The sequence below is a fragment of the Halorubrum sp. CBA1229 genome (assembly GCF_003721435.2).
Taxonomy (GTDB): domain Archaea; phylum Halobacteriota; class Halobacteria; order Halobacteriales; family Haloferacaceae; genus Halorubrum.
Genome location: NZ_CP054585.1, coordinates 1,279,466 through 1,390,410 on the forward strand (window position 1 = coordinate 1,279,466; position 110,945 = coordinate 1,390,410).

Here is a 110,945-nt window from a genome sequence, read left to right on the forward strand (position 1 = left end):
CTCGGCCTCCCCTCCGCCAACTACCGGATCCGGCCGGACACGCGCCAACACCTGCTGCACTACCCGCAGCTGGCGATGGTGAAGACGCAGACGTCCGACCAGATCAGCTTCGACAAGCGGCCGGCGGCCCAGAACTTCGTCGTCGCCGTGATGTCCTACGAGGGGTTCAACATCGAGGACGCGCTGGTGATGAACCAGGGCTCCGTCGACCGCGCGCTCACCCGCTCGCACTTCTTCCGGACCTACGAGGGCGAGGAGCGCCGGTATCCCGGTGGCCAGGAGGACCGCTTCGAGATCCCCGACCAGGACGTGCGCGGCGCACGCGGCGAGGACGCGTACACCCACCTCGACGAGGACGGCCTCGTCAACCCGGAGACGAAGGTGGACGAGTCCTCGGTGCTGCTCGGCAAGACCAGCCCGCCGCGCTTCCTGGAAGAGCCCGACGACATGGGCGGGCTCTCCCCGCAGAAGCGCCGGGAGACGAGCGTGACGATGCGCTCGGGCGAGTCGGGCGTCGTCGACACGGTGACGCTGATGGAGGGCGAGGACGGCTCCAAGCTCTCGAAGGTGAAGGTGCGCGACCAGCGGGTCCCCGAGCTGGGCGACAAGTTCGCGTCCCGGCACGGCCAGAAGGGCGTCGTCGGCCACCTCGCCCCGCAGGAGGACATGCCGTTCACCGAGGAGGGGGTCGTCCCCGACCTCGTGATGAACCCGCACGCGCTTCCGTCGCGGATGACGGTCGGCCACGTGCTGGAGATGCTCGGCGGCAAGGTCGGCTCGCTGCGCGGCTCGCGGGTCGACGGCACGCCGTTCCAGGGCGAAGACGAGGAGGAGCTCCGGAGCGGGCTCGAGGAGCACGGGTTCAAGTCCTCCGGCAAGGAGGTCATGTACTCCGGCGTCACCGGCGAGAAGATCGACGCGGAGATCTTCGTCGGGACGATCTTCTACCACAAGCTGTACCACATGGTGTCGAACAAGCTCCACGCCCGCTCGCGCGGGCCGGTTCAGGTGCTCACGCGCCAGCCGACCGAGGGGCGGGCCCGCGAGGGCGGCCTGCGCGTCGGGGAGATGGAGCGCGACACGATCATCGGCCACGGCGCGTCGATGGTGCTCAACGAGCGGCTCTTGGAGTCCTCGGACGCCGAGACCGTCCACGTCTCCGCTGAGACGGGGCTCGTCGCCGTCGAGGACCGCGAACAGCGCCGCGTGTACGACCCGGTCACGGGCGACGAAGACGACATCCACGAGCTCGAGGTGAGCTACGCGTTCAAGCTCCTCCTCGACGAGATGATCGCGCTCGGCATCCGACCGAGACTCGAACTGGAGGACGCTATTTAAATGTCAATGCAAACACCGAAAGTGCTCGGCGGCATCGACTTCGGCCTCATGGACCCGGAGACGTACCGGGACATGTCGGCGACGAAGGTGATCACGGCCGACACGTACGACGACGACGGCTACCCGATCGACATGGGGCTGATGGACCCGCGGCTCGGCGTCATCGACCCCGGCCTGGAGTGTCGGACCTGCGGCGCCCACTCCGGCTCCTGTAACGGCCACTTCGGCCACATCGAGCTGGCCGCGCCCGTCATCCACGTGGGCTTCACGAAGCTCATCCGGCGGCTGCTCCGCTCGACGTGCCGCGAGTGCGGCCGGCTCGCCTTAGACGAGGCGCAGCGCGACGAGTTCCGCGACCGCTACGAGCGAGCGAAGGAGCTCGGCGACGACGAGCACGACGTGCTGAAGGCCGCCGTCCGGCAGGCCCGGAAGGCGTCGACCTGCCCGTTCTGCGGCGAGCCGCAGGCGGACATCAAACACGAGAAGCCGACCACGTACTACGAGGTCCAGGACGTGCTCTCGGGCGACTACTCCGAGCGCATCGCGGCCGCGATGCAGCCCGACGAGGAGGAGGACGACCCGGGCACCTCGCCGCAGGAGCTCGCCGAGAAGACCGACATCGCCCTCGACCGGATCAACGAGATCATGGCCGGCGAGTTCCGCCCGCGCAAGGAGGACCGGCGCGCTATCGAGAAGGCGCTCGACGTCGACCTCACGGAGGAGGACATGAACAAGCTGATGCCCTCGGACATCCGCGACTGGTTCGAGGACATCCCGGACGAGGACCTCGAGGTCCTCGGTATCGACGCGGAGGACTCCCGGCCGGAGTGGATGATCCTGACGGTCCTCCCCGTCCCGCCGGTGACCACGCGCCCCTCCATCACGCTCGACAACGGCCAGCGCTCCGAGGACGACCTCACGCACAAGCTGGTCGACATCATCCGGATCAACCAGCGGTTCATGGAGAACCGCGAGGCGGGCGCCCCGCAGCTGATCATCGAGGACCTCTGGGAGCTGCTCCAGTACCACGTCACCACGTTCGTCGACAACGAGATCAGCGGGACGCCGCCGGCGCGGCACCGCTCCGGTCGTCCCCTCAAGACCCTCAGCCAGCGGCTGAAGGGGAAGGAAGGCCGCTTCCGCGGCTCGCTGTCGGGGAAGCGCGTCAACTTCTCCGCCCGGACCGTCATCTCGCCGGACCCGACCCTCTCGCTGAACGAGGTCGGCGTGCCGGACCGCGTCGCCAAGGAGATGACCCAGACACTCAACGTCACCGAGCGCAACGTCGAGGAGGCGCGGCAGTACGTCCGGAACGGCCCGGAGGCCCACCCCGGCGCGAACTACGTGCGTCGTCCCGACGGACGTCGTCTGAAGGTGACCGAGAAGAACTGCGAGGAGCTCGCCGAGAAGGTCGAGGCCGACTGGGAGGTCAACCGCCACCTCGTCGACGGCGACATCGTGATCTTCAACCGGCAGCCCTCGCTGCACCGGATGTCCATCATGGCCCACGAGGTCGTGGTGATGCCGTACAAGACGTTCCGGCTCAACACCGTCGTCTGCCCGCCGTACAACGCCGACTTCGACGGCGACGAGATGAACATGCACGCGCTCCAGAACGAGGAGGCCCGCGCCGAGGCGCGCGTCCTCATGCGCGTGCAAGAGCAGATCCTCTCGCCGCGGTTCGGCGGGAACATCATCGGCGCGATCCAGGACCACATCTCCGGGACGTACCTGCTCACGCACTCGAACCCCGAGTTCACCGAGACGCAGGCGCTCGACCTGCTCCGGGCGACGCGGGTGGACGAGCTGCCCGAGGCCGACGGCGTCGACGACGACGGCCGCGACTACTGGACCGGCCGGACGCTGTTCTCCGAGCTGCTGCCCGACGACCTCACGCTGCACTTCTCGTCGTCGACCGGCGACGACGTCGTCATCGAGAACGGCCAGCTGATCGAGGGGACGATCGACGAGGACGCCGTCGGGGCGTTCGGCGGCGAGGTCGTCGACACCCTCACCAAGGAGTACGGCGAGACGCGCTCGCGCGTGTTCATCAACGAGATCGCGTCGCTGGCGATGCGCGCGATCATGCACTTCGGCTTCTCGATCGGGATCGACGACGAGTCGATCCCGCCGGAGGCCGAAGAGCAGGTCGACGACGCGATCGAGAGCGCCTACGACCGCGTTCAGGAGCTGATCTCGACGTACGAGGCCGGCGAGTTGGAGTCGCTGCCGGGCCGCGGCGTCGACGAGACGCTCGAGATGAAGATCATGCAGACGCTCGGGAAGGCCCGCGACTCGGCCGGGGAGATCGCCGACCAGCACTTCGGCGACGACAACCCGGCGGTCGTGATGGCCCGCTCCGGCGCGCGTGGCTCGATGCTGAACCTCACGCAGATGGCCGGCTCCGTCGGCCAGCAGGCGGTCCGCGGCGAGCGGATCAACCGCGGCTACGAGGACCGGACACTCTCTCACTACAAGGAGAACGACCTCTCCGCGGAGGCGCACGGCTTCGTGGAGAACTCCTACCGCGGCGGGCTCACGCCCGAGGAGTTCTTCTTCCACGCGATGGGCGGCCGCGAGGGGCTGGTCGACACGGCGGTCCGGACCTCCAAGTCCGGCTACCTGCAGCGCCGTCTCATCAACGCGCTCTCCGAGCTCGAGGCGCAGTACGACGGCACGGTCCGAGACACCTCGGGTCGGATCGTCCAGTTCGAGTTCGGCGAGGACGGCACCTCGCCGGTGAAGGTCTCCTCGGGCGAGGGCGACGGCATCGACGTCGACGACATCGTCGACCGCGTCGTCGACTCCGAGTTCGAGTCCGACGACGAGAAGGAGCGGTTCCTCGGCGAGCGTTCGCCGCCGACGAACCTGTCGGAACACGCCGGACCGGGCCTGAACAAGGCCTCGGGGGTGGAGTCGGATGACTGAGTACGAGCACGTCACCGACGACATGGAGGCGGTCGTGGAGGCGACCGAGCTGCCAAGCCGCCTCAAGAGCGAGGTGTACGAGGCGCTCGAACGGAAGGCGGAGGAGACCGGCGAGGTCACCGTCGAGCAGGCCACCGAAGTCGCGACCGGCGTCGAGAACCGGTACATCGAGACGCGCGTCGACCCGCTCGACCCCGTCGGCACCGTCTCCGCGCAGTCGATCGGCGAGCCCGGGACGCAGATGACGATGAACACGTTCCACTACGCCGGCGTCGCGGAGATCGACGTCACTCAGGGGCTCCCCCGGCTCATCGAGCTGGTGGACGCCCGGAAGACGCCGGACACGCCGATGATGACCGTCCACCTCGAGGGTGAGTACGCGACGGACCGCGAGAAGGCCCACGAGGTCGTCTGGTCCATCGAAGCGACGCGCATCCTCGCGCTCGGCGACGTGTCGACGAACGTCGCCGACATGCTGGTACGGATCGACCTGAACGACGACACGCTGTTGGAGCGGTGGCCCACCCACACCGACCCCTCGGAGGTCGCCGAGATCATCGCCGAGACCATCGAGGACTCGCTCGGCGTCGACGCCCGACAGTCGGGCACCGTCATCGAGTTCGGCCCGAGCGAGCCCAGCTACCGCGAGCTGCTCCAGCTGGTCGAGCGGCTCCGCGAGATCGTCTTCAAGGGGATCGAGGAGATCGAGCGCGTCGTCATCCGGAAAGAGGAGATCGACGGCGACGAGGAGTTCGTCCTCTACACCGAGGGATCGGCGTTCGGCGACGCCCTCGACATCGAGGGCGTCGACGCCTCGCGCACGACGTGTAACAACATCCACGAGATCTACCGCAACCTCGGCGTCGAGGCGGCCCGCGAGACGATCATCGACGAGACGAAGAACACGCTCGAAGAGCAGGGGCTCGACGACGTGAACGTCCGCCACCTAATGTTAGTGGCCGACATCATGACGAACAACGGCGAGATCGACTCGATCGGTCGCCACGGCATCTCGGGCTCGAAGGACTCCGTGCTCGCGCGCGCGGCGTTCGAGGTGACGGTCAACCACCTGCTCGACGCCGCGATCCACGGCGAGTACGACGAGCTCGACGGCGTCATCGAGAACGTTATCGCCGGCAAGCCGATCTCGCTCGGCACCGGCGACGTCGACCTCCGGATGGGGTCGCGCGTCGTGGGCGACGACTGATGCACGTCGAGCTCTCCGACGAGGCGCGGCGCTACATCGGTCGCTTCGACGAGCTGACCGGGGTCGCGCCGAAGGACTGCCTCGTGGAGGGCGACCGGCTCGTGTTCCTCGTGCCGGCCGGCGAGATGGCCGCCGCGATCGGACAGGCGGGCGAGACCGTCGAGGAGGCGGAGCGGCGGCTCGGCAAGTCCGTCGAGCTGGTGGAGGACGCGGACACGCCGGAGGCGTTCGTCGCGAGCGCGCTCGCGCCCGCGGCGGTCAACGCCGTGACGATCTCCGAGCAGAACGACCGCGTGGCGTACGTCGAGGTGCCGGAGCCGGACCGCGGCGTCGCCATCGGCGCCGACGGGACCAACATCGAGACGGCCCGGACGCTGGCGAAGCGCCACCACGACATCGATGACGTCCAGCTGACCTAGCGCGGAACCGCGCCCGGCGGCTCGCGAGCCCGCTCCTCGGTGGGCTGCGGACCCGCGCTCTCCGAACCCGCGACCTTTTGACCGCTGCCCCGCTTCGTGACCCATGAACCGCAGACGCCTCCTCGCGGGTCTCGGGACCGGAGTCGCGGTCGGGATCGCCGGCTGTTCCGGCGACGACGGCGGCGACGGCTCCGGCGGCCCGCTCGACGACGGCCCGGACCGCCCGTTCGCCGACGCGGAGTGGCGCGACGGCGACGGGCTCGCCCTGAAGGCGCTCGCCGAGTCGCACGCGCAGGCGCTCGTCGACGCGGGCGGTTTCACGCTGTTTTCGACGGCGGAGACGAGCCACGACGGCGACGCGGAGCCGACGCCGTGGCTCCCCTCGCAGACCTACGAGTCGAGCTACGACCTCGAAAACGGTCGGCAGTACGTGAGACAGGAAATAACGGAGACGACGGAGGCGGACGTGACGGAGCTGTACGTCGCCGGCGAGGAGCTGCTGTTCCGACGCCGGGCCGACGGCGAGACGCGGTACGACCGGCAGTCGGTGGACCGATCCGAAGGCGACCTCGAGGAGTCGATGCGGCAGGAGGCGCTGACCGGGATCCGCGTCGAGGGCGAGACGGAGAGCGGCGAGACGGAGTACGAGGGGTTGAACCGCTGGAACCCGACGAGCGACGGGGAAGGGGCGGTCCGCGGCGAGGCGACCGCTCGGTTCACCGCCGACGAGTTCGACGGCGAGCGGAACATCCCCGAGACCGTCGAGACCGCGTCGGCGACGGCGCACGTGTACGAGTCCGGCGTCGTCCCGCGGCTCGAACAGTCGTGGGCCGGCGAGCACGACGGGGGAGAGGCGACCGTCGACGTCGACATCGACTACCGCGACCCGGGAGCGGAGATCCCCGAGCCCGACTGGGCCGCCGACGCCCGCGAGGCGACGAGCGAGTGAGCGGCCGGGGAAGGAGCAACCGAGCGGGTAAGCCGCCGAGAGAGGAGCGACCGGTAAGCGGCCGGCCGCGGTCGCCGAACGACGGGCGCTCGCGCCGGCTTACCGGCTCAGCGGGGACGAGCGGCGGTTGTTTTTCGATCTGACACGCCTCGAGAAACACCCTCAGAACGGACGAGAGGTACCGCTCGGGCGATCTGAGGGCGTTTCGCCGCGCCGAAAGACGACGCTTAAGTAGCTCCGTTCGGAAGTAGACGTACGATGGCGAACGGCAAATACGCGGCCCGTAAGCTCAAGCAGGACCGGCAGAAGCGCCGCTGGTCCGACTCCGAGTACGCTCGGCGAGAGCGCGGGCTCAAGAAGAAGTCCGACCCCCTCGAGGGCGCCCCGCAGGCTCGCGGGATCGTCTTAGAGAAGGTCGGGATCGAAGCAAAGCAGCCGAACTCCGCGATCCGAAAGTGCGTCCGCGTCCAGCTCATCAAGAACGGGAAGCAGGTCACCGCGTTCTGTCCCGGTGACGGCGCCATCTCGTTCATCGACGAGCACGACGAGGTCACGATCGCCGGGATCGGCGGGGCCAAGGGTCGCGCGATGGGCGACCTCTCCGGCGTCAACTACAAGGTCGAGAAGGTCAACGGCGTCTCGATGATCGAACTGGTTCGCGGCAACGCGGAGAAGCCCGTCAGATGAGCGGGGAGGAAGCCGAGGCGGAGTCCGACGCGGACGTCGCCGCCGACGAGCCCGAGCCCGACGCGCCCGCCGCCAGCGAGGCGGCCAACGAGAACGCCGAGCTGTTCGGCGTCTGGGACGTCACCGAGATCGCCTACGAGGACCCCTCGACGAAGCGGTACATGACCGTGACGCCCATCGCCCACACCATGGGCCGTCACGCGTCCAAGCAGTTCAAGAAGTCCGAGATCTCGCTGGTCGAGCGGCTGATCAACCGGCTGATGCAGACCGACGAGAACACGGGGAAGAAACAGCAGGCGACGCGCATCGTGCGTGACGCCTTCGACATCGTCCACGATCGCACCGAGGAGAACCCGGTGCAGGTCCTCGTGACGGCCGTCGAGAACGCCGCGCCGCGGGAGGAGACCGTCCGCCTGAAGTACGGCGGCATCTCCGTCCCCAAGGCGGTCGACGTCGCGCCCCAGCGCCGCGTCGACCAGGCGCTGCTGTTCATCTCCGACGGCGTCGCCAGCGCGACGTACAAGTCGACCACGTCCGCCGCCGAGGCGCTCGCCAACGAGCTGATCGCCGCGGCCGACTACGACGCCGACCGCTCCTACTCCATCTCGCAGAAGGAGGAGCGCGAGCGCGTCGCCGCCGCGGCCCGCTGACGCCGGTTCGACGGGCGAACCGACGGGTCGCGTTTTTCCGACCGAACCGTCTCCGTGAGCGGCGGATCCGTCAGTTTCCGACCCTCGGCCACCGAGAGCGACGGCGCTCGCGCTCCGCGTCGGTGAGCGCGCGAAAGAAGAAAAAGAACCGAGAGAGTCGCGGGTCCGCGAGCCGCCTCAGTCGTCGGCCGGCGCCGCGCCGGAGCCGTCGTCGGCGTGCTGCTGTTTGACCCACGAGAGCTTGCCGCCGGCCGCGAGGATGTCGCGCTCGCGCTCGGAGGCGTCGAGGTCGGCGGTGAACTCCCACTCGCCGTCGTTGACGCTCACGGTGAACTCCTCCTGACCGGAGGAGACGCCCGCGGGCACGTCGTCGACGATCTCGAGGTCGTCGCCCTGCTCGATCTGCTCGTACGTCTCCGCGTCGATCGCCAGCGGGACGATACCGAAGTTGAACAGGTTCGCCTTGTGGATGCGGGCGAAGCTCTGCGCGAAGACGGCCTCGATGCCGAGGTACATCGGACAGAGGGCGGCGTGCTCGCGCGAGGAGCCCTGTCCGTAGTTCTCGCCGGCCACGAGGACGCCGCCGTCGGCGTCGAGCGCGCGCTGCGCGAACGTGTCGTCGACGCGCGAGAGCGTGAACTCGGAGAGCTTCTCGATGTTCGAGCGGAACTTCAGGATGTCCGCCGTCGCCGGAATGATGTGGTCGGTGGTGATGTTGTCCTCCATCTTGAGGAGCGCCTCACCGCCGTCCACGTCGATCCCGTCCTTGAGCGGCACGTCGCCGATGTTCGGGCCCTTGACGAGGCCGTCGTCGATCGCCTCGTCGGGGGAGATGATGTCGGAGTCGTCCTGACCCATGCCGGGGCCGTACTTCGTTCCCATCTCGAAGCCGGGCTCTTCGAGGTCGCCGAGCTCGTCCGCGAGGTCGCGCGGATCGACGATCTCGCCGGTGATGGCCGCCGCCGTGGCGACCTCGGGCGAGCAGAGGAAGACGGAGTCGTCCTCGATGCCCGAGCGGCCCTCGAAGTTGCGGTTGAAGGTGCGCAGCGAGACGGAGTCGGAGGCGGGCACGTGACCGATACCGATACACGCGCCGCAGGTCGCCTCGGAGAAGTTGACGCCGGCCGCCATCATCTCCGCGGTCCAGCCCTCGCGGGCCAGCATCTCGGAGGCCTGCTTGGAGCCGGGCGCGACGATCATCTCGGTCTGCTTGGCGACCTCGCGGCCCTCCAGCATCTTCGCGCTGGGGAGGATGTCCTCGTAGGCGCCGTTGGTACAGGAGCCGATGATGACCTGCTCGACGTCGGTGCCCTCGTACTCGCTGACGGGGGCGACGTTGTCGGGCATCGAGGGGGCGGCCACGAGCGGCTCGAGGTCGGAGAGGTCGACCTCGATCGTCTCGGCGTACTCCGCGTCGTCGTCGGGCTGGAGGTCGACGTACTCCTCCTCGCGGTCCTGGCGCGCGAGCCAGTCTTTCGTCTTCTCGTCGGTCGCGAAGATCGAGGAGGTGGCGCCGAGCTCGGTGCCGAGGTTCGTGATCGTGGTGCGCTCGGGGATCGAGAGGTTCTCGGCGCCGGGGCCGGTGTACTCGAAGATCTTGCCGACGCCGCCCTTGACGGTCAGCTCGCCGAGCAGGTGGAGCGCGATGTCCTTCGCGGTCGCCCACTCGGGGAGCTCGCCCTCGAGGTGGACGTTGACGACTTCCGGCATCTCGACGTAGTATGGGCCGCCGCCCATCGCGACGGCGATGTCGAGCCCGCCGGCGCCGATCGCGAGCTGGCCGAGCCCGCCGGGGGTCGGCGTGTGCGAGTCGGAGCCGAGCAGCGTCTTGCCGGGCGCGGCGAAGTTCTCCTTGTGGACCTGGTGGCAGATGCCGTTGCCGGGCCGGGAGAAGTACGCGCCGTACGTGCCGGCCGCGGAGCGGAGGAAGCGGTGGTCGTCGGTGTTCTTGAAGTCGAACTGGTACGTCTGGTGGTCGCAGTACTGCGCGGCGAGCTCCGTCTGGACCTCGTCGAGGTCCAGCGCCTCGAACTGGAGCCACACCATCGTCCCGGTCGTGTCCTGCGTCAGCACCTGGTCGATCTCGATGCCGATCTCCTCGCCGGGCGTCAGCTCGCCCTCGACGAGGTGGTTATCGAGGATCTTCTCCGTAATCGTTTGTCCCATATCATCCGCACGTCGCCCTCCCGTGGATATAAAACCCGCGAGTTTCCCAAAAGATCGACCGTGTAGGATCCGAAGATCCAGCAACATTTGTGGATGGATCGCCGGAGCGGCGCGCCTGTGTGAGTGATAGTCGTAACGAGAATATAAGGCCGATAAAGGCTCATATCGGCCGAATTCGCCGCATCCCTCGGCGAACCGAGGGGGACCGATCCGCGTCGGGGCCGCGTGCGACACCGTTTAGTCTCGCCCGCGGATTCGGTCGGGCATGTTCGACTCGGGAGCGACGGTCGCGGCGGCGCTGGAGGCCGGCGACGCCGACCTCGACGACGCGCAGCGACAGCCGAACGGCGTCGACCTCACGGCGGACGAGATTTTCGATCAGTCGACGCCCGGGCGGATCGGCCGCGACGGGAAACGCGTCGGCGAGCGCGACCCGGTGCCGCTCGACGACGGGGCGTACCGGCTGGACCCCGGGACGTACGTGGTTCGGTACGGCGAGCCGGTGCGAATTCCCGAGGGGCGGATCGGGTTCGTGCTCCCGCGGTCGACCCTGCTCCGGAACTCCTGTACTCTCGACACCGCCGTCTGGGACGCGGGCTACGAGGGCGTCGGCGAGGGGCGCCTCGACGTGGGACACGCGATCGAGATCGAGCCGGGCGCGCGGATCGCCCAGCTGGTGCTCGCCGAGGCCGACCACGACGGGGCGTACGAGGGGTCGTATCAGGGAGAGAACCTGTGAACTACCCTACCCTACTCGCTCACGGCTGACGCCGTTCGCTCCTTGAGGGTGGGGGCTTAGCGCCTATATCAAGCTAAGCGGAGTCTCGGATCCGGCGGCGCTCGCGCCGGGGTCGGGACGTGAAGACATGAAGACAGCCGTCGCTCGTGGGTGTGAAAGGAACGAACGGCACGCCCGTGCCGGAAAAAGTGGCACCGGCGTGTCGTTCAGTAGGTCCCCGCTGACGCTTCGGCCCTCCAAGCGAAGCGTCACGTGAAGAAAGCGGTGGAACGCACTTAAGCGTAGTGGGCGCGGCAGGGATGGCGGATTCAGAACCGATAAAAAAGTCGACTCGGATCGCCCGACCTGGGCGGGATATCCCGGCCGCACCGTCGGAGGCAGTCGCGCTCCCTACCGCCGGGCCGGGTGGTCGTCGCGGAGCCGGGACTGGCCGTCGCCGAGCAGCCGCTCGCGGAGGGTGCCGTCACCGCGAGGGGTGTCGTCGGCATCGTCCGGGCCCGGGACGAGCCCGCGCTCGCGCAGCTCCGGGACGACGAGGTCGACGAAGTCCGTCAGCGAGTCGGGGCGGACGACCTCCTTCACGTTGAACCCGTGGACGCCGACCTCCTCGTGCCAGTACGCCAGCTCGTCGGCGATCACCTCCGGCGTGCCGACGATCTTCGGGGAGGTGGTGCCGAGCCCGCAGAACTCCGCGACCTCGCGGACGGTCCACTCGCGGTCCGGCTGGGCCTTCGTGAACGCGTTCATCGTCCCCTGGATCGCGTCCGTCTCGATGTGCTCGACCTTCTGGTCGGGGTCGAGCTCCGAGAGGTCCATGTCGAGGAACCCGGAGAGGAGCGCGAGCGTCGCCTCGACGTCGACGTGGCGCTTGTACTCCTCGTACTTCGCCTCCGCGAGCGCCTGCGTCTCGCCGACGACGGGGACGACGCCGATGAAGAACTTCAGGCTCTCTGGGTCGCGGCCGTGGTCCGCGGCGCGCGACTTGACGTCGGCCATGTACTCGCGGACGCCCGCCTCGGTCGGCTGGCTGGCGAAGACGGCCTCCGCGTTCGCGGCCGCGAACTCCCGCCCGCGGTCGGAGGAGCCGGCCTGGTAGACGACCGGGGTCCGCTGCGGCGAGGGCTCGCAGCCATGGGGACCGGGCACGGAGAAGTGTTCGCCCTCGTGATCGATGGCCGAAACCTTCTCGGGGTCCGTGTACCGCCCGGTCTCGCGGTCGACCTCGACCGCGTCGTCGTCCCACGACTCTTCCCACAGCTCGTAGCAGACGTCGAGGAACTCGTCGGCGCGGTCGTAGCGCGTCTCCTTGTCCATCCGCTCCGAGAGCCCGAGGTTCTCGGCGGCCGACTGGAGGTAGGAGGTGACGACGTTGATCGCGATCCGCCCGTCGGTGAGGTGATCGAGCGTGGAGAACTCCCGCGCGAGCTGGTACGGGTGGGTGTACGTCGTCGACCGCGTCACGGCGAAGCCGAGCTCGTCGGTGACCTCCGCCATCGCGGGAACGACGAGCTGCGGGTCGCTCGCGGGCGTCTGGACCGCCTTCTCGACGGCGGTGTGGCGGTCGTCGCCGTACACGTCGTAGACCCCGCGCACGTCCGCGAAGAACAGCGCGTCGAAGCCGCCCCGCTCGGCGGTCCGGGCGACCTCGGTCCAGTACTCGCGGTCCGTGTACTCCGGCGACCGGTCGCCGGGATAGGTCCACGACCCCGGCGAGACGTGCTCGACGGAGGCCATGGTGAAGAGGTTGAGATGCAGGTGATCGGGCATGGCGTCGGGTAGGCGGGGCGCGGGTAATACCCCACAGAAAGGGGCGTCACTTGTCGGCGTCGCGGACGCGGCGAAAACGGCGAAAGACCGCGGCGGAAAACTGCGGCCGGCGTCTACGGCGACACCGTCTCCGGCGAGGAGACGTACGCGGCGAAATCGGAGGTCGTGATGATCCCGATGGGCGTGTCGCCGTCGACGACGGGCACGTGGTGGAAGCCGTGCTCGACCATGAGCGAGGCGACCGCCGAGACGGAGTCCTGCGCGCCGGCCGTGATCGGGTCGCGCGTCATGTACCGCTCGACGGTCGTCTCCGCCTTCGGTTGGCTCTTCGCGACGATGTCGACGAAGTCGGTCGTGGTGAGGATGCCGACCAGGGCCCCGTCGTCGTCGACGACCAGCGCCGAGCTGATGTCGTTGTCGAGCAGCACGGCGGCCGCGTCCTCGACCAGCGTGTCGGGCGTTACCGTGTGGAGTTCGCTCGTCATGAGCCGCGCGACGAACACGTCATCGATGTCGTCCATACGTGAGAGTCCGTCGCACGGGGTATAAGGATTCCCACAGGCGACGGTCAGAGGAACCGCGAGAGCCCCGCCTGCCGACGCGGTCCGTCGCCGTCGGGGTCGGCCACCCACGCGGTTCGCCCGTCGCGGAGCCCGTCGCGGTCGACCGCGGGCGGGTCGGCGGGGTCGTACGCGTCACAGCCCGCGCCGCAGTCGCGCCCCGGGTCCACCACCCGGTCGAACCGCTCGCAGTACGGGCGGCCGTCGGCGGTCCCCGTCGCGTGCGCGCACCCCGGGGGCGACGGCCGCCACCCCTTCCCGTACGCGCGCTCCGCGATCCGGCGCCGCTTGCGGGCCAACGCGTCCGGGTCGGCGAGCGCCACGTCGGTCCGGAGCGACCGCTCCTCGCGGATCTCGACGCCGGGCGCGTCGGGGTCGAGCGGGTCGGGCGCCCGGACCACCTCTCGCTCGCCCGTCTCGGGGTCGAACCGCCAGACACCGACCGGGTCGGGGATCCGGTTGAGGTGCGCGCGGGTGACGTAGGAGGCGGTGGCGAGAACGACCTCGTCGAACAGGCCGAGCGCGACGTCGTACCGCAGCTGGGCCGCCAAGTCGCCCGGCGTCCCGAGGTCGGGCTTGTTCTCGATAGCGGTGAGCGAGCCGACCCAGTCGTCGGGGTACCGGGCGGTCGCGCGCACGACCGGCCGGCCGTCGCGGCGCTCGCGTTCGAGGTAGCCGACCTCGACCGCGCGCTCGACGACCGCGGCCGCCCGGTCCGGCGGGAGGTCGAACGCGTCGGCGACGGAGACCGCCTCGCCCGGCCCGACGGCCGCCTCGATCGCGGGGTCCGGGATCCGCTCGGGGGCGATCGCCGCCCGCCGGTCGAACCCCGGACCGGGCGCCAGCACGCAGACGTCGACGATCCGGCCGCCGGGGTTCGTCACGCCGGCGCCGAGCTGGCGGGCGACGACTCGGTCCGTGGATTCGAGCGCGGCGCACAGGGCCAGCTCGAACCGGAACTCCATGGGAAGGGAGAGGGGCGCCGGCGAGTAAAGCGCGTCGGCGCGGTCGAAACCGGTATTCCCGGGCGGCGTCAACGTCGACCATGCGCCGGGTCACCCGGAACCTCCTCGTCGCCATCGCCTTGGTCATCGTCGCCCTGCTCGCGTTGGGCGCCCTGCCGAGCTACCTCGGCAGCGGCGATCCCTACTACCTGACCGCCGAGCCGATCGAGACCGACGGAGCGGCGATAGACGTGAACAACGTCACCGAGCGCCGGTACCCGTTCCTGACGAGCGCGCTCGCGAGCGACGACGGTCGCTCGGACCCGTACCTGGCCGACTCGTACGGGATCAAGGAGTGGTTCACCCATACCCCGTTCGACGAGGTGGACGCCCTCAGGCGACAGCTGCCCGAGGCCGCCACCGACGACGGAGTCCGCGTGCGGTACGAGGGGGGGATCTACCGCGTGGAGGTGGTGCAGCCGTGAGCGACGACGATGAGCGACCGAGCGACGAGGGCGACGCCCCCGCGGCCGACCTCCGCGCCCTCCCGGCCTTTTCAGACGGCCGCAACCACTCGCTGCCGGGCGAGCCGGAGTGGCCGGTCAGGGAGGTCGCCGTCGAGTACGACCCCGGCTGGTTCGTCGGGGGGTACGACCGCGTCGAGCAGCCGGACGGGTCGGAGAAGAAGTACTACTGGGCCGAGCTGTCGCCCGCGACGGTCGTGGTCGCGGTCGCCGACGGCGACGTGCTGTTCGTCGAGCAGTACCGCCCGACGGTCCGGAACACACAGCTGGAGCTGCCCGCCGGAATCGTCGAGCGCGGCGAGTCGTACACCGCCGCCGGCGCGCGCGAACTCGCCGAGGAGACCGGCTTCGCGCCCTCGTCGACGTCGCTGTTACAGGAGGTGTGGTGCTCGACGGGCGTGCTCCGGCACAAGCGCGGGTACGTGTTCGCCGAGGGGCTCGAACCGGTCGGCGTCGACCACGACAGCAACGAGTTCCTCTCGCCGCGGGCGGTGCCGATCGAGGAGGCGCTGGAGATCGCCCGCGAGCCCCCGACGAACGACGCGACGCTGGAGGGGCTGCTGCTCGCCGACCGCGAGGGGCTGCTCTGAGCGCGACGGCCAAGCGATCGAGGCGAGAGCGTCGGAAATCGGGCGAGACGGACGCGTCGAGTCGGACGAACGTCCAGTTCGGGCGGGTGAAGCGGAGATATTAGTCGCCTCGGCCCCTGTTATCCTCCATGAGCCAGCACTCGGAGCAGTCGGTGTTGCTGTCGGACGACCCGCCCCTCGACCTCCGGCTCTCGGAGTCGGAGCTGGAGGCGACCCGCGAGCGGGTCGTCTCGTTCATCGCGGACGTCGTCGACGACGCGGGCGCCGACGGGGCCGTCCTCGGCCTCTCGGGCGGGATCGACTCGACGCTGACCGCCCACCTCGCCGTCGAGGCGCTCGGCGAGGACGGCCTCCACGGGATCACGATGCCCTCGGCGGTGAACGACCCGGACGTGATGAGCGACGCCGAGCGCGTCGCCCACGAGCTCGGGATCGAGTACGACTTAGTGGAGATCCAGCCGATCGCGGAGTCCTTCTTCGACGCGTTCCCGGAGGCCGCGGACGACCGGACGGCGGCGGGGAACGTCTACGTCCGGACCCGCGCGGTCCTGAACTACCTCGTCGCCAACGCCGAGAACCGGGTGGTGCTGGGGACGGGGAACCGCGCGGAGGCGATGACCGGCTACTTCACCAAGTACGGCGACCAGGCGGTCGACTGCAACCCGATCGGGAACCTGTACAAACAGCAGGTCCGCCAGCTGGCCGCCCACGTCGGCGTCCCGCGGGATCTCGTGATGCAGGAGCCGACCGCGGGGATGTGGGAGGGGCAGACCGACGCCGAGGAGCTGGGCCTCGACTACGACGTCGTCGACGCGATCCTCGCGGTCCACGTCGACGGCGGGCTCTCACGGGCGGCGACGGCCCGCGAGCTCGACGTGCCCGCCGAGGCGGTCGACCGCGTCGTCGAGCTCCACGAGCGCAGCGCCCACAAGCGGTCGATGCCGCCGGCTCCGGAGCGGTAGACGGGGCGACGCGAAACGCGGTCGAGCGAGGAAAAATATCCGTTTTTCAGGCGTCGTGCGCCCGTTGTTTCGTGACCTCCGCGATACCGGCGTTGGCCGAGCAGTTCGGGCACGCGTGGATCCGGCCGCGAGCGTCGGAGAACACGCGGGCGAACCGGTCCGAGACGTGCGCGTCGCAGTGTTCACACGTGGGCATCGCGGGGACTCCCTCGGTGTGAGATAACGTCGTGTGTCATGGTGTGCTGTGCGTGTGAGAGTTGGTCACGAACGCCTAAGTGGGCTTTCCGAACTCCGGCCCAAATTCCGCCCAAAAGTGCGTCGACGGCCGGACGCGGTGGTCGGCGACCCGGGCCTCAGAACGCCCGCAGCTCCTCGAGCACGGCCATCGCGGAGCCGTCGTCGATGGCCTCGCGGGCGGCCTCTAACCCCTCCTCGATCGAGTCGGCGTCCTCGCGGGCGTAGATCCGGAGCGCGGCGTTGACCGCGACCGCGTCGGCGAAGGGGCCGTCGCGCTCCCCGGCCAGCACCTCCTCGGTGATCGCAGCGGAGTCGGCGGCGACGTCGTCGACCGCGAGGTCCTCCTCTTCGAGGTCCATCCCGTACTCGGCGGTCTCGATCTCGAAGTCGTCGAAGGAGGCGCCCTCGCTGCCGGTCTCGTCGGCGTCACCTTCGCTCTTCCCCGCGCCCTCGCTGCCGCCGGCCGCGTCCCACTCGGCGACCTTGGTGTAGCCGGGCCGCACGTCGTCGTACCCCTCCATCCCCTGGAACATCAGGACGCGGTCGAGGTCGTGGAACTCGCTCTCGACGAACGTGTCGACCACCTTCTTCGCGAACGCGAGGTGGTAGAAGGAGCCGAGGTGGACCGACGCGCCGGCGGGGTTCGCCAGCGTCTCGATGGTGTTGACGAACGTCCGGACCCCCATCTGGTCGCGCCGGTCGAACAGGTCGTCGATCGCGGGGTTGAACGCGGGCTGGTAGTAGAAGCCGAAGCCGGTCTCGTCCACCATGTCGGCGGAGTCGGCGGGCGTCAGCTCGGTGTGGACGCCGAGCTCGTCGAGGACGTGCTTGTACGCGTCCTGCTTCTGGGTGGGAACGCGGTCGCCCGAGTGGACGACGACGGGCGTGCCCGCGGCGGCTGCGACGGCGCCCGCGGCGACGCCGAGGATAGCGGACCGCCCCTTCCCGTCGTAGTTGGCGCCGCAGTCGACGGGGTCGGCGTCGGGTTCGGCGTACTCGACGCGCTCGCACATCACGTCGACGTACGCCCCGAGCTCCTCCGGCGTGTTCCGCTTCCAGCGGTTCGAGAGCCAGAACGCCCCCAGCGTCGTGGGGTCGGGCTCGTCCGCGAGGATGCGCTCGAACGCCTCGGTCGCCTGCGCGCGCGTCAGGTCGTCGGCCGACTTGTGGCCGGAGCCGCAGACCTCGGTCATCAGCCGTTTGAGGGGCCAGTCGCCGAACTCCTGAGTCGCCTGAGCCATACGCGTCGTTCGGGACCTCGAACGAAAAGTCCCTCGCTCGACTCCCGAGCCGCGGGAACGGGGCGACCCGGAGCGAACCCGCCAGAGCGAACCCGCCGAGAGCGGACGTCGGGTGCGCGCGAGCGACGAAGCCGTCGAACCGGCCGATTCGCTGCGGCTCCGTGGTATTGGTTCACATATCATAAGTGGACGTGTTTTGCTTTTTAAGCCTGAATAAAACAAATGTGGTGTGTTCTACCGCTCAAAGATTTTGTAACACACCGATAAGAGCGTTAGAGTTATATGCATGTCCATCTAGTAGAGAACTGTTCCCGATGACGTCCAAATCCGTCGCCACCGCACTCACGCTGTATCGCGCTCGCACCCTAACGCTCGAACAGGCCGCCACCGTCGGCGGCTGCTCTGCGGCGCAGCTGGAGGAGAGCGCCCGGGCCTTCGCGCCGGCGTCGGGGCGGACCCCCGCTGACGACTGACCCTCCCCGTCCGGAACTCCCGTCCGTCCCCGGGACGGCCGACTCCCTCCGAAACCCGTAGGTACGCGCGACCCCAACCGAACACAATGAGTCTGGACGCCGACTGGCGGGCCGACATCGACGCGGTCGACGCCGCGCTCATCGACGAGTACCAGAGCGGCTTCCCCGTCGAACCGCGCCCGTTCGAGCGGGTCGCTCGCGAGGTCTCGGCCGAGATGGGCATCGACGTCGACGCCGGCGAGATGCTCGACCGCGTCCGCGACCTCCGGGAGCGCGGCGTGTTCCGGCGGTTCGGGGCGGTGCTCAACCCCCCGGTCATCGGCTCGTCGACGCTGGCGGCCGTGCGCGCGCCCGAGGACCGGTTCGACGAGGTCGCCGAGGTCATCAACGGCTACCGGCAGGTGAACCACAACTACCGCCGAGACCACGAGTGGAACCAGTGGTTCGTCGTCACCGCGGGCTCGCGCGAGAAGCGCGACGCGATCCTCGCGGAGATCGAGGAGCGGACCGGCTGCGAGGTGCTGGCGCTCCCGATGCTCACGGACTACTACATCGACCTGGAGTTCCCGGTGGTGAACGCCGACCGGTTCGCGAGGGAGTCGGGCGAGGCGCGGAGCGCCTCGGACTCCGCGAGCGGGGAGCGAAGCGACCCGCGAGCGTCCGAGACGGCGGTCTCCGCCACCCGCATCTCGGAAGACGCCCGCGGCGACCTCGCTCCCGTCGAAGCCGACCTCCTTCTGGCGATCCAGGACGGGTTCCCGCTGACGGCGACCCCCTACGCCGACGTGGCGAGCGGGATCGGCGCCCCCCTCGACGACGTCCTCGCGGCGGTCGATCGCCTGCTCGCCGACGGCTGTATCAAGCGCATCGGCTGCGTCGTCAACCACGTCGTCACCGGCTTCACGAACAACTGCATGGTCGTCTGGGACGTGCCCGACGACGAGCTCGACGAGCGCGGCGAGGCCGTCGGGAGCCTCCCGTACGTCACGCTGTGTTACCACCGCCCGCGCCGGCCGGAACAGGAGTGGGAGTACAACCTGTTCACGATGATCCACGGGCGGGAGGCCGAGGCGGTCGACGCGAAGATCGACGAGCTGGCGGCCGATCACCTCCCCGTTTCCCACGAGCGGCTCTACTCGACCGAGACGCTGAAACAGACCGGCGCGCGGTACGAGGACCTCGTCGCCGACGGCGACGAGTAGAGAAGCGAGTCAGTCGTCGCCGAGCGACGCGGCGGGCTCGTCGCCGTCGAGCGCGCCGCCGGGCGCACCGAGGCCGCCCGAGCCGCTCTCCGCGCCGAGGCCGTCGAACGCGTCCGCGCCCGCGACCGCGACGACGACGAAGCCGACCTTCGAGACGATGTCGAGGTAGACGAACACCAGCATCTCCGTGGAGGCCGTCAGGAGCCCGAGCCCGGTGGGCGCGAGCACCCAGACGACCGGGTACAGCGTCCAGAGGACGACCGTGATGTTCCGGAGGGTCCCGAAGACGGCGCGAACGCGGTCCCCCTCGGCCGACGCCGACCGCGGAAGCGCCACGAGCAGGCCGTAAACGAGCACCGCGTACGCCGCCGACGCGACGGCGAACAGACCCCACGAGAGCGTTCCCGCCGTGACGACCGCGGCGATCCCGCCGGCGATGATCACCACGTCGACCGCGATCAACCCGGCGAGAACGCGCCGCGACGGACGCGCGAGCAGGCCGAGGTAGAGGAGCAGCAGCGGGGTCGTGATCAGCCAGTCGAGGTAGCGGGCGACCGGGAGGTCGCCGCCCGGCGTCGCCACCGTGCCGAACCCGAGCGCCATCGCGAGGTACGCGAGCGCCGCGACCCCGGTGACGCCGGCGAGCGTGGCGTAGTACCGCGCGTGCGACTCGCCCGACGACGACCCGGTAAACCAGTTCCACAGCGGCGGGATCGTCCCGGCCCCCATCGCGAGGACGCCGAGCCACGCCCATATCGTCGTGTCGACCAGCATCTCAGTTCACCCCCTCCCCGCCGGCGGACGCGTCGTCCGGCGCGTCGTTTCCGTGCGAGAAGTCGAAGGCGGTCTCGCCGTCGCCCCCGCGCGTGCCGGGCCGTTGACCGCCGTCGTCACCCGCGGTTCCGCCGTCGGAGATCGCCGTGGCGGTCGCGTCCGCGGCGGTCGGGTCGGGCTCCGAGAGCGCGTCGTCGGTCGCGAACTCGAAGTCTTCGACCGCGTTGCGCAACGCGAGCGCGCGGTCCGAGAGCGACTCGGCGGCGGTCTCGACCGCGCCGAGGGTCTGCTCCTGTTCGTCGACCGCCCCGGTGACGTCGCCGGCCGCGCTCGCGGTCTGCGCGCTGATCGCAGAGACGTCCTCGACGTGCCCGACCACCGCGTCCACGGAGTCGGCCTGCGTCTCGGTCGCCCGGGTGATCTCGGTCATGCTCGTGTCGGTCCGCTCGGAGGCCTCCGCGAGGCGTTCCAAGGCGTCGATCGACGTCTCGACGGTGTCGACTCCGGCGGAGATCCGCTGTTCGGTGCGTTCCATCGCGTCGGCGCCGGTCTCGGCGCGCTCCTGGACGGAGTGGATCCGGGCTTCGATCTCGCTCGCCGACTCCTGAGTCTCCTCGGCCAGCGCTTTCACCTCCTCGGCGACGACCGCGAAGCCGGCGCCCTCGGCGCCGGAGCGAGCCGCCTCGATGGAAGCGTTCAGCGCGAGCAGGTTCGTCTGCTCGGCGATCTCCGAGATGGTGTCGACCACCTCGCCGATCTCCTCGACCTCCTCCGCGAGCGCCTCGACCTCCGCGGTCGTCTCCGCGGTCGTCTCCTCGACCGCGTCCATCTCGGCGAGCGCCTCCTCGGCGGCCTCGCGCCCCTCCTCGCCGACCGCGGCGGCGTGCTCGGCGGTCTCAGCCACGTCGGTGACAGTGGAGGCGACCTCCTCGGCGGACGACGCGAGGCTCTCGGCCTCGTCGGTCGCCGCCTGCAAGTCGTCGCGCTGGGTGCGCGCGCCCTCGGCGATCTCGTCGACCGCCTCGCTCACGGTGCCGGTGGTCGCCCGCAGGCTCTCCGTGCGGTCGTCGACCGTCCCGGCGACGTCGGCGGTGTCCTCGGCGACGGTCGCGACGGACGCGACCGTCCCCTCCAGTTCGTCGGCCATCTCGTTGAACGCGGCACCGACGCGCGCCATCGCCTCGTTGTCGCTGTCGGGGTCGACCCGCCGGGTCAGGTCGCCGTCGGCGAGCGCGCGCATCGCCGACTCGTACTCGGTCGCCTTGCGCTCGACCGTCTCGGCGCGCGCCGTCGCCTCGCGCCGCGCCCGCTCCGCCTCCTCGCGGGCGTCCTCGGCGTCGGCGATCTCCGACCGCAGCGAGCCGCGCATGGCGTCGAACGCCCGGAACAGCCGCCCGATCTCGTCTCGCCGCCCCGTCTCCAGCGTCACGTCGAGGTCCCCCTCGGCCATCCGCTCGGCCTTGGCCGTGAGCTGTCGCAGGGAGATGACCGTGTTCGATCCGACGGTGACCCCGATGAGCGCGAGCCCGATCACCGTCAACAGCGTCATCCCAACGAGCCCGGAGCGGATCTCCGCGCCCGCGGCCCCGGTCCCCTCCGCGCGGAGGTAGACGATGACCCCGTATGAAACTGAGACCCCCATGACCCCGATCAGAGACAGCGCGAGCTTCGCGCCGTAACTCGACCGCACGCCGGAGGACGATCCCTCTTGCATAGTGTACTGATTTCCAGGGATCGTATCGGCATAATAACTGCTGCCCAAATATTACGCGTGATAACGCAGTTCGGCGGGAAATCCGTCGGTAGCGCGGGATCGAAGGGACCGGCGGACGCGAGAGCGACCGGTACGTTGACGGGAGTCGCGGCCGCCGGATCGGTATGACCGACGCGTTCGATCGGCTCGGGTACGGGACGTACAAGCTGGCGGACGGCGAGGAGTGCGTCGCCGGGGTCGCCCACGCCCTGGAGACGGGGTACCGTCACGTCGACACGGCGCAGGGGTACGACAACGAGGCGTCGGTGTCGGCGGGGATCGACCGCACCGACGTCGACCGCGACGAACTGTTCATCGCGACGAAGCTGTCGACGGACAACCTCTCGTACGACGACGCGACCGCGACCGCGCGGGTGAGCCGCGACCGGCTCGGCGTCGACTCGATCGACCTGCTGTACGTCCACTGGCCGATCAACACCTACGACCCCGCGGAGACGCTGCCCGCCCTCGACGACCTCGTCGACGAGGGCGTGGTCGACCGGATCGGGCTCTCGAACTTCCGGCCCGACCAGCTCGCGGAGGCGATCCACCGGCTCGACCACGACGTGTTCGCCCACCAGGTCGAGTGTCATCCCCTGCTCCAACAGGAGGAGCTGCGCGAGCTCGCGGCCGAACACGGCCACTGGCTCGTCGCGTACTCGCCGATCGCGCGCAACCGGGTGGCCGACGTGGACGTCCTGCGGGAGGTCGCCGCGAAACACGACGCGAGCCCGGCGCAGGTGAGCCTCGCGTGGCTGCTCTCGAAGGAGCGGGTCGCGCCGATCCCGAAGGCCGCCGACTTCGACCACGTCGAGGCGAACTGGGCAGCGCGCGACATCGACCTCGATCCCGAGGACATCGAGCGGATCGACGCGCTCGACCGCGGCGAGCGAATCGTCGACTTCGACGAGGCGCCGTGGAATCGGGTGTGACCGCGGCCCGTCCGGGCCGAGCGTAGAGGAGCTCCTCGTCCGGCCGTGAGACGGGGGCGCGGCGGAACTGAACGCCGTCCCGCAGCGAACCGAGACCCTGACGCCCCGTCGGCCGGGGTTTCACTTCCGCTTTCGGGCGCGTTTTTAAAAGGCGTCGGCACGACGTCTCCGGTATGAGCCAGTCCACGTTCGACGACGACGACCTGTTCGGCGAGGCGGCCGAAGAGACCCGCGCCGAGGTCGAAGAGCACCTCGCGGCCGCCCGGGGGGAGCTCCCCGACCCGGACGCGGTGTGGGAGACGGACGCGGACAACGTGCTCGGCGCGCTCAACGGGCTCAAGTCCGCCCTCGACGTCGGCGACGCGATCGACTCCGTCCGGTCGGCGAAGAAGGCGTACGTGCTCGGCGAGCGCGCCGACGCCTTCGAGGACGCCGACGATTTAAAAGCGGAGATCGAGGAGCTGGAGTCGCTCGTCGGCGACATCGAGAGCGCCGCCGAGGAGGTCAGCTCGCTCACCGGCACCGTCCCGGCGATCCGCGGGGCGTTGCAGGACGCGGCGGAGGCGGCCGAGGACGAGTAGCGTCTCGCGTTTTTAAGCGGACTCCCGCTCGACGACCGCCGCCGCGAGCTCCGCCAGTGCGTCGCTCGCGAGGTCGAGGAGCTCCTCGCCGCGCGCCGCGTCGCCGGCGCTCGGATCGCCGACGACCCCGTTCCCCGTGAACTCGTCCGAGTCGTGCGCGAGGTTCACCCCCGATACCCACTCGCCCCACCGGTCTGCGGCGCCCTCGCGGGCCTCCTCGGTCCGGTCCTCGCGGACGAGGTCGGGGTTCGTCGCGCGCAGCAGCGCCGTCTCCAGCGGACCGGCGTGGCCCATGTCGCCCGCGTGCTCGCCGACCGCCTCGAACCAGGTGAACGCGACGGCGTACCCGTCGTGGGCGGAGTCGCGCGAGAACCGACGGGCGACCTCCGCGAGCGCCCCCACGTTGCCGCCGTGCCCGTTGACGAACACGACTCGGTCGATCCCGTGGTGCGGCAGCGATTCCGCCGCCTCGCGGACGTAGGCCCGGAACGCGTCGGGCGAGACCCACATCGTCCCGTCGAAGGCGCGGTGCTCCTCGGCGACGCCGACGGGGATCGGCGGGGCGACCGCGACCTCGCCCGTGCGTCCCTCGGACGCGTCGCGGTCGGCGGCCTCGTCCTCGTACGCCGCCGCGCCCGCCTCCGCGACGGCGACGGCGTCGAGCGTGTCGGTCCCGAGCGGGGCGTGGGGACCGTGCTGTTCGGTGCTGCCGACGGGGACGAACGCGACGTCGACGTCGGCGTCGCGCACGTCGGTCCAGGTGGCGTCCGCGAGTCGCATACGGCCCCCTCGGCGGGACGCGCCGTATAGCCGACGGTCTTCGGGCGGCGCCGAGTCGGGGCGGCGCTGGGAGGCGACGCGGAGGCGGGACAGCGCAGACGCGGGGCGATCGCCCCGGGGAATTATTCCGCTGCCGGACGAGACGCCACCCATGGGGAATGAGAGCGAGGAACACGGTCGAACGGCGGGGGTGACGTTCGGACCGCTGAAGCGGGCCCTCCGCGAGCACAGCTACCCGGTGTCGGTCGCGGAGCTGGTCGAGCAGTACGGCGGCTTCGAGCTGGAGACCGGAACCGGCGGCGAGCGGCTCGAGACGACGCTGGAGCGATGCGGGCGGGACCGGTTCCACGAGCCGCGAGAGGTGCGCGACGCGATCCTCGACGCGCTGGGCGAGGAGCCGGGGAGCGACGGGGCGACGGCGGGAGCGGACGGGCCGGAGGAAGGCGAGAACGGCGGCGCGGACGACTGGAGCCGACTGTCGACGTGAGCGGTCGGGGAGGGAGACCGCCGGGCGGGGCGGCCCCGCGCCCTCAGTCGTCGTCGGTCTCCGCGTCCTCGATCAGGCGCGCGGTGCGCTCCTGCGCGCGGTCGATGAACTCCTGGGGCAGCTCGTCGATCTCGCCGGCCTGCACGCCCCAGAGGTGGGCGTACAGCCCCCCGTTGTCGAGCAGCTCCGCGTGCGTCCCGCGCTCGACGATCTCCCCGCCCTCCAACACGAGGATGGTGTCGGCGTCCTTGATCGTGGAGAGACGGTGGGCGATCGCGAACGTCGTCCGCTCGGCCGTGAGCCGGTCGAGCGAGCGCTGGATCAGCATCTCCGTCTCGGTGTCGACGTCGGAGGTCGCCTCGTCTAAGACGAGGATGTCGGGGTCTTTGAGCACCGCCCGCGCGATCGTGACGCGCTGGCGCTGGCCGCCCGAGAGCTTCACGCCGCGCTCGCCGACCATCGTGTCGTAGCCGTCCGGGAGGTTCTGGATGAACTCGTGCGCCTCCGCGGCCCGCGCGGCCTCGCGGACCTCCTCGTCGGTCGCCTCGAAGGTGCCGTACGTGATGTTCTCACGGACGGTGCCGTAGAACAGGTACGACGACTGCCCGACGTAGCCAATCGACCGTCGGAGCGACTTGAGCGTCACGTCGCGCACGTTCTGCCCGTCGATCCGGATCGACCCGTCGTCGACGTCGTACATCCGGAGCAGGAGCTTGAGCACCGTGGACTTGCCGGCGCCGGTGGGACCGACCAGCGCGAGCGTCTCCCCGCCCTCAACCTCGAAGTCGATGTCGGAGACGATAGTCTCCTCGTCGTACCCGAAGCTCACGCCGTCGTAGACGACGTCGCCGTCGTCGACGACCAGCTCCTCGGCGTTCGGGTCCTCGGCGAGCCGCGAGGGCTCGTCCATCAGCCCGAAGATCCGCGCGGAGGAGGCACGGGCGCGCTGGTACATGTTGATGATCTGCCCGAACTGCGCCATCGGCCAGATGAACCGCTGGGTGTAGAGGATGAACACGACGAACATCCCCTCCGAGAGCTCGCCGGTGAACGGGCCGGGCGGTCCCTGGAACACCCAGAGCCCGCCGACGACGAACGTGAGGACGAAGCCGATGCCCGCGAGCACGCGGAGCGCCGGGAAGAACTTGATCCGGGTCCGGATCGCGTCCCAGTTGGCGTCGAAGTAGTCCATCGACACGTCGTCGACGCGGTCAGACTCGTACGGCTCCGTGTTCGACGACTTGATCACCTGGATCCCGCCGAGGTTGTTCTCCAGCCGGGAGTTCATCTTGCCGACCGTCGACCGCACCTCGGCGTACTTCGGCTGGATGGTCCTGATGAACAGGTAAGTGAATCCGGCGATGACCGGCACGGGCAACAGCGCGACCAGGGCGAGCTGCCAGTTGATCCAGAACAGCAGGACACTGATCCCGAGCACCATCACGGCCAGGCGGAACACGGAGTTCATCCCGTCGTTGAGGAACCGCTCCAGCCGGTTCACGTCGTTCGAGAGGATGGACATCATCTCCCCGGTCTGCTTGTCCGAGAAGAACTCCATGTTGAGCCGCTGCATCTTGTCGTAGGTGTCCGTCCGGACGTCGTGTTGGATGTTCTGGGCGAACGCATTGAACCCCCAGTTGCGGACCCAGTGGAACGCCGCGCCGAAGGCGAACGCGCCGACGAGGACGGCGATCGTGAACCAGAACTGCTCGGTCTGCGCGGTCGGGAGCCACGCGTCCGGCAGCAACACGAGCGGGATCTGCTCGTCGAACGGGGCCTCGCCGCGGAAGATCGCGTCGAGAGCGATACCGAGCATCAGGGGAGGGAGCAGATCGAGGAGTCGCGCGAAGACGCTGGCGAGGATACCGACGGAGACCTGCGGGAGGTAGTCGCGACCGTACGCGAGGAACAGCCGTTTCATCGGGTTCTCGATCTTCTCCCGCTGTTCCTCGAAGGGGTCGTCTTCCTCCCACTCGACGCTACTCATTACCGTTTCATATCGTATCGCGCCGCAAATAGGTTTCCTTCGAATCGAAATACATCGGCGGAAATCTCCGGTATCGGAGGCCAACGGCCGCGTTTCGGGGATCGGCTTCGCCTCGTAGCGCTCGGCGATCCGGTCACACCTCGCGGCGCTCGACCGACGGGTCGACGTCGGCGGCGGCGAGGTCCTCTCGGATGCGCCGTCGGAGGGGATCCGGGATGTCGTCGCGAGGGACCGGGGCGGCCGTGGCGGGCGCCGTCGAGTCGTCCGCCGCCGTCGAGGCGTCGGCCGCGTCCTCGGCGTCGGTCCCGGCAGCGGCGGGCACCGTCCAGTAGAGGACGCACTCGGCGTCCGCGTAGAACTCCACCGCGAACCGGGCGCCGCCGCCGTCGTAGTGGACCCGGGCGGCTGCGCCCTCCGCATGCCACCCCTCCTGTCGGACGAGCGCGGCGATCGAGTCGTGCATGGTCGCGTTCGGGGCGGCGGGCACATGTCGGCTTCGGCTCGGATCGCGTCGGCCTCGGATCGTTTCGGGGTCGGCGGGGACGACTCACCGCCGGGCCGACCGGGACGACTCACCGCCGGACCGACCGGGACCCCGCCGCCCGCCTCGAAAGGAGTTTATCGCCGCCGGCCGCAGGAGGGGTATGTCCCTTCGCGTCACGTTCCTCGGAACGGGCGGCGCCGTCCCGACCACCGAGCGCGCGCCGAGCGCACTGTTCGTCAACCGCGAGGGCGACCGCCTCCTCTTCGACTGCGGCGAGGGGACCCAGCGCGGCATGATGCGGCACGGCACCGGGTTCGGGGTCGACCACGTGTTCGTCTCGCACCTCCACGGCGACCACGTCCTCGGGATCCCGGGACTGGTCCAGACGCTCGGATTCAACGACCGGTCGGCGCCGCTGACGGTCCACTGCCCGCCCGGAACCGAGGAGGACCTCCGAGACCTGGTCCACGCAGTCGGTCACGACCCCGCGTTCCCGGTCCGGATCGAGGCGGTCGCGCCCGACGAGGTCGCGCTCGACGCCGACGGCTACGAGGTCCGTGCGTTCGAGACGGAACACCGGACCGTCTCGCAGGGGTACGTCCTCGACGAGGACGACCGCCCCGGTCGGTTCGACCGCCCGAAGGCGGAGGAGCTGGGCGTCCCCGTCGGCCCGAAGTTCGGCCGGCTCCACGACGGCGAGCCGGTCGAGGCCGAGGACGGGACGATCGTCGAGCCGGACCAGGTCGTCGGGCCGCCGCGGCCCGGCCGGACCCTCGTGTACACCGCCGACACGCGCCCGCGAGAGCGAACGGTCGAGGTCGCCGAGGGCGCCGACCTGCTCGTCCACGACGCGACCTTCGCCGACGACATGGCCGACCGCGCCCGCGACACGGCCCACTCGACCGGCCGCGAGGCCGGGGGGATCGCCGCCCGCGCGGACGCGAAGCGGCTGGCGCTGGTCCACATCTCCTCGCGGTACGCCGCCGACGCCTCGCCGATCCGCCGGGAGGCGCGGGCGGCGTTCGACGGCGGCGTCATCCTCCCGGACGACGGCGACCTGATCGAGGTACCGTTCCCCGACGCGAACGAGTAGGACGGAGCCGAGCCCGGCGGTGAGAACACCCCCGCACCCGGGAAACCTTGATGAGTCGAGGCGTCGACCCCTCGAGTATGTCCGACGACTGCATCTTCTGTTCGATCGTCGCCGGCGACATCCCGGCGCGGACCGTCCACGAGACCGACGACGTGCTGGCGTTCCTCGACGCCAACCCGCTCGCGCGCGGCCACACGCTCGTGATCCCGAAATCGCACGCGCGGCACGTCGGCGACCTCGACGACGACCTCGCGAGCGAGCTGTTCGCGACGGTGACCGAGCTCACCCCGCGGGTGCAGGCCGCGGTCGACGCCGACGGCGCCAACGTCGGGATCAACGACGGCGAGGCGGCCGGCCAGGAAGTCCCTCACGTTCACGTCCACATCATCCCGCGGTTCGAGGGCGACGGCGGCGCGCCCCTCCACGCGGTCGGCGGCGAGCGACCCGGCCTCTCCGACGACGAGCTGGACGCCGTCGCCGAGGACGTGACCGCCGCGATCGACGGCTGAGCGGCTGGCCCGAGGGACATCGATCGGTCCGCCGTCGCCTCGGGACACCGACCGGCGGTCGAACGCCCGCCGACCGTCACCCCCGTCCCCCGGCGAGCCGGTCGGCCTCCGGGAGGGTGCGGAGCCACAGCATCGCGCCGGTGCCCACGAGCGGACCGACGACGAGCGGGGCGAAGGCCCACTGCCAACCGGCGGCGTCCCGCACGAGGGGGACCAGCTGGATCGAGGCGATGGTGATGAGGAAGCCGACGGCGGTCTGTAGGGTCAGCGCGGAGCCGACGTAGCTCTCGTCGGCGAGCTCGGAGACGGCGGCGGAGAACTGCGCCGAGTCGGCCACGATGAAGAATCCCCAGACGAGGACGAAGGGAACGACCACGAGCGGCGACGAGCCGAAGACGACGCCCGCGAGCAGACAGGCGCTCCCCGAGACGGCCATGGACAGGCTGGTGACGGCGGACCGGCCCCACCGGTCGGCCGCGGATCCGGCCAGCCACGCGCCGACGCCGCCGACGGCGATGGTCGCGAACGCCAGCAGCGCGGCGCGGCTGTCGGCGTCGACCACCCCGCCGGCCTCGAAGCTCGCGGCGATGTAGACGGGGACCCACGTCCAGACCGCGTACAGCTCCCACATGTGACCGAAGTAGCCGGCGTTCGCGAGGACGACGCCGCGGTCGGTGACGATCCGCCGGATCGCGCCGGGGTCGAACGGCGCCGTCTCCGGCTGGTGCGGGCCGTCCTCGTACGCGAGGACGAGCGCTCCACCGAGCGTCGCCAGCGCGGCCGTACCGTAGAGGACCGCGTCGGGGCGACCGATCCCGCCGACCGCACGAAGGAGATGCGGCGAGGCCGACCCGACCGTCAGCGCGCCGACCAGAACGCCGATGGCGAGCCCTCGCCCCGCGTCGAACCACGACGCCATCATCTTCATCCCGGTGGGGTACACCCCCGCGAGCGCGACGCCGGTCAGGAATCGCAGGGCGATCGCGGGCGGGCCGCTGGCGACGACCGCCGCGATGGCCGCCGTCCCCGCCGCGCCGAGCAGGGCGGAGCCGGCGAACAGGTACCGCGGCGGGACGACGTCGGCGATCGTCAGCGACGCCGACGCGAGGGCCCCGACCACGAAACCGAGCTGGACCGCGTTGGTCAGCCAAGCCGTCTCGGCGGCGGAGAGCTCCCACGCCGCGGCCAGTTCCGGTCCGACGGCCGTCCCGCTGAACCAGAGCGTCATCGCGAACAGCTCCGCGACGCCGACGAGCACGAGCGCGCGCCACTTCCCGTCTGCGATAGCGGCCATGTGTCAGTACCCTTATTAATAAATATGATATAAACGTTGTGTCGGGGCAGCGGCGATCCGCGGCGCTTAACAATCGACCCAAGCGAGCGGAGCCATGCACACTCGAACGCTCGCGCTCGTCGGAGCGACCGGTGGCGCGGGGACGACGCGGACCGCCGTCGAACTGGCCGCGCTGGGGGCGCGCGACGGCCGCGACGCCGCCGTGGTCGACGCCGCGTTCACGACGCAAGGGCTCTCCGAGTACGTCTCGGGGCGGATAGACGCCGACATCACGGCGCTCGTCACCGACGAGACCGGCGCGTCGCTGTCGGCGGCGGCGTACCCGATCGACGCCGAGTCGAGCGACGGCGACCCGGACCTCCCGGGGCGCGTCGACCTGCTCCCGGCCCGCGCGCCGTTCGAGCGCGCGGCCCGCGCGAAGACGGCAGAGGCCGCGCGGAAACTGGAGCGACGGATCGACGAGGCGGCGACCGCCTACGACGCCGTGGTCGTCGACGCCGCCCCCGTCGGATCGAACGAGGCGGTCGCCGCGGTCACGGCCGCCGATCGCGTCGAAGCGGTGACTCCTGCGACGGCGCACGGCCGCGACGCGCTCCAGCGGCTCCGCGGCCGAGTGGCCGACGTCGGCGGGAGCGTCGACGGGACGATCGCGGTGGCTCGCGCGGGAGGGTCAGACGCCGAGAGCGATATCGGGGAGAACGCCGACACTCGGCTTCCGCCCGTCGACCCCGCGGTCGAGAGCGCTCCCGAGGCGGCGACGGGGACCGGCGAATACGTCGCGGCGCTGGCGGAGACGTACGAGCGCGCGTTCGACGCGGCGCTCGGGATCGAGTTCGAGGAGCCGGGGCTGGTCGAGCGGATCCGGTCCTGAGCCGGTCGAACCGGGCGGTAAGAGTGAATGCGGTCGAGCGGGTTTTCAGCGCAGGCCGTCGGGCGACCCCAGCGCGCCGCCGAGGGCGTCGCCGTCGCCGCGGAGGCCGTCGCCGAGCGGCGCGGAGCCCGCGACGTGCGCGGCGACGGCGTCGGCGACCGCGGGGACCGGGTCGTGGGTCTCGACGTACGTCGCCAGCGCGAAGTCCGCCTCGTCGCCCCCGGTGAGCGCCACCGCCTCGCTGCGCGCAATCTTCCCGTCGAGCCAGTCGCGGACGACGCTCCGCCGGCTCGGCGCGAGCGGACAGACGCCCTCGACGCCGCAGCGGTGCAGCGCCTTCGCGCCCGTCATCGGGGCCACGCCGGCCTCGCGGGCGGCGTCGCCGACGCTCCGCCCGGCCGTGTACGCGTCGACCAGCGTCGCGGTCGCGGCCGGGGTACAGGGGAGGTCGTCCGCGTGCGCCGCGAGGCGGTCGACGAGCGGCGTCTCCGTGTCGTCGGCGACGGCGACTCCGCGATCGCGCTGGCTCGCGGTCACCTCCAGCCCGTCCGCGATCTCCGACAGCGTCATGCGAACCGATGGCTCCCTCTGCGAGTTAAAACCACCGTACTGCGACGGAGTGAGCGGCGCAGTCACCGACCGGTAACCGGTCGGTTCGAGCGCGTCGATCCGGGCGATCACCCTCGAATTCTCCCGGGTTTAAGTAAGGTATCGGGCCCGAGTTCGACGTGTGATGAGCCGAGCACGCTCTACCCGTGTCCGTTCGCACCGCACCGAGACGACCGACCGCGTCGAGGAGGCGACCGCCGACGGAGCGTCGACCGCCGAGAGCGAGGCGACCGCGACTGCAGCGGGAGAGGAGACGACGACGGACACGGGCGAGACGACCGCCGTCGACGAGTGTCCCGAGTGCGGCGGTCGGACCCGCGTCGACGCCGCCGAGCGCGTCTGCGCCGACTGTGGGCTCGTCGTCGAGGCCGACCGGATCGACCACGGCCCGGAGTGGCGGTCGTTCGACGACGACGACGCGAACCCGAAGCGCACCGGCGCGCCGCTGACGCGCTCCCGGCACGACAGGGGCCTCTCGACGGAGATCGGCCGGTCGACCCGCGTGAAGGGGCGCAAGCGCCGGCGGCTCGCGCGGATGCGGACCCAGCACAACCGCGCGCAGATCTCGACGAAGCGCGACCGCAACAAGGTGTACGCCTACACCGAGATCCGGCGGCTGACCGGCGTGTTGGAGCTCCCCGACAGCGTCCGTGACACGGCCTGCGCGCTGTTCGACTCCGCGCAGGACGAGAGCCTGCTGCGCGGTCGGTCGCTGGAGGGGTTCGCTGCCGCCTGCGTCTACGTCGCCTGCCGCACCGCCGACGTCGCCCGGACCGTCGGGGAGGTCTGCGGCGAGGCGAAGGCGACGGAGGACGAGCACCGGGCCGCCTTCGACGCGATGAACCGCGAGCTCGGGCTTCCGATCGGCCCGACCGGTCCGGCGGAGTACCTCCCGCGGTTCGCGAGCGACCTCGGCTGTGCGGCCGACGTGGAGCGCCGGGCGGGCGAACTCGCGGAGCGCGCCGTGAGCGAGGGGATCGCGAACGGCCGCAACCCGGTCGGCGTCGCCGCCGCCTGCCTGTACACCGCGGCCCGCGAGCTGGGCGCCGACTGCACGCAGCAGGAAGCCGCCGACGTCGCCGGCGTGACGCCCGTAACTGTTCGGCGGACGTACGTGGACCTGACCGAGGAGTGAGTCGGGAGCGAAGGAGCCCGGAAAACGACGGTGAAACCGCCGTCCGTGACGTCCCGCCGGACGGCCGCAACGGCGTCAGCGGGGGATACCGCGGGTCGGAGCCCGCGGCGGGGGCGGACCGACAGCGGCGGGCCGGCGGCAGGGGACCGGCCCTCGGCGTAGGAGGGGGTGATCGGCGGGCGGAGGGCGTCGCGCCCGGCCGACGGGGCGTCACGCGTTCGGATCGAGGGGTTGGGGAACGTTCTACGTTAGCTGTGTATCGTCCGGATAAACCGAACAATCCGCGCACGACGAACGAACCGTTCGGCGTCGGCCGCACGCTCCGGAGTCCTCACTCCCCGCCGAGCTTGTGCTGGAATGCGAAGAAGACGCGGCGACCGGTCTCGGTGAGCCTGACAGTGTCCGAGCGCCCGACGTCCTCCAGTTCGACGTAGCCACGGTCCAAGAGCGGATCGAGGACGTGCGTCTCCAGCGCGCGGTACTTCGCGGTCCGGCTCTCGCCGGCCTTCCGGAGGAACGACAGGTCGCGCTCGCGTGCCCATTCGATCAGGTTCCACTTGTCCGTCGTCAGGTGGTCGTCGTCGCGTTCGTGGAGCCTGCCGAGGACCGCGACCTGATCGGTCGTCGGCGCGTCCATGGGATAGATCGGGAGGTCGACCGTCTCCGCGACGCCCGCCGTGAGCGGCTCCTCGCGCACGTCGTGGCGGTGCGTCTCCGGCTCGACGCTGTACGGGCGCGCGCCGACGATCATGCACGCGATGGCGACGCCGACCGCGGCGATCCGCGGTCCGGTCGAGACGTTGGCGAACAGCCTGTCGCCGGCGGGCTCGCCGGCGCCGTGTTTCGCGGCGATCGTCGTCGTGACGCCGAGCACGTCGTACACGTCGGCGAGCTCGACCGGAAGCGCTCGCACCGAGGCGAACTCGGCGGCCGCCGCCCACGCGTCGCGCTGGTAGTCGGTGAGCCCGTCGACCTCGACCCGGCTGCCGTCCGGGCCCGCGGCGGCCGCCTCGAAGTCGACGGTGCCTCGAGCGGCGTCGCGGGCGGGCGCGTCGGCCAGCAGGTAGACCACGTCGGCGCCGTATCTGCGGAGGGGCTCGACGATGCGGTCGCGCTCGTGGCCGAGCGGCGCGACGTGGACGCGCCGTTCGGAAACGCGGGGAACCGTCGTGTCCATACCACCGTTCTCCGCGGCCGTCGGTTAAAAAGTGCGTCGCGCGGAGGCGGTCCGAACGCCACGGTACGTGGGGACGGATCGCACGAAAACCGTTAAGCCCGGCTGTCGCCTACGAGCGGGTATGAGCGCTGACCGGTCCGCGTTGCGGCGGGCCATCGAGCGCGGCGAGCGCGACGGCGGCGCGATCGAGTTCAAGGAGCGACTGACGCGCGAGGTTCACTTGGCGGAGGGCCGGATGGAGTCGCTCGTGGCGCAGCTCCGCCACCGGGTGCTCTCCGGCGACGGCGAAGCGACCTACGTCATCGGCGTCACCGACGACGGCGGGCTGGCCGGGATCGCGCCCGAGGCCTTCTCCGAGACGATGGACGTGCTCTCGCTTCTCGCCGACGAGGCGGACGCCCACATCGCCGACGTGGAGACGTGGAGCGCCGGCGCGGACGGGAACGGAACGGACGCCGGGCTCGTCGGCCTCGCCACCCTCCGCGACGGCGGGATGTTCGAGACGGACGACGACCACCTCGTGATCGGGACGGCCGGCCACGTCGACCACGGGAAGTCGACGCTCGTCGGCACCCTCGTCACCGGCCGGGCCGACGACGGGCAGGGGGGCACCCGCGGCTTCCTCGACGTCCAGCCCCACGAGGTCGAGCGGGGGCTCTCCGCCGACCTGTCGTACGCCGTCTACGGGTTCGAGGACGGCGGCGAGGAGCCGGTCCGGATGGACAACCCGCACCGCAAGTCCGACCGTGCGCGGATCGTCGAGGAGGCCGACCGGCTGGTCTCGTTCGTCGACACGGTCGGCCACGAGCCGTGGCTCCGGACGACGATCCGCGGGCTGGTCGGCCAGAAGCTCGACTACGGGCTCTTAGTCGTCGCCGCCGACGACGGCCCGACGAAGACGACCCGAGAACACCTCGGCATCCTGCTGGCGACCGAGCTCCCGACCATCGTCGCGATCACGAAGGCCGACGCCGTGAGCGACGAGCGGCTCGCCGACGTGGAGCGCGAGGTCGAGTCGATGCTCCGGGACGTCGGCGAGACGCCCCTCCTCGTCGACCGCCACGGGATCGACGCGGCGGTCGCGGAGGTCGGCGACGGCGTCGTCCCGCTGCTCCGCACCAGCGCGGTGACGAAGGAGGGGCTCGGGACCCTCGACCGGCTGTTCGAGACGCTCCCGAAGCGGGCGACCCCGGAGCGCGCGGAGTTCCGGATGTACGTCGACCGGAGCTACAAGGTGACCGGCGTCGGTGCGGTCGCCTCCGGCACCGTCAACTCCGGCACCGTCGAGGCCGGCGACGAGCTCCTCCTCGGCCCGATGGCCGACGGCTCCTTCCGCGAGGTGGAGGTCAGGTCGATCGAGATGCACTACCACCGGGTCGACAAGGCGACTGCCGGCCGGATCGTCGGCATCGCGCTGAAGGGCGTCGACGAGGCGGAGATCGAGCGGGGGATGGCCCTGGTGCCCCGCGAGAGCGACCCCGATCCGGTCCGCGAGTTCGAGGCCGAGGTGATGGTGCTGAACCACCCGACGCGGATCCGAGAGGGGTACGAGCCGGTCGTCCACGTGGAGACCGTCTCCGAGGCGGCCGTCTTCGCGCCCGAGGGCGGGCGGCTCCTCCCCGGCGACACCGGCCGGACGCGGGTCCGGTTCAAGTTCCGCCCGTATCTCGTCGAGGCGGGCCAACGGTTCGTCTTCCGGGAGGGGTCGAGCAAGGGCGTGGGGACGATCCGCGACGTGGACTCGGCGGAGTGAACGCGGTTCAGTCCTCGACCGACACGAGCTCCATCAGCGGGTAGCCGTCGGTCATCGTCATCCGCGTGCGGACCGTCACGCCCTCGCGTTCGATCCGCATCTCGACGTCCATCAGCGAGCCGGTGAGCTCCGTGTACCCGTTCTCGTGGTCGATCGCGTCGGCGACGCGGTCGTCGTGGATGTCAACGGTCACCGACTCGCAGAACGGCTGGTTCTCTATCGACTCCGCCATCGCGGCTTCGAGACTTCGCGTGCTCGACGGGCTGACGGGCGTCCCCGCGAACTGGTGGTACAGGGATCCGAACTTGATCCCGGCCTCGAAACACGCCTGCTGGGGGTCGGTTGCCATGCCGGCACTCCGGCGGCGCTGGCCTAAGGGGCTTCGGAGGGTCCCGACTCCGCGGCGGGCGGGAAGCCGCCGTCGGAGTCGCCGAGGACCGCCTCGACGGGGAGCGGTTCGATCCCCGCCTCGGCGAGGTACCGCTCCAGCCGGGGCGCCCTGTCGCCGAAATCCTCGGGGTCGTGCGAGTCGGTGCCGACGACGAACCGGACGCCTCGCTCGCGGAACGCCTCCAGGAACGGCTCGGTCGGGTGGAAGAGGTCGAACTCGCCGCGATCGCCGGCCCGGCCGGCGTTGATCTCCGGGACCGTCCGGGAGTCGGCGCAGGCGGCCGCCACCCGCTCGCGGTGGGCGTCGGTCGTGAGCCCGCGGAGCGCGGGGTGATTCTCCACGAGGTCGACGTGCGCGAGCACGTCGAACAGCTCCGATTCGACGAGCGAGACAACCGCGTCGTAGTAGTCGTCGACGAACGCGCGGCGCTCGGCGTCGCTCGCGTCGGCGAACGACTCGAACGGGAACACCTGCTTCCCGGCGACGTAGTGGACGCTCCCCAGCGCGTAGTCGAAGTCGGCGTCGTCGAGGAACGCCTCGATCGCGGGCTCCAGCCCGGGCTCGTAGTCCATCTCGACCGCGTCGTAGAGCGTCAGGTCGGTGCGGTCGGCGGCGAGCGCGAGCGCCTCGCGGCGCCGCTCGTGCGTGCGGTCGAAGTTGCGGTTCCACAGCAGCCGCTCGTCGCGCCACGCCTCGCTCAGGCTGCAGTGGTCGGCGAAGCCGACGGCGTCGAGCCCCGCCGCCTCGGCGGCGTCGACCATGAGCGGGATCCCGGAGCCGTCGGAGTAGGACGTGTGCGCGTGGACGTCGGCGGTCACGCGTACACGGAGGGGCCGGAGCGGCCTAAGCCCGTCGCGGGCGCGGGAGACGACGAGCGGCGCGCTCCCCCGTCGCACTCGAACCGAAGCCGTTTGGTTCGGGGGCCGGGATGGGTCCGTATGAACACGCTTCGCGTGACGGGCGGCCGGGTGCTCCGTCCGGACGGCGCCGTGACCGAGTCGGACGTGACGGTCGACCGCGACGGGGGGACGGTCCTCGCGGTGGGCGACGAGACGGGGGGCGTCGCCGACGAGAACGTCCCATCGAGCGCCGACGAGACCCTCGACGCCGAGGGCTCGCTCGTGATCCCCGGGCTCGTCAACGCGCACACGCACGTCGCGATGACGCTGCTCCGCGGGTACGCCGACGACAAGCCGCTGGACGCGTGGCTGCGGGAAGACATCTGGCCGGCGGAGGCCGAGCTGACGCCCGACGATATCGAGGCCGGCGCCGCGCTCGGCGCGCTGGAGATGATCCGCTCCGGGACGACCGCGTTCGCGGACATGTACTTCGCGATGGACCGGGTGGCCGACGTCGTCGACCGCGCCGGCCTGCGCGCGCGGCTCGGCCACGGCGTCGTGACGGTCGGGAAAGAGGAGGCCGACGCCCGCGCCGACGTCGAGGAGAGCCTCGCGGTCGCCCGCGAGCTCGACGGCGCCGCCGACGGGCGGATCCGGACCGCGTTCATGCCGCACTCGCTGACCACGGTGGGCGAGGAGCTCCTGCGCGAAGGGGTCGCCGAGGCGCGGGCGGCGGGCGTCCCGGTCCACCTCCACGCGAACGAGACGACCGACGAGGTCGACCCGATCGTCGACGAGCGCGGGGAGCGCCCGATCGCGTACGCGGCCGACATCGACGCGCTCGGCCCGGACGACTTCTTCGCGCACGGCGTCCACCTCGACGACGACGAGATCGACCGGCTCGCCGACGCCGGGACCGCGGTCGTCCACTGCCCGGCCTCGAACATGAAGCTCGCGAGCGGGATGGCCCCCGTCCAGCGGCTCCGCGAGGCGGGCGTCACGGTCGCGCTCGGCACCGACGGGGCGGCCTCGAACAACGACCTGGACGTCTTCGACGAGATGCGCGACGCCGCCATGCTCGGGAAGCTCGCCGCGGACGACGCCGCGGCGGTCCCGGCCGAGGCGGTCGTGGAGATGGCGACCGCGGCGGGCGCGGACGCCCTCGGCCTCCCCGGCGGCCGGATCGAGCCGGGCGCGGCCGCCGACCTCGCCGTCGTCGACCTCGACGCCCCGCATCTCACGCCCGTCCACGACCCCGTCTCCCACCTCGCGTACGCGGCGCGCGGGAGCGACGTCCGGCACACGGTCTGTGACGGCGAGGTCCTCATGCGCGACCGCGAGGTCCTGACGCTCGACGCCGACGCGGTTCAGGAGCGCGCCGCCGAGGCCGCCGCCGCCCTCGTCGCCCGCGTCGACGGCGGCGACGGTTTATAAACGAGCGCCGGCGCCGACGCGGCTCGCTCCGCGGAGATCGGTCCGACTCGCCGCCGACGGGTCAAGCGCGACCGGAGCGCGTCCGAAGCGCGCGCGAGCCGCGAGCCGACCCGAACCGCCGCAAAGACGACCCCGATTCGCGGCGATCAACCGCGCAGTCGCCCCGATCGACGAAACAGGCGGTAGAGAGCCGTTAAGTCGGATAAAATCCGAATTAAACCGGCTTAACCGAACTCCCTTTTTATATGGTAACGGCGGCTGGACTCGAGTGGACATGAAAGGACGCACGACAGCAGTTCTGCTGGTCGCGGTCGTCGCGCTCGGCGCGATGGCCGGCGTCGCGGCCGCCGACGGTCACCTCAACGTGAGCGTCGAGACGGACGACGCGGAACCGACCGTTAATGTGACCGACGAGAACGGCACCGCCGTCGAGAACGCCACCGTGGTCGTGAGCGTCGTCGACGCGGAGAACGAATCGTACGCGGGAGCGGGCGAGTACGAGACGGACGCGAACGGCACCGTCGATCTCCCCGCCCCCGAGGAGGACGTGACGGTCGAGGTGACCGTCGCCTCCGGGAACGACACCGCCTCCACGACGGTCGATCTCGAGGCGCCCGACGGCCTCGAGCTCGGCGTTGAGAACACCGATGGCGAGCCCGTCGTCACGGTCACCGACAACGACACCGCGGTCGAGAACGCCTCCGTGAACGTCACGACCGCCGACGAGAACGCCTCGTACGCCGGAACGGGCGACTACGAGACCGACGCGAACGGCACCGTCGACCTCCCCGCCGCCGAGGAGGACGTGACGGTGAACGTCACCGCCGAGTACGAGAACGAGAGCGTCACCGAGACGGTCGATCTCGAGGCGCCGGACGGCCTCGAACTCGACGTTGAGAACACCGACGGCGAGCCCGTCGTCACGGTCACCGACAACGACACCGCGGTCGAGAACGCCTCGGTCGTCGTCGCGCTCGCCGACGACGCGGACGAGAACGCCTCGTACGCCGGCACGGGCGACTACGAGACCGACGAGAACGGCACCGTCGACCTCCCCGCCGCTGAGGAAGACGTCACCGTCGAGATCACCGCCGAGTACGAGAACGAGACCGTCTCGACGACGGTCGACCTGACGACCGGTGAGGAGGCCGACGAGGAGCAGCCGTTCGGCCTGCAGGTCCGGGAGTTCATCGAGAGCCTCGAGGACCGCGAGGGCGGCATCGGCGCCGCCGTCTCGGACTTCGTGACGGAGAACAACCCGGGTAACGCGCCGGACCATGCGGGCGGCCCCGGCGGCCCGGACGACGCGGACGACGCGGACGACGAGGACGCTGACGCAGAGAACGAGAGCGACGCCCCCGGCAACGCGCCCGACCACGCCGGTCCTAACGGCGACGACGGCGAGCGCGGCCCGCCGGACCACGCCGGTCCTGACGGCGACGACGACGCGGATGATGAGGACGCGGAAGAGGACGACGCAGAAGAGGACGACGCGGAAGAGGACGACGCAGAAGAGGATGACGCGGACGATGAGGACGCGGAAGAAGATGACGCCGAAGAAGATGACGAGGAGGACGAAGATGACGAGGAGGACGAAGATGACGAAGACGACGGCGAGCGCGGCCCGCCGGACCACGCGGGCGGCCCCGGCGGTAACTGACGACGCGGTCCGCCGGTCGGTTCGGTGACGCGAGCGGCGGTCGACGACTGAACCGCTTTTTCTGAGCGTAATCCGGTGTCGGCAGGGTTTAGTGCGCCGTGAGCGAACCGACTGGTATGAGCGAAACCGCGTATTCGCCGGTGTCACAGCACCTCTCGGACCTCGAGATGGCCCGGGAGGAGGGGCGCCGGAAGATGGACTGGGCGCTCCAGCACATGCCAATCTTGAACGCGCTCCGCGAGGAGTTCGTCGACGAGCAGCCGCTCGCCGGCGAGACGATCGCGATGGCGATGCACGTCGAGGCGAAGACGGCGAACCTCGTCGAACTGTTGGCCGAGGGGGGCGCCGAGGTGGCGATCACCGGGTGTAACCCGCTGTCGACCCACGACGACGTGTCGGCCGCGCTCGACACCCACGAGTCGATCACCTCCTACGCGGTCCGGGGCGTCGACGACGACGAGTACTACGACGCGATGCACGCCTGCATCGCCCACGACCCCACCATCACCGTCGACGACGGGATGGACATGGTGAAGCTCGTCCACGAGGAGTACCCCGAGCTGATCGACTCCATCGTCGGCGGCGCCGAGGAGACGACCACGGGCGTCCACCGCCTGCGCGCGATGGACGCCGACGGCGAACTCAACTATCCCGTCTTCGCCGTGAACGACACGCCGATGAAACAGCTGTTCGACAACGTCCACGGCACGGGCGAGTCGTCGCTCGCGACCATCGCGATGACGACGAACCTCTCGTGGGCCGGCAAGAACGTCGTCGTCGGCGGCTACGGCCAGTGCGGGAAGGGCGTCGCCAAGAAGGCCTCGGGCCAGAACGCGAACGTCATCGTCTGCGAGGTCGACCCGCGCAAGGCCCTCGAGGCCCACATGGAGGGGTACGAGGTGCTCCCGATGGCCGAGGCCGCGGAGAAGGGCGACGTGTTCATCACGACGACGGGCAACCGCGACGTGATCACTCGCGAACACTTCGAGCGGATGCAGGACGGCGTCCTCCTCGCCAACGCCGGCCACTTCGACGTCGAGGTGAACCTGGAGGAGTTAGACGACCTCGCCGTGGACCGCTACGAGGTCCGCGACGGCGTCGAGGGGTTCGAGATGGACGACGGCCGCGTCCTGAACGTGCTCGCCGAGGGCCGGCTCGTCAACCTCGCCGCGCCCATCTCGCTTGGACACCCGGTCGAGGTGATGGACCAGAGCTTCGGCGTCCAGGCCGTCGTCGTCCGCGAGCTCGCGGAGCGCGGCGACGACTACGGGCCGGGCGTTCACGACGTCCCCGACGAGCTCGACCGCGAGGTCGCCGAGATCAAGCTGGCCGCCGAGGGCGTCGACCACGACGACCTCACCGACGAGCAGCGCGAGTACATGGGGAGCTGGGAGCACGGGACGTAACGCGGCGGCGTTTATAATCAGATGGTGCGATGGCGCGCGCCTGCGAGCGGTCGCCCCCGCGACCGCGAGCAGCGCGTGCGAGGGAGTCGGGTGCCCGGAGCGAAGCGGAGGGCGGCCGACGAGGCTGGGGAGGCGTGAGGCTGCGGTGCCGTGCGGTCGGGGGAGGACTCAAAGGGGCAGTCGGCGAGGCGGGCGCAGGGGACGCAAGGACCGCAAGGAGGGAGCGATAGCGACCGACTGAGGACCGCAGCGAGCGTGCGCCCGCCTCGCCGACTGGGGCTTTGGCGGAGTTCACCGAATCGTTGGCAGCAACAATTTATAAACGATCGACAGAGAGGCCGATTTCGTACAGCCTACCACCGTCAACAATAGCGATGGATACCCGACCACATACATCGACCTCTTCCTCGCGCCCTTTTTGGGCAACAACCCCCTACACGTATCAGTGACAGTCACGAGCGTCCACGACCCGAGCCACCGCGAGGCCCTCTGGGAGTTAGAGGACGCCTTCGAGCGCGGCGACCTGATAAGCGTCTTCGGGCGCTGCACGGTCAGCTACGAGGGTCGCGCCGCCTCGGACCTCGGCCTCGGCGACCGGCTGCTCGTGTTGAAGCCTGACGGGGCCGCTCTCGTCCACACCGACGAGGGGCGCCAACCGGTCAACTGGCAGCCGCCGGGGTCGGAGCACCGCGCCGCGGTCCGGGAGGGGCGGCTCCGGGTGCGCTCGACCAGAAGCAACCCCGACGAGACGCTCACCGTCCGCTTCGACCGGGTCCACCAGCTCTCCGCGATGGCGGTCACCGGCGGGCGCGACCTCACGCTCCACGGCAGCGAGGAGGACCTCCGGACCCGGATTCTGGAACGCCCGGAGCTCGTCGAGCCGGGATTCGAGCCGCGGGAGACCGAGCGCCCGTCGAGCGCCGGCCCGATGGACGTGTTCGGCGTCGACGCCGACGGCACCCCGGTCGTCGTCGAGCTGAAGCGCCGGCGCGTCGGGCCGGACGCGGTCGGGCAGCTCGCGCGGTACGTGCGAGCGTTCCGCGAGGAGTTGGGGGCGGAGGCGGACGGTCGCGAGGGCGACGGCGACGCCGAGGGCGACGACACCGACGGCCCCCGCGTCCGGGGCGTCCTCGTCGCCCCCTCGGTCACGGATCGGGCCGCCGAGCGGCTGTCGGACCGGGGGTTCGACCACGTCGCGCTCGAACCGACGCCCGAGAGGTAACCCACTGGCGCCCGGGAAGCGGCTCAACGCCGCCGAAGAAGCGGCTCGGCGACGGCCGAGAAGTGAGCCACCAACGTCCGGGAGACGACCCGCCGACGCCGTGGTATCGAAGGGTTTATCGCCGCAGCGCGGGCTACATCGGGCAAGTAGCCATGTCTGACAAACCCGCCTCTATGTATCGGACGATCGACAAGCCGTCGTACACCCGCCGCGAGTACATCACCGGAATTCCCGGCTCGAAGATCGCCCAGCACAACATGGGCGACCTCTCCGCGGAGCCCGACGACTACCCCGTCCAGATCAGCCTCCGCGTCGAGGAGGAGCTCCAGATCCGCCACGGCTCGCTGGAGAGCGCGCGCCTCTCGGCGAACCGCCACCTGATCAAGGAGCTCGGCGAGGGCAACTACAAGATGACCCTCCGCAAGTTCCCCCACCAGGTCATCCGGGAGAACAAGCAGGCGACCGGCGCCGGGGCAGACCGCGTCTCCGACGGGATGCGGCAGGCGTTCGGCAAGCCGGTCGGGACGGCCGCGCGGCTCAACAAGGACGACATCGTCTTCACCGCGTACTGCGACGTCGAGCAGGCGTCCGCCGTGAAGGAGGCGTTCCGCCGCGCGTACAACAAGCTCTCGCCGCCGTGCCGGATCACGGTCGACCGCGGCGAGAAGCTCCTCGTCTCGTAGACGCTCCGACCCTTTTCGAGGCGCGGTTCTCACGGCCGCGAGCCGCGCGGCCGGACGCCGTCCCCGTGACACCGCGAACCCGCTGCACGGCGAGCCGAACTCCTGAAATACCTTCCTCGCGTACCGATCGGCAGTGTCACAGCAGTTGGCCGAGGTCGAGACGCTGTTCCTCCACGAGGCGCGGAGCGACTACACCGTCGTCGCGAACCGGGACGGGAACCGGGTGCTCCGCGGGCGGCTCGAGCTCAAGGAGACCTCCGCGGGCCCGCGCCCGGGGAAGTTCCGCGTGATCCGCGACGGCGAGGACCACCCCCGCCAGCCCGACGAGTTCGTCGACCTCGCCCGCGCGGCCGACCGGATCCGCATCTCCGAACAGACCACGCCGGAGAACCGGAAGCAGCTGGAGGCGATGCTCGACGGCTACCAGCTGGAGGCGATGGCCGTCCGGACCTGCCGGCGCTGCGCGAACGACGGCCGCTACGGGCCGATCACGAGCGAGAGCGCGGTCGAGCACAACGGCGAGCTGATCTGCCGCGACTGCGCTCGGCGAGAGCTTGAGCGGGAGCTCTCTTATAAAGGCGAGTTCACGGGCGCCGCCGAGGAGCGGTTAGAGGAGCTGCTGTACGAGTCCGGCGACTTGGACCGGATCGTCAACCTCCTGCAGGGCGGGCTCGACCCCGACCTCACCAAGTACGACGAGGTCTCCGCCAACGTCGACGACGTGAGCCCCGTGCGCACCGAGGATCTCGACCTTCACCCGGACCTGTCCGCGCATCTGCAGGGCCGCTTCGAGGAACTGCTCCCGGTTCAGAGCCTCTCGGTGCGGAACGGCCTCCTAGACGGCGACGACCAGCTCGTCGTGAGCGCGACCGCGACGGGGAAGACGCTCGTCGGCGAGCTGACCGGGATCGACCGCGCGCTGAAAGGGGAGGGAAAGCTCCTCTTTTTAGTGCCGCTCGTCGCGCTCGCCAACCAGAAGCACGAGGACTTCAAGGACCGCTACGGCGACCGGCTGAACGTCTCGATCCGCGTCGGTTCCTCGCGGGTGAACGACGACGGCAACCGCTTCGACCCGAACGCCGACGTGATCGTCGGCACGTACGAGGGGATCGACCACGCGCTCCGGACCGGGAAGGACCTCGGCGACGTCGGCACCGTCGTCATCGACGAGGTCCACACGCTGAAGGAGGGCGAGCGGGGCCACCGGCTCGACGGCCTCATTTCTCGGCTGAAGTACTACAGCGAGGAGCGGATGGAGACGCACCCGGGGTACGGCGGCACGCAGTTCGTCTACCTCTCCGCGACGGTCGGGAACCCGGAGTGGCTCGCCGAGAAGCTCCGGGCGACGCTCATCGAGTACGAGGAGCGACCCGTCCCCATCGAGCGCCACGTCACCTTCGCGGACAGCCGGGAGAAGGCCGACATCGCCGACAAGCTCGTGAAACGGGAGTTCGACACGAAGTCCTCGAAGGGGTACCGCGGACAGACGATCGTCTTCACGAACTCCCGGCGGCGCTGCCACGAAATCAGCCGGAAGCTCCGATACGACTCCGCGCCGTACCACGCCGGGCTCGACTACAAGCGCCGGAAGAAGGTCGAACGCCAGTTCGGCAACCAGGACCTCTCCGCGGTCGTCACCACCGCGGCGCTCGCGGCGGGCGTCGACTTCCCCGCCTCGCAGGTGATCTTCGACTCGCTGGCGATGGGGATCGAGTGGCTCTCCGTCCAGGAGTTCTCCCAGATGCTCGGCCGCGCCGGGCGTCCCGACTACCACGACCGCGGGCGCGTCTACCTCCTCGTCGAGCCCGACGGCGTCTATCACAACTCCATGGACCGCACCGAGGACGAGGTCGCGTTCACGCTTTTAAAAGGCGAGATGGAGGACGTGGCGACCCACTACGACGAGGCGGCCGCCGTCGAGGAGACGCTGGCGAACGTCGTCGTCGCCGGCAAGAAGGCCAAGCGACTCAACGACCGGATGATCGGCGAGGTGCCGACGAAACACGCAGTCGGGAAGCTGCTGGAGTGGGAGTTCATCGACGGCTTCGACCCCACGCCGCTCGGCCGCGGCGTCACGAGGCACTTCCTCGCGCCCGACGAGGCGTTCTTCATCCTCGACGCGGTCCGGAAGGGGACGGACCCGTACCAGATCGTCGCCGATCTGGAACTGCGCGACGACGAGGAGTGAGGCGGCCGGTCGCCGCGGAACAGCTTGCGACCGAACGCGGCCCGCCCGCGCAACGAAACGCTTTACCGGCCGATGCGGGTACGTATGGACGCGGGACCGTGGGTTAGTGGTATACTCCGGGCCTTGGGTGCCCGTGACCCCGGTTCGAATCCGGGCGGTCCCACTTTCGCGGCGCGAGCGACACCGAGAGCACCGCGGCTGTGAGCCGGATTCGAAGCAAAGAGCGGAACGGATTCGAAGCTCGATCGATCCGACCCGCCTGCCGCCTTTCGAAATCCTTTTGTCTCGAATCGGCGTTGGTCCGAGTGCGAGCCGCCTTAGCTCAGACTGGGAGAGCACTCGACTGAAGATCGAGCTGTCCCCCGTTCAAATCGGGGAGGCGGCATATTCTGAACCCGCGAGCGACAGCGAGCGGGTGAAGAAACGACGCCGGGTCAATTTGAGCAGACAAGTCGCGACCCCGAGCGTCTCGGCGAGTTCAAATCGGGGAGGCGGCATTCCTTTTCGGCGCGATCGGCATTCGTAACACTCCGTCACCGAAAAACCAAGAACCGTCACGTCGGGTGACGGTCACGAGACGACGCTATCGGCTAGCGCCTGCCGCGGGACGGGAAGGCCTCCATCGCCTCGACCGCCGCCTCTTCGGTGCAGTAGAACGCCACGAAGCTGATCGCGAACTTTCCGCCGTTCGCGGTTTCGACCGTGACGCTCCCGTCGGTCTCCTCGATGGACTGCACGTCCAGCTCCCGGCCGCTCTTGACCAGCGCGTAGAGGTCGCAGTACTCCGTGTCGAAGGTGGCGGTCATCGGCTCGAACGCCTCGCCCTCCTTGCTCTCGAAGGAACCGGGGGTGTACGCGACGTTGTCGTCGGCGTCCCCCTCCGGGACGAAGTCGTACGCGAGGCACTCGCCGGTGTCGGGATCGGTCTCGACGCAGGCGAACTCGTACTTCGCGAGCTGGCCGTCGACGGAGCAGTCGACGCACTCCTCGCAGACCTCGCTGATGAGCGCTTCCAGCTCCGCGCCCAGGTTCGACGCGTCCTGGACCGCGACGAAGTCGTCGGTGGCGCTGGCGATATCGTCCCGGAGATAGTCGTCGAAGCCGGCGACGTTCTCGCCGACGCCGACGGCGATGACGCGGCGACCGGCGTTCTTGATCGCGGTCGCTGTGGCGGTGGTCTCGGTCAGTTCACCGGGTTCGCCGGCGATACCGTTCTCACCGCCGGTCGTTCCCCCGGTGTACTCGAACGTGCCGTAGGGGAACGTCGTATCGTCGGCGGGCGGCGAGGCGCCGTCGCCGACCACGCCGTTCTCGTAGTTCGGCCCGCCGTCCGTGATCAGGACGACGATCTCTCTCCCGCCGCGGCCCTCCTGCTCGAGGATCGCGTTGGAGTAGTCCAGCGCGCCGGGCATGTGCGTCGCGTTCTCCCCGGGCGGGGTGCTCGCCGGCACGCCGGCCTGAACCGCCGAGACGTTGCTCGCGGTCGCGAAATCCAGGAGGTTTCCCGGACCGTACTCGAACGCGGCGGGCGCGTCACCGAACGTGACGAGCCCGAGCTGGACGTCGGCCGGGACGACGCCGAGGAAGCTGTCCACGCCGCTCTGGATGTCTCCCCAAGTGCCGGCGTTCCGTATCGAGCCCGAATAGTCGAGCGCGACGACGACGTCGACCTCGCCGCCGCAGGTCTCGATGAGGTGCTCGTCGGCGGCGGCGACGCCGGTGACGAACGGGAGGCTGGTTCCTCCGAGCGCCAGCGCGCCGGCTGCGCCCGTCGTGCGGAGGATGCTGCGCCGCGAGATGGGAACGGTCCGGCCCGATTCGTTGTTTCTATTTGTTGTCATTAGATGCCGATCTACTGTGTAACTCGGCTGCAAACTCGGCGCGGAGATCACTCGAAGACGCGTGTCACCGTCGAATTGGATCGCTCCGAGAGCGTCAAGGGACAGTAGTCATCTACTTATACGTCTCGTGATAACATAGGTATGATCCGACAGCCGGATTCGTTCGGCCGTGCTTCGGTGGATCGTGAAACCGCTATGCCCGGCTCCGGTAGGAAGTCCATAACGGTCTTCGGCGACGTGCGGCGAGGACAAATCGGAGAGGCGGCGTATTCTGCGTCCGCGAGCGGAGCGAACCGTCGAGAAAGCGACGCCGAGAGCCACGAGCGGGGCCGCAGGGGGCCCGGACCGGGTCGGGCCGAGGTCAGTCGGCGGTCGCACAGAAGTTCTGCGTGATCACGACGCGCTTGTCGGCGAACGCGACGCCGACGCCTTCCTCGTCGAACGCCTCGGAGAGGATGTTCTGTCGGTGCCCCGCCGAGTCCAGCCACAGCGAGAGCGCGCGTTCGGCGACCACGTCCGGGTCCGTGTCGGGGCCGCCGGCGACGTGGACGATGTTCTCCGCGACTCCCATACAGTGGCCCGGGAAGAACTCCTCCAACCGGTCCGAGGAGTCCTCGCCGCCCGGTGATTCGTGGCCGAAATACCCCTGTTCGACCATGTCGACGCTGTGCGCGCGAGCGACGGCGGCGATTTCCTCGTGGTACTCGTACGGCTCACGGTCGTTCTCGCTGCGGATCGCGTTCACGCGGTCGTGGATCGCCCGCTCGTAGGCCGCCGGGTCGTCGGTATCCCGGTCGCCGTCCGAGGTGGTCCCGTCGGTGGTCTGGCCGTCGGTCGAATCGTTCTCGTTAGTGTCTCGATCGCCGTTCGGCGCCGTCTCGTCGGTGTCCGGTCCGTCGAGGCATCCGGAAATCACCGCCGTCGAGACGATCGCGAGCGAACGCCGGAGAACCGTCCGCCGGTCCCAGACGCGGCTCGGCTGTTCGGAGGCCACGTTCCGTTCACCGGCTTAAATGTGGTACCACACCACATGAATGTTCCGCCCCGGGTCCCGTGGCCACGGCAAGCGGAGGCGAGTCTCACCTCCACGCCGCCGTTCGGATCCGGGAGAACGCTCATTACCCGGCCGACGCTACCGACGCAGATGAGCGACGACACGGCGATCGCCGCCGACGACGCCGATGACGCCGGCCCGCTCGCCAGGCGAAAGCGGCTCCTCCGCCGCGTGATGGGTGCGAACTACGTCCTCGCGGGCGTGGCGCACTTTCTCGCGCCGGATTCGTTCGCCGAGGCAGTCCCGCCCGAGTTCCCGCGGCCGCGGACGCTCGTCTATCTGTCCGGCGTCGCGGAGATCGCCCTCGGGGTCGGTGTGCAGTTCGATCGGACGCGACGCGCGTCGGCGTGGGGCATCGTGGCACTGCTGGTCGCCGTCTTCCCGGCGAACGTCTACATGGCGACAGACGACGCGGCGGCCGAGTTCGTCCCCGACCGACTCGCGGGGGTCGCCCGCGCGGCGGCGTGGGCGCGGCTCCCGTTGCAGGCCGTGCTGGTGCTGTGGGCGTGGTGGCACGCGCTCCCCGAGCCCGGGGGCGACGGCGACGTCGAGACGGGCGGTGCAGAGACGGAAGCGGCGAGCTAACTTCCGGGACCGAGCGGCGCCGCGCAGCGCCGACAGTAGTCGAAACCCGGCTCGTTGGCCGCCCCGCACCGGGGACACGTCGCGGTCGGGTCGTCCGAGTCGTCTGGCGGTCCCGGCCCGTACTCCTCGGTGTACTTCTCCACCTCTCCGGTCCGGCGGCGTCGACGGAGGTCGAGCCCCTCCCGGACGATCCCGCGAAGCACGTGGAGTCCGGCCCCTAACGCGACGAGCAGCAGCGCCCCCGTAACGGCGAGGTAGACCGTCCCGAGGTCGATCACGCGAGACCTACGGGCCGGAACCTTAGGAATTGTGGGGTGATCGCACGGGACAAGGTCGACGCCGACGACCGCGAGTCAGTACCGCAGCGTGGCGTCGAGGATGCCGGCGGTCTGACCGACGCCGACGACCGCGAGCCCGAGCACGGTCCACGTCGCCGACGGCGCGACCGCGACGGCGACCGCGCCGGCGACGCAGCACGCGACGCCGACGGCGTAGATCCGGGCGCCCGCCTCGACCCGGCGCGCGGTGTACGCGAACCCGGCGGCTGGGAGGAGCGCCCAGCCGAACAGCGAGAGCGCCAGGAGGGCGTCGGCCGGGAGGCCGGCGTCGCCGCCGCGAAGGAGGAAGCCGGCGACGCCCGCGAGCGTCACGGGCGTGCCCGTTACGATCACGAGCTTCCACGCCCGGAGCACGCCGTCCGCCATGTCGCGCCACGAGGCGACGACGAACGCGACGAGCAGGGCGCTCATGACGACGTGTGCGACGAACAGGGCGCGCGTCGAGACGACGCCGATCACCGTCGCGGCGGCGACGGTCCAGGCGGCGGGGACGAGCAGCGCCGGGCCGTTCTCCCTGAGCGACCGGAACACGTCGAGGCGATCGCGGCGGGCGCTTATAAATGTCGCTCCGCTGACGGAGACCGACCGAGGAACCGACGGATCGGTCGGTGGGACGCGTCGAATCCGCGTGTACGGTCAGCGATCGTCGCAGGAACCGCCTAGAAAGAAATACGAACGTTCGCCTACACCCGTGGTAACTGTACACTCGCAATCCTTATCACCTGACGGGGCGTCCGTTAGGATGCAATGGCGACCGGAAAGGTTGATTTCTTCAACGACACTGGCGGCTACGGATTTATTGAGACTGACGACGCTGACGACGACGTGTTCTTCCACATGGAAGACGTCGAAGGGCCGGACCTCGAAGAGGGCCAGGAGCTCGAGTTCGATATCGAGTCCTCGCCCAAGGGGCCGCGCGCGTCCAACGTCGTTCGGCAGTAAGCCGATCCGATAAGGTGGGTCGGTCCGGCTGACGCCGAACGCGACTCTGACACGCGACAACGAGACTTCTGCCCGCTCCGGACGTTCGTCCGGCGCGGGTTTGTATTACGACACCGAGCGTCGCCGCCGCCGGTCGGTCCGGCCGGTGACGACGAGCGGCGGCGGTCGATGATGAAGAGCGATTGCGAACGCAGTGACGACGTGGAGCGACGAACAGTGACGCTGGGCGTCCTCGATTTATGAGCCGAGAGCGGCCGGCGACGGCCGAGTCAGATGTGTTGGCCGAAGAGCCCCCGGCCCTTCGTCACCTCGACGTCGCCCTCGACCTTCGTCTGACACGCGAGGCGGACGTCGTGGCTCGGGTGGTGCGGCGGGAACCAGAGGCGGGCCTTCTCCTTTTTTCCCGGCTCGCTCACCTCGCCCTCGACCTGGACCGCACAGGAGCCGCACGACCCCGCGCCCCGGCAGTTGAGCTGTTTCATCTTGCCGTTGTACACGGAGAGGCCGGCCTCGGCCAACACGTCGCGCAACACGTCGCCCTTCTCGCACTCGATCTCCTCGCCCTGATAGGATACGGTAGGCATGTCGGTGAACGATACAGCGGCGATCCACAAAGAGTCTGTGTCCGCGGCGCCCGGGAGTCGGACCCGGGGTCGATCCCGCGTTGAGACGGACGCGCGCGGAGACGGACGTGCGCCGGGCGTCTGACGGCGGACGGGGCGTTTTTTACCTTCGGCACCGCAGGACGGACATAATGGGACTCAGGTGTCTGCTCGGGCACGACTTCGGCGAGCCCGAACTGCGACGCGAGCGCGAGGAGGACGGGGACGAGGTCGTCACGACCGTCACCGAGGTGAAGACCTGCGCTCGCTGTGGCGAGACGCAGGTCGTGAGCGAGAACACCGAGGTCACGACGATGGAGCAACTGGCCGACGAGGCCGCCGCGGGCGCCGAAGGCGCCGAGGCGTCGGGCCCCGACCCGACCGCGACTGGGCCGAACGTCGGCGGCGACCGCGCCGCGGCAGGCGAGGGCGAACCGGGCGTCGGCTCGCCGGTCGACGCGTCGGCGGACGCCGAGCCGGCCCGTACCGACTCGACAGTAGACGCGACCACCGACGGCGACGTCGACGACGCCGTGATCATCGACGACGACCCGACCGCGCCGGGCGACGGCCGGTCCGAAGACGGGGTCGAGGCCGCGAGCGCGGGCGACGGACCCGCGGTCGACGCCGAGGGCGACGGCGCCGCGGCGGACGCGACGGCCGACGAGACCGCCGACGGCGACGACGACGGCGCGGAGCTCCTCGAATCGGGACCGGACGACGAGGCGGGCTCGCTCGGGGGCGGCGAGGAGTACGCGGAGTACCCCGAGGCCGAGTCCGCGGAGTCGCCGGCGGACGACGAGCGGGACGCCGAGACGGACGACGGCGTGATCCTCGACGAGGAGGACGAGCCGGCGGCCGACCGCGAGCGCGGGGCGTGGCCGGAGGTCGACGAGGCGGACGACGCCGGGGCGGAGACGACGCCGTGGCCCGACCAGCGCGGGGACGACGAGGGGTTCAGCGCGGAGGTCGGCGAGGGCGGCGCGGGCGACGTCGAGTTCGGCGGCGGCCTCACTCCCGAATCGGCCGGTCCGGCCGCGGAAGACGGGGCCGCGGAAGACGGGGACGCCGAGTACGTCGAGGCGCCGGAGCGGGACGCCGACGAGGTCGACGGAACGGTCGAGCCGCGGGACACGGAGGCGGAACCGGCCGACACGGGGACGGGGATCACCCGCGCCGAGAGCCCCGACCTCCAGACGTCGACCTCGGAGGCGGCGACGGAGTACCACTGTCCCGAGTGCGGGATGACCCGCGAGGCCGACGGCAACTCCATGCGGGCGGGCGACATCTGTCCCGAGTGCAAGCGCGGCTACGTCACCGAACGCCCGATCTGATCGGTGCCGGAGGGGTCTCGGAACGGCCTGAAGACCCCGTGACGAAACTGGTTTACGCCCCCCTGTCGAACGGTCGCGGCATGAAGGAGTACAAGATGCGCCGCGGCGAGCATCTGGACGACCGCATGCCCGACCTGAAGGGCTCCATCGAGGAGTACTTCGGCGAGGTCTCCGGCACGGAGGAGTGGCAGGGCCACGAGCTGTACGTCGTCGAGGACCCCGACAACCCGGTCTTCGAGCGGATCGTGGCGGGCGCCGCGGAGTACGGCAGCAAGAAGGACAAGCTCGCGGTCCACTTCGAGGAGCGACCGGCCGAGGACGTCATCGCCGAGGGGAACGCCGACGCCGCCGCCGACGCGGTCGACGCGAAAAACGAATTCCTGCTGGAGGCGACGGGCCGCGACGCGAAGTCCCGGCGCGACTCGCTGAAGCGCGAGGTCGAGGACGAGGCGCCCGACTACTGAGGCGGATCCGCTCTCTCACGAACCGAGTCCCGTCTCCCCGCAACCCGGATCCCGTCCCCCGCCGCTATTTATACGACGGGTCGTTCTCGCGGACGAGCGCGCCCCGGTCGTCGACCGCGGTGACCGAGCAGTTGTCGGCCGACAGCTCCGTGAGCGACCGCACGACCGAGAGGTCTCGGCGCTCGCCGGCGACGAGCCGGATCGGGTTCACGTGCGTGACGGCGACGACCGTCTCGTCGCGGGCGCGGAAGTCGGCGGCTGCGTCGAGGACGCGCTCGCGGACGGCGAGCCAGCTCTCGCCGCTCTCGGGCGCGCGTTCGGCCGCGTCCCGCCCGTTCTCCAGCAGGTCGAACGCGGGGAAGCGCTCGAAGAAGTCGCCCGAGGCGAGCCCCTGAAAGACGCCGAAGTCGCGCTCGCGGAGCCGCGGGTCGGTCTCGAGCTCGACCCCGGCCGCCGCGGCGATCGGCTCGGCGGTCTCGACGGTCCGCGCGAGGTCGGAGGCGACGACCGCGTCGATAGCGTGGCGCTCCGCGAGCGCGTCGGCGACCCGGTCGGCCTCCGCGCGCCCGCTCTCGGAGAGGCCGACGGGCGCCCACCCCTGTATCCGGCCGAGCTCGTTCCACTCGGTCGTCCCGTGTCTGACGAACAGCGTGTTCACGGCCGAGAGTCGGGAGCGCGCGGCAAGGACCTTTCGTCATTAGGGGGTCCGTCAGCGTTCGAGCGACCGCGTCAGCGCGAAGACGAACAGCGCGATGAGGAACGCCCCGACGAACCCCTCGAGGGTGGCGGCGAGCCGGACCGCCAGGTCGGACTGCTCCGTGCCGCCGCCGAGGATCAGCGCGACGAACGACTCGAGGCTCAGGAGTCCGTACCCGACGAGGCCGCCGTACGGAGGGTCAGGGAGCAACACGGCGAACACCCCCGCGAAGACGAGCACGACGCCGCCGGAGAACGTGAGCACCCTCCCGGGGCGCTCGCCGTAGCCCGAGCTGAGGGCGAACAGCAGGTTTGAGACGTAGTCGAACCCGGCGCCGAGACGCTCCCGAGGCGGGCTCCCGGCGCGGGCCGCCGCCCGATAGACGCGGCGGCGCTGGAGCATCTCGTTCCGGAAGAACCGCGAGGCGGCGTTGGTGTCCCCGACGCGGTTCGCACCGTTACGCGCGAGCACGTACGTGGTAACCAGCGTCTCGGCGTCCGGGAGCTCCGCGTCGACGTCGGCGATGGCGCCGGCGATCGCGCTCTGTAGGTCCCCTCGGACGACCGCGCTTCCGGGGTCGTCAGCGGGGTACGCGTCGGGAGCGGCCCTCCGGAGGACGTCGCGGACCGCGGGGTCGCTGAGAGCGACGACGGCGTCGGGGGTGGAGTCCGTCGTCGACCCGGAGTCCGAGTTCGCCGCCGCGAGACCGCGAACGAGGCCCACCCGACCGCTCTCCCGCGAGTCGAACGGGTCCGGCAGAGCGGATTCACGGAGTGACTCGGACCCTCGGTCGACCGCGGCGAAGTCGGTGTGAGCCCCGATGAGGGACGTGACCGCGGCGGCGGGATCGTCGGCGTCGAGCTCGTCTTCGAAGCCCTCGAACGTCGCTACCGCCGCGAGGAGATCGTCCGCGAGCGCCATCGCGTCCGCGGCCGAGGAGGCCGTCGCGAGGGCGCGGTAGCCGGAACCGTTGATCGCCTCCGAGACCTCGTGGATCCGCCAGTCGGCCGCCTCGAAGGCGTCGCGGTTTCGGCCGAAGACGAACCCGTCGAACGTCGTCTCGACGAGGTGGAGGCGGTCGACGGAGCCGCCGTTCGTCCCGAGTCGGACGTCGCCGAGGGTGGCGTTCCGGAGGTCGTACACGACGGGATCGCTCGCGGTCGGCTGCGAGAGCGAGCCGGCGTCGACGGTCACGTCGCGCAGTCGCACGACCGGGAACTCCTCGTCGACGGGAGACGTCCTGTCGCGGAGCCGCGGCGTGCAGTTCAGTCCGCCCGCGACCGCGGTCCCAGAGAGGTCGAGACAGCCGCCGACGACCGGACCGGGAAGGGTACCGTCCCGCGGCTCCGCGAGGTCCGCGTCGCCGCCGATCCGCCCGTTTCGGACCGAGAGGTTCCCCTCCACGTTCACCGGACCGAGCGTCGTCGACTCGTCGTCGACGCCGCCGAGCCAGAGCGAGTCGTCGAGGTCGACGGCGTCGAGTCGGAGGTCGCCGCCGACGTAGAGGTCGTTCAACAGGAGCGCGCCGCGGCTCCGAAGGTGTTCGAGGACCACGTGCGAGCGCACTTCGGTGAGCCGGAGCGTGAGCTCCGAGGTGTTCGCGTGGTGGCGCTCGCCCCGGAGCGTGAGACCCGGACAGTAGAGTCGCCCCTCGACCGCGCCGTATTTAAATTCGAACCGTCCGTCGACGACGCACTCCGTCGCTTCGACGTCGCCCTTCACGACCGCGTCAGTGAGCACGAGCCGTCCGCCGACGCGCGCGTCGTCGAGCGTCAGCGCGCCGAGAACTGTGTCTCGGAGCAGGCAGTCACCGTCGACGACGCACTCCGTCGCGTCGACGGTCTCGATCCGCGACCCGCCGAGGTCGAGATCCGCCTCGATCCGCGCGTCGCGACAGCTGAACGCTCTGATCCGAGCGCCGCGGAGGTCGAGCGGGAGCGTGTCGCGGCGCTCGATCAGCTCGTCCGAGAGGTCGAGTGTCGGGAGTCGGGCCCCGACGAACCGCTTGCGCTCGCGGGCGAAGCGCCGCTCGTCGAGGTCGACCGCGAACGGGTCGTCTTCCGGCGTCGCGGAGAGGGAGTCGAGGACCTCGGCGGCGGCCTCACCCTCGGAGAGCGCCTCGGGGTCGTGAAACTCGCAGCGGTTGCCGCCGTCGACGGTCTTTCGCGGGCAACGCCAGTCGTCGTCGAGATCGCCGGGAATGGCGGCGGCGGCGGCGGTGTACACGCACCGTGACATGGGCGAAAGAGTCGGACGCGATACATAAACGATCGGCAGTCGGTGCGACCGCCCACCGACGATAGGCTATTGACGGACCGCCGGGTAGGGGAACCGAATGCGCCAGGACCCGATCCCGACCGCGGTCGCCGACCGGCTGTCGGCCGCGGCCCGTCGCCTCCGGGACGCCCGCCGGACCGCGCTCGACCGCGTCGCCGTCGCGGAGACGGAGTGGGAGTACGCGGACCGGACGTGGTCGTGGCCGGCCGGCGAGGCGATGACTTACTTCCGCGAGCTCGCGCCGGGCGAACGCGAGGTCCTCGACGGGCTGATCGCGGATCTGGACGGCCTCGGCGAGGCGGAGAGCGCGGACGGTCCCCGGGCGGACTCGGGAGCCGAGATCGTCGGGATCGGGACGGGCCGCGTCGCCGTCGCGATCCCGGGGTCAGCTCGCGAGGGCGAGTCCGAATCGGCCGATGCCGACCCTCTCGTCGCGAAGCTGGCGCGGTACGGTCCCTCGGCCGAGATGGGCGACGGTCGCCCGCAGAACCGCCGGGAGCGACGGATCTGGTCGGCGGTCGAGTCGCACCCGTTCCTCCCGGTTCTCGACGACGGGTCCGGCGGGGACTGGATCGCCATGCCCCGGGCGGACGTGCCCCCGGACGAGCCCGTGCGGGAGGAGGCGCTCGAGCGCGTGCGGGCCGCCCTGGCGCCGCACCGCGACCGGTTCCACTTCGACGAGCTCAAGCCGGAGAACGTCGGCGCCTACCGCGGTCGGTACTGGATCGTCGACTACGGCCGACCGGCCGGCGACCCGCTGTTCGTCGATCCGCCGGGGGAGCCGTCCGAGACCGACCCGAACGCGAACGACCCGACCGAGACCGACCCGAACGCGAGCGAGAACCCTCAGGATCGATCGCACAAAAGTTAATTCAGAACTGAGTTAAAACTTCGACACTCTTAAGCCGACAGGGCGCGAAGTAGAGGTATGAGCATAGAAACGGTGTTACTGGCGGTCGGAACCGAAGACGAGACGCAAACCGAACAGATCGCGCGGGAGGCGATCGCGGTCGCCGGGCCCACGGGCGCGGAGGTCGTGTTGACCCACGTGTTCACCGACGAGGAGTTCGACGGCATCCGCTCGAAGCTCGGCGTCGACGATTCGAGCGAGGGATCGACCCCGGACGCGGTCGCCGAGCGACACACGACGACGCGGGCGCTCGCGAAGGCCCTCGACGAGGCCGGCGTCGACTACTCGATCCGCGGCGCGGTTGGCGACCACGCCGACGAGGTCGTCGGGGTCGCCTCGGCCGTCGAAGCCGACCGCGTGGTGGTCGGAGGCCGGCGCCGGTCGCCGACCGGCAAGGCCGTCTTCGGCAGCGTCGCGCAGGAGGTCATCCTCTCGTCGCCGTGCCCGGTGACCTTCGTGCGGGACGCCGCCGCCTGAGCGATCGGCGCGCCCTCCCGTCGCCGGTCGCGGCGAATCGACTCGGGAAGCGTCCCGCTTAAGTGATACCGGTTCGCGGTTTTACCCGATGTACTACGTGGGCGTCGACCTCGGGGCGACGAACGTCCGGGCGGTCGTCGGCGACGGCGCGGCGACCATACTCGGCTCCGACACGCGGGGGACTCCCCGCGGTCCGAACGGAATCGCCGTGACCGAGGCCGTGCTCGGCGTCGTCCGCGGCGCGTGCGCCGACGCCGAGATCGACCCGACGGAGGTCGTCGCGGCCGGGATCGGCTCGATCGGTCCGCTCGACCTCGCCGCCGGAGTCGTCCAGGGGCCGGCGAACCTCCCGGACACCGTCGAGCGGATCCCGCTCGTCGGGCCCGTCTCCCAGCTGCTCGACACCGACGAGGTCCACCTCCACAACGACACCATCGCGGGCGTCATCGGCGAGCGGTTCCACTCCGAGCGCAACCCGGACGACATGGTGTACCTCACGATCTCCTCGGGGATCGGCGCGGGGGTCGCCGTCGACGGCAACGTGCTCTCGGGGTGGGACGGCAACGCCGGCGAGGTCGGCCACATGACCGTCGACCCGCACGGCTTCATGACCTGCGGGTGCGGCCACGACGGCCACTGGGAGGGGTACTGCTCCGGCAACAACATCCCGAAGTACGCCCGGGAGCTCCACGCGGAGGACCCGGTCGAGACGGCGCTTCCGATCGAGGACCCCGACTTCTCCGCGGTCGACGTGTTCGAGGCGGCCGGTGAGGACGTCTTCGCCGACCACGTGATCGACCAGGTCGCCCACTGGAACGCCATGGGCGTCGCCAACGTGATCCACGCGTACGCCCCGCTCGTGGTGAGCGTCGGCGGCGCGGTCGCGCTCAACAACCCCGAGCGGGTGATCGATCCCGTCCGCGAGAAGCTCTCAGACATGGTGTTCATCAACGTCCCGGAGGTCAGGCTCACCGACTTGGGCGACGAGGTCGTCGTGAAGGGGGCGCTCGCGAGCGCGCTCACCGGCGGCACGGGCGACCGGTCGCGGGCGGAGTCGCCGCCGGAGTGACCGATTTTTAAACTCGCACGGGGTCAATCCTCGAACTCCGTGAGCTCCGGCTCGACGTCGGAGTCGACCGCGTCACGCGTTTCCACGTACGCGTCCCGGTAACGCCAGATCTTCCGGAGGAGGACGTAGCCGAACGCGCCCTGGAACAGGAGGACGAAGAGGAACAGCGTCGGGAGCCGCGGCAGGGGCGTGAGCGCCGGGACCACCGAGGTGACCGGGCCGACGAGGGTGTTGTACAGCCCGTGGATCGCGGCGGCCATGACGAGCCCCTTCACGACGATCGGGCCGCGGTTCTCGGGGTTGAACTTCGCGAGGCCCAGGTAGTAGCCCGCGAACGCCGAGTAGACGACGTGGCCCGGGCCCGCGAGCGCGCGCAGCGCCGTGATCCCGTCGCCCGCGCCGAGGACGGCGATCCCGAGCGTCAGCTCCGACATCTCGACGTTCTGGGCGATGTACACGAGGTTCTCGATGACGGCGAAGCCGAGGCCGGCGATCGCCCCGTACACCGCGCCGTCGACGACGGCGTCGAACCGGTCGTCCGTGTACGCGTACAGCCGGACCGCGAGCAGCTTCACCGACTCCTCGATCGGGCCGACGAACACGAAGAAAAAGAGGACGAGCCCGGGGAACCCGAGCGGAGAAAAGAGGGGCTGCGCGTAGCTGTTGAGCAGCGCGGCGAACGTCGCCGTGAGGATCGACAGCAGGAACGTCGCCACGAGCAGGGAGAGCGGCTCCGCGGTCGTGACGTCGGAGACGTACACGTACGCGGCGAGCCCGAACGCCGGGATCGCCGAGAGACCGACGAGCATCGCGACTGCGGGATCGAAGACGAGGCCGAGGCCGAACGACCCGAGGATGGCGAGGAGCCCGAGGAAGGCGACGAGCACGACCAGCGCCTTCGCCGATCGGGTGATGAGCCAGTACAGCGCGACGGAGAGCCCGTCGAGGGAGGTGCGCTCCTCCCACGTGGCGACGTCGTAGAGGTCGCGGTCGTCGTCGGCGCGCGACTTGACCGGGTCCGACCGTGATGGCATACGGCTCGGTTCGGACCGGCGCGACTTAAGCCGTTGCCGGACGAGACGCGGTCGGCGGACGCCCGCGAACGGGACGCGCCCGCCGCGTCGAGCCGATGGAGTTGAAACCACGGCGCCCGAAGGAAGCGGTATGCACTTCGACCGACGGATCCAGCGAGCGCTCCGGGAGGCGGGGCTCGACGACGACGCGGTCGCGGCCGCCTCCGATCGCGTCGCCGAGCTGGTCGCCGAGGACGCTGACCGCCTGCGAGAGTTCTTCGCCGCCGACGGCCCGTACTACTCCGACATGGAACTGGCCCACAGCGCGGCCGAGATCGAGGAGCATCCGACCGCCGACGTCGACGTGTTCACTCACGGGAGCGACCTCCGCGGGTACCTCTCGCTCGACGGGTGGGGCGTCCCGGTCGAGGGCGGGCGGGTGTTGCGGTCGACCGAACGCGACGACGGGACCGAGCGGCCCGTCCTCGTCGAGCTCTCGCTCGGCGAGACGGTCCACGACCGGGTGCGCTTCGCGCGCGACCCGGAAGAACTGTGACCGCGGCCGTCCGCGTCCGGGGGATTTACACCACGGCGCTGACGCGGCTCCTGCTCGACGCGGGCCACGAGGTCGTCGACGCGTCGCCGCCGATCCGGCGGCGCTTCGACGCGGAGTTCGGGAACACACCCCCGGACGCGCGGGTCGAGACGACGGCCGACCGGCAGGGCATCGGGGTCCACGGCGACCCCGAGGCGGTGGCGTCGCTCCGCGATCGCCTCCGCGGCGTCGGCCTCGACGCGCTGGCGTGGAGCGACCCGACGCCGCCCGGGACCGTCCTCGACGGCGAGGTGACCGAGACGCTCGGCGGCGGGGCGGTGGTGCGGCTCCGCGTCGGCGACGCGGGGAGCGACGCCGAGGCGGCGAGCGGCGACACCGCCGAGGGGTACCTCCCGTACGGGAGCGTCGACGATCGCGTGGAGACGGGGGACGCCGTCCGGGTGCGGGTCGACGAGTCCGCGGCGCCGTGGACGGACCGCCGCCCGGAGCTGGACGGGTCGCTGCGCGCCGGTGGCGGGCTCGTCGCGCTCGAGCCGGGATCGGGGACGCGGGTCGACGTCCGGAACGACGAGGCGGCCCGGGAGCTCTCGGGAATGCTCGACCTGCTGGGGTTAGAGCCGCCGGACGGGTGGCGGGCGGTGTGGAAACCGCCCGCGGTCGACGCCGGGACCGAGGCGCTGGAGGCCGGACTGGAGCGCGCCGTGGCGGCGGCCGAGGGGCTCGACGACGCGGTCGACGCGGCCGGCGGAATCGGCGTCCTCGACGACCCGACGCTCGTCCGCGACGAGCCCGTCGCGTCGCCGAACGACGGCGTCTGGGTCTGGTTCGGCCGCGAGAGCCGGTTCGCGCTCGACGACCGGCGCCGCGAGGCGACGGCGACGATGCCGGGCCACCACCGGGTGAAAGCGGAGTCGGCGGACGCCTCCGCCGGCGTCGACCTCGCGGAGGCGCTCTGCGACCCCGACCCGGACGCCGCGTTCCCGTTCGGGGTCGTGACGGACGCGTTCGGGCCGAGCGAGGGCGACGCGCTCCGGCTCGAACACGGGAAGCCCGACGGCCGGCTGATCACGCTCGGCGAGGGGACGGTCACGGCGGTCGACGCCGACGGCTCGGTCACCGTCGAGCGCGAGATGACCGGCGGCGGCACCTACGACGGGCTCGGCACGCCGCGGGAGGCGGGCGACGTCGCCGAGACGAGCCTGAAGGAGGGCCGGTGGTGGTACCCGACCACCTACCGCGGCCGCGACGGGACGGTGCGCGGCACCTACGTCAACGTCTGCACCCCGGTCGAGGTGTTCCCGGACGCCGCCCGCTACGTGGACCTACACGTCGACGTCGTGAAGCGCCCGGACGGTCAGGTCGAGCGCCTCGACGACGACGAGTTGCGGGAGGCGGAGGCGACCGGCGCGGTGCCGGAGCCGCTGGCGGAGAAGGCGCGGAGCGTCGCCGCCGCGCTGGAGAACGCGTTATAAACGAGACGGCGCGTCGGAACGAGAGCAGAAACGGGGGAGTCGGACGGGAACGACGCCCTGATCGAACCGACGGCTTCAGAAGTGGTTCGCGGACTCGGTCTCGTGTTTCAGCTCGCCGCCGCGGCCGCCCTCGACGGTGGAGGCGCCCTGGTCGCCGGAGGAGGCGGTCCGGACGGTAACGTTGTCCACCTCCTCGAAGTCCATGATCAGGTCGCGGCGGATGTTGTCGGCCGTGATGTTCGAGATGCCGCAGCCGGAACAGGTGCCGCCGAGCTCGACGACGACCTCGCCGGTCTCGGGGTCCGCCTCGCGCACGACGCTCGTGCCGCCGTGCATCTGGATGATCGGCATCTGTCCGACCATCCACTCCTCGACTCGGTCCGCGAGGCTCTCGTCGCTCATTACCAACCGTTGGCACCCGAGCCTATGGAAGCTTGCGGTTTCCGAGCAGCCTGAAGAAACGAAACGAACTGTGTCACCGTCGATCCCGCGGGACCGAGGTGACGAAACGACGTTCGGTTGCCCGACGGTTACTCCTCGGAGTCGTCCGCCCGCTCCGACTCGCTCGGGAGGCGAGTCGGGTCGGCGGGGTCGTCGCCGTGCATGGAGTCGTCGCGTTCGAGGAGGTAGAGGAGCGGCCCGAGCGCGACCAACACGAGCACGCCCGGGAGCGGCGCGTCGGGAACGAGCAGGGCGGTGATCAGACCGGCGCCGGACGTGGCGACGACGAGGGCAGCCCACAGCGGCGGGGAGCCGAGGTCGACCCCGACGCGCGCGGCGTCCCGGTAGACGAACGCCGCCGCGAGGGCGGCGAGGAGCGCGACGGCGCCGCCGCCGAGGACCGTGGTGAAAGACATACCGTTCGTTCGGCCGAGACGCGAAAAAGGGTGTCGCGAGCGGGCGGGAGCGGCGGAGCGAAGCGAGGGGGAGGAGAGGAGCGAAGCGAGAGTGAGGGGGGTGTGAGAGGGAGAGGCGGAGCGGGCGAGGAGAGATAAGGAAAAGGTCGGAACGGCGATCGCGGGTCGGCCGGCCGGACTACGGCGCCTCGCCCGTCTCGATGCTGAACGAGTCGCGGGGGTACGCGACGCAGGTCAGGGTGTAGCCGTCGTCGATCTCGGCCTCCTCGAGCATCTGCTGGTTGTCGTGCTCGACGAAATCCTCCGAGGGGCCGTCCGCGATGCGGCCGGCACAGGAGACGCACTGGCCCTGGCGGCAGGCGTACGGGAGGTCCCACCCCTCGTCCTCGCCCTGTTCGAGGATGGGCTGGTCGTTCGAGAGCTCGACCGTCTCGCCCTGCTTGACGAACTCGACCTCGAAGTACTCGACCTCGTCCTCGGGGATGTCGCCCGGACCCGAGCTGGCCGCGCTGCCGTCCTCGAGCTCGCCTTCCCCTCCCTCGCCGCCGCCGGCGGGGATCGCGCCGCCGCCACCGCCGCCGCCGATGGCGCGATTCCCGGGTTCGGGGAAGTCGGTCTCGGGCACCGCCGACGCGCGGCGTTCGAGCACTTCGTCCGAGATATCGGTCGTGGGCTCCCACCCCGTCCCCTTCAGGCTACTGACGAAGACGACGAGCAGCGTCACGATCACCCCGAGAACGATCGCGGGCATGTTCGCGACGTTCGCAATGAGCGGGTTGAGCATACGAACCGATATGAAGAGGTGGCTTAAGGCCGTTTTGATCGGTCCAACCGCGTGAGAGCCCCCGTGTCGGGGGAGTGGAGGGCGCGCCACGCCGCGGAACGGACCATTTATCGGCCGAGCGGTCGAGTGACGCCCATGGAAGTGAAATCGCGACACCACCTCCGGAGCGACGACATCGCGGCGATCCGCGAGGCGGTCGCCGACCACCTCGGCGTCGACATCGACGGCGACACGTTCGAGTTCGTCGAGTTCGTGGACGCGAACTACGAGCTCGTCCTGGTCGACGGCGAGCCGGCCGTCTTCTACGTCGACGACGACGAGCCGTTCCTCACCGTCCGCGGCGCGAACGACTACGAGCCGGAGACCGGGATCGTCACGGTCGACGCGGGCGCGATCTCGTTCGTCTCCGACGGCGCCGACGTGATGCGGCCCGGCATCGTCGAGGCCGACCCGGAGATCCGCGAGGGCGACCTCGTCGTGGTCGCCGAGGAGACCCACGAGAAGGTCCTCGCGGTCGGCCGCGCGCTGGTCGACGGCGACGAGATGGTCGGGGACAGCGGGAAGGTCGTCAACTCCATCCACCACGTCGGCGACGAGCTGTACGAGTTCTCGGCGTAAGCGGGCGCGAGCGGGAGTTTGTTTATAAACAAACGGTGCAGTGGCGCGCGCCTCCGAGCGGCCGTTTTTAAACGGCCGTGAGGAGCGCGTGCGAGGGAGTCGGTGGTCCGAAGCAACGCGGAGGACCACCGACGAGGCTGGGGAGGTGAGAGGTGCGGTGCGGTTGTGGTCGGGATGGGACTCAAAGGGGCAGCCGGGAGGACCGCGCAGGCGTTCACGAGAGCAAAGCTCTCGTGAGCCAATCAGAACGCTTTGCGTTCTGATGACGACGTAAGCAGCGTGGCGCGTAGCGCCACGGGCAGCCGGCGGCGGAGCCGCCGGCGACACCGCAGGGAGTGAGCGAAGCGAGCGTGCGCGGTCCTCCCGGCTGGGGCTTTGGAAGTGTTCACCGCGGAGCCATAGGCAATTACTTATAAACGACCGACTGGAACGCCGCCACGATACCCGCTGATATCGTACTAGTCGAACTCGCGATCGCTCCGCGTCATTTAATCGGCTCGCCCGCGACGCACACCGTAATGACCGCGCTTCGGGTGCTGAGCTACAACGTCCGCTACGCCAACCGGGGCGACCACCACGACGCCTGGCACGACCGCCGGGACGCGGTGGGGAGGCTCGTCCGCTTCCACCGCCCGGACGTCGCCGCGTTCCAGGAGCCGCTCCCCGAGCAGCGCCGGGACCTCCGCGAGCGGCTCCCGGCGTACGAATTCGTCGGGCGGGGGCGAGGGAGGGACGGCAAAGGGGAGGGGTGCCCGATCGCGATCCGCGCCGACCGCTGGGAGGTCGTCGACGACGACACGTTCTGGCTCTCAGAGACGCCCGACCGACAGTCGGTCGGCTGGGACGCCGCCCACCCGCGGATCGCGACGTGGGCGCGAGTCCGGGCCGTCGACGGCGACGCGGACGCGCCCGCGGAACTGCTCGTCGTCAACACGCACTTCGACCACGTCAGCGCGGACGCCCGGCGGGGAGCCGCGCGGTTGCTCCGCGAGCGACTCCCCGAACTGGCGAGCGCGGGCGCGAGCGACTCCGCCGGGTCGGCCCCGGTCGCGCTCGTCGGCGATCTGAACTGCACGCCGGGCTCGGACCCGCATCGGATCCTCCTCGGCGACGATCCGGAGGGGGACTCCGGGAGCCCGAGGAACGCGGACGACGACCCGCTCCGGCTCCGCGACGCGGCCGCGGCCGCCGACCTCAGACACGGCCCGCGCACCAGCCTCACCGACTTCTCGCGGCTGATCGACGGCCGGCGGATCGACCACGCGCTCGTCTCGTCCGAGTTCGACGTCGAGGCGTTCGCCACGCTGACCGACCGCGACGACCGCGGCCGGTACCCGTCCGATCACCTGCCGATCCTGACGCGGCTGTCGCTGTAACGTCGAGATCTACTCGTCGTCGGCCTCAGCGTCGGCGCCCTCGTCCATCTCGTCGGCGTACTTCTCTAACACCGTCTCGTAGCCGCGCTTCGCCGTCTCGTACGTCTCGCGGAGGTCGGCCACCGGCGTCTCGCTCGCGTCGACGCGGAGGTCGTTGTAGTACGGGTCGTCGACCTCTTCCTCCGTGTTCCGGACGAGAAGCGCCGCGGACTGGACCTCCAGATCCTCGCGCTTGTCGCCGCCGGCGGCGTGGCCGGCCGCGAGCGCGTCGATCAGCCGCTCCGCGAGCGGGGCGTCACCGTGGGCGGCGGACTCGTAGGCGGCTGCGGTGTCGTCTATCACGTCCTCGCCCGTCAGGAGGTTGCCGGCGACGGTGTAGTTCTCGCCGACGACGTGGCCGTACCAGTCGTTGCACTCGTCGCCCGAGAACGCGAAGGTCTCGTCGGCGTCAACGCCGTGGAGCTGGCGCTGCGGCTTCCCCTCGTCGGCATTTAAAAGCGCCTCCAGCGCGTCGTCGACCGCGAGCCCGTCCCCGAGGTACTCGATCCCCTTCCGCCCGAGTTCGACGTTGACGAGCGACTGGGTCGCCACCGCGCCGTCCGCCGACGCGAACGGACACAGCGTGCCCACCCCCGGCAGCCGGGTGGTCACCGCCACGCCGTAGCGGACTTGGTCGTCGCCGTCGTCGTCGGTGTACCGCTCGCGAACGCAGATGCTGAACGTCACACCGGTCGTGGGAGGGCGACCGGCAAAAGCCCCCGTGCCGGGGGCGACGTTTCCGGTTCCCGCCGTCGACGGGTCGGTCGCAAAATGACCCGTGTGAACTGGCGACACACTTATGAATGAGAATCGGCTGTCATTCGTTTAGGTTCCGTGCGCGGCTAGGCAGCGTGAACGGAGCCTGAGGCAACTATTAGCCTCGAAATCAAGTTCGAGGTCGGTAGAGGAGTGATCCTCCTCGTACTGATTCTCGTCACGCACCTGTGAAAGCGGGTGCTAAGCGATCGAAGGTACGTGACCTGAGGGGTCACGCGACTAGGCAGCGCAGGAGACGATACAGGGTGGTTGGTCTAAAGATTTTTGTCGAATATCGGATGATTAGCCGTCGCCGTCGGTGCACCGCTCGCGAACGCAGATACCGAACGTCACGCTAGGAGCAAGGGGGCGCGCGGCAGAAGCTCTCACCCTAAGGTCGACGTTTCCGGTCCCCGCCGTCAACGGCTCCGATTCGACGGCCGATCGCTCACACCCTCGTTTTATTCCCGCTACACTCCGATACCGGCCGTTCGAACCGACGAAACCCGCAGAGAGCAGGGAGATCCGCGGTCACGTGTCACGTGTGAACTGCCGACACACTTATCAGTGAGAATCCCTCCCATACATATAGCCTCGGTTACGGGCGAAACGGCGACCCGCGGCGGGTCCCCCTCGACGACAGCGGCGTTCGCGGCTCGATGAGCCGTCGTACCGGCACGGAGAGCCGCGCCGCCGTCGAACGCGGTCCGGCCGTCGAGGACCCTCGCCCGTCCGAGAGACGTGATACGATGACAGAACGACACACGCTCGAACGGCTCAGCGAGGAGTACCGGACGAACGTCCCGGACGACCTCCGGGAGCCCCGCTCGTTCGACTGGTACCTCGACGCGGTGTACGAGGAGCCGCGCATCGCGCGGAACGCCCACCAGCGCGTCGCCGACATGTTCGACCACTACGGCACGCGGTACGACGAGGAGCGCGGGGTCGTCGAGTACGCGCTCGCCGCGGACGACCCCCTCCACGACGGCGAGAACGTCTTCTACGGCCGCGAGGTCCACGAGGCGATCCACGAGTTCGTCAACAAGGTGAAGTCCGGCGCCCGCGGGCTCGGCCCCGAGAAGCGTATCAAGCTCCTCTTGGGCCCCGTCGGCTCCGGCAAGTCGCACTTCGACTGGCTCACGCGCCGGTACTTCGAGGCGTACACCCGCGAGGAGGCCGGCCGGATGTACACCTTCCGGTGGATCAACCTCTGCTCGGTGATCGACGACCAGGACCCGGGCGACGACGCGGTGCGCTCGCCGATGAATCAGGACCCGCTCGTGCTCCTCCCGCGCCCGCAGCGCGAGGCGGTGATCGACGAGATCAACGAGCGACTTGACGCCCCCTACACCCTCCGAAACGACCAGCACCCGGACCCGGCCTCCGAGTTCTATTTAAACGAGCTGCTCGCGCACTACGACGACGACTTACAGCGCGTGCTCGACGAGCACGTCGAGGTCGTCCGGCTCGTGGCCGACGAGAACCGCCGGGAGTGCATCGAGACGTTCGAGCCGAAAGACAAGAAGAACCAAGACGAGACGGAGCTCACCGGCGACGTCAACTACGCGAAGCTCGCCGTCTACGGCGAGTCCGACCCGCGCGCGTTCGACTACGCCGGCGCGTTCTGTAACGCGAACCGCGGGCTCTTCTCCGGCGAGGAGCTGCTCAAACTGCAGCGCGAGTTCCTCTACGACTTCCTCCACGCCTCCCAGGAGTCGACGATCAAGCCGAAGAACAACCCCCGGATCGACATCGACCAGGTGATCGTCGGCCGGACGAACATGCCGGAGTACCGCGAGAAGACCGGCGACGAGAAGATGGAGGCGTTCAACGACCGCACCAAGCGGATCGACTACCCGTACGTGCTGGAGTACGACAGCGAGGCGAAGATCTACGAGAAGATGCTCGCCAACGCCGACGTGCCGAACGTCCACGTCGAGCCGCACGCGCTGGAGATGGCCGGCCTCTTCGGCGTGCTCACGCGGTTAGAGGAGCCCACCGACGAGACGGTGAGCCTCCTCGACAAGGCGAAGGTGTACAACGGCGAGTTAGAGGACGAGGAGATCGACCGCCGGAAGCTCCGGGAGGACGCCGCCGAGGAGGCCGACGTGAGCGAGGGGATGGACGGCGTCTCCGCCCGGTTCATCGGCGACGAGATCGCCGAGGCGATCATGGACGCCACCCACCGCGAGCGCGGATACCTGTCGCCGCTGTCCGTCTTCGACCACTTCGAGGCGAACCTCGGCGGCCACGGCTCCATCGCGGCCGACGACCTCGATCGGTACGAGCGCCTCCTCGAAACCGTCCGCGAGGAGTACCGCGAGCGCGCCATCGAGGACGTCCGACACGCGCTGGCGTACGACGTCGACGAGCTCCGTCGCCAGGGCGAGAAGTACATGGACCACGTGATGGCGTACATCGACGACGACACCGTCGACGACGAGCTCACCGGCCGCGAGACGGAGCCCGACGAGACGTTCATGCGCGCGGTCGAAGAGCAGCTCGACGTCCCCTCGGACCGGAAGGACGACTTCCGCCAGGAGGTGTCGAACTGGGTGTCGCGGCGCGCCCGCGAGGGCCGCGGCTTCGACCCGCAGGAGAACGACCGCCTCCGGCGCGCGTTAGAGCGCAAGCTGTGGGAGGACAAGAAGCACAACATCAACTTCTCCGCGCTGGTCTCCGCGACCGACCTCGACGACGAGGAGCGCAGCGCCTGGGTCGACGCCTTAGTCGACCGGGGCTACTCCGAGGACGGCGCGGCGGAGGTGTTAGAGTACGCGGGCGCCGCCGTCGCCCGCTCGGAGATCGAGGACGGCGGGGGCTGAGATGAGCGAGTCCGACCGGTCCGACGGCGAGGGGTTCGTCCGGGCGGCCGACGAGACCCTGCGGGGCGCGTACGACCCGCCGATGAGCCTCGACGAGTACGTCGACCGCGTGTTGGAGAACCCGGTCGCCGCCGCCTCCGGCGCGCGCTACGTGCTCGCGGCGATCGAGTCCGAGGGCACCCGCGAGGTCCGCGAGCGCGGGGAGCGTCGGGAGCGGTACCGCTTCTTCGACGACCCGTTCAACGACGGCGAACACGCCGTCCTCGGCAACACCGCCGCGCTCAACGCGTTCGTCGACGACCTCCGGGCCGCCGCGGCCGGCCGCGGGAACGACGAGAGCATCGTCTGGATCGACGGCCCCACCGCGACCGGGAAGTCGGAGTTCAAGCGCTGTCTGGTGAACGGGCTCCGCGAGTTCTCGAAGACCGAGGCCGGGCGCCGCTACACCGTCGAGTGGAACGTCACCGGCGCCGGGAGCGGGATCGGTGGGGGCGGGGCGGGCGCCGCGTCGCTCTCGTACGGCGACGGCGGCGACGCCTCCGCGTGGTACCGCAGCCCGGTGCAGGCGCATCCCCTCTCGGTGTTCCCCGAGGACGTTCGGGAGTCGATCGCCGACGCCGTCGACGACGACGCCTACCCGATCGCCGCCGACGTCGACCTCGACCCGTTCAGCCGCGAGGCGTACGACCACCTGGAGTCGGCGTACCGCGACGAGGGGCGCCGGGACCTGTTCTCGGCGATCACCGACCGCGACCACCTCCGCGTGACGAGCTACGTCGTCGACGTCGGCGAGGGGATCGGCGTGCTCCACGCCGAGGACGACGGCACGCCGAAAGAGCGGCTCGTCGGCTCGTGGATGGGCGGCATGCTCCGCGAGCTCGACTCGCGCGGGCGCAAGAACCCGCAGGCGTTCAGCTACGACGGCGTGCTCTCGCAGGGGAACGGCGTCGCCACCGTCGTCGAGGACGCCAGCCAGCACGCCGACCTGCTCCGCCGGCTGCTCAACGTCCCCGACGAGCGCCGCGTGAAGCTCGACAAGGGGATCGGGATGGATCTGGACACCCAGCTGATCGTCATCTCGAACCCGGACCTCGACGCCGAGCTCGACCGCCACGCCGAGCGCGAGGGGGCCGACCCCCTGAAGGCGCTGAAGCGGCGGCTCACCCGCCACGAGTTCCGCTACCTGACGAACCGCCGGCTGGAGGCGGAGCTGCTGCGCCGCGAGGTCGCCGGCGCCCGCGGCGTGCCGACCGTCGACGGGGTCGACGACGGGACGGACGACGAGAGCGAGCGGAACGGCCCCGGCGACCCCGAGCGCGATCCGGACGACGAGCCCGGCGCCGCGGCCCTGACGATCGACGTCCGCGACGACGACGGGACGGTCACCGAGCGCGAGCTCGCGCCCCACGCCGTGGGCGCGGCGGCGCTGTACGCGGTCGTCACGCGGCTCGACACGGAGGACCTCCCGGCCGATTTCGGACTCATCGAGAAGGCGGAGCTGTACGAGACCGGCGAGATCAGGCGCGAGACCGGCGCGGGAGACGACGATCGGATCGCGATCGACGACGTCGACTTCGGCGACGGCGACGGCCGCAACGGGATCCCGGTGACGTACACCCGCGACGTCGTCGCCGACCTGCTGGGGGCCGACGCCGACCGGAGTCACCCGGAGCTCCCGGTCGAGCGGGTGATCACACCGACAGACGTGCTCGACGCGATGGCCGAGCGGCTCTCCGAGGCGCCGCTGTTCTCCCGGTCGGAGGTCGCGGAGTTCGAGAGCCGGAAGGCCCCGGTCGCCGAGCGCGTCCGCGAGCGCCAGCGCGCCGACGTGATCGACGCCGCGCTCGCGGAGGCGACCGTCGCAGAGGAGACGGTGGCCGAGTACGTCGAGCACGTGTACGCGTGGGACGCCGACGAGCCGGTGGAGTCGGAGCGCGGTCCGGAGGAGCCCGACGCGCTCGCGATGAAGGTGTTCGAGACGGAGACGCTCGGTCGGTTCGACGAGGACGACTACTACGGGACCGACCCGACGCGGCAGGTGGCCGAGTTCCGCCGCGAGCGCGTGATCCGGGCGCTCACCCGGTACGCGTGGCGGAACCGCGGCGACGAGTTCAGCGTCGACGACGTCGACCTCGGGGAGATCCCGGAGCTGCGCGAGGTGCTCGACGCGAACGACCTCGCCGACGTGAAGCGTCGGTTCCCGGAGCTCGACCCGGCAGAGTGGGCCGACCCGCCGGCCGACACCGAGACGGCGCGCGTGAAGGCGGCGACGATCGACCGGCTCGTCGACCGCGGGTACAGCCCCGCGTCGGCCGAGCTGACCAGCCGCGCCGTGATGCGCGACGCCCGCGACGAGTGGGCGGACCTCGACGACGAGGGGGACCGCGCCGATCCGCCGCGCGGCGGGCGCGGCGACGGGAACGGGGGTGACGTCTCGTGGGACTGAGCGACGACCGCGAGCGCTTCCGCGAGATCGGCGAGCAGCGCCGCGAGGACCTCGCGGAGTTCATCAGCCACGGCAATCTCGGGCGGTCCGGACCCGACCGGGTCAAGATCCCGGTGAAGATCGTCGACCTCCCCGAGTTCGAGTACGACAAGCGGGAGGCCGGCGGCGTCGGGCAGGGCGGAGACGGCCAGCCGCAGCCCGGCCAGCCGGTCGACCCCGACCCGGACGACGGCGACGAGGAGGGCGACCCCGGCGAGGAGGGCGGCGAGCACGAGTACTACGAGATGGATCCCGAGGAGTTCGCGCGCGAGCTCGACGAGGAGCTCGGGCTCGACCTCGAGCCGAAGGGGAAACGCGTCGTCGAGGAGGTTGAGGGTGACTTCACCGACACCGCGCGCGCCGGGCCGCGCGGCACCCTCGACGTCGACGAGTTCTTCAAGCGCGGGCTGAAGCGCCACCTCGCGACCGACTTCGACGAGGAGTACGTCCGCGAAGGGCTGTTCGTCGCCGGCGCCGACGTCGACGACGCCTTCGCGTGGGCGCGCGACCGAGGGGTCCCCGTCTCGCGGGCGTGGATCGCCGACGCCGCCGCGACCCTCGCCGAGGAGCACGGGACGCCCGTGGCGGCGCTCGACCGGTGGGAGAGCTTCGACGCGCTCGACGAGGAGGTCGACCGCGAGCCGGTGAGCCACCGGATCCGACGAGAGGGGCTCGACAGCATCCCCTTCCGGCGGGAGGACGAGCGGTTCCGCCATCCGGAGGTGATCGAGAAGCGCGAGCGCAACGTCGTCGTCGTCAACGTGCGGGACGCCTCGGGCTCGATGCGCGAGACGAAACGCGAGCTGGTCGAGCGCGTGTTCACCCCGATGGACTGGTACCTGACGGGGAAGTACGACGCCGCGGAGTTCCGGTACGTGGTCCACGACGCGGAGGCGTGGGAGGTCGACCGCGAGGAGTTCTTCGGGATCCAGTCCGGCGGCGGCACCCGGATCTCCAGCGCCTACGAGCTGGTCGCGGAGATATTGGAGGAGTACCCGTACAGCGAGTGGAACCGCTACGTGTTCGCGGCCGGCGACTCGGAGAACTCCGGCAGCGACACGACCGACTCGGTGATCCCGCTGATGGAGTCGATCGACGCCAACCTCCACGCGTACGTGGAGACCCAGCCCGGCGGCGCCGCGCCGAACGCGCGCCACGCCGACGAGGTGGAGAACGCCCTCGGCGACGCCGACAACGTCGCGGTCGCGCGCGTGTCGGAACCGGCCGACGTCACCGACGCCATCTACGAAATCCTCAGCACCGAGTCGTCGGGTGAGACGGCAGAGCCCGGGGCGGCGGCCGGTCGAGGGGGTGATCGCTAATGAGAGACGAGCGCGTGGAGGCGAAACGCGAGGCGGACTCCCTCGACGAGCCCGCCGAGGAAGCCCGCGAACTCGCCAAGCGGCTCGGGCTGGATCCGTACCCGGTCCGGTACTGGGTGGTCGGCCACGACGAGATGAACGAACTGATCGCCTACGGCGGCTTCCAGCGGCGCTACCCGCACTGGCGCTGGGGGATGAACTACGAGCGACAGCGCAAGAAGGACCGCCACGGGCTCGGGAAGGCGTTCGAGATCGTCAACAACGACGACCCGAGCCACGCGTTCCTCCAGGAGTCGAACTCGATCGCCGACCAGAAGGCCGTCATCACGCACGTCGAGGCCCACGCCGACTTCTTCGCGAACAACGGCTGGTTCGGACTGTACGCCGACCGCGGCGAGGGCGGGCCGAACGCCGCGGCGCGGCTGGAGCGCAACGCGGACCGGATCGCCGCGATCGCCGACCGGCCCGACGTCGACCGCGACGAGGTCGAGCGCCTCGTCGACGCCGTGAGCGCGCTCGAGGACACGATCGACCAGCACAGCCCTGTCGATGCCGCCCGGTCGGTCGAGGATCCGGGCGTCGCCGAGGACGTGAACGACCCCGACGAGGACCCGCTCGCGGCGGTCGAAGAGCGGATCGCCGAGCTCGACCTCTCCGAGGAGGTGCGCCGGGACGTGTTCGACGACGAGTGGCTCGACGCGCACGGCGAGGGCGTCGAGCCGGAGGAGCCGCGCCCGGACGTGCTCGCGTTCTTGCGCGACCACGGGAAGCGGTACGACCCCGAGAGCGGGAAGGCGGTCGACCGCGAGCCGTGGGAGACGACCGTCATCGACGCGATCCGCGAGGAGGCGTACTACTTCGCGGGCCAGAAGACGACGAAAGTGATGAACGAGGGGTGGGCGACCTACTGGGAGTCCGTCATGATGGGCGGCGAGGGGTTCGCCGGCCCCGACGAGTTCCTCACCTACGCCGACCACATGGCGCGGGTGCTCGGCTCGCCCGGGATCAACCCCTACAAGCTCGGCTTCGAGTTGTGGACGCACGTAGAGCTGCGGGCCGCCCGCCGCGACGTGATCGACCGCCTGCTCCGCGTCGAGGGGGTGACGGCCGAGAACTTCCACGCCCGGATCGACCTCGACGAGGTCGCCGAGGCGCTCGAACCCCATCCCGCGATCGCCGGCGCGGGACCCGCGACGCTCGACGAGCTCGCCGAACTCGCCGCCGACGGCGACCCGCGGGTCGACGCCGAAGCGGTCGACCGGGCGCTCTCGGCCCGGACCGACGACGGGGGGTTCGACCCCGACGCCGGCCCGGACATCGAGCACTACCCGTGGAAGCTCCTCACCCGCGAGGGGCTGGCGGAGCGCCACTACGTCCTCTCGCGACCGGAACACCGCGGCGCGCTGCGCGACATCTCGCGGGAGACGCTGACGGAGCGTGCCCGGTACATGTTCGACGTCGACCGGTACGCGACGGTCGACGAGGCGCTCGCCGACGTCGACCGGACCGCCGGTTGGGACCGGATGTTGGAGGTGCGCGAGAGCCACAACGACGTGACGTTCATCGACGCGTTCCTCACTGACGAGTTCGTCCGCGAGGGGAACTACTTCACCTACGAGTACAGCCGGGCGGCCGAAGAGCACCGCGTCGCGAGCGTCGACGCCGACGACGTCCGCCGGAAGCTCCTCCTCCAGTTCACGAACTTCGGGAAGCCGACGGTCGTCGTGCTCGACGGCAACTTCCGGAACCGGGGCGAGCTCCTCTTGGGTCACCGGTTCAACGGGGTCGCGATCGACGAGGAATCCGCGAAGGAGACGCTAAAACGGGTCTTCGAGCTGTGGGGGCGCCCCGTGAACCTCGCGACGATCCGCGTCGAGTACTCCGACGAGGCGATCCGGCGGGCGAAGCGCCGGGGGACCGAGCCGGAGGGCGAGGAGGTCGGCGTGCGGTTCCAGTACGACGGCGGCGAGGTGACCGAACACGACCTCGACCCGGAGATCCGCGAGCGGATCGCGGCCGACGAGGTCGACTACGACACCAAGCCGGACGACTGGCTGGCGTGAGCCGGCGGCGAGACCGGGCCGCGACCCGGGCTTTCCCCGGCGACGCGGCCGGACAGCGCTCTCGATCTCACGACAGCGACGCGACAAGCGCGGCGACGGCCTCCGTCTCGTCCTCGTTGATCCCGTGGCCCATCCCCTCGTAGATCCGCTCGTCGACGTCGGCGCCGAGCGCCTCTAACACCGCGGTCGTCTCGTGGACGCGCTCCTCCGGGATGTGCGGGTCGACGTCACTGCAGCCGAGGAACGCCGGGGTTCCCCCGAGCGCCGCGGCGACGTCGCCCTCGATCTCGGCCGCCGCGTGCGAGCGGTAGTCGTCGACGTCGATCGACTCGCCGATCAGGCCGCCGCTCAGGACCGCGAGCCCGCCGTATCGAGCCGGGTTCCGCGCGACGAACTCGCTCGCGAGGCAGGCGCCCTGCGAGAATCCGGCGACGAGGACGCGCTCGGTCGGGATCCCGGCGTCCGTCGCCGTCTCGACCGCGCGGGCAACGGCGCGGAGCCCGGAGCTCCGGCCGGGCTCGTTGTCCGCGACGGGCGCGAGGAAGGAGTTCGGGTACCAGGTGTTCGCGGCCGCCTGCGGGGCGAGTAGTGAGAGACCGGAGGTCTCTCTGACAGCCGGCGGCGAAGCCGCCGACGAGAGCGCAACGTCGCCGGCGCCCGCGACCTCCTTGCCGAAGCCGACGATGCTCCGCGCGGTCGCGCCGCGGCCGTGCACGAGGACGACGGCGGCCTCGGCGTCCGCGACGGGGGTCCCGGCCGTCACCAGCTCCTCGTCGGCGTGGGGGTCGTCTCCCGCGTGAGGCGTCCGGCCGCTCATACGCCGACGCCCGCGTCCGCGTCGGGCAGGTCGTGCTTTATCACCGGGAGGCCGATCTCCTCTAAGGCCGCCTTCATGTGTCGGTCCTTCGCGAAGTCGGCGCCGTCCTCCTCGCGGAGGCGCTGGGCGGTCGCGAGCACTTCGCCCTTCCGGTCGTCCGGGATCTCGTACTTGTCGGCGGAGAGCTCGATGACGAGGCCGTTGTTGTCCTGCGTGTAGATCGAGTGGAAGATCCCGCGGTCGAACACGTTGTATCCCTTGCCGGCCTCCTCTAACGCCGCCATGATGTCCTCGTACTCGTCCGGATCGACGCTGAAGCAGAGGTGGTGGACGGCGCCGGTGCCGGCGCGCTGGCCGCGGGCCGAGGGCCGGTCGTCGCTCACGAAGAACGTCAGGATGCGCCCGTCGCCCGTGTCGAAGAACAGGTGCGTCTGCGACGGGTCGTCGAGGTTCGGCTGGCGGAGGACGAGCGGCATCCCGAGCAGGTCGCGGTAGAAGGCGATCGTGTCGGCCTCGTTGCTTCCCCAGACCGTGATGTGATCGGTGCCGCTGGTGTGGAACGGTGCGTCCGGAAGCTCCGTCGTGACCGGAGCCGCGCTTTCGTCGCTCATACCGGTGGTACGTGACGGGTGCGTATAAAAACGAAAGGGACCCCCGGGTGATCGCCTGACATCGGTGTTATCGCCGTCGAATCGCGAGTGACGATCGCGACTCCCGCCGACGAAGCGGTCGATTTACCCCGCCAACGGCGGATCGGTACCCATGGAGCTACTACTGCACTCCGGCCTCGAACATCCGAACACGCTCTGGATCGCCGTCAGCGCGGTCGTCGCCTTCGCCCTAGGCGTCGGCGTGAGCGTCTACCGGGCGGGAGTGATGGCCACGCTCCGCGACGCGGTCGACGAGTAACGCGGGAGCCCGAACGGAGGGGCGGTCACGGGCGCTGCCAGACCGGCGGGGCGACGCCGAGCGCGCGGACGACGTAGGGGTAGCCGATCGCGACGGCAACGACCAGTCCCGCCGAGAGGAGAAGCCCGGGCGCACCGGCGACCCGTTCGACGAGCGTCAGCACGGCGATCATGAGGAGGAACATCGCGGCCCAGTGCGGGAGGAGCTGTCGGACCTTCTCTGCGGTCGAACTCATGCCTCGGACGACGGGCGCAGGCCATACGAGCGTATCGGGTGGCGTCGCGGTCCGCGAGCGCCAAGCGGAGAATCGTGCCGGAGGAGCGAGAAGCAGGATCGGCGAGAAGAACCGGAATTGGAACGGCAGGCGAACTCAGATCAGTACCGCGAGGGGATGAACGCCGCTCCGAGCAGGAGCAGGGAGGAGAGGAACGCGAGAACCAGCACCCGCGTCAGCCCGCTGTTGTACTGCTGGAACTGGTCGATCTGTGCGACCTGCGACTCGTACTCCTCCATGTCGCTCGACAGCTGCATCGTCGAGGCGTCGGGGAAGTGCGCGACGAAGTCGGTCTCACCGATAGTGACAGTCGCGTGCTGGGTGACTTCGATGCTCTCGGTCTCCGTCGTCTCCCAGACGAGCACCGCCTGGTCCGCCGTGACCTCGTCGACGGTCACGGTGTTGCCGCCGTACTCGAGGGAGTCACCCGCGGCGTACGAGCGCTCCTCGGGTGCCGGGAAGTACTCCTCGGCCGGGACGAGCGTCGACTCGCCGTCCTCGGTGACGACGACGTACTCGCCGTCGTCGCGCTCGACCGTCTCGTTGTCCGCTTGGGGGTCATCCTCGAGGATCGCCTGTCGGTCGAGCACCTCGACGAGCGTGAAGCTATTCGAGTCGTTCCCCTCGGTCTCCACGCGCCACTCCCGGTCGCCGACCTGAACCGTCGACTCGTTCGCCCAGGCCTCCGACTGTTCCACCGTGACGTTGCGCTCGAGCGTCCCGACGATAGAGGTCCCGCCGCCACCGCCACCGTGACCACCGCCGCCTCCCTCCTCGACCTCGGTGATCTCGGCGACGACGTACTCCTCTCCGCCGACTTCGACCGGGTCACCCGTCGAGACTTCGAAGTCGGGGTTTTCGAAGCCGATCTCCGGGCTATCGGCCGTCGCGGTGAGAACACCCGCTCCGCCCGCGATCAGCACGAAGAGCGCGACGTACACGGCCACAGCGCGTCGTTGCATGGTTTCAGCATGGGTCACCCCGTGTATAACGGTTACTAAGCCGCTCCGTCGGGACGGCCGAACCTCGCCACCGCTCTGCCTCGGCCCTACCGGCGGACGACCAGTACGGACAGGTCCGAGAACGGCGTGTCCGACCGCGCGGTGCCGCCGGCGTGGCGCGCGAGCTCACCGACGGTCGTCCGCGTGATCGCCTCGTCGTCGCGGGTGAGCCGCTCGCAGACGAGCGCGACGTCCGACCGCTCGCAGCCGTGATCGAGCAGGTCGCGAGCGATATCGCCGGGCATCCAGTCGAACGGACGCGGGAGGACGAGCAGGTGCCGCTGGCCCGCGTCACGCCGAAGCCGAGCGAGGTCGTCGCCGAGGTCGCCGCTCTTGTGGAGCGTGACGAAGGTCGCGTCCTCCATGGGCGTCCGGCCCCGGCTCGCCGCGACCTGAAGCGAAGAGATCCCCGGGACGACGCGGAAGGCGACCGAACCGCCGGTCGCCTCGTCGAGCGCGCGTTCGACCTTGCCGACGAACTGATAGCCCGAGTGGTTCGGATCGCCCATCAACACCGCTGTCCCCCGCTCCCCGTCCGCGACCCGTTCGGCGAACGTCGCCAGCGCGGTCGCCTCGTCGCGGTAGCCGCAGGCCACGCAGTCGGCGTCCGTGCGATCACGGACGAGGTCGACGACCGTCTCGAAGCCGACGACGACGTCGGCCGCCCGGATCGCTCGCTCCGCCCGCGGAACGAGGTGCTCCGGATTCCCCGGACCGACACCGACGGCGTGCACCACGCGTCCATCGTCGTCCGCGCACGCGGGTTCGGGCGTCGCCGCCGCGTAGTCCGCCGGGTCCGGTCCCGCGTCGAGGTCGTACGAGGCGTCGTCGCTCACGTCACACCCCGACGACGGGCGCCGCGGCTCTCCGGTCGATACCGTGGCCGACGGGCCGTCCGCGGTGCCCCTCCGAGAAGTCGATGCGCCCGGCGAGAGTCGAGTCGTCCACGTGAGCCGGAAACGACACCGAGCGCTCTATACGTTCGGGTTGCGGTAGCCCAGCGAGTGTCACCGGCGACGATCGTCGCTCGACCGTCCACCGCGAACCAGCGGCGGTCACCGAAGCCGCGATGTTGAGGCCGGAGTGTTACGGGTGAACGCGACGGTGCCGATACCCGTCGCTGTCCGACTCGTCGTTCGTGATGAAAATGAAAGCCAAGGGCCGGATTTGAACCGGCGTTGGGCGGCTCTGCAGGCCGCTGCGTCTGACCAGACTCTGCCACCTTGGCGCTGATCGAAAGTACCGCAGTCGAGCGTTTAAGCCTAGCGGTCACGAGCGAGGCCGTGGCCGCCGCTCGGGAAGATATTGAAGACGGCCGCAAACCGGATGGGTTGCGGGCGTGATGTGTGGGGCAATCGCCCCTATGAGTGGGCAGGCGGCGAACCGCGGTTCCCAGAGGATCGCTCACTCCAGTACTTCCCGGTACGCTGGTGGGCTTAACTTCCGTGTTCGGAATGGGTACGGGTGTTCCCCCACCGCTCTGGCCGCCTTTACGCTGACGCTCGGACTCGAACCGAACCTCCCTACACGTCTGTGTAGCGAGACGCCTGTGTCAGTGGTCCCGATCTCCCGATCGGCCGACCGTGTATACGTGCGATCCAGTTACCGCCTGAACTCATGCGAGTGTGGTGTCAGTGCCGTATGATTGTGGCTTCGGTCTGTTAGTGCTCGTGGACTCAACACCTCGTTGCCTCGGTGCGTACATCCCGAGTCTATCGAACTCGTCTTCTACGAGTGACCTCAACGGTACTTCTTTTCCATGTGGGTTTCGAGCTTAGATGCGTTCAGCTCTTACCCCGTGTCGCGTGGCTACCCGGCAGTGCTCTCTCGAACAACCGGTACACCAGTGGCGACCAAACGTAGTTCCTCTCGTACTATACGTTCGTTCACGTCAAGTACCTTGACACCCCCAATAGATAGCAGCCGACCTGTCTCACGACGGTCTAAACCCAGCTCACGACCTCCTTTAATAGGCGAACAACCTCACCCTTGCCCGCTTCTGCACGGGCAGGATGGAGGGAACCGACATCGAGGTAGCAAGCCACCCGGTCGATATGTGCTCTTGCGGGTGACGACTCTGTTATCCCTAAGGTAGCTTTTCTGTCATCTACGGGCCCCATTCCGGAGCCTCGTAGGTTCGCTAGACCACGCTTTCGCGTCAGCGTCACTCGTTGGGAATGACACTGTCAGACCATCTTGTGCTCTTGCGCTCTTCGCCGGATTCCCGACCCGGCTGAGATGATCTTCGGGCGCGCTCGATATCTTTTCGAGCGCGTACCGCCCCAGTCAAACTGCCCGGCTACCGGTGTACTCCTCCCGGAGTGAGAGTCGCAGTCACCGACGGGTAGTATTTCAATGCTGACTCGGTGGCGTGCTGGCGCACGTACCTGTGTAATGTCTCCTACCTATGCTGCACATCGGCGACCACGTCTCAGCGACAGCCTGCAGTAAAGCTCTATAGGGTCTTCGCTTCCCCTTGGGGGTCTCCAGACTCCGCACTGGAACGTACAGTTCACCGGGTCCAACGTTGGGACAGTGGCGCTCTCGTTTATCCATTCATGCAAGCCGCTACTGAAGCGGCAAGGTACTACGCTACCTTAAGAGGGTCATAGTTACCCCCGCCGTTGACGGGTCCTTCGTCCTCTTGTACGAGGTGTTCAGATACCCGCACTGGGCAGGATTCAGTGACCGTACGAGTCCTTGCGGATTTGCGGTCACCTGTGTTGTTATTAGACAGTCGGAGCGCCCGAGTCACTGCGACCTGCTCCGTAGAGAGCAGGCATCCCTTCTTCCGAAGGTACGGGACTAACTTGCCGAATTCCCTAACGTCGGTTCTCCCGACAGGCCGTGGCTTTCGCTGCCAGAGCACCTGTGTCGGATCTCGGTACGGACATCGTGCTTGTCTTTTCACGGGCCCTATGTACGGCTGACTTGCGCTATCTCGCGCTTCGCTCGCTTCGTGCCGTGACGGCTTCCACGAGTTTCCACGATTCGACCGGGCGAAAGCCCGGCTCAGCGTTCCACACGGCGTCGACGTTTACTGCACGATGGCACTGGAATCTTAACCAGTTTCCCGTTGATGCAGTCGAGTTGCGGTGCATCTTAGGACCGGCTGACCCTCGGCTGAGTGGCAGTGCCGAGGAACCCTTGCTCATCAGGCCGTCGAGGTTCTCACCCGACTATCGCTGCTACTGTGACCAGGATTGTCGTTTCTGAACGGTCCACGCGAGCTCTCGCCCGAGCTTCCATCCGAACAGAACGCCAACCTACGCGGTCGCCCTGTCACGGGCGCGGCCAGGTCTCGGTGGTAGATTTGAGCCCCGATCATTTTGGGCGCCTCAAACCTCGGCCGGTAAGCTGTTACGCTTTTCTTAGAGGGTAGCTGCTTCTAAGCTCACCTCCCGGCTGTTTAGGGCTTGAGACCACCTTCGAATCGCACTTAATCTACACTTTGGGACCTTAACCCGGCTCTGGGTTGTTCCCCTCATGGTGCACAGGCTTACCCCGCACACCGGACTCCCTTCGTCTACAGCGCCTGCGGGTTTGGAGTTTGACAGGATGGCCGACTCCTCTCGGAGGCGGGTCATCCAATCGGTAGCTCTACCCCGCGGGCTACCTCGGAAGAGGTCATGCTTCGACATGTTTCGGTTGGAACCAGCTGTTGCCAGGCTCGATGGGCCTTTCACCCCTATGCGCAGATCACGAGAGGATATTGTAGAATACCACCTCTAACGGGCCTCCACGTGGCTTTCGCCACGCTTCACCCTGCCTGCGTATAGATCGCCTGGTTTCGGGTCGCACCCAATTGACTCCCCGCGCTTGAACACGGTGGCCCTCGCACGTATGTGCTGCGGCCGTATCGGTTTCCCTGCGCCTTCCTCGGTTCACGAGTTAGACTTGCCAATCAAGTGCACTCCCTGGGTCGTTTTTCAAAACGCACGACACGACGCCGGCTCGTCTCTCTTCCTACTAGAGAATCGCTTCTCGGTCGTTTTGAGAGACGCCTTGTACGCCCTGTCGCTCGATCGCCAGCTGATTTCAGGCCCTATTGCACCGCCCTTCTCGGGGTGCTTTTCAGCGTTCGCTCACGCTACTTGTTCGCTATCGGTCTCGAGGAGTGTTTAGCCTTCTCAGGGGATGCCTGAGTTGTTCACAGAGGATATCCGACCCCTGCTACTCTGGTATTGACGCCAACGGTACTGCACTCTCGTACGGGGTTGTCACCCTGTGTCACGCTCCGTTCCAGGAGACTTCTGAGAGTGGGTCGCGTTTTGGTTGTCAACCCGAACACCACATTGGTCCGAAGACCTTCGGTTTGGGCTGTGTCGCGGTCACTCGCGGTTACTAACGACATCGCTATTGCGTTCTTTTCCTTCCCTTACTGAGATGTTTCAATTCAGGGAGTTCCCTATTGCGCGTGGCAATTGTAAACGGATTCCGATTCGGAGATCTCATGTTCTTTCCCTCCATGCGGGTCCCATGAGCTTTTCGCAGCTTGGCACGTCCTTCGTCGGCTCTCGAGCCGAGCCATTCACCAGCTGGCACAGTAGCCAGTAGTGTGTTGGACGGTTCCGTAAGGAACCTCCAACGGTGTCAAGTGACGTAGTGTCACCCGACTGTATATGGTTCACTGACGTTCCACGAACTCGTATGAGTTCAGTGGACGTCTGGATCGCACGTATACACGGTCGTCATCGAATCGCCCTGGCGGGGCGTTCGTCGAACCCTTCCCATCCGCGGTTTCCCGGGATGGTGCATCGGTCGTCGTAACCCAACGGAATCGCGTCGCCCACTTAAGGGGACGGATTCGCGCTGGGGGACATGGACTCACTGGGATTCGAACCCAGGGCATCCTCCTTGCAAGGGAGGCACTCTACCGCTGAGCTATGAGCCCACCTTCCCGTGAGGGAAGGGGTGGTCTGCGCGTGTGTGTGTGTAGTGTGAGCCGTGGTAGTTCGTCGGTGTCCAGGGCGGTGGGTGGTCGGACACGCGACCATGCATGAGTAGTGACCGTCTCGAGAGACGGTCGAAAGGTGAGCTCCCGCGGGGCGGGAGTCTCGGGTCTGTGGAGGTGATCCAGCCGCAGATTCCCCTACGGCTACCTTGTTACGACTTAAGCCCCCTTGCGAAGCCCAGATTCGACTCGTGTAACGAGCCTCATCCGGACCTCACTCGGGTGCTTTGACGGGCGGTGTGTGCAAGGAGCAGGGACGTATTCACCGCGCGCTTATGACACGCGATTACTACCGAATCCAGCTTCATGTGGGCGAGTTGCAGCCCACAATCCGAACTACGATCGAGTTTCTGAGATTACCGTCTCCTTTCGGAGTAGGAACCCTTTGTCTCGACCATTGTAGCCCGCGTGTTGCCCAGCACATTCGGGGCATACTGACCTACCGTTGCCCGTTCCTTCCTCCGTGTTGGCCACGGCGGTCTCCCTACTGTCCCCAGCCACTTCGCAGTGCTGCTGGCAAGTAAGGATGCGGGTCTCGCTCGTTGCCTGACTTAACAGGACGCCTCACGGTACGAGCTGACGGCGGCCATGCACCTCCTCTCTGAAACTCGGATAAGGTCATCAACCTGATCGTCATTATTACAGTCGATGCTGGTGAGATGTCCGGCGTTGAGTCCAATTAAACCGCAGGCTCCTCCGGTTGTAGTGCTCCCCCGCCAATTCCTTTAAGTTTCATCCTTGCGGACGTACTTCCCAGGCGGCCTGCTTAGCGGCTTCCCTACGGCACAGCACCCACTCGTAGTGGGAGCCACACCTAGCAGGCATTGTTTACGGCTAGGACTACCCGGGTATCTAATCCGGTTCGAGACCCTAGCTTTCGTCCCTCACTGTCGGATCCGTCTTCGCGACGTGCTTTCGCCATCGGCGGTCCGTCCAGGATTACGGGATTTCACTCCTACCCCGGACGTACCCGTCGCGCCTTCCGGTCCCAAGCCACACAGTTTCTACCGGACGCCCACCCGTTGAGCGGGTGGATTTTCCGATAGACTTGTGCGGCCAGCTACGGACGCTTTAGGCCCAATAAGATCGGCCATCACTCGGGCTGCCGGTATTACCGCGGCGGCTGGCACCGGTCTTGCCCAGCCCTTATTCGTCCACCTCCCTACGGTGGACAAAAGCGTAGGCTCTATGCCTACGCACTTGGGATTCCCTTATCGCACTGTCGTGCAGTGTAAAGGTTTCGCGCCTGCTGCGCCCCGTAGGGCCCGGAATCTTGTCTCAGATTCCGTCTCCGGGTTCTCACTCTCATGACCCGTACCGATTATTGGCACGGTGGGCCGTTACCCCACCGTCTACCTAATCGGCCGCAGCCACATCCTTCGGCGCCGGAGCGTTTGGCACAGTCCTCATTCCAGGTGGACTGTGGTATCTACTATTAGCCTCAGTTTCCCGAGGGTATTGTAGTCCGAAGGGTAGTTTGGCCACGTGTTACTGAGCTATTCGCCACGAGTCTGAACTCGTGCGACTAGCATGGCTAAATCGAATCCCAATAGCAATGGCCTCCGGCAGGATCAACCGGAATGTATAACCTCTGAACCTGGTTCCCGGCTCAGAGGGGGTGTTGGCGGGTTTTGACTCGCGGTGAGTCAAAACACCATTGCATGGTCTATATGGTGTCCGAGTCACCCAGCGACCTGGATGACACCGAACTACCATGGCTCACATCAGATTTCCTCTTACGCCGGAGCGCAGGGGGCGAAATCCTCATCTTCGCGGACTTGATTGTACCCTTCGAGGGGTCATAAACCCATCGAAGCGTTCCAAGTCCAGCGAAACCGGGCCGAGTTGAACGGCCCGAGTTCGCGGATGCGTTCTTCGCATTAGTCACGATGCCCGGGTTGTATTTAACCCCGTCGAACTACCGGCGCCACGTCATGCGGTTTCATGCCGGGGGGAAACTGTGAACGAACCCACAGCTACGCGGTGGAGGGTGCGAAAAAAGATCGAACGATCCCCGAGGCTACTCCTCGTCGATGTACTCAATTCCCTGCTTCGAGACGTTGGCCTTCGTGATGTCGTCGAGGTCGTTGAGCCAGAAGTCCTCGTCCGCCTCGTCGACTTCGGGGGCGCTGTCCTTCCAGGCCCAGCCCTCGTACTCGTGGACCTTTTTCGTCCCTTTCTCGCGGAGCCGGAGCGTCGTTCGATCCGCCTCTTCCTCCGATGGAGCCGGGTCGAGGGTTCGGGCCGCCTTGAGCGCGGCCTGTCGGGGCATGTTTCCGGAGAACTCGCTCGGTTCCGATCCGTCTTCCTCTCGAAGGGCGAAGTTTCGCTTACCGTCTTCACGTACCATGGTTTATGCTCCATGCGAACCCAGCACACAGTGTGTAATAAATATATCGGGGAAATGAAAGCTGCTCGGCAAAACATTTATATATTGACTCCGTCCCGGCTAGCGGTTTTGTCTCCTCAGTACGGAGGGGCTGGGAGGAACGTGAAGCGTCGAGGTGCGGAGTGGCCGGGTGACGCGTCGTGCGTGCACGGGGTAAAGAGAGAGAGAAAGCGGGTTGACCGCGGCGGGTCGAGCCCCCGAACCGCCCGGTGGAACCGAGAGGCGCGGATGCGGGTAAACAACACTTATGTGTCTGCTATGGCGAAATGCGACCAGTACAACCGCGATGGTCCGTAAAAAGAAGCTCAGCCCCAGTGGCGCCAAGGACGACGAGGGGGAGTACCACAACGTCCACGTGAACCTCCACGAGGACGAACTCGCCGTCGCCGGCATGGAGATCGGCGACGAGGTGTTCGTGCGGGTCCGAGACGGGAAGATAATCATCCAGAAGGCGGATTCCAACCCCGAGCAGCTCGAGCACGACTTCTGAAGCGGATCTCCTTTTCCACCTTCCGCCGGCTCACCGGTCGGTCGGCGGATTGATGCCCGCTCGTGACGAGTCCGAAACGATGGGTGCGTACGATCTGTTGAAGCCGGCGCTGTTCGGGCTGCCGGCGGAGACGGCACACGGGATGACACACCGCGTGTTACGAGCCGTACAGGGGACCGCGGTCACGAGCGCGCTACGCGATCGGTACGTCGTCGACGACCCGCGACTGCGGGTCGAGGCGTTCGGGAACGCGTTCCCGACGCCGGTCGGCGTGGCCGCCGGCTTCGACAAGAACGCGGAGGTGCCACGTGCGCTCGCGTCGCTCGGGTTCGGGCACGTCGAGGTCGGCGGCGTGACGGCCGAGCGACAGCCGGGGAACCCGCGACCGCGGCTGTTCCGGCTCCGCGAGGACGAGGCCCTGATCAACCGGATGGGATTCAACAACGAGGGCGCGGACGCCGTGGGCGCCCGGCTCGACCGCGAACCGATGCCCGACGTGCCCGTCGGAATCAACATCGGGAAGTCGAAGTCGACGCCGCTCGCCGACGCGCCGGACGACTACCTGTACACCTACGAGCGCGTCGCGGACGCGGGCGACTACTTCGTCGTCAACGTCTCGAGTCCGAACACGCCCGGACTCCGCGAGCTACAGAACCGCGAGGCGTTAGAGAAGATACTCGGCGGCCTCGCCGACGCAGGTGCGAGCCCCCTCCTCGTGAAGCTCTCGCCGGACCTTCCCGAGCCGGCGGTCGAGGACGCGCTCGGCGTCGTCGACGACCTCGGCCTCGACGGGGTCATCGCGACCAACACGACGACCTCTCGCCCGGAGTCGCTGGAGAGCCCGAACCGCGCCGAGCGCGGCGGCCTCTCGGGGACGCCCATCGAGGATCTCGCCACGAGCCGTGTCAGATTCGTCGCGGAACGCACCGACGTTCCCGTGATCGGCGTCGGCGGGATCTCGGACGCGGCGGGCGCCTACGAGAAGATACGCTCGGGGGCCTCGCTCGTCCAGCTGTACACTGGGCTCGTGTACGAGGGCCCGAGCCTCGCGCGCGACATCAACGAAGGACTTCTCGAACTGCTCGAACGGGACGGGTTCGACTCCGTCACCGACGCGGTCGGCGCAGATCTGTAGTCGGAGAAGGTGGCGGACCGAGGACCGTCGGCCTACGTCTCGCTGACGATGACGACGACGTCGTCGGCCTCTAACAGCTCTCCGTCGCCCCGATACTGCCGCTCCTCCTCGATCGCGAACTCGTCGTCGACGAGCGTGACCCCGGCGACGTGGAGTTTCTCGCCGTCGATCTCGTACGCCTTCTGAGCGATGGCGGCCTCGATATCGCCGACCTGATCCCCGTACTTCGGGCCGATCGTCGCGTAGTCGAGGTCGATCCCGGTGATCACCGTCTCGACCGGCGCGTCGGCGTCGGGGTGGACGGTGAGGTCGTCGACGTGCATCACGCCCGTGATATCGTCCTCGAAGCCGCGGACGTCGGCGTACACCTCGACGGCGTCGAGTTCGGCGTTCAGCGGGAGCTGGTTCTCGCTCTTGTACTTCCGGAGGACGCCGACGACGGCGGTGGCGGCGGCGCCGGCCTCGTGGTCCGCCTCCAGCCCGAGCGGCTCGGGCCAGTCGGCGAGGTGGATCGAGTCGCGCGCGCCGTCGGCGACGGCGGCGTCGACCGCGTCGGGGTCGCTCGCCCCGTCCGCGTACATGTCGTGCCAGAGCTCCTCGGTCACGTGCGCGAGCAGCGGCGCGAACAGCTTGAGGAACCGGCGGTGCGCCGTCCGGAGCGTGTACGCCGCGGCGTCGTCATCGCGCTGCTTGGCGATCTCGAGGTAGTCGTCGCAGAACGTGTTCCAGAAGAAGCTCCGGAGCTCGTCGCGGGCCTTCGAGAACGCGCGGTCCTCGAACAGCTCGGTGAGCCGCTCGACTCGGTCGTCGAGCTCGGCGAGCAGCCAGCGGTCGAGCTCGCGGAGCTCCCCGTCGCCCGGCGCGTCCGGATACGGCTCCGGCGCCAGCGACTCGACGAGCTTGGAGGCGTTCCACAGCTTGCGGATCAGCTTCTCGCCCGCGCGGAGGTCCTTCTCCTTGAACGGGAAGTCGTCGCCGACGGCGGTGCCGGCGGCCCAATAGCGCGTGGCGTCGACCGGGAACTCCTCGAGCACCGCCTCGGGCTCGACGACGTTGCCGACGGACTTGGACATCTTCTCTCGGTTCTCGTCGAGGACGTGCCCGTTGATCATCGTCTCCTCGAACGGGACCTCGCCGGTGTGCTCGTAGCACTTCACGAGCGTGTGGAACAGCCAGAAGCTGATGATGTCGTGGCCCTGCGGCCGGAGGTCGAATCGGTACAGCTCCGGGTGCTCCATCGTGAACGCCTCGGCCTCCTCGTCCCAGTCCCAGCCGGCGTTGATGAGCGGCGTCAGGCTGGACGTCGCCCACGTGTCGAGCACGTCGTCCTCGGGCTCGAACGCGTCGTGCCCGCACGCCGGGCAGGCGTCGACGGGCGGGTCGTCCGAGAGGGGGTCGACGGGCAGGTCGGCCTTCTCGGCGACGACGACCTCGCCGCAGTCCTCACAGTACCAGACCGGGAACGGGATGCCGGAGGAGCGCTGGCGGGAGATGAGCCAGTCCCACTGGAGCCCCTCGACCCAGTGCTCGTACCGGGTGAACATCTTCTCGGGGGACCACTCCATCTCCCGGCCGACCGCGAGGTACTCGTCGGTCTTGTCGAGCATCTCGATGTACCACTGCTCGGTGACGAGGAACTCGACGCTCGTCCCGCAGCGCTCGTGGACGTTGACCGTGTGGGTGATGTCGCGGCGGTCGAGCAGCGCACCCGCCTCGTCGAGGTCCTCGACGATGGCCTCGCCGGCCTCGTCGGCGTGGAGCCCCTCGTACGCCTCGGCGACGCCGGTCATGTGGCCGGACTCGTCGATGGCGACGCGGAGGTCCAGGTCGTGGACCTGGTACCACTCGATGTCGTTCTGGTCGCCGAACGTACAGCACATCACGATTCCGGAGCCGGTCTCCATGTCGACGCGCTCGTCGGCGATGATCGGCACCTCGTGGCCGAACAGCGGGACCTCCGCCGATTCACCGACGAGGTCCTGGTTCTCGTCGTCGTCGGGGTGGACGAAGACGGCGACGCAGGCCGGGAGGAGTTCCGGACGCGTCGTGGAGATGACGAACTCCTCATCGTCGTCGCTGGAAGCGACGGGGAAAGCAATATCGTTGAAGTGGCTGTCCTGCTCGTCGTCCTCGGTCTCGACCTGCGAGATGGCGGTCTCGCACTCGGGACACCAGATCGCGGGGGCCTTCTCGCGGTACTCCCGGCCCTGCTCGTACAGGTCAAGGAACGACAGCTGCGAGATACGCTGGACGCGCGGCTCGATCGTCTGGTAGGTGTGGTCCCAGTCGACGGAGACGCCGAGCGACTGGACGTTCTCGGTGAACTGCTCCTCGTACTGCGCGCAGACCTCGCGGCACTTCGCCTGGAACTCACGGCGCTCGAACTCCTGGTGGCGGATGTCGAGCTCGTCCTCGGTGAGCCGCTCGGAGGCGATCCCGTTGTCGTCGTAGCCGAACGGGAAGAACGTCTCGCCGCCGTTCATCCGCTCGAAGCGGGCGACGAAGTCCTGGAGGGTGAACCCGTACAGGTGGCCCATGTGGAGGCTCCCAGATACCGTCGGCGGGGGCGTGTCGATGGAGAAGACGGTGTTCGGGTCGACCGGGTCGTCGTCGGGATAGGCGTACGTCTCCTCGTCGACCCATCGCCGCTGCCACCGCGGCTCGACGGTGTCGGGGTCGTACTCACCACTGGGCATTTCACGCTCACCTTCCGGCGGTTCCCCCTTAACGGCCTCGGTTGTGGGGGCGCGGGCTACGCCGCGTCGCCCGCCTCGGGACTCACACCACGTCGTCGAGGTCGTGCTCGGCGGCCATCTTCGACGCCTCCGCGGCGAACCGCTCCACCTCGTCGGCCGGCGTCTCGCCGAGCGCACTCTCGTCGACGTCGCGGCCGGCGGTGATCCCGTCGCCCGTGACGAGTCGCTGCTCGGCGAGTTCCTTCGTGTGCATCCGCTCGCCGTCCTCGGTGGCGTAGGTGAGCCGCACGAGCCCCTTCGAGTCGAACTGCCGGTCGACGAGCCAGACCGTGGTCATACGCGGCGATGGGTGCCTGCGACGCTTAAAAAGGACGGTCGGGCTGCGGGGCGAGCGGTTAACCACGGAGCTCATTCTCGGATGCCGATGCAGTCGGCGCGCGCCCGTGAGCGGCCGGTAGGCCGCGAACAGCGAGGGACCTTCGGTCCCTCTGGCAGCCGGCGGCTGTCGCCGCCGGCGACGAGGACCGCAGCGAGCCCATCGAGTCCTCGCTGCTGGGGCTTTGGAGGTGTGCCCTGTCGGTCCGTTGTCGACGAATTATAAGCGAGTGGCTGGGGCGTTGACCATGACTGTCTCCAGAACAATTCCGTATCGGCGTCTGTTTCGATCCTCGACCGGTTCGTCACCCGATGTAACCGATCCCGTGTATGGCGTCGCCAGCGCTTTGTACCGCCTCGCCGAACCGGGAGGCATGCGTGTGAAGTTCGACCGCGACACCTGCGTCGGGATGTACCAGTGCGTCGCCGAATGGGACGCCTTCGAGAAGAACCTGAACGACGGGAAGGCCGACCTGCGGGGGAGCGAAGAGGAAGAAGCGGACGTGTTCGTGGTCGAGGTGCCCGACGGGGAGGAGTTCGACGCGAAGTTCGCGGCGCGGGTCTGCCCGGTCGACGCCATCGAGGTGTACGACGACGACGGCGAGCAGGTCGTCTGAGGTACTATTTATAAGCGCTCGCCCAGGTCCTCGGCGAAGTACGTGACGATCAGGTCAGCGCCCGCGCGCTTGAGCGACAGCAGCGACTCGTGAGCCGTCTCTTCCAGGTCGAGCCACCCCTTCTCGGCGGCCGCGTGCAGCATCGCGTACTCGCCGGAGACGTTGTACGCGGCGACCGGGTGGTCGAACTCCCTTCGGACGTCGGCGACGACGTCGAGGTAGGGCAGCCCGGGCTTCACCATCAGCACGTCCGCGCCCTCCTCGGCGTCGATCCGGGCCTCTCGCAGCGCCTCGCGGCGGTTCGCGGGGTCCATCTGGTAGTGCCGGCGGTCGCCGAACGCCGGCGCGCCGTCGGCCGCGTCGCGGAAGGGACCGTAGAACGCCGACTCGTACTTGACGGCGTAGCTCATGATCGCCACGTCCTCGTGGCCGGCCGCGTCGAGCGCCTCGCGGATCGCCCGCACCTGCCCGTCCGTCATCGCGGAGGGGGCGACCATGTCCGCGCCCGCGTCGGCCTGCGAGACCGCCGTCTCCGCGAGCAGGTCGAGCGTCTCGTCGTTCTTCACCGTGAGCGTCGGGTCCGTCTCCGCCGACTCCTCGATCACGCCGCAGTGACCGTGGTCGGTGTACTCACAGAGGCAGACATCGCCGATCACGTACGCGTCGGTCTCGGCGGCGATCCGGCGCGTCGCGCGCTGGACGACGCCGTCCTCGGCGTACGCCCGGTTCCCCTCGGGGTCCTTCGACTCGGGGATCCCGAAGAGGATCACGGCCTCGACGCCGGTCTCCCGGACCTCCTCGACGCGGTCGACGGCCTCGCTCACCGGGACGCGCTCGTGGCCCGGCATCGTCTCGATCGGGACGCGCTCGTCGGTCGTCGCGTCGACGAAGACGGGCGCGACGAGGTCCGATGCCGACAGGGAGGTCTCGCTGACGAGCGGGCGGACGCCGTCAGTCCGGAGCCGCCGCGGCCGGTCAGTTGGGTGCATACCGGAGCGTTGGCTCCGGGTCGTCTTTTATGATCCGTCCGCGGCGAGTCGGCGACGGGGACGACGAGAGCGCGGCGAAGACAGCGAAGACGCAGAGAGCCGGCCGGGGATTATTCGGACGACTCGACGTCGATCCGGTCGCGGAGCGACGCGAGCTCGTCCGACTCCGCGAGCTCTTCGACCCGTTCTTTGAAGTGCTCCTCGCAGAGGCCGACGATCACCCCGCTCTGCTCGGCCTCGTACGTGGCCTCCCGCTCGCAGTAGTGACACCGCATGAGTGCAACTCTATCGGCGTCGGGCTTAATCTTGTTCGTCGATCAGGGAGGATCCGGTCTCCCGCGTGGTCGGGTCGGGAAGCCGGTCGCGGACAGGCGCGAACGCCTCGGAGGTCAGCCCCGCTTCGGCGAGGATCCGCTCGTGGGCGTCGCTCCCGCCCGTCAGGAGGAGGTCGTTCTCGGCGGCGACCCGCTCGACGCGGGCGTCGTCGACCGGGCGGCCGTAGGGATAGAACCGCTCGACGGCGTCCAGCTCGCGGGCGACGTCGAGCGCGGCGTCGACGTCGTCGTACCGAAACGGGTGCGCGAGCCCGACGAAGGCGCACGCGTCTCGGAGAAGCTCGACCCCGCGCTCCAGCCCGGTCACGTCGCGCGAGACGTAGCAGGGACAATCGTTCCCGATCAGCTCGTCGAAGGCGCCGGCGTAGTCGTACGGCGCCGCCGATTCCTCGATCGCGCGGGCGATGTGCGGGCGCCCGAGGCCCGGGCGGGGCTCGACGCCGAGGTCGACGCCGAGCCGCTCTTCCACCGCGTCGAGGATCGCGGTGCCGCGCCGCTGCCGGTCGGCCTGGAGCCGCTCGATCTCGCCGTCGAGCGGGGCGGTGTGCTCGACCGCGTAGCCGAGCAGGTCGAGGCGCTCGAACCCGGCGTCGACCCGGAGTTCGATCCCGCGGACGACCCGGACGCCCTCGCGCTCCACGACCGGGGCGTCGAGGTCCGGGTGGATCCGGTCGTGGTCGGTGACAGCGACCCAGTCGAGCCCCGCGTCGGCGGCGGTCGCGGCGAGCTCCGCGGCCGTCATGGTACCATCGGAGACGGTCGTGTGCGCGTGGAGGTCGGCGACGATCCGGTCCGTGTCCATGGGTCCGGTTCGGCGACCGCGTACTAATTGCCGACGATCGGTGCATGTGAACGCACGCCAATATAAGGAGTTATAATCAGATGGTCCGGACTAAGGTTGTGCATGGACAATCATTAAGAACCATCGGTGGTTTGCATCTGGTGATGCGCTTGAACGGCGTCGACGACCGACTCGAACGGCACCAATATCCGACGACCTCGGAAGAACTGATCGCGGCCCACGGGAACGCGACCGTAGAGCTCGCGGAGGGATCCGAGCGTCTCGGCGACGTGCTGGAGCGGTTCGGAGACCAGACGTTCGACGACGCGGAGGACGTGTTCACCACCCTCCGCGCCGGCGTCTGTCACCGCGGAGTCGGTCGGCGGTTCTACTCGGACCGCGACCCGACGACCAACGCCGAGGACGGGCCCTCGCCGGTCTCGTTCTGAGCTGAATCGCGATTCGACCGCGTTTTTTGAGCGTCCCCTCGCGTCGCCAGCCGCGCCAGCGTCGCGAGCGGCAGGGGCACCGACCGTGCCAGCGTCGCGAGCCGCGGGAGCGCCGTGAGCCGTGTCGGCCGCGTGGGAGAGAGGGTGGCGACGACGTCCGGACGCTACACCCAGTCGATCGCCGGCGAGAGGTCGATCGGCACCGACCCCTTTCGATACCCCTCCACGTGCCCGTCCGGGCGAGCGCGGAGGACGACCGCCGGTCGGTGCCGGACATCCGGTTTAGCGTCGCGGACCGCGGCCCAGTCGTCCGCGGGGAAAGAAGTGCAGTCGACAAGCAGCGTGACGCCGCCGCCGTGCGCCTCCAGCTGACCGCTCGTCTTGGTCTCGGCGGTGTCCCGGACCGCTGCGACGGGGCCGCTGGCGGATCGATTCGAGGCGGGCTGCGGGCGCGTCACCTCGACGAGTGACGCGTTCCCGGTGTCCGGGTCGGTCGCTCGGAAGTCGAGCGAGTGGCCCGTCGTCACCTCGATCTCGGGAGTCACGTCGTAGCCGGAGTCGGTGAGGATCCGGGCCGCGGTGAACTCCGCGATCGTCGCGCTCATCCGCACGAGGTCGAGCGACGACGACGTGCCGAGCTTGCCCGCCATCGTCGCCCGGTAGTCGTCGAGCGTCCCCGGTCGGAGCGTCTCCTCGACGAACGCCGTCCCCTCCTCGCGGGTCGCGTCCGGGAATCCGGCGGCGTGGTCGCGGAAGAACGCCCGGGTCGTCTCCGCGCCGTCCTTCGAGCAGAACACGGGCAGGAAGTACCAGGAGACGTGCGGATACGCCGCGAGCCACGGCTCGTCCTCGTGGAGGCCCGCGAGCAATTCCCGCTGAACCCAGCGGGAGACCGGGTACGCCACCTCGTCGAAGCCGTACTTGTCCGTGCGCCACAGCTCGCTCGGCGTCTCCGTGTTGCCGATCCAGTACCCGGCCGGGCCGCCGTCGGCGCCCGGCGGGGGATCGTCGTCGTCATCGGTCCAGCAGAACAGGGCGAACGAGCCGTCGTCCATGTCGAACCGCCGCGCGTCGTATCCCGGCGGAGCGCTGAACCACGGGTCGCTCGCGGTCGCCCCGAGGTTGTCGTCGAGCGGCCGTTCGAGCTGCGAGCGGACCCGGTCGGCGCTCCACCGGCCGGGAGCGCGCCTGAATCGGAGCGGTTGTGCCACGGCGGTGCTACCGGGCGCCGGGTCTAATCGGTTCCGGTGACACGGACGCGACGCGCCCCCACCGCGCGTCGAAGTCGTTTCGACAAACTGACATTTCACCGATACATATATGTCTGATTACTTCTAAGTCAAGCTGTGCCATGTCAATAGGTGCCTATGACGAGGCCGAACACGAGCGTCGCGAGCGGAAGACCAGCGAAGTCGACGCCGACTTCGACGCCGAGCGGCCGGAGTACTCCGGGTCGCTCACGTACGACTCCGGCGACTCCGCGGAGGCACTCCTCGACAAGTTCCAAGAGCTACAGGACGAGTGAGACGGCGAGTCACCGCTTTTCTGCGGATCGATTCCGTTCCGAACGGGCGGCCGGCGAGTCCGGTCAGGTCAACGCGATGGCGATCGAACAGACGACCGCGACCGCGAGGACGTGGCCGACGACGGCCCCCAGTAGGATCGGTTCCTCGAGGAGAAACGGGACGAGCACCAGCTGGAGCGCCGAGAAACCGATGTTCTCCGCGTCGAGCCGCCTCACCTGAGCCGTCTCGCTCGGACCGAGGTCGACGTTGACCGCCCGCCACAACGCGACGACCGCGCTCCACCACGACGTGCCGATCCGGTAGGTGAGGTCCCAGAGGATCAGCAGCGTGAGGTACACCACCGGGATCGGCGGGTCGGCGCCGAACAGGCGGTCGAGCAGGGTCCCGTCCCACGCGATCATGTACGTGAGCAGCGCGATGAACGCGAGCACGCCGAGCACGATCTCGATGCTCGACCCGAACAGCAGCCGCTTATGCTCGGGCGGCGTCGAGAGTCGACGGTTCGCGGCGCCGAGCCGATGCATCTCGACGCTGCCGATCGCCGCGACGAGGACGGCGACCGTCCCGGCGACGACCGCGTCCCACAGGCCGTAGTACCAGCCGAGCGCGACCACGCCGACCTGGAACAGCAGGAACTGGATCGCGACCGCGAGCGCGCGGGAGATACCGAGACCCGGGATTCCCCCCACGAGACTTTCGTACACCCACGTCTCGCCGTAGTTCCGGCTCACAGATCGGCCTCTAAATCGGTCGCCGGAACCCCGTCAGTCGAGTCGTCCCGACGAGGCCGGTCGATCGCCCGCGCGACGGCGACCTCGAAGGGCGTCTGTTCGATCGGAACCAGGTCGCGGATGCGGTCGTCCTCGACGATCACGGTGTTCCGGAGCCCCTCGACGAGCGAGCGGGCGAGGTACGGGTTCACGTCGGTCACCAGCCGGAGCCACTTGGCCGACAGCTCCGGGCTCAACACCGGCACCCGGATGATCCACAGCTTGTGCCCGAGCTGTCGGCGGGTCCGGCGGAGGATCTCCGCGTACGTCAACACGTCCGGGCCGCCGATCTCGAAGGTGTCGTCGCGCGTCTCGGGGACCCCGAGGACGCCGGTGAGGTACCCGACGACGTCGTCGATCGCGATCGGCTGACAGAGCGTGTCGACCCACTTCGGCGTCGTCATCACCGGGAGTCGGCTCGCGAGTCCGTGGATGACCTCGAAGCTCGCGCTCCCGGCGCCGATGATGATCGCCGCCCGGAGCGTGGTCAACGCCGGGCTACCCGTCGACAGGATCCGCTCGACTTCGCGGCGGGAGCGGAGGTGTTCGGAGAGCTCTTCGCGGTCCTCCCCGAGACCGCCGAGGTAGATCACGCGGTCGACGCCGGCGTCAGACGCGGCGTCGACGAAGTTGGTCGCGCAGTTGCGGTCGCGCTCCTCGTAGCCGGGACCGCCGTCCATGGAGTGAACGAGGTAGTAAGCGGCGTCGACCGGGTCGCCGTCGATCTCGAACGCCGGCGGGAGCGTGTCGGGCTCCAAGAGATCGCCCTCGACGACGTGGACCCCGGCGGGCGGGGCGTAGCCGTCGGCGTCGCGGACCAGGGCGACGACCTCGTGACCGCGGTCGAGGAGCGTCGAAACGAGCCGGCTCCCGACGAACCCCGTCGCGCCGGTGACGAGCACGCGCATACCGATCCCTCGTGTGGAACGACCATAAGCACACGCCACGACTCGCGGGCGCGGTCGGAGACTGCGGACCCTCCCGTCGCCGGGACCGATCCCTAAAAGAGGCCGCGCGGTGCTCGTTGGGACATGCACGCAGGCGAGTACGAGCCGGTCCGCGGGGTGTCGGACCTGTACGTCCACGACACCGGGATGTTCGACACCGACGAGTACGGGGCCGTGTACGTCTACGACGCCGAGCGCCCGGTCGTGATAGACACGGGGACCGGCGTGAACAGGGAGGCGCTGTTCGAGACGATCGACGAGATCGGGATCGGCCGGGAGGAGCTCGCGTGGATCCTGCCGACCCACGCCCACCTCGACCACGCGGGCGGGGCGGGCCACCTCGCACGGCGCTACCCGAACGCGGAGGTCGTCGTCCCTGAAAAGGGGGTGCGACACCTCGTCGACCCGGGGGCGCTCGTCGCCGGGACGAAGTCCGCGGTGGAAGACCAGTGGGAGTACTACGACGAGCCCGAGCCGATCCCCGAAGACCGGATCTCGGGACTCGCGGAGGGCGACCGGATCGACCTCGGCGATCGCGAGCTGATCGTCCACGAGGCGCCGGGGCACGCGCCCCACCACGCGATCTACCACGACCCCGACGCCGACGTCGTCTTCTCGGCCGACGCGGCGGGGATCTACGTCCCGGCGGTCGACGGGATCGAGCCGACGACGCCGCCGCCGCAGTTCGACCTCGACCAGTGTCTCGCCGACGTCAGGACGATCGAGGAGATCGACCCCGACTACCTCTGTTTCGGCCATTTCGGCCCTCGCGAGTACGAACCGGAGCTGGCCGGCGAAATCAAGCGCGCGTACGTGGAGTGGGTGGAGGCGATCCGGGAGAAGCGCGCGGAGCTCGGCGACGACGATGCGGTCGTCGAGCACTTCGAGGCGGCGAGCCGGGACGTGGAGTTCTGGAACCCCGAGCGCGCCCGCGCCAACGCGAGCCTGAACGTCCGGGGCGTCCTCGCGTACCTCGATTACGTCGCGGACGAGGACGGCGACTGACGCTCGTCGCCCGTCGCCGCCGACGGAAACCTCCTAAAGCCCGCGTCACCTACCGTCGAGTTATAAATGGGCATCTTCGACACGATCCGCGCCGTGCTCGGGACGAGCGCCGAGACGGACGCGACCCGCGAGGCCGACCCCGAGGACCTCTTCGGGATGTCGACCGCGTACATGACGATGGAGGCCGACCTCGGCTACGACCACTGCGGGGAGGCCGCGCTCTGCTTCTCCGGGGTCGACAGCACCCGCTTCGACGACGCCGTCGAGACGGTCGAGGCCATCCTCGAAGCCGGCGAGATCGAGACCGGAACGGGGTTCCACCGCCACGAGGACGACCACGGCTACCAGTGGTTCGTCCTCGAGGACGACGACCCCGAGGACCTCGTGACCAGCGTCCACTTCGCGGCCGACCAGTTCATCGAGGAGGGGTTCGGATCGCGGCTGCTCGCGGCGGTTTTCGGCTTCGAACGCGGAGAGACGGACGCCTACTGGATCTACTCCTTCCGGCGCGGCGCGTACTACCCCTTCTCCCCGAAGGGGACGAGCGACCGGAACCAGCAGGTCGAGTTCAAGCTCCAGTCCGTCCTCGACGGGGAGCTCGGCCTCGAAGACGACGAGTCGTACTGGTACCCGCTGTGGCCGGACGCGTCCGGGAAGCGGCCGTGGGAATGATCCGATGAGCGGGTCGACAGCGGGGGAACCGAACGACGGCGCCGGTACCGACTCCTCGAGCAGGGAGTACCGCGACCGCGACGCCCTGAGAAAGCGAGTGTTCCGGGGTGTCGCCGTACAGACCGCGGCGCTCAGCGCTGCCGTCCACCTGCTGTGGGCGTGGCCGCGGCTCGGCGACCCGGCCGATCCGCGACCGTACGTGTTCCTGCTGGGGGGCGCGTTCACCGTCGCCGTCGCGGTCGCGACGCTGCGCGCGCCGGAGTACCGGCGCCTGTACGCGCTCGGTGCCGGCACCCTCGCGGCGTTCCTCCTCGGCTACGTCGGGTGGTACGGCGCCGCGACTCCGGCGGCGCTCGCGAGCGATCCGCTGGCGATCGTCGCGAAGGGCGCGGAGCTCGTCGGCGTCGGCGCGTTCCTCGTCCTCTACCGACTCGCCCCGCCGACGGGCGTCGTGCTCGAACGGCGGCAAGAATCGACCACCGAGGGCGACAATCCCCCCGGGGATGACGAACCTGCGGCGAGTAACGAACCTACAGCGAGTGACGAACCCGCCAACGGACGGTCCGACTCATGACCGACGACGCCTATCTGACGGTCGCGGAGCCCGCGACCGCGACGTTCGAGGTCCGAGGATCGGAGTTCCTCGGGCACGTCGCCCCGGTCGACACGGTCGACGAGGCAGAGGCGTTCATCGAGCGCGTCGGCGACGAGTACGACGACGCGACCCACAACGTGCCGGCGTACCGGGTGCCGGCCGGGGCGGCGTCGGAGCGGACGCCCGGGAGCGGTCCCATGCTCCGCGAGTACTCCTCCGACGACGGCGAACCCTCCGGGTCGGCCGGGAAGCCGGCGCTCAACGTCCTCCAGCAGCGCGAGATCCGCAACGTCGTCGCGGTGGTGACTCGCTACTACGGCGGGACGAACCTCGGGGTGGGGGGGCTCGCCCGCGCCTACTCGCGGGCGGTGAAAGAGGGAGTCGACGAGGCCGGCGTCGTCGAGGAGCGGCCGCACCGGCGGCTGGTCGTCGAGACCGCCTACGACGACTCCGGGACCGTTCGGGGCGTGATCGAGTCGGCCGGCGTCGAGTTCGACGCCGACTACGACGAGCGCGTGCGGTTCGACCTGCGCGTCCCGACAGCCGAGGTCGACGACCTGGTCGAACGGCTCAACAGCGCGACGAGCGGACGGGTCGAGATCGATCGGTAGACCGGGAAATGGACGGCGAGTAGGACTCGGACGGCGAACAGGCGACGGAGTCGAAACGGAGGGGTCCCACGGCGGTGCGTCGCGCTCCCGCCCAGTGCGCCGCGGGCAGCGCTCACGTCACGGGCGGAGTTGGAGGCGGTATCCGATTTGAACGTCGGGCCGATCGGACCGGATAAGCAGGCCGCGACCGTTACGCGAACTTCCGGACGGTCATCTCCAGCGTGTCGAGGTCGAGGATGGGCGCGTACCCCGCGTCGGGGTCGATGTTGACGGATTTTTGGAAGTCGGTCTGGGCCTGCCAGCAGCCGGAGTTGACCGCGAGCACGTTGTGGTACTTCCCCCACCCGAGCTTGTGAACGTGGCCGGTGTGGAACACGTCCGGGACGTCCTGGATGACGAGGTAGTCGCGCTCCTCCGGAGCGACGCGGGTGTGCCCGCCGAACTGCGGGGCGACATGCCGCTTTTTTAAGAGCTGGTACATCGCTTTATGAGGCTCGTCGTAGCTCGCTTTCTCCTCGGGGAGCTCCGCGATAACCTCGTCGAGAGAGACGCCGTGGTACATCAGCACGTCGACGCCCTCGACGCTGACGGTGGCGGGGTTCGAGACCACCTGCGCGTCGTGGACGTCGAGGATGTCGCGGATCTCGTCGTTGAACCCGGGCTGCGGCTCCGCGAGCCGGACCGCGTCGTGGTTGCCGGGGATCATCACGATCTCGGTGTCCGCCGGGACCTCCTTGAGGTGTTCCGAGAACGCCTCGTACTGGTCGTAGATGTCGACGATCTCCAGCTCCTCGTCCTGATCTGGGTAGACGCCGACGCCCTCGACCATGTCGCCAGCGAGCAGGATGTACTCGACCGCCTCGGCCTCGGGCGTGTGGAGCCAGTCAGTGAAGCGGTGCCACGCCTCGGCCATGAACTCGTCGCTGCCGACGTGGACGTCGGAGATCAGCGCGGCCTGGACGTGGCGGTCGGCCGCGCCGGTCCGGTGGGTTCGCGGGACATCCGGGAAGTGCAGCGAGTCGGCGAACAGGATTCCGGAGTCGTCGGCGAGGGTTCCCTCGACGGCGACGCACTCGTCCATCAGGATCTCGTCGACGACGTCGGCGAGCCCCTTGTCTTTCATCACCAGCGCCGGGAAGGTGCCGGTGGTGTCCTCGAGCTCGACGAGCCAGTGGCCGGACTTGGTCGAGCGAACGTCGTTGACGAGCCCGATCATCGCGGCGTCGCTGCCGCCGGGCATGTCCGCGATCGCCTCCGCCGGACGGTGGTTGACGCGGCCCCGAAGGATCTTCGAGAGGCGCTCGTAGCGGTCGCGGAACGTCCGGACGAAGTCGGCGTACTCGCCGGTCCCGGTGCTCCGTCCGGTCATGTCGTTGCCGACCTCGAGCTCTCGGAGCTCCGGGTCGCGGTCGGGGCTCCGGGAGGGTCCGTCCTCGCGGCTCCGGTCGCGCTCGCCGCCGGGCTCCGCGGAGCCGCGATCGGAACGCTCGTCGGTCGATGCGACGCGGTCGGTTCCCCCGGACCCCTCCGTTTCGACTGGAGATCCTCCGGTTGGAGGGTCTGCGTCGGGGGTTGAGTCCGTCGAGGGTCCGGAGTCGACGCCGGAACGGGCCGGCGTCTCGGAGTCGGCGACGCCGTCCGAACCGACCGCCGCGCGGACCTGTTCGGCGGTGATGCGGAGGGCGTCGTCCGGCGCGCGGTCGACGGCGCGTTCGAGGGCCGTCGCGGAGTCAGGGGCGCTCGCCAGCAGGGTGACCGCCTCTCGCTCTGCGTTGTATCCCCGCCTGGCGAGCTCCTTGACGATTCGGGCGTTCGACTCCAGCGGCACGACAGTCGAGAGGAGTGTGCGGCTCAAAACGGTTCCGGAGGACAGGTCCGCCGTCCGCCGGGCGGACGGGAGCTGTGACCCGGAAGCTTATCACCGAAACCCGTCAACCCGAACGTAATGGACGAAGGGGATCGGCCGGAGACAGACGGTGATCCGGCCGAGCGAAGCGGGGCGTCGGGCGCGAGCGGAGACGACCGCGACGAGACGGACTCAGTCGCCGCGTCCGAATCGGCCGACGCGTCCAAATCGACCGACGATCCCGAACCAGTCGACGATCCCGAGAGGACTGATGGGACCGAACAGTCGAATAGATCCGGACAGATAGACGAGCCCGACCCGATTGATACCCCCGAGACGGTCGAACCGTCCGAGGGAGGAGGAGTTTCGGGAGACGACGACCGCGGGAGTGGATTCGCGGAGCGAACTCGCGAGGGGCCGGCTCCAACCGAAACGAAGGGGCTCGCCTATCGGTTCCGTCACGACAAGGAAGGCGCGTTGATGTGGATCCGGGAAATGCTCTCCAGCGTCGCAATCGTGCTGGTGATCGGGCTGATCCTGTTCGGAATTAGCGGGGTGTGGCCGCCGATGGTCGCGGTCGAGTCCGGGAGCATGGAGCCGAACATGGAGGTCGGCGACCTCGTCTTCGTGACGGAGCCCGGGCGGCTCGCGCCCGACGCGGCGAACAACGACGTCGGCGTGGTAACGTACGAGGACGGGCGGGCCGCCGATTACCGGACGTTCGGATCATACGGGTCAGTGGTGATATACCGGCCGCCGGGACGGACGGCCTCACCGATCATTCACCGGGCCATGTTCCACGTCGAGGAAGGTGAAAACTGGTACGACCGGGCCGACGACGAGTACCACGGCGCGGCGGGGTGCGCCGACCTAAGGCACTGTCCGGCCCCCCACGACGGGTTCATCACGCTCGGCGACAACAACGGCGCGTACGACCAAGCCAACGGGCTCGCGCCTCCGGTCAAGGCCGAGTGGGTGACCGGCGTCGCCCGGGTTCGCGTCCCGTATCTCGGATACGTGCGGCTGATCGCGAGTGGGCAGGCGGAGCTGAGCGACGTGCTCGCGACGACCGTCGCGGCGGAGGCGGTCGATAGGGTGGGTGAAACCGAGGACTCCGCGGCCGCGAGCGATGAGTTCTCGAAGCCCACAGTTTCGGGTGGAGGTTCGATCGCGAGCGCGTCCGCGTGAAATCAGCCGTTCGACGAGAACAGTCAGTTTGACGAGAGTCGTTTGACGAGAACAGCCGGCCAAAGGAGCCGATACTCAAAGAGACTGATCGAGCGACGTCGCCGGTGGGGAAAACGCGTCAGTTGTCAAATCGGGCCTGAACGAACGGCTGGGCGTTCTCGATGTCGCCGAGACGGGAATCGGACAGCAGCACCGCTTCGGTCTCCTCGACCGGGACCGAGAGGCCCATCTCCTTCGTGCGGCCGTACCGGCCCTTCGAGACGACGACCGCGTTGACGATTCCGAGCATGTCGAGCTCGCTGATGAGGTCGGTGACGCGGCGCTGCGTAAGTACGTCCGCGTCGATCTCCTCGCACAGCCGCTTGTAGATGTTGAACACCTCGCCGGTGTTGATGTTGTGGACGCCGTTCTTCTCGAGGAGGATGACAGCGAAGAGGACGATCTTGCTCTGGGTCGGGAGCGTTCTGACGACTTCCACGACGCGGTCGAGCTCGATCTTGTCCTGCGCTTGTCGGACGTGTTTCTCCGCGACGATCTCGGCCTGAGAGCGCTCGGCGAGCTCGCCGGCCGTCCGGAGGAGGTCGAGCGCGCGCCGAGCGTCCCCGTGCTCCTGGGCTGCGAACGCCGCGCAGAGCGGGATCACGTCGTCGGTGAGCGCCTCCTCTTTGAACGCGATGTCAGCGCGGTGCTGGAGGATGTCCCGGAGCTGGTTCGCGTCGTACGGCGGGAAGACGATCTCCTCCTCGCCGAGGCTGGATTTGACGCGGGGATCGAGGAAGTCGGTGAATTTCAGGTCGTTGGAGATCCCCATGATTGAGATCCGGGACCGGTCGAGCTCGGAGTTCATCCGCGAGAGGTTGTACAGGGTGTCGTCGCCGCTCTTCTCGACGAGCTTGTCGATCTCGTCGAGCATGATCACGACCACGCGCTCGTGGTAGTCGACCGCCTCGAAGAACGTCGAATAGACCCGGTCGGTCGGCCACCCGGTCATCGGGACCTCCTCCATCTCCTCCGCGTCGGTCTCGAGCTCGTCGATCCGCGCGTCGAGATCGTCGAGCGTCGCGAACTCGGTGGTCGCGAGCGCTCCGGGGTCGTCGGTCGCCTCGGACCTGAGCTCTCGGCAGCGGTCGAGGCGGTCGGCGATGACCTGCTGGTTCTTCTCGATGAAGGTGTTGGCGAGCTGCGCGAGGACGCGGTACTGCGTGTCGGTCACCTCGCAGTTGATGTACTCGACCTCACAGGGAACGTCGTACTTCTGTGAAGTCGATTCGAGCTCCTGTGAAACGAACTTCGCCGACGCCGTCTTCCCGGTGCCCGTCTTGCCGTAGATGAGGATGTTGGAGGGCGTCTCACCGCGGAGCGCCGAGACGAGGATCGTCGCCATTCGGTTGATCTGGTCGTTTCGGTGCGGGAGTTCGTGCGGAGTGTAAGACGGCCGGAGCACCTCCTTGTTCTCGAAGATCGGTTCGCCGGAGAGGAGGTCGTCGAACAGGCCCTGATTGTCGTCCTCGTCGTCGAGAACGACGCCGTCAAAGTCGACGTCCGGGGTAGAACGGTCGCGTCCGCCGCTGCCGACGTCGACGTCGGTGTCGGTAGTTACCTCAGTGTCGACATCTCCTTCAGTCCCGGCGTCGGTGTCGGGATCCGGTCCGGTACCGGCGTCAGTGCCGACGGTACTGTCCGACCCGGTGCTGTCGATGTTCTCGCGGTCTAGGCCTGTTTCGTGGGCCGTCGAACTCGAAGGCGGATCGTCGAGCTCCTCATCGGTCGTGAACGGGTCATCGGTTTCCCCGCCGCTATCCCCCGATTCGCCCGCCTGCGATGTGTGCTCTCCTTCGTCCATATGAACCCCCCTGTTTCAGGTGGAAATTCGCCACGAGAGGGCGAGGTGCGCCGCGTTCCGTCCTGAAACGTTGACATCCGGCACTATTCGTGTCCAGTGATGTCCAGTTGATGCAGTCGAACCAGATGAAGAGGCGGTACAAAAGTGTTGCTCTCCGGACTCGAAACGCACCGTCAGTTGACGGGATCGTCGACGGCCCTCCGGCCGCGTCGGCACGGTCGAACTGGCTCGTCGGCAGATGGCGCAGTCAGTTGATACTGCAGCCGGCAGACGTGCAGCTGGCAGACGTGCAGCCGACAGATGAGTCGAAGCAGCTGATCCGATTCGTCAAAACGAAATTCTCACGGTGAATCGAGCGCGGTACGGATATCAGACGGTGCAAAACGACGGACACGTCGAATCGGTTCGATGCACCGGAACCGAAGGTTGGATGCGGGAATGCTGAGGAACGACTCGGACTATAGAGCGTGATTTTGGCAGTTCAGTCGCTCGTTAGACGTCGATGAGCCTGTTGATTATCGGTATCTCAGACTGGGACGGTTCGGCGTTTGGTCCGGTCCACGGAAGTTGGATCCCCGAACCCCCCCACCCCCACGGAAGTTGGATCCCCGAACCCCCCCACCCCTTTGTTTCGTGTGGAACGCGAATTTGGTGGGTAGGGGTGGTCCAGGGGATGAATATGAAACAGAAGAATTTATATTGTAGACTGTACAACAGTACCCTCGACAATCCATCCCAGATTATTGTTGTTGTTTTGTGGTTATTTTAGTGTCTCCAGGCACTAATAAAATATAGATCGGCCTGATCCCCGAACCATCACCACCACCCCACCCACATCATCACCCGTCTCCAGTTGAAACGAAGGGGTGGGGGAGGAAGCAAACCGAGCGAGCTCAGGCGGGGGCCGTCTGCGATACCGGTCACCCACAGCTCCCCTTAGAGAGATGGACTGTTGTCGGACGAGGTTGTCTCGCCGAACCCGGCTCCCGTCGGTGGTGATACATCGAAATACGAGGCTTTACCCTTATACCGCCGTCACAGACGGCCTCCCAAGACCTGTGTCTGTAATGTGTCAACACCTCATATGTGGACCACCCTTCCGGCATACCTCGACCGCTTCGTCTCGCGTCGCCCCCTTCGGCTCCGACAATACGTTTCCGGGATTCGAAATGAATGCCATTTCGAGCGGCTCAAAACTGTACGCGCTCAATATCGGCCGATCTGAACGTCTGACGCAGTTCTTAAGTGAGAGGGGCGTGGATTCTATCGTAATTCCCCGAACGAACGCCGGGTGCGGCCGGATCGGGCGGTAGCACGCGACACGGCTCGTTCGGGAGAAACCAGGATTGGAGGTCAGGATGGGACTGCTCACGAATCTCAAAGACAGCATATCACGGGTCACAGACGGGCTGTTCGCGGCCGACGAGCCCAAGCGGATCGGGATCTACGGACCGCCGAACGCCGGAAAGACGACCCTCGCAAACCGGATCGCACGCGACTGGACGGGTGACGCCGTCGGGCCTGAGAGCCACATCCCGCACGAGACTCGACGCGCTCGGCGCAAGGAGAACGTCGAGATCGAGCGGAACGGACGGAAGGTCACGATCGACATCGTCGACACGCCGGGGGTGACGACGAAGGTCGACTACAAGGAGTTCCTCGACCACGACATGGAGAAGGACGACGCGGTGCGTCGCTCCCGCGAGGCGACCGAAGGGGTCGCGGAGGCGATGCACTGGCTCCGTGAGGACGTCGACGGCGTCATCTACGTGCTCGACTCGACCAACGACCCGTTCACGCAGGTGAACACGATGCTCATCGGGATCATCGAGTCGCAGGACCTCCCGGCGCTTATCCTCGCGAACAAGACGGACCTTCCCGGATCGGACGTCCAACAGATCGCCAACGCCTTTCCGCAACACGAGACGATCCCGCTCTCGGCGCTCGAAGGTGAGAACATGGACGAAGTGTACACGAAAATCGCGGAGTACTTCGGCTGATGCCCGGACCGACTCCCGACGTCGACGGCGACGCGTCTTCCGACGACCCCGGCGACGGCGTCCGGATCGACATGATCAGCGGCGCCCGGATGGAAGGGCTCACCGGTATGGAGAAGATCCGGCTCATCCTCGACGGCGTCCGCGACGGCAACATCGTCATCTTAGAGGAGGGGCTCTCTCCCGACGAGGAGTCGAAGCTGATCGAGGTGACGATGACCGAGATCAGCCCGGACGACTTCACGGGGATCGAGATCGAGACGTACCCGAAAGCGGAGACGGGCGACCAGAGCTTCCTCGATAAGCTGATGGGTCGAAAGTCCGCCCAGAAGCTCACCGTCATCGGGCCGGCCAACCGGATCGAGACGCTGCACAAAGACGAGAACCTCATCAGCACCCTCGTCTCCCGCAAATAAATGCCCCACCAGTGTACCACCTGCGGCCGGACGTTCCCCGACGGGTCGAAGGAGATGCTCTCGGGCTGTCCGGACTGCGGTGGGAACAAGTTCCAATTTAAACCCGCGGGCGCGACAACGGACGAACCGTCGACACCGTCCGAGCAGTCAGCCCCGTCCGAGCAGTCAACCCCGTCCGAGCAGTCAACCCCATCCGAGCAGTCAACCCCATCCGAGCAGTCAACCCCGTCCGAGCAGTCAACCCCATCCGACCACTCGAACTCGAATGCGACGGAGCGGTCGTCCCCAGCGTCGGCCGATTCAACCGAGGCCGCCAACGCGAGCGAGCCGACCGCCACCGATCCGACTTCGACCTCCGATACCGAGCCGTCTTCCGCCGCTGCAGACCCGACGCCTTCCGACGCGGAACCGTCCGAACCGACCGACTCGACGACTGGGACCGAACACGTCCGCGAACGCGACGAGGAGGACGTCGCGCAGGCGAGCGCTCGATCCGACGTCGTCTCGCCGGACGAACTCGACCGGGCGAGCCGCCCCGTCGACTCCGACTCCGACGCGGACGCTCGGGGCTCCGCCGATCCGGACGGCCCCCGTCCCGATATCGGCGAACTCCGCGACGAGCTCAACGAGCAGTTCGAGAGCATTCGGATCGTGAGTCCGGGGAAGTACGAACTCAACCTGATGGAGCTGTACGACCGTCAGGAGTACATCATCTCGCTGCAGGAAGACGGGCGCTACGTCATCGAAATGCCCGACGCGTGGGGCATTCAAGACGAGTGACGCCAACGGCAGTTTCGACGAACGCCCCCGCCGGCAGTTTCGACGAACGCCCCCGCCGGCCGGAACTCCCGAGCCGTGGTTCTCGCCGAACTGTACATTCGGGCGACCATTGTCGAAGTGAACACAGTTATGCGGCTTCCTCCGCTACGGCCGCCTATGTCCGCTGATCACGCTTTCACTTCGCGATCTCGAGCCGTCTCTCGTTCGATCCGACGCGACGAACCCGACCCGAACGCTCGCGACGAGGTGGACGTATGCGCGTAGTCGCCAAGTTCGGCGGGACGAGCCTCGGGAGCGGCGACCGCATCGAGCGGGCGGCCGACTCCGTCGCGAACGCGGTCGAGGCCGGCCACGAGATCGCCGTCGTCGCGAGCGCGATGGGATCGACCACGGACGACCTCCTCGACGACATCACCTTCGAGACGGACGACGCCGACCGCGCCGAGATCGTCTCGATGGGCGAGCGCACTAGCGTCAGGATGCTCAAGGCGGCCCTCTCGGTCCGCGATATCGATGCCGTCTTCCTCGAACCCGGACACCCCGACTGGCCGGTGATCACGAACGAGCTCGGCGAGGTCGACGTCGAGGAGACGAAGAAGCGCGCGCACGCCATCGCGGAGCGGCTCGACGGCGTCGTCCCGATCATCACCGGCTTCCTGGCGGAGGACCACGACGGCAACGTGACGACGCTCGGCCGGGGCGGCTCCGACACGACCGCGGTGATGCTCGGCAACTACATGGACGCCGACGAGGTCGTGATCGTCACCGACGTCGAGGGCGTCATGACCGGCGACCCACGCGTCGTCGAGGGGGCGCGGAACGTCGGTCGGATCACCGTCGACGAGCTGCGGAACCTCTCCTTCCGCGGCGCCGAGGTCGTCGCGCCGTCGGCGCTCTCGTACAAGGACGAGGACCTCTCGGTCCGGGTCGTCCACTACCAACACGGCGACCTGCTCAGAGGGGGGACTCGCATCGAGGGGCAGTTCGAGAACCTGATCGACATGCGCGAGGAGCCGCTCGCGTGTCTCACCATCGCCGGGCGCGCGATCCGGAACCGACCCGGGATCCTCTCGCAGCTCGCGAGCGCCCTCCGCGAGGAGGAGATCAACATCGACGCGGTCGCCTCCGGCATGGACTCGGTCACGTTCTACGTCGACGTCGACGTCGCGGAAACCGCCGAGGCGCTGCTCCACGAGGCCGTCGTGGACGACGAGACGCTCTCGTCGGTGACCGTCGCCGACCCGATCGCGGTCATCCGGGTGACCGGCGGCGAGCTCCCCAACCAGCCGGGCGTCATCCAGGACATCATCGCCCCGCTGGCCGAGGACGGGATCAACATCATCGACCTCATCACGAGCGCGACGTCGGTCGCGGTGTTCGTCGACTGGGACGACCGTGAGGACGCGCTCGAGATCGTTCAACAGCGGTTCGACTGACGACTCACTCGTCTCACGCATCTCGCTCGACTCACCTGTCCAACTCGTCTCACTCGTTCTTTCGACCGTCCAACTCCCCGAACTCGATCCGGTACCGAGTGGTCCGTCGCCCCTCGAACCGCGGGCCCCTCCCCGCGGATTCGAACCCCGAGGCCTCGATCACCTCGCCGGTCGCCTCGTCGTTCGGGACGACGACCTCGACACCCATCTCCTCCCGGCGCGCGAACCGTCGCGGCTCTTCGAACAGCCGTTCGATCGTCGACCCGTTCCCGTCGAAGTCGGTCACGTGAACGGTGTCGCCGCGGACATCGAAGGCGACGAAGCCGCACACCACCTCCTCTGTATCGTCGCTGTCGCCGGCCGTGTCGCTGTCGCCGGCCGCTTCCACCGCGACTCGAACCGACCGGTCGTGGATCATGTTTCTCACGACGTCTTCCGGCCGACTGGTCACCGATGCCAGCGCCTCGGCGTCCGATTCGAGTGCGTCACGAATCCGCATACCACGGTTACCGGACGAATCCGTATAAACCCGCTGGCATTCGGGTCCCGCGCTTCGTCGGGAGTCGCCCACTTTCCGCTCGAAGCGTCCCGCCTTCCGCCCGAAGTAATATAGTTTTAAACGACCGGCGGCCTCAGGGTTCGACATGAGCAAATCCACCACGATCGTGCTCGGAACGATCGGCGTGTCGGCGGCCCTGTCGGTACTCATCATCCTCTCGTACGTGCTCGGCTGATGTTCTCGTCCCGGCCGCTCGACGCCGACCTCGATGCAGTCCGCGAGGAGCACGCGCCCGGGTCACCCGTCATCGACGTCGACGCGGACTTCGAGACGCTCCCGCCGGCCGCGGCCGAGGACCTCGGCCTGTTCGTCGACGGGCTCTCGCCCGCGTCGTTCCCCGGGGAGTGGCTCCCCGACGAGGTGCCGGAGCTCCTCCGGAAGTACGCCGGTCCCGCATTCACGGTCGGGCTCCCCGGCGACGGCACCGTCGTCCGGTCGACCCAGACCGACCCCCAAGCGGTGCTCGTCAAGAAGCGGGCGGAGGGGACGCCGGACGACTTCCTCGCGTTCCTGGTCGCCGACCGGTTGGTCCAGATCGGCGTCTCACCGGCTCCCGGATCGCTTCCGGACGACGCTCCCCCTGACTGGCTCCCCGAGAGCTTCCTCCCGTTCTTCGGCGAGCGCTATCGCGACCTCGACGCCGCGATCCGCCGCCCGGACCCCGACACCGGCGCCTCGACCACGGGATACGGCCCGACGGACGTCTTCCAGGTCGCGGCCGCGCTGTTCGACGCGTGGGTCGGGCTGTACACCCGCGACGCCTTCGCGTCGTGGGAGGGCCGCCACCCGCGGCTGTTCGACGCGTGGGTCGACGCCGGCGACCGCTTGGAGGGACGGCTCGGCGACCTCTCGGGCGAGGTCGCTCGCGGCGAGACCGACTTCGCGAGCGCGACGGAGTACGCCTGCTCGGCCGTCCGCCACGGGCTCGACCTCCCCGCGCCGTTCGCCGCGCTCGACACCGCCGCCTACCGCGACCGCGGCGCTCCCTACGCGGTGAAGTGGGCGGAGAAGACGTTCGAATCGATGGTCGACGCCGACGGCTGACCGGCTCTCGTTTTTAAATATCGAAGCTGACGTTGCCCTCGCCGTCGAGCTCGATGACGCCCTCGAACAGGTCGCGGAACCGGTCGAGCGTCGCGACCTCGTGGACCTCCTCGGAGAGGTGGAAGATCCCGACCGCGTCGTGCTCGTCGAGGAGGTCGAGGATCTCAGCGGCCGCCTCGTACACCGCGTCGTCGTCGGCGTAGTACGCCATCTCGGTGAGCGAGTCGACCGAGACCCGCCGCTTCCCCTCGTTCTCGGTGAGGAAGCGCTCGACCCGGTCCACGACGCCGTCGAGGTCGTCGGGGGCGGAGACGTAGAACACGTCGTCGCTGGAGCGCCGCGAGTAGCCGCGCTCGACGGAGAGCGTGTCGAGGATGGTCGCCTTCGTCTCGTCGACGTCGTAGTACTCCAGCTTCTGTTCGACCTCTCGCGCGGTCGTGCGCGTGGAGACGACGAGGAACGCGTCGGTGTCGGTCTTCAGGAAGTCGGTGTCGATCCGGTCCGTCTCGCCGATGCTCGGGTGGACGAGCAGCAGCCCGGTGCCGCCCGGGATCGTTTCCGGCCCGTTCTCGATGGCGAGCGAGTAGTCCATGGGATCGGAAACCCCCCGACCGACTTAACGGTGCGGGCCGCGTCGGTCGGTCGCCGCCGACGGCGCCGGCCGGTTTTTTGACTCCCCCTCGCGTTCGCACACACGATGCCCGGCCACGACACCGCGCGCGACGTCTACCGACAGGCGCTGCCGGTGATCCTCGTCAGCCTCGTCGCCGGGCTCTTCGCCGGGACCATCCTCGGCTCCGAGACGATGCGCGCCGGCATCTCGGAGGTCCCCGGCCTCCTCCTCCTGCTCCCCGCGTTCCTCGCGACCCGCGGCGGCGTGTACGGCTCGCTCGGGGCCCGCCTCTCGACCGGGCTCCACCAGGGGCTCATCGAGCCCCGATTCCGCCTCGACCGCCGCCTCAGGAATGCGATCCTCGCCTCGTTCATCAACGGAATGACCGTCTCCGTGTTCATCGCCGTGGTCACCTACCTCTGGCTGACGCTGTTGGGGACGGAGGGGAACCTCCTCCAGCTGGTCGGGATCATGGTCGTCGCGGGATTCCTCTCGGCGGTGCTCA

At 68.9% G+C, this 110,945-nt stretch carries 105 protein-coding genes, 4 tRNA genes and 3 rRNA genes (2 of these 112 running past the window's edge); 61 read left to right on the plus strand and 51 right to left on the minus strand.

Annotated elements, in window-relative coordinates; translation table 11 throughout:
* The 7 genes from rpoB to Hrr1229_RS06435 form a co-directional block, all read left to right on the plus strand.
* Nucleotides 1-1,338, plus strand: partial view of a DNA-directed RNA polymerase subunit B gene (gene rpoB / locus Hrr1229_RS06405; protein ID WP_123113666.1) — the 3' portion only. Its footprint begins 492 nt before the window's first position; only the last 1,338 of its 1,830 coding nucleotides appear in the window; the start codon falls outside the window, past its left edge; its stop codon occupies nt 1,336-1,338.
* A 6-nt stretch (nt 1,339-1,344) separates the two neighbouring features.
* The gene (locus Hrr1229_RS06410; RefSeq protein ID WP_123113665.1) at nt 1,345-4,266 is read left to right on the plus strand and encodes a DNA-directed RNA polymerase subunit A'; all 2,922 of its coding nucleotides are present in this window, start codon (nt 1,345-1,347) and stop codon (nt 4,264-4,266) included.
* Nucleotides 4,259-5,473: a DNA-directed RNA polymerase subunit A'' gene (gene rpoA2, locus Hrr1229_RS06415; protein WP_123113664.1), complete on the plus strand. Its 1,215-nt coding sequence runs from the start codon at nt 4,259-4,261 to the stop codon at nt 5,471-5,473. The genes Hrr1229_RS06410 and rpoA2 overlap by 8 nt, the downstream gene beginning before the upstream one ends.
* Entirely contained in the window at nt 5,473-5,892 is a 420-nt protein-coding gene (locus Hrr1229_RS06420) for a NusA-like transcription termination signal-binding factor (RefSeq protein ID WP_123113663.1), read from the plus strand. The genes rpoA2 and Hrr1229_RS06420 overlap by 1 nt, the downstream gene beginning before the upstream one ends.
* 103 nt (nt 5,893-5,995) lie before the next feature.
* The gene (locus Hrr1229_RS06425) at nt 5,996-6,841 is read left to right on the plus strand and encodes a hypothetical protein (RefSeq protein ID WP_123113662.1); all 846 of its coding nucleotides are present in this window, start codon (nt 5,996-5,998) and stop codon (nt 6,839-6,841) included.
* Nucleotides 6,842-7,099: 258 nt separating this feature from the next.
* Nucleotides 7,100-7,528 (plus strand): 30S ribosomal protein S12, encoded by a 429-nt coding sequence (locus Hrr1229_RS06430; protein ID WP_004048726.1) that lies wholly within the window; start codon nt 7,100-7,102, stop codon nt 7,526-7,528.
* Nucleotides 7,525-8,178, plus strand: coding sequence for a 30S ribosomal protein S7 (locus Hrr1229_RS06435; RefSeq protein WP_123113661.1), 654 nt, complete (start codon nt 7,525-7,527; stop codon nt 8,176-8,178). The genes Hrr1229_RS06430 and Hrr1229_RS06435 overlap by 4 nt, the downstream gene beginning before the upstream one ends.
* Before the next feature lie 177 nt (nt 8,179-8,355).
* On the opposite strand, the gene Hrr1229_RS06440 is transcribed toward Hrr1229_RS06435, so the two are convergent.
* Nucleotides 8,356-10,344: an aconitate hydratase gene (locus tag Hrr1229_RS06440; RefSeq protein WP_123113660.1), complete on the minus strand. Its 1,989-nt coding sequence runs from the start codon at nt 10,342-10,344 to the stop codon at nt 8,356-8,358.
* A gap of 265 nt (nt 10,345-10,609) precedes the next feature.
* On the opposite strand from Hrr1229_RS06440, the gene Hrr1229_RS06445 reads away from it, so the two are divergent.
* A complete protein-coding gene (locus Hrr1229_RS06445) occupies nt 10,610-11,083 on the plus strand; it encodes a deoxyuridine 5'-triphosphate nucleotidohydrolase (protein ID WP_123113659.1) in 474 nt (157 codons plus the stop codon).
* Between the two features lie 390 nt (nt 11,084-11,473).
* Here the strand turns inward: Hrr1229_RS06445 and Hrr1229_RS06450 are convergent, their stop codons facing one another.
* The 3 genes from Hrr1229_RS06450 to Hrr1229_RS06460 form a co-directional block, all read right to left on the minus strand.
* Complete coding sequence (locus Hrr1229_RS06450) at nt 11,474-12,850, minus strand: LLM class flavin-dependent oxidoreductase (RefSeq protein ID WP_123113658.1); 1,377 nt, start codon at nt 12,848-12,850, stop codon at nt 11,474-11,476.
* Between the two features lie 113 nt (nt 12,851-12,963).
* On the minus strand, nt 12,964-13,371 hold the full coding sequence (locus tag Hrr1229_RS06455) for a CBS domain-containing protein (protein ID WP_123113657.1): 408 nt from the start codon (nt 13,369-13,371) through the stop codon (nt 12,964-12,966).
* 47 nt (nt 13,372-13,418) lie between these two features.
* On the minus strand, nt 13,419-14,375 hold the full coding sequence (locus Hrr1229_RS06460; protein ID WP_123113656.1) for a DUF5787 family protein: 957 nt from the start codon (nt 14,373-14,375) through the stop codon (nt 13,419-13,421).
* Nucleotides 14,376-14,455: 80 nt separating this feature from the next.
* Here Hrr1229_RS06460 and Hrr1229_RS06465 point away from each other — a divergent pair, with 80 nt between their 5' ends.
* From Hrr1229_RS06465 to Hrr1229_RS06475, 3 genes are all read left to right on the plus strand, one after another.
* The gene (locus Hrr1229_RS06465) at nt 14,456-14,839 is read left to right on the plus strand and encodes a hypothetical protein (protein WP_123113655.1); all 384 of its coding nucleotides are present in this window, start codon (nt 14,456-14,458) and stop codon (nt 14,837-14,839) included.
* Nucleotides 14,836-15,468, plus strand: coding sequence for an NUDIX hydrolase (locus Hrr1229_RS06470; protein WP_123113654.1), 633 nt, complete (start codon nt 14,836-14,838; stop codon nt 15,466-15,468). The genes Hrr1229_RS06465 and Hrr1229_RS06470 overlap by 4 nt, the downstream gene beginning before the upstream one ends.
* 128 nt (nt 15,469-15,596) lie before the next feature.
* A complete protein-coding gene (locus Hrr1229_RS06475) occupies nt 15,597-16,430 on the plus strand; it encodes an NAD+ synthase (RefSeq protein WP_123113653.1) in 834 nt (277 codons plus the stop codon).
* 46 nt (nt 16,431-16,476) lie between these two features.
* On the opposite strand, the gene Hrr1229_RS06480 is transcribed toward Hrr1229_RS06475, so the two are convergent.
* Both Hrr1229_RS06480 and Hrr1229_RS06485 read right to left on the minus strand, forming a co-directional pair.
* The gene (locus Hrr1229_RS06480) at nt 16,477-16,626 is read right to left on the minus strand and encodes a hypothetical protein (protein ID WP_170938266.1); all 150 of its coding nucleotides are present in this window, start codon (nt 16,624-16,626) and stop codon (nt 16,477-16,479) included.
* A gap of 157 nt (nt 16,627-16,783) precedes the next feature.
* Nucleotides 16,784-17,908 carry an anthranilate phosphoribosyltransferase gene (locus tag Hrr1229_RS06485; protein WP_123113652.1) on the minus strand — a complete coding sequence of 375 codons (1,125 nt, stop codon included), beginning with the start codon at nt 17,906-17,908 and terminating at the stop codon, nt 16,784-16,786.
* 314 nt (nt 17,909-18,222) lie between these two features.
* On the opposite strand from Hrr1229_RS06485, the gene Hrr1229_RS06490 reads away from it, so the two are divergent.
* A complete protein-coding gene (locus tag Hrr1229_RS06490) occupies nt 18,223-18,381 on the plus strand; it encodes a hypothetical protein (protein WP_176329372.1) in 159 nt (52 codons plus the stop codon).
* An 86-nt stretch (nt 18,382-18,467) separates the two neighbouring features.
* Nucleotides 18,468-19,583, plus strand: a complete 1,116-nt coding sequence (locus tag Hrr1229_RS06495; protein WP_123113651.1) for an Lrp/AsnC family transcriptional regulator — start codon at nt 18,468-18,470, stop codon at nt 19,581-19,583.
* Between the two features lie 9 nt (nt 19,584-19,592).
* Here the strand turns inward: Hrr1229_RS06495 and Hrr1229_RS06500 are convergent, their stop codons facing one another.
* A complete protein-coding gene (locus tag Hrr1229_RS06500) occupies nt 19,593-20,357 on the minus strand; it encodes a bacteriorhodopsin (RefSeq protein ID WP_123113650.1) in 765 nt (254 codons plus the stop codon).
* Nucleotide 20,358: 1 nt separating this feature from the next.
* Entirely contained in the window at nt 20,359-22,071 is a 1,713-nt protein-coding gene (locus Hrr1229_RS06505; protein ID WP_123113649.1) for a methyl-accepting chemotaxis protein, read from the minus strand.
* A 164-nt stretch (nt 22,072-22,235) separates the two neighbouring features.
* Between Hrr1229_RS06505 and Hrr1229_RS06510 the strand changes: the two genes are divergently transcribed.
* Together Hrr1229_RS06510 and Hrr1229_RS06515 are read left to right on the plus strand one after the other, a co-directional pair.
* A complete protein-coding gene (locus tag Hrr1229_RS06510; RefSeq protein ID WP_123113648.1) occupies nt 22,236-23,042 on the plus strand; it encodes an aldo/keto reductase in 807 nt (268 codons plus the stop codon).
* 173 nt (nt 23,043-23,215) lie between these two features.
* The gene (locus tag Hrr1229_RS06515) at nt 23,216-23,623 is read left to right on the plus strand and encodes a DUF5790 family protein (protein ID WP_123113647.1); all 408 of its coding nucleotides are present in this window, start codon (nt 23,216-23,218) and stop codon (nt 23,621-23,623) included.
* Between the two features lie 12 nt (nt 23,624-23,635).
* On the opposite strand, the gene Hrr1229_RS06520 is transcribed toward Hrr1229_RS06515, so the two are convergent.
* Nucleotides 23,636-24,403 carry a creatininase family protein gene (locus Hrr1229_RS06520; RefSeq protein ID WP_123113646.1) on the minus strand — a complete coding sequence of 256 codons (768 nt, stop codon included), beginning with the start codon at nt 24,401-24,403 and terminating at the stop codon, nt 23,636-23,638.
* A gap of 151 nt (nt 24,404-24,554) precedes the next feature.
* Between Hrr1229_RS06520 and Hrr1229_RS06525 the strand changes: the two genes are divergently transcribed.
* Nucleotides 24,555-24,890 carry a hypothetical protein gene (locus Hrr1229_RS06525; RefSeq protein WP_123113645.1) on the plus strand — a complete coding sequence of 112 codons (336 nt, stop codon included), beginning with the start codon at nt 24,555-24,557 and terminating at the stop codon, nt 24,888-24,890.
* A gap of 43 nt (nt 24,891-24,933) precedes the next feature.
* On the opposite strand, the gene Hrr1229_RS06530 is transcribed toward Hrr1229_RS06525, so the two are convergent.
* Nucleotides 24,934-26,877: an ABC transporter ATP-binding protein gene (locus Hrr1229_RS06530; RefSeq protein ID WP_123113644.1), complete on the minus strand. Its 1,944-nt coding sequence runs from the start codon at nt 26,875-26,877 to the stop codon at nt 24,934-24,936.
* Between the two features lie 133 nt (nt 26,878-27,010).
* On the minus strand, nt 27,011-27,340 hold the full coding sequence (locus Hrr1229_RS06535; RefSeq protein WP_123113643.1) for a hypothetical protein: 330 nt from the start codon (nt 27,338-27,340) through the stop codon (nt 27,011-27,013).
* Between the two features lie 181 nt (nt 27,341-27,521).
* On the opposite strand from Hrr1229_RS06535, the gene rnz reads away from it, so the two are divergent.
* Nucleotides 27,522-28,454, plus strand: coding sequence for a ribonuclease Z (rnz, locus tag Hrr1229_RS06540; protein WP_123113642.1), 933 nt, complete (start codon nt 27,522-27,524; stop codon nt 28,452-28,454).
* 77 nt (nt 28,455-28,531) lie between these two features.
* Nucleotides 28,532-28,963 carry an HIT family protein gene (locus tag Hrr1229_RS06545; RefSeq protein WP_123113641.1) on the plus strand — a complete coding sequence of 144 codons (432 nt, stop codon included), beginning with the start codon at nt 28,532-28,534 and terminating at the stop codon, nt 28,961-28,963.
* Nucleotides 28,964-29,039: 76 nt separating this feature from the next.
* Here the strand turns inward: Hrr1229_RS06545 and Hrr1229_RS06550 are convergent, their stop codons facing one another.
* Nucleotides 29,040-30,257, minus strand: coding sequence for an MFS transporter (locus tag Hrr1229_RS06550; protein ID WP_123113640.1), 1,218 nt, complete (start codon nt 30,255-30,257; stop codon nt 29,040-29,042).
* Nucleotides 30,258-30,351: 94 nt separating this feature from the next.
* Here Hrr1229_RS06550 and Hrr1229_RS06555 point away from each other — a divergent pair, with 94 nt between their 5' ends.
* Entirely contained in the window at nt 30,352-31,128 is a 777-nt protein-coding gene (locus Hrr1229_RS06555) for an AAA family ATPase (protein WP_123113639.1), read from the plus strand.
* A gap of 45 nt (nt 31,129-31,173) precedes the next feature.
* Here Hrr1229_RS06555 and Hrr1229_RS06560 read toward each other — a convergent pair whose 3' ends face one another.
* Entirely contained in the window at nt 31,174-31,698 is a 525-nt protein-coding gene (locus tag Hrr1229_RS06560) for a hypothetical protein (protein WP_123113638.1), read from the minus strand.
* Nucleotides 31,699-31,861: 163 nt separating this feature from the next.
* Here Hrr1229_RS06560 and Hrr1229_RS06565 point away from each other — a divergent pair, with 163 nt between their 5' ends.
* The gene (locus Hrr1229_RS06565; RefSeq protein WP_123113637.1) at nt 31,862-32,872 is read left to right on the plus strand and encodes a transcription initiation factor IIB family protein; all 1,011 of its coding nucleotides are present in this window, start codon (nt 31,862-31,864) and stop codon (nt 32,870-32,872) included.
* 331 nt (nt 32,873-33,203) lie between these two features.
* Here Hrr1229_RS06565 and Hrr1229_RS06570 read toward each other — a convergent pair whose 3' ends face one another.
* Nucleotides 33,204-34,049 carry a DUF6293 family protein gene (locus tag Hrr1229_RS06570; RefSeq protein ID WP_123113636.1) on the minus strand — a complete coding sequence of 282 codons (846 nt, stop codon included), beginning with the start codon at nt 34,047-34,049 and terminating at the stop codon, nt 33,204-33,206.
* 121 nt (nt 34,050-34,170) lie between these two features.
* On the opposite strand from Hrr1229_RS06570, the gene Hrr1229_RS06575 reads away from it, so the two are divergent.
* Nucleotides 34,171-35,802, plus strand: coding sequence for a GTP-binding protein (locus tag Hrr1229_RS06575; protein WP_123113635.1), 1,632 nt, complete (start codon nt 34,171-34,173; stop codon nt 35,800-35,802).
* 7 nt (nt 35,803-35,809) lie between these two features.
* Here Hrr1229_RS06575 and Hrr1229_RS06580 read toward each other — a convergent pair whose 3' ends face one another.
* Nucleotides 35,810-36,151: a dihydroneopterin aldolase family protein gene (locus Hrr1229_RS06580; protein WP_123113634.1), complete on the minus strand. Its 342-nt coding sequence runs from the start codon at nt 36,149-36,151 to the stop codon at nt 35,810-35,812.
* Nucleotides 36,152-36,174: 23 nt separating this feature from the next.
* The gene (locus Hrr1229_RS06585) at nt 36,175-37,011 is read right to left on the minus strand and encodes a PHP domain-containing protein (RefSeq protein ID WP_255212573.1); all 837 of its coding nucleotides are present in this window, start codon (nt 37,009-37,011) and stop codon (nt 36,175-36,177) included.
* Between the two features lie 120 nt (nt 37,012-37,131).
* Here Hrr1229_RS06585 and Hrr1229_RS06590 point away from each other — a divergent pair, with 120 nt between their 5' ends.
* The 8 genes from Hrr1229_RS06590 to Hrr1229_RS06625 all read left to right on the plus strand — a co-directional run bounded on the left by Hrr1229_RS06590 (nt 37,132) and on the right by Hrr1229_RS06625 (nt 46,010).
* Nucleotides 37,132-38,466 (plus strand): amidohydrolase, encoded by a 1,335-nt coding sequence (locus Hrr1229_RS06590; protein WP_123113633.1) that lies wholly within the window; start codon nt 37,132-37,134, stop codon nt 38,464-38,466.
* A gap of 274 nt (nt 38,467-38,740) precedes the next feature.
* Complete coding sequence (locus tag Hrr1229_RS06595; RefSeq protein WP_123114898.1) at nt 38,741-40,126, plus strand: DNA primase; 1,386 nt, start codon at nt 38,741-38,743, stop codon at nt 40,124-40,126.
* Nucleotides 40,127-40,242: 116 nt separating this feature from the next.
* Entirely contained in the window at nt 40,243-41,532 is a 1,290-nt protein-coding gene (locus Hrr1229_RS06600; RefSeq protein ID WP_123113632.1) for an adenosylhomocysteinase, read from the plus strand.
* Between the two features lie 445 nt (nt 41,533-41,977).
* Nucleotides 41,978-42,754: an endonuclease NucS gene (nucS, locus tag Hrr1229_RS06605; protein WP_123113631.1), complete on the plus strand. Its 777-nt coding sequence runs from the start codon at nt 41,978-41,980 to the stop codon at nt 42,752-42,754.
* A gap of 152 nt (nt 42,755-42,906) precedes the next feature.
* Nucleotides 42,907-43,437 (plus strand): 50S ribosomal protein L16, encoded by a 531-nt coding sequence (locus Hrr1229_RS06610; protein ID WP_123113630.1) that lies wholly within the window; start codon nt 42,907-42,909, stop codon nt 43,435-43,437.
* A 133-nt stretch (nt 43,438-43,570) separates the two neighbouring features.
* A complete protein-coding gene (locus Hrr1229_RS06615; RefSeq protein WP_123113629.1) occupies nt 43,571-45,625 on the plus strand; it encodes a DEAD/DEAH box helicase in 2,055 nt (684 codons plus the stop codon).
* Between the two features lie 92 nt (nt 45,626-45,717).
* Nucleotides 45,718-45,788 (plus strand) — tRNA-Pro (locus tag Hrr1229_RS06620).
* Between the two features lie 148 nt (nt 45,789-45,936).
* A tRNA-Phe gene (locus tag Hrr1229_RS06625) sits at nt 45,937-46,010 on the plus strand.
* A 205-nt stretch (nt 46,011-46,215) separates the two neighbouring features.
* On the opposite strand, the gene Hrr1229_RS06630 is transcribed toward Hrr1229_RS06625, so the two are convergent.
* Both Hrr1229_RS06630 and Hrr1229_RS06635 read right to left on the minus strand, forming a co-directional pair.
* Entirely contained in the window at nt 46,216-47,466 is a 1,251-nt protein-coding gene (locus Hrr1229_RS06630; protein ID WP_123113628.1) for a vWA domain-containing protein, read from the minus strand.
* 361 nt (nt 47,467-47,827) lie between these two features.
* Nucleotides 47,828-48,460 (minus strand): CAP domain-containing protein, encoded by a 633-nt coding sequence (locus Hrr1229_RS06635; RefSeq protein ID WP_123113627.1) that lies wholly within the window; start codon nt 48,458-48,460, stop codon nt 47,828-47,830.
* 150 nt (nt 48,461-48,610) lie between these two features.
* Here Hrr1229_RS06635 and Hrr1229_RS06640 point away from each other — a divergent pair, with 150 nt between their 5' ends.
* Nucleotides 48,611-49,105 carry a MauE/DoxX family redox-associated membrane protein gene (locus Hrr1229_RS06640; RefSeq protein ID WP_123113626.1) on the plus strand — a complete coding sequence of 165 codons (495 nt, stop codon included), beginning with the start codon at nt 48,611-48,613 and terminating at the stop codon, nt 49,103-49,105.
* Here the strand turns inward: Hrr1229_RS06640 and Hrr1229_RS06645 are convergent.
* Nucleotides 49,102-49,383 (minus strand): zinc ribbon domain-containing protein, encoded by a 282-nt coding sequence (locus Hrr1229_RS06645; RefSeq protein WP_123113625.1) that lies wholly within the window; start codon nt 49,381-49,383, stop codon nt 49,102-49,104. The two genes, Hrr1229_RS06640 and Hrr1229_RS06645, sit on opposite strands and share 4 nt — an antisense overlap.
* 75 nt (nt 49,384-49,458) lie before the next feature.
* Nucleotides 49,459-49,974 carry a hypothetical protein gene (locus Hrr1229_RS06650; protein ID WP_123113624.1) on the minus strand — a complete coding sequence of 172 codons (516 nt, stop codon included), beginning with the start codon at nt 49,972-49,974 and terminating at the stop codon, nt 49,459-49,461.
* Between the two features lie 216 nt (nt 49,975-50,190).
* Between Hrr1229_RS06650 and Hrr1229_RS06655 the strand changes: the two genes are divergently transcribed.
* Nucleotides 50,191-50,385, plus strand: coding sequence for a cold-shock protein (locus Hrr1229_RS06655; protein ID WP_004048101.1), 195 nt, complete (start codon nt 50,191-50,193; stop codon nt 50,383-50,385).
* Nucleotides 50,386-50,654: 269 nt separating this feature from the next.
* Here Hrr1229_RS06655 and Hrr1229_RS06660 read toward each other — a convergent pair whose 3' ends face one another.
* The gene (locus tag Hrr1229_RS06660; RefSeq protein ID WP_123113623.1) at nt 50,655-50,969 is read right to left on the minus strand and encodes a 2Fe-2S iron-sulfur cluster-binding protein; all 315 of its coding nucleotides are present in this window, start codon (nt 50,967-50,969) and stop codon (nt 50,655-50,657) included.
* Between the two features lie 170 nt (nt 50,970-51,139).
* Here Hrr1229_RS06660 and Hrr1229_RS06665 point away from each other — a divergent pair, with 170 nt between their 5' ends.
* A complete protein-coding gene (locus Hrr1229_RS06665; RefSeq protein WP_123113622.1) occupies nt 51,140-52,321 on the plus strand; it encodes a hypothetical protein in 1,182 nt (393 codons plus the stop codon).
* 80 nt (nt 52,322-52,401) lie between these two features.
* Nucleotides 52,402-52,785 carry a DUF5611 family protein gene (locus Hrr1229_RS06670; protein WP_123113621.1) on the plus strand — a complete coding sequence of 128 codons (384 nt, stop codon included), beginning with the start codon at nt 52,402-52,404 and terminating at the stop codon, nt 52,783-52,785.
* A 64-nt stretch (nt 52,786-52,849) separates the two neighbouring features.
* Here the strand turns inward: Hrr1229_RS06670 and Hrr1229_RS06675 are convergent, their stop codons facing one another.
* Nucleotides 52,850-53,443, minus strand: a complete 594-nt coding sequence (locus Hrr1229_RS06675) for a histidine phosphatase family protein (protein WP_123113620.1) — start codon at nt 53,441-53,443, stop codon at nt 52,850-52,852.
* 51 nt (nt 53,444-53,494) lie between these two features.
* Nucleotides 53,495-55,720 carry a hypothetical protein gene (locus Hrr1229_RS06680; protein ID WP_123113619.1) on the minus strand — a complete coding sequence of 742 codons (2,226 nt, stop codon included), beginning with the start codon at nt 55,718-55,720 and terminating at the stop codon, nt 53,495-53,497.
* 97 nt (nt 55,721-55,817) lie between these two features.
* On the opposite strand from Hrr1229_RS06680, the gene Hrr1229_RS06685 reads away from it, so the two are divergent.
* From Hrr1229_RS06685 to Hrr1229_RS06695, 3 genes are all read left to right on the plus strand, one after another.
* On the plus strand, nt 55,818-56,630 hold the full coding sequence (locus Hrr1229_RS06685; RefSeq protein ID WP_123113618.1) for a hypothetical protein: 813 nt from the start codon (nt 55,818-55,820) through the stop codon (nt 56,628-56,630).
* Nucleotides 56,631-56,687: 57 nt separating this feature from the next.
* A complete protein-coding gene (locus Hrr1229_RS06690) occupies nt 56,688-57,146 on the plus strand; it encodes a universal stress protein (protein WP_123113617.1) in 459 nt (152 codons plus the stop codon).
* 88 nt (nt 57,147-57,234) lie between these two features.
* Entirely contained in the window at nt 57,235-58,215 is a 981-nt protein-coding gene (locus tag Hrr1229_RS06695) for an ROK family protein (protein ID WP_123113616.1), read from the plus strand.
* 23 nt (nt 58,216-58,238) lie between these two features.
* Here Hrr1229_RS06695 and Hrr1229_RS06700 read toward each other — a convergent pair whose 3' ends face one another.
* Entirely contained in the window at nt 58,239-59,249 is a 1,011-nt protein-coding gene (locus Hrr1229_RS06700; protein WP_123113615.1) for a PrsW family glutamic-type intramembrane protease, read from the minus strand.
* 130 nt (nt 59,250-59,379) lie between these two features.
* On the opposite strand from Hrr1229_RS06700, the gene Hrr1229_RS06705 reads away from it, so the two are divergent.
* Both Hrr1229_RS06705 and Hrr1229_RS06710 read left to right on the plus strand, forming a co-directional pair.
* Complete coding sequence (locus Hrr1229_RS06705) at nt 59,380-59,784, plus strand: hypothetical protein (protein ID WP_123113614.1); 405 nt, start codon at nt 59,380-59,382, stop codon at nt 59,782-59,784.
* Nucleotides 59,781-61,256 (plus strand): DUF402 domain-containing protein, encoded by a 1,476-nt coding sequence (locus Hrr1229_RS06710; RefSeq protein ID WP_123113613.1) that lies wholly within the window; start codon nt 59,781-59,783, stop codon nt 61,254-61,256. The genes Hrr1229_RS06705 and Hrr1229_RS06710 overlap by 4 nt, the downstream gene beginning before the upstream one ends.
* Before the next feature lie 75 nt (nt 61,257-61,331).
* Here Hrr1229_RS06710 and Hrr1229_RS06715 read toward each other — a convergent pair whose 3' ends face one another.
* From Hrr1229_RS06715 to Hrr1229_RS06725, 3 genes are all read right to left on the minus strand, one after another.
* On the minus strand, nt 61,332-61,658 hold the full coding sequence (locus Hrr1229_RS06715; protein WP_123113612.1) for a NifU family protein: 327 nt from the start codon (nt 61,656-61,658) through the stop codon (nt 61,332-61,334).
* Between the two features lie 128 nt (nt 61,659-61,786).
* Nucleotides 61,787-62,113 (minus strand): hypothetical protein, encoded by a 327-nt coding sequence (locus Hrr1229_RS06720; protein ID WP_123113611.1) that lies wholly within the window; start codon nt 62,111-62,113, stop codon nt 61,787-61,789.
* A gap of 178 nt (nt 62,114-62,291) precedes the next feature.
* Entirely contained in the window at nt 62,292-62,897 is a 606-nt protein-coding gene (locus Hrr1229_RS06725) for a 2Fe-2S iron-sulfur cluster-binding protein (protein ID WP_123113610.1), read from the minus strand.
* Between the two features lie 135 nt (nt 62,898-63,032).
* Between Hrr1229_RS06725 and Hrr1229_RS06730 the strand changes: the two genes are divergently transcribed.
* Together Hrr1229_RS06730 and Hrr1229_RS06735 are read left to right on the plus strand one after the other, a co-directional pair.
* Nucleotides 63,033-63,515: an RNA-binding protein gene (locus Hrr1229_RS06730; protein ID WP_123113609.1), complete on the plus strand. Its 483-nt coding sequence runs from the start codon at nt 63,033-63,035 to the stop codon at nt 63,513-63,515.
* Nucleotides 63,516-64,033: 518 nt separating this feature from the next.
* On the plus strand, nt 64,034-64,891 hold the full coding sequence (locus Hrr1229_RS06735; RefSeq protein WP_123113608.1) for an endonuclease/exonuclease/phosphatase family protein: 858 nt from the start codon (nt 64,034-64,036) through the stop codon (nt 64,889-64,891).
* Nucleotides 64,892-64,900: 9 nt separating this feature from the next.
* On the opposite strand, the gene Hrr1229_RS06740 is transcribed toward Hrr1229_RS06735, so the two are convergent.
* The gene (locus Hrr1229_RS06740) at nt 64,901-65,617 is read right to left on the minus strand and encodes a DUF1028 domain-containing protein (protein ID WP_123113607.1); all 717 of its coding nucleotides are present in this window, start codon (nt 65,615-65,617) and stop codon (nt 64,901-64,903) included.
* Nucleotides 65,618-66,435: 818 nt separating this feature from the next.
* Here Hrr1229_RS06740 and Hrr1229_RS06745 point away from each other — a divergent pair.
* Genes Hrr1229_RS06745 through Hrr1229_RS06760 form a run of 4 tightly spaced genes read left to right on the plus strand, consistent with a single transcriptional unit; the run spans nt 66,436 to nt 74,381 of the window.
* The gene (locus Hrr1229_RS06745; protein ID WP_123113606.1) at nt 66,436-68,511 is read left to right on the plus strand and encodes a serine protein kinase PrkA; all 2,076 of its coding nucleotides are present in this window, start codon (nt 66,436-66,438) and stop codon (nt 68,509-68,511) included.
* A gap of 1 nt (nt 68,512) precedes the next feature.
* Entirely contained in the window at nt 68,513-70,957 is a 2,445-nt protein-coding gene (locus tag Hrr1229_RS06750; protein WP_123113605.1) for a kinase anchor protein, read from the plus strand.
* Nucleotides 70,948-72,318, plus strand: a complete 1,371-nt coding sequence (locus Hrr1229_RS06755) for a DUF444 family protein (protein WP_123113604.1) — start codon at nt 70,948-70,950, stop codon at nt 72,316-72,318. The genes Hrr1229_RS06750 and Hrr1229_RS06755 overlap by 10 nt, the downstream gene beginning before the upstream one ends.
* The gene (locus tag Hrr1229_RS06760; protein ID WP_123113603.1) at nt 72,318-74,381 is read left to right on the plus strand and encodes a SpoVR family protein; all 2,064 of its coding nucleotides are present in this window, start codon (nt 72,318-72,320) and stop codon (nt 74,379-74,381) included. The genes Hrr1229_RS06755 and Hrr1229_RS06760 overlap by 1 nt, the downstream gene beginning before the upstream one ends.
* 67 nt (nt 74,382-74,448) lie before the next feature.
* Here the strand turns inward: Hrr1229_RS06760 and Hrr1229_RS06765 are convergent, their stop codons facing one another.
* Together Hrr1229_RS06765 and Hrr1229_RS06770 are read right to left on the minus strand one after the other, a co-directional pair.
* Nucleotides 74,449-75,198, minus strand: coding sequence for a dienelactone hydrolase family protein (locus tag Hrr1229_RS06765; RefSeq protein ID WP_123113602.1), 750 nt, complete (start codon nt 75,196-75,198; stop codon nt 74,449-74,451).
* On the minus strand, nt 75,195-75,809 hold the full coding sequence (locus Hrr1229_RS06770) for a VOC family protein (protein WP_123113601.1): 615 nt from the start codon (nt 75,807-75,809) through the stop codon (nt 75,195-75,197). Before Hrr1229_RS06770 ends, Hrr1229_RS06765 begins: the two co-directional genes overlap by 4 nt.
* Nucleotides 75,810-75,960: 151 nt before the next feature.
* Between Hrr1229_RS06770 and Hrr1229_RS06775 the strand changes: the two genes are divergently transcribed.
* On the plus strand, nt 75,961-76,107 hold the full coding sequence (locus Hrr1229_RS06775; protein WP_176329373.1) for a hypothetical protein: 147 nt from the start codon (nt 75,961-75,963) through the stop codon (nt 76,105-76,107).
* A 25-nt stretch (nt 76,108-76,132) separates the two neighbouring features.
* Here the strand turns inward: Hrr1229_RS06775 and Hrr1229_RS06780 are convergent, their stop codons facing one another.
* From Hrr1229_RS06780 to Hrr1229_RS06820, 9 genes are all read right to left on the minus strand, one after another.
* Nucleotides 76,133-76,342: a hypothetical protein gene (locus tag Hrr1229_RS06780; protein WP_123113600.1), complete on the minus strand. Its 210-nt coding sequence runs from the start codon at nt 76,340-76,342 to the stop codon at nt 76,133-76,135.
* Between the two features lie 140 nt (nt 76,343-76,482).
* A complete protein-coding gene (locus tag Hrr1229_RS06785) occupies nt 76,483-77,328 on the minus strand; it encodes a hypothetical protein (RefSeq protein WP_123114897.1) in 846 nt (281 codons plus the stop codon).
* 101 nt (nt 77,329-77,429) lie between these two features.
* On the minus strand, nt 77,430-78,218 hold the full coding sequence (locus Hrr1229_RS06790) for a cobalt-precorrin-7 (C(5))-methyltransferase (protein WP_123113599.1): 789 nt from the start codon (nt 78,216-78,218) through the stop codon (nt 77,430-77,432).
* Between the two features lie 316 nt (nt 78,219-78,534).
* A tRNA-Cys gene (locus Hrr1229_RS06795) sits at nt 78,535-78,610 on the minus strand.
* A 142-nt stretch (nt 78,611-78,752) separates the two neighbouring features.
* Nucleotides 78,753-78,874 (minus strand): 5S ribosomal RNA (rrf, locus tag Hrr1229_RS06800).
* Nucleotides 78,875-79,024: 150 nt separating this feature from the next.
* Nucleotides 79,025-81,941: ribosomal RNA gene (locus Hrr1229_RS06805) — 23S ribosomal RNA — on the minus strand.
* A 263-nt stretch (nt 81,942-82,204) separates the two neighbouring features.
* Nucleotides 82,205-82,276: transfer RNA gene (locus Hrr1229_RS06810), tRNA-Ala, on the minus strand.
* 172 nt (nt 82,277-82,448) lie between these two features.
* Nucleotides 82,449-83,918 (minus strand): 16S ribosomal RNA (locus tag Hrr1229_RS06815).
* The 16S, 23S and 5S rRNA genes sit together here with 2 tRNA genes alongside, the layout of an rRNA operon.
* 438 nt (nt 83,919-84,356) lie before the next feature.
* Nucleotides 84,357-84,686, minus strand: coding sequence for a non-histone chromosomal MC1 family protein (locus tag Hrr1229_RS06820; protein WP_123113598.1), 330 nt, complete (start codon nt 84,684-84,686; stop codon nt 84,357-84,359).
* Between the two features lie 325 nt (nt 84,687-85,011).
* Here Hrr1229_RS06820 and Hrr1229_RS06825 point away from each other — a divergent pair, with 325 nt between their 5' ends.
* Both Hrr1229_RS06825 and Hrr1229_RS06830 read left to right on the plus strand, forming a co-directional pair.
* A complete protein-coding gene (locus Hrr1229_RS06825) occupies nt 85,012-85,215 on the plus strand; it encodes a hypothetical protein (protein ID WP_092564125.1) in 204 nt (67 codons plus the stop codon).
* A 79-nt stretch (nt 85,216-85,294) separates the two neighbouring features.
* On the plus strand, nt 85,295-86,350 hold the full coding sequence (locus Hrr1229_RS06830) for a quinone-dependent dihydroorotate dehydrogenase (RefSeq protein ID WP_123113597.1): 1,056 nt from the start codon (nt 85,295-85,297) through the stop codon (nt 86,348-86,350).
* A 32-nt stretch (nt 86,351-86,382) separates the two neighbouring features.
* On the opposite strand, the gene Hrr1229_RS06835 is transcribed toward Hrr1229_RS06830, so the two are convergent.
* Nucleotides 86,383-89,046 carry a valine--tRNA ligase gene (locus Hrr1229_RS06835; protein ID WP_123113596.1) on the minus strand — a complete coding sequence of 888 codons (2,664 nt, stop codon included), beginning with the start codon at nt 89,044-89,046 and terminating at the stop codon, nt 86,383-86,385.
* A gap of 82 nt (nt 89,047-89,128) precedes the next feature.
* Nucleotides 89,129-89,383 carry a hypothetical protein gene (locus Hrr1229_RS06840; RefSeq protein WP_123113595.1) on the minus strand — a complete coding sequence of 85 codons (255 nt, stop codon included), beginning with the start codon at nt 89,381-89,383 and terminating at the stop codon, nt 89,129-89,131.
* Between the two features lie 412 nt (nt 89,384-89,795).
* Between Hrr1229_RS06840 and Hrr1229_RS06845 the strand changes: the two genes are divergently transcribed.
* A complete protein-coding gene (locus tag Hrr1229_RS06845) occupies nt 89,796-90,038 on the plus strand; it encodes a ferredoxin (protein WP_123113594.1) in 243 nt (80 codons plus the stop codon).
* Nucleotides 90,039-90,046: 8 nt separating this feature from the next.
* Here Hrr1229_RS06845 and hemB read toward each other — a convergent pair whose 3' ends face one another.
* The 3 genes from hemB to Hrr1229_RS06860 all read right to left on the minus strand — a co-directional run bounded on the left by hemB (nt 90,047) and on the right by Hrr1229_RS06860 (nt 92,164).
* The gene (hemB, locus tag Hrr1229_RS06850; RefSeq protein WP_123113593.1) at nt 90,047-91,027 is read right to left on the minus strand and encodes a porphobilinogen synthase; all 981 of its coding nucleotides are present in this window, start codon (nt 91,025-91,027) and stop codon (nt 90,047-90,049) included.
* A 110-nt stretch (nt 91,028-91,137) separates the two neighbouring features.
* Entirely contained in the window at nt 91,138-91,302 is a 165-nt protein-coding gene (locus Hrr1229_RS06855) for a DUF6757 family protein (RefSeq protein WP_176329374.1), read from the minus strand.
* Nucleotides 91,303-91,327: 25 nt separating this feature from the next.
* Nucleotides 91,328-92,164 (minus strand): PHP domain-containing protein, encoded by an 837-nt coding sequence (locus tag Hrr1229_RS06860; protein WP_123113592.1) that lies wholly within the window; start codon nt 92,162-92,164, stop codon nt 91,328-91,330.
* Nucleotides 92,165-92,307: 143 nt separating this feature from the next.
* On the opposite strand from Hrr1229_RS06860, the gene Hrr1229_RS06865 reads away from it, so the two are divergent.
* Complete coding sequence (locus Hrr1229_RS06865) at nt 92,308-92,592, plus strand: DUF2795 domain-containing protein (RefSeq protein WP_123113591.1); 285 nt, start codon at nt 92,308-92,310, stop codon at nt 92,590-92,592.
* A gap of 164 nt (nt 92,593-92,756) precedes the next feature.
* Here the strand turns inward: Hrr1229_RS06865 and Hrr1229_RS06870 are convergent, their stop codons facing one another.
* A complete protein-coding gene (locus Hrr1229_RS06870) occupies nt 92,757-93,803 on the minus strand; it encodes a DUF5784 family protein (RefSeq protein ID WP_123113590.1) in 1,047 nt (348 codons plus the stop codon).
* Between the two features lie 146 nt (nt 93,804-93,949).
* On the opposite strand from Hrr1229_RS06870, the gene Hrr1229_RS06875 reads away from it, so the two are divergent.
* The gene (locus tag Hrr1229_RS06875) at nt 93,950-94,117 is read left to right on the plus strand and encodes a DUF5786 family protein (RefSeq protein ID WP_255212582.1); all 168 of its coding nucleotides are present in this window, start codon (nt 93,950-93,952) and stop codon (nt 94,115-94,117) included.
* Between the two features lie 63 nt (nt 94,118-94,180).
* On the opposite strand, the gene Hrr1229_RS06880 is transcribed toward Hrr1229_RS06875, so the two are convergent.
* Together Hrr1229_RS06880 and Hrr1229_RS06885 are read right to left on the minus strand one after the other, a co-directional pair.
* A complete protein-coding gene (locus tag Hrr1229_RS06880) occupies nt 94,181-94,849 on the minus strand; it encodes a hypothetical protein (protein ID WP_123113589.1) in 669 nt (222 codons plus the stop codon).
* Nucleotides 94,846-95,796: an NAD(P)H-binding protein gene (locus tag Hrr1229_RS06885; protein WP_123113588.1), complete on the minus strand. Its 951-nt coding sequence runs from the start codon at nt 95,794-95,796 to the stop codon at nt 94,846-94,848. Before Hrr1229_RS06885 ends, Hrr1229_RS06880 begins: the two co-directional genes overlap by 4 nt.
* A 123-nt stretch (nt 95,797-95,919) precedes the next feature.
* Between Hrr1229_RS06885 and Hrr1229_RS06890 the strand changes: the two genes are divergently transcribed.
* The 4 genes from Hrr1229_RS06890 (at nt 95,920) to Hrr1229_RS06905 (ending at nt 98,718) form a co-directional block, all read left to right on the plus strand.
* Nucleotides 95,920-96,840, plus strand: a complete 921-nt coding sequence (locus Hrr1229_RS06890) for an MBL fold metallo-hydrolase (RefSeq protein ID WP_123113587.1) — start codon at nt 95,920-95,922, stop codon at nt 96,838-96,840.
* Between the two features lie 66 nt (nt 96,841-96,906).
* Nucleotides 96,907-97,512: a hypothetical protein gene (locus Hrr1229_RS06895; RefSeq protein WP_123113586.1), complete on the plus strand. Its 606-nt coding sequence runs from the start codon at nt 96,907-96,909 to the stop codon at nt 97,510-97,512.
* A gap of 4 nt (nt 97,513-97,516) precedes the next feature.
* Nucleotides 97,517-98,086, plus strand: coding sequence for a hypothetical protein (locus Hrr1229_RS06900; RefSeq protein ID WP_255212574.1), 570 nt, complete (start codon nt 97,517-97,519; stop codon nt 98,084-98,086).
* Complete coding sequence (locus tag Hrr1229_RS06905) at nt 98,083-98,718, plus strand: YigZ family protein (protein WP_123113585.1); 636 nt, start codon at nt 98,083-98,085, stop codon at nt 98,716-98,718. Before Hrr1229_RS06900 ends, Hrr1229_RS06905 begins: the two co-directional genes overlap by 4 nt.
* 190 nt (nt 98,719-98,908) lie before the next feature.
* Here the strand turns inward: Hrr1229_RS06905 and Hrr1229_RS06910 are convergent, their stop codons facing one another.
* Nucleotides 98,909-100,546, minus strand: a complete 1,638-nt coding sequence (locus Hrr1229_RS06910; RefSeq protein WP_123113584.1) for a DNA-directed DNA polymerase II small subunit — start codon at nt 100,544-100,546, stop codon at nt 98,909-98,911.
* A 117-nt stretch (nt 100,547-100,663) separates the two neighbouring features.
* On the opposite strand from Hrr1229_RS06910, the gene Hrr1229_RS06915 reads away from it, so the two are divergent.
* Nucleotides 100,664-101,752, plus strand: coding sequence for a S26 family signal peptidase (locus Hrr1229_RS06915; protein ID WP_123113583.1), 1,089 nt, complete (start codon nt 100,664-100,666; stop codon nt 101,750-101,752).
* 118 nt (nt 101,753-101,870) lie between these two features.
* On the opposite strand, the gene Hrr1229_RS06920 is transcribed toward Hrr1229_RS06915, so the two are convergent.
* On the minus strand, nt 101,871-103,595 hold the full coding sequence (locus Hrr1229_RS06920) for an orc1/cdc6 family replication initiation protein (protein WP_123113582.1): 1,725 nt from the start codon (nt 103,593-103,595) through the stop codon (nt 101,871-101,873).
* 1,358 nt (nt 103,596-104,953) lie between these two features.
* Here Hrr1229_RS06920 and Hrr1229_RS06925 point away from each other — a divergent pair.
* From Hrr1229_RS06925 to Hrr1229_RS06940, 4 genes are all read left to right on the plus strand, one after another.
* Nucleotides 104,954-105,595 carry an Era-like GTP-binding protein gene (locus tag Hrr1229_RS06925; protein ID WP_123113581.1) on the plus strand — a complete coding sequence of 214 codons (642 nt, stop codon included), beginning with the start codon at nt 104,954-104,956 and terminating at the stop codon, nt 105,593-105,595.
* Entirely contained in the window at nt 105,595-106,008 is a 414-nt protein-coding gene (locus Hrr1229_RS06930) for a DUF2073 domain-containing protein (RefSeq protein ID WP_123113580.1), read from the plus strand. The genes Hrr1229_RS06925 and Hrr1229_RS06930 overlap by 1 nt, the downstream gene beginning before the upstream one ends.
* On the plus strand, nt 106,009-106,788 hold the full coding sequence (locus Hrr1229_RS06935; RefSeq protein WP_123113579.1) for a Zn-ribbon containing protein: 780 nt from the start codon (nt 106,009-106,011) through the stop codon (nt 106,786-106,788).
* 254 nt (nt 106,789-107,042) lie between these two features.
* The gene (locus Hrr1229_RS06940) at nt 107,043-108,224 is read left to right on the plus strand and encodes an aspartate kinase (protein ID WP_123113578.1); all 1,182 of its coding nucleotides are present in this window, start codon (nt 107,043-107,045) and stop codon (nt 108,222-108,224) included.
* A gap of 49 nt (nt 108,225-108,273) precedes the next feature.
* Here Hrr1229_RS06940 and Hrr1229_RS06945 read toward each other — a convergent pair whose 3' ends face one another.
* Nucleotides 108,274-108,723 (minus strand): hypothetical protein, encoded by a 450-nt coding sequence (locus Hrr1229_RS06945; protein ID WP_123113577.1) that lies wholly within the window; start codon nt 108,721-108,723, stop codon nt 108,274-108,276.
* 234 nt (nt 108,724-108,957) lie between these two features.
* Here Hrr1229_RS06945 and Hrr1229_RS06950 point away from each other — a divergent pair, with 234 nt between their 5' ends.
* A complete protein-coding gene (locus Hrr1229_RS06950; protein WP_123113576.1) occupies nt 108,958-109,827 on the plus strand; it encodes a hypothetical protein in 870 nt (289 codons plus the stop codon).
* Nucleotides 109,828-109,840: 13 nt separating this feature from the next.
* Here Hrr1229_RS06950 and Hrr1229_RS06955 read toward each other — a convergent pair whose 3' ends face one another.
* Nucleotides 109,841-110,419, minus strand: coding sequence for a hypothetical protein (locus Hrr1229_RS06955; protein ID WP_123113575.1), 579 nt, complete (start codon nt 110,417-110,419; stop codon nt 109,841-109,843).
* 105 nt (nt 110,420-110,524) lie between these two features.
* On the opposite strand from Hrr1229_RS06955, the gene Hrr1229_RS06960 reads away from it, so the two are divergent.
* A protein-coding gene (locus Hrr1229_RS06960; protein ID WP_123113574.1) for a magnesium transporter crosses the window boundary here: on the plus strand, nt 110,525-110,945 show its 5' portion. It continues 152 nt past the right edge of the window; 421 of the gene's 573 nt are visible here — the first part of the coding sequence; it begins with the start codon at nt 110,525-110,527; its stop codon lies beyond the right edge, outside the window.

Bases quoted from the DNA above. Each gene is read 5' to 3' on its own strand.
- Hrr1229_RS06410 (WP_123113665.1), top strand. From the start codon at position 1,345: ATGCAAACACCGAAAGTGCTCGGCGGCATCGACTTCGGCCTCATGGAC.
- rpoA2 (WP_123113664.1), top strand. From the start codon at position 4,259: ATGACTGAGTACGAGCACGTCACCGACGACATGGAGGCGGTCGTGGAG.
- Hrr1229_RS06420 (WP_123113663.1), top strand. From the start codon at position 5,473: ATGCACGTCGAGCTCTCCGACGAGGCGCGGCGCTACATCGGTCGCTTC.
- Hrr1229_RS06425 (WP_123113662.1), top strand. From the start codon at position 5,996: ATGAACCGCAGACGCCTCCTCGCGGGTCTCGGGACCGGAGTCGCGGTC.
- Hrr1229_RS06430 (WP_004048726.1), top strand. From the start codon at position 7,100: ATGGCGAACGGCAAATACGCGGCCCGTAAGCTCAAGCAGGACCGGCAG.
- Hrr1229_RS06435 (WP_123113661.1), top strand. From the start codon at position 7,525: ATGAGCGGGGAGGAAGCCGAGGCGGAGTCCGACGCGGACGTCGCCGCC.
- Hrr1229_RS06440 (WP_123113660.1), bottom strand. From the start codon at position 10,344: ATGGGACAAACGATTACGGAGAAGATCCTCGATAACCACCTCGTCGAG.
- Hrr1229_RS06445 (WP_123113659.1), top strand. From the start codon at position 10,610: ATGTTCGACTCGGGAGCGACGGTCGCGGCGGCGCTGGAGGCCGGCGAC.
- Hrr1229_RS06450 (WP_123113658.1), bottom strand. From the start codon at position 12,850: ATGCCCGATCACCTGCATCTCAACCTCTTCACCATGGCCTCCGTCGAG.
- Hrr1229_RS06455 (WP_123113657.1), bottom strand. From the start codon at position 13,371: ATGGACGACATCGATGACGTGTTCGTCGCGCGGCTCATGACGAGCGAA.
- Hrr1229_RS06460 (WP_123113656.1), bottom strand. From the start codon at position 14,375: ATGGAGTTCCGGTTCGAGCTGGCCCTGTGCGCCGCGCTCGAATCCACG.
- Hrr1229_RS06465 (WP_123113655.1), top strand. From the start codon at position 14,456: ATGCGCCGGGTCACCCGGAACCTCCTCGTCGCCATCGCCTTGGTCATC.
- Hrr1229_RS06475 (WP_123113653.1), top strand. From the start codon at position 15,597: ATGAGCCAGCACTCGGAGCAGTCGGTGTTGCTGTCGGACGACCCGCCC.
- Hrr1229_RS06480 (WP_170938266.1), bottom strand. From the start codon at position 16,626: ATGCCCACGTGTGAACACTGCGACGCGCACGTCTCGGACCGGTTCGCC.
- Hrr1229_RS06485 (WP_123113652.1), bottom strand. From the start codon at position 17,908: ATGGCTCAGGCGACTCAGGAGTTCGGCGACTGGCCCCTCAAACGGCTG.
- Hrr1229_RS06490 (WP_176329372.1), top strand. From the start codon at position 18,223: ATGACGTCCAAATCCGTCGCCACCGCACTCACGCTGTATCGCGCTCGC.
- Hrr1229_RS06495 (WP_123113651.1), top strand. From the start codon at position 18,468: ATGAGTCTGGACGCCGACTGGCGGGCCGACATCGACGCGGTCGACGCC.
- Hrr1229_RS06500 (WP_123113650.1), bottom strand. From the start codon at position 20,357: ATGCTGGTCGACACGACGATATGGGCGTGGCTCGGCGTCCTCGCGATG.
- Hrr1229_RS06505 (WP_123113649.1), bottom strand. From the start codon at position 22,071: ATGCAAGAGGGATCGTCCTCCGGCGTGCGGTCGAGTTACGGCGCGAAG.
- Hrr1229_RS06510 (WP_123113648.1), top strand. From the start codon at position 22,236: ATGACCGACGCGTTCGATCGGCTCGGGTACGGGACGTACAAGCTGGCG.
- Hrr1229_RS06515 (WP_123113647.1), top strand. From the start codon at position 23,216: ATGAGCCAGTCCACGTTCGACGACGACGACCTGTTCGGCGAGGCGGCC.
- Hrr1229_RS06520 (WP_123113646.1), bottom strand. From the start codon at position 24,403: ATGCGACTCGCGGACGCCACCTGGACCGACGTGCGCGACGCCGACGTC.
- Hrr1229_RS06525 (WP_123113645.1), top strand. From the start codon at position 24,555: ATGGGGAATGAGAGCGAGGAACACGGTCGAACGGCGGGGGTGACGTTC.
- Hrr1229_RS06530 (WP_123113644.1), bottom strand. From the start codon at position 26,877: ATGAGTAGCGTCGAGTGGGAGGAAGACGACCCCTTCGAGGAACAGCGG.
- Hrr1229_RS06535 (WP_123113643.1), bottom strand. From the start codon at position 27,340: ATGCACGACTCGATCGCCGCGCTCGTCCGACAGGAGGGGTGGCATGCG.
- rnz (WP_123113642.1), top strand. From the start codon at position 27,522: ATGTCCCTTCGCGTCACGTTCCTCGGAACGGGCGGCGCCGTCCCGACC.
- Hrr1229_RS06545 (WP_123113641.1), top strand. From the start codon at position 28,532: ATGTCCGACGACTGCATCTTCTGTTCGATCGTCGCCGGCGACATCCCG.
- Hrr1229_RS06550 (WP_123113640.1), bottom strand. From the start codon at position 30,257: ATGGCCGCTATCGCAGACGGGAAGTGGCGCGCGCTCGTGCTCGTCGGC.
- Hrr1229_RS06555 (WP_123113639.1), top strand. From the start codon at position 30,352: ATGCACACTCGAACGCTCGCGCTCGTCGGAGCGACCGGTGGCGCGGGG.
- Hrr1229_RS06560 (WP_123113638.1), bottom strand. From the start codon at position 31,698: ATGACGCTGTCGGAGATCGCGGACGGGCTGGAGGTGACCGCGAGCCAG.
- Hrr1229_RS06565 (WP_123113637.1), top strand. From the start codon at position 31,862: ATGAGCCGAGCACGCTCTACCCGTGTCCGTTCGCACCGCACCGAGACG.
- Hrr1229_RS06570 (WP_123113636.1), bottom strand. From the start codon at position 34,049: ATGGACACGACGGTTCCCCGCGTTTCCGAACGGCGCGTCCACGTCGCG.
- Hrr1229_RS06575 (WP_123113635.1), top strand. From the start codon at position 34,171: ATGAGCGCTGACCGGTCCGCGTTGCGGCGGGCCATCGAGCGCGGCGAG.
- Hrr1229_RS06580 (WP_123113634.1), bottom strand. From the start codon at position 36,151: ATGGCAACCGACCCCCAGCAGGCGTGTTTCGAGGCCGGGATCAAGTTC.
- Hrr1229_RS06590 (WP_123113633.1), top strand. From the start codon at position 37,132: ATGAACACGCTTCGCGTGACGGGCGGCCGGGTGCTCCGTCCGGACGGC.
- Hrr1229_RS06595 (WP_123114898.1), top strand. From the start codon at position 38,741: ATGAAAGGACGCACGACAGCAGTTCTGCTGGTCGCGGTCGTCGCGCTC.
- Hrr1229_RS06600 (WP_123113632.1), top strand. From the start codon at position 40,243: ATGAGCGAAACCGCGTATTCGCCGGTGTCACAGCACCTCTCGGACCTC.
- Hrr1229_RS06610 (WP_123113630.1), top strand. From the start codon at position 42,907: ATGTCTGACAAACCCGCCTCTATGTATCGGACGATCGACAAGCCGTCG.
- Hrr1229_RS06630 (WP_123113628.1), bottom strand. From the start codon at position 47,466: ATGACAACAAATAGAAACAACGAATCGGGCCGGACCGTTCCCATCTCG.
- Hrr1229_RS06640 (WP_123113626.1), top strand. From the start codon at position 48,611: ATGAGCGACGACACGGCGATCGCCGCCGACGACGCCGATGACGCCGGC.
- Hrr1229_RS06655 (WP_004048101.1), top strand. From the start codon at position 50,191: ATGGCGACCGGAAAGGTTGATTTCTTCAACGACACTGGCGGCTACGGA.
- Hrr1229_RS06660 (WP_123113623.1), bottom strand. From the start codon at position 50,969: ATGCCTACCGTATCCTATCAGGGCGAGGAGATCGAGTGCGAGAAGGGC.
- Hrr1229_RS06665 (WP_123113622.1), top strand. From the start codon at position 51,140: ATGGGACTCAGGTGTCTGCTCGGGCACGACTTCGGCGAGCCCGAACTG.
- Hrr1229_RS06670 (WP_123113621.1), top strand. From the start codon at position 52,402: ATGAAGGAGTACAAGATGCGCCGCGGCGAGCATCTGGACGACCGCATG.
- Hrr1229_RS06680 (WP_123113619.1), bottom strand. From the start codon at position 55,720: ATGTCACGGTGCGTGTACACCGCCGCCGCCGCCGCCATTCCCGGCGAT.
- Hrr1229_RS06685 (WP_123113618.1), top strand. From the start codon at position 55,818: ATGCGCCAGGACCCGATCCCGACCGCGGTCGCCGACCGGCTGTCGGCC.
- Hrr1229_RS06690 (WP_123113617.1), top strand. From the start codon at position 56,688: ATGAGCATAGAAACGGTGTTACTGGCGGTCGGAACCGAAGACGAGACG.
- Hrr1229_RS06695 (WP_123113616.1), top strand. From the start codon at position 57,235: ATGTACTACGTGGGCGTCGACCTCGGGGCGACGAACGTCCGGGCGGTC.
- Hrr1229_RS06700 (WP_123113615.1), bottom strand. From the start codon at position 59,249: ATGCCATCACGGTCGGACCCGGTCAAGTCGCGCGCCGACGACGACCGC.
- Hrr1229_RS06705 (WP_123113614.1), top strand. From the start codon at position 59,380: ATGCACTTCGACCGACGGATCCAGCGAGCGCTCCGGGAGGCGGGGCTC.
- Hrr1229_RS06715 (WP_123113612.1), bottom strand. From the start codon at position 61,658: ATGAGCGACGAGAGCCTCGCGGACCGAGTCGAGGAGTGGATGGTCGGA.
- Hrr1229_RS06720 (WP_123113611.1), bottom strand. From the start codon at position 62,113: ATGTCTTTCACCACGGTCCTCGGCGGCGGCGCCGTCGCGCTCCTCGCC.
- Hrr1229_RS06725 (WP_123113610.1), bottom strand. From the start codon at position 62,897: ATGCTCAACCCGCTCATTGCGAACGTCGCGAACATGCCCGCGATCGTT.
- Hrr1229_RS06730 (WP_123113609.1), top strand. From the start codon at position 63,033: ATGGAAGTGAAATCGCGACACCACCTCCGGAGCGACGACATCGCGGCG.
- Hrr1229_RS06735 (WP_123113608.1), top strand. From the start codon at position 64,034: ATGACCGCGCTTCGGGTGCTGAGCTACAACGTCCGCTACGCCAACCGG.
- Hrr1229_RS06745 (WP_123113606.1), top strand. From the start codon at position 66,436: ATGACAGAACGACACACGCTCGAACGGCTCAGCGAGGAGTACCGGACG.
- Hrr1229_RS06750 (WP_123113605.1), top strand. From the start codon at position 68,513: ATGAGCGAGTCCGACCGGTCCGACGGCGAGGGGTTCGTCCGGGCGGCC.
- Hrr1229_RS06760 (WP_123113603.1), top strand. From the start codon at position 72,318: ATGAGAGACGAGCGCGTGGAGGCGAAACGCGAGGCGGACTCCCTCGAC.
- Hrr1229_RS06765 (WP_123113602.1), bottom strand. From the start codon at position 75,198: ATGAGCGGCCGGACGCCTCACGCGGGAGACGACCCCCACGCCGACGAG.
- Hrr1229_RS06770 (WP_123113601.1), bottom strand. From the start codon at position 75,809: ATGAGCGACGAAAGCGCGGCTCCGGTCACGACGGAGCTTCCGGACGCA.
- Hrr1229_RS06775 (WP_176329373.1), top strand. From the start codon at position 75,961: ATGGAGCTACTACTGCACTCCGGCCTCGAACATCCGAACACGCTCTGG.
- Hrr1229_RS06780 (WP_123113600.1), bottom strand. From the start codon at position 76,342: ATGAGTTCGACCGCAGAGAAGGTCCGACAGCTCCTCCCGCACTGGGCC.
- Hrr1229_RS06820 (WP_123113598.1), bottom strand. From the start codon at position 84,686: ATGGTACGTGAAGACGGTAAGCGAAACTTCGCCCTTCGAGAGGAAGAC.
- Hrr1229_RS06825 (WP_092564125.1), top strand. From the start codon at position 85,012: ATGGTCCGTAAAAAGAAGCTCAGCCCCAGTGGCGCCAAGGACGACGAG.
- Hrr1229_RS06830 (WP_123113597.1), top strand. From the start codon at position 85,295: ATGGGTGCGTACGATCTGTTGAAGCCGGCGCTGTTCGGGCTGCCGGCG.
- Hrr1229_RS06835 (WP_123113596.1), bottom strand. From the start codon at position 89,046: ATGCCCAGTGGTGAGTACGACCCCGACACCGTCGAGCCGCGGTGGCAG.
- Hrr1229_RS06840 (WP_123113595.1), bottom strand. From the start codon at position 89,383: ATGACCACGGTCTGGCTCGTCGACCGGCAGTTCGACTCGAAGGGGCTC.
- Hrr1229_RS06845 (WP_123113594.1), top strand. From the start codon at position 89,796: ATGCGTGTGAAGTTCGACCGCGACACCTGCGTCGGGATGTACCAGTGC.
- hemB (WP_123113593.1), bottom strand. From the start codon at position 91,027: ATGCACCCAACTGACCGGCCGCGGCGGCTCCGGACTGACGGCGTCCGC.
- Hrr1229_RS06855 (WP_176329374.1), bottom strand. From the start codon at position 91,302: ATGCGGTGTCACTACTGCGAGCGGGAGGCCACGTACGAGGCCGAGCAG.
- Hrr1229_RS06860 (WP_123113592.1), bottom strand. From the start codon at position 92,164: ATGGACACGGACCGGATCGTCGCCGACCTCCACGCGCACACGACCGTC.
- Hrr1229_RS06865 (WP_123113591.1), top strand. From the start codon at position 92,308: ATGCGCTTGAACGGCGTCGACGACCGACTCGAACGGCACCAATATCCG.
- Hrr1229_RS06885 (WP_123113588.1), bottom strand. From the start codon at position 95,796: ATGCGCGTGCTCGTCACCGGCGCGACGGGGTTCGTCGGGAGCCGGCTC.
- Hrr1229_RS06890 (WP_123113587.1), top strand. From the start codon at position 95,920: ATGCACGCAGGCGAGTACGAGCCGGTCCGCGGGGTGTCGGACCTGTAC.
- Hrr1229_RS06895 (WP_123113586.1), top strand. From the start codon at position 96,907: ATGGGCATCTTCGACACGATCCGCGCCGTGCTCGGGACGAGCGCCGAG.
- Hrr1229_RS06900 (WP_255212574.1), top strand. From the start codon at position 97,517: ATGAGCGGGTCGACAGCGGGGGAACCGAACGACGGCGCCGGTACCGAC.
- Hrr1229_RS06905 (WP_123113585.1), top strand. From the start codon at position 98,083: ATGACCGACGACGCCTATCTGACGGTCGCGGAGCCCGCGACCGCGACG.
- Hrr1229_RS06915 (WP_123113583.1), top strand. From the start codon at position 100,664: ATGGACGAAGGGGATCGGCCGGAGACAGACGGTGATCCGGCCGAGCGA.
- Hrr1229_RS06920 (WP_123113582.1), bottom strand. From the start codon at position 103,595: ATGGACGAAGGAGAGCACACATCGCAGGCGGGCGAATCGGGGGATAGC.
- Hrr1229_RS06925 (WP_123113581.1), top strand. From the start codon at position 104,954: ATGGGACTGCTCACGAATCTCAAAGACAGCATATCACGGGTCACAGAC.
- Hrr1229_RS06930 (WP_123113580.1), top strand. From the start codon at position 105,595: ATGCCCGGACCGACTCCCGACGTCGACGGCGACGCGTCTTCCGACGAC.
- Hrr1229_RS06935 (WP_123113579.1), top strand. From the start codon at position 106,009: ATGCCCCACCAGTGTACCACCTGCGGCCGGACGTTCCCCGACGGGTCG.
- Hrr1229_RS06940 (WP_123113578.1), top strand. From the start codon at position 107,043: ATGCGCGTAGTCGCCAAGTTCGGCGGGACGAGCCTCGGGAGCGGCGAC.
- Hrr1229_RS06945 (WP_123113577.1), bottom strand. From the start codon at position 108,723: ATGCGGATTCGTGACGCACTCGAATCGGACGCCGAGGCGCTGGCATCG.
- Hrr1229_RS06950 (WP_123113576.1), top strand. From the start codon at position 108,958: ATGTTCTCGTCCCGGCCGCTCGACGCCGACCTCGATGCAGTCCGCGAG.
- Hrr1229_RS06955 (WP_123113575.1), bottom strand. From the start codon at position 110,419: ATGGACTACTCGCTCGCCATCGAGAACGGGCCGGAAACGATCCCGGGC.